General features: G+C 45.9%; 110 protein-coding genes, 1 tRNA gene and 4 pseudogenes (1 of these 115 running past the window's edge). 61 read left to right on the forward strand and 54 right to left on the reverse strand.

Annotated elements, in window-relative coordinates:
• Positions 1 to 114: 114 nt before the first annotated feature.
• Positions 115 to 537, forward strand: a pseudogene (locus H6F66_RS08980) (Uma2 family endonuclease); the annotation flags it as partial.
• Positions 538 to 642: 105 nt separating this feature from the next.
• Positions 643 to 780 (forward strand): hypothetical protein, encoded by a 138-nt coding sequence (locus H6F66_RS08985; RefSeq protein WP_190420382.1) that lies wholly within the window; start codon positions 643 to 645, stop codon positions 778 to 780.
• 86 nt (positions 781 to 866) lie between these two features.
• Here H6F66_RS08985 and H6F66_RS08990 read toward each other — a convergent pair whose 3' ends face one another.
• Positions 867 to 1,025 carry a hypothetical protein gene (locus tag H6F66_RS08990; RefSeq protein ID WP_190420666.1) on the reverse strand — a complete coding sequence of 53 codons (159 nt, stop codon included), beginning with the start codon at positions 1,023 to 1,025 and terminating at the stop codon, positions 867 to 869.
• Here H6F66_RS08990 and H6F66_RS08995 point away from each other — a divergent pair.
• The gene (locus H6F66_RS08995; RefSeq protein WP_190420384.1) at positions 964 to 2,199 is read left to right on the forward strand and encodes a family 10 glycosylhydrolase; all 1,236 of its coding nucleotides are present in this window, start codon (positions 964 to 966) and stop codon (positions 2,197 to 2,199) included. The genes H6F66_RS08990 and H6F66_RS08995 overlap by 62 nt on opposite strands.
• 320 nt (positions 2,200 to 2,519) lie before the next feature.
• Here H6F66_RS08995 and H6F66_RS27990 read toward each other — a convergent pair whose 3' ends face one another.
• Positions 2,520 to 2,726, reverse strand: coding sequence for a hypothetical protein (locus tag H6F66_RS27990; RefSeq protein ID WP_206755776.1), 207 nt, complete (start codon positions 2,724 to 2,726; stop codon positions 2,520 to 2,522).
• A gap of 213 nt (positions 2,727 to 2,939) precedes the next feature.
• Between H6F66_RS27990 and H6F66_RS09000 the strand changes: the two genes are divergently transcribed.
• The gene (locus tag H6F66_RS09000; protein WP_190420385.1) at positions 2,940 to 3,812 is read left to right on the forward strand and encodes an S-methyl-5'-thioadenosine phosphorylase; all 873 of its coding nucleotides are present in this window, start codon (positions 2,940 to 2,942) and stop codon (positions 3,810 to 3,812) included.
• A gap of 284 nt (positions 3,813 to 4,096) precedes the next feature.
• Here the strand turns inward: H6F66_RS09000 and H6F66_RS09005 are convergent, their stop codons facing one another.
• The 7 genes and pseudogenes from H6F66_RS09005 to H6F66_RS09035 all read right to left on the reverse strand — a co-directional run bounded on the left by H6F66_RS09005 (position 4,097) and on the right by H6F66_RS09035 (position 12,057).
• Positions 4,097 to 5,029, reverse strand: coding sequence for a tetratricopeptide repeat protein (locus tag H6F66_RS09005; RefSeq protein WP_190420387.1), 933 nt, complete (start codon positions 5,027 to 5,029; stop codon positions 4,097 to 4,099).
• Positions 5,030 to 5,173: 144 nt separating this feature from the next.
• Positions 5,174 to 7,507: a caspase family protein gene (locus H6F66_RS09010; protein ID WP_199294941.1), complete on the reverse strand. Its 2,334-nt coding sequence runs from the start codon at positions 7,505 to 7,507 to the stop codon at positions 5,174 to 5,176.
• A gap of 106 nt (positions 7,508 to 7,613) precedes the next feature.
• Positions 7,614 to 8,813 carry a sulfate adenylyltransferase gene (gene sat, locus H6F66_RS09015; RefSeq protein WP_190420389.1) on the reverse strand — a complete coding sequence of 400 codons (1,200 nt, stop codon included), beginning with the start codon at positions 8,811 to 8,813 and terminating at the stop codon, positions 7,614 to 7,616.
• 172 nt (positions 8,814 to 8,985) lie between these two features.
• Positions 8,986 to 10,038 (reverse strand): annotated as a pseudogene (locus tag H6F66_RS29275) (DUF6745 domain-containing protein).
• Positions 10,022 to 10,633, reverse strand: a complete 612-nt coding sequence (locus tag H6F66_RS09025; protein ID WP_190420391.1) for a hypothetical protein — start codon at positions 10,631 to 10,633, stop codon at positions 10,022 to 10,024. Before H6F66_RS09025 ends, H6F66_RS29275 begins: the two are co-directional and overlap by 17 nt.
• 60 nt (positions 10,634 to 10,693) lie before the next feature.
• Positions 10,694 to 11,749, reverse strand: coding sequence for a tRNA 2-thiouridine(34) synthase MnmA (gene mnmA, locus H6F66_RS09030; protein ID WP_190420393.1), 1,056 nt, complete (start codon positions 11,747 to 11,749; stop codon positions 10,694 to 10,696).
• Between the two features lie 110 nt (positions 11,750 to 11,859).
• Entirely contained in the window at positions 11,860 to 12,057 is a 198-nt protein-coding gene (locus H6F66_RS09035) for a hypothetical protein (protein WP_190420395.1), read from the reverse strand.
• Here H6F66_RS09035 and H6F66_RS09040 point away from each other — a divergent pair.
• Positions 12,051 to 12,743, forward strand: a complete 693-nt coding sequence (locus H6F66_RS09040) for a hypothetical protein (protein WP_190420397.1) — start codon at positions 12,051 to 12,053, stop codon at positions 12,741 to 12,743. The two genes, H6F66_RS09035 and H6F66_RS09040, sit on opposite strands and share 7 nt — an antisense overlap.
• Before the next feature lie 100 nt (positions 12,744 to 12,843).
• The gene (locus tag H6F66_RS09045; RefSeq protein WP_277873815.1) at positions 12,844 to 14,394 is read left to right on the forward strand and encodes an NAD(P)H-hydrate dehydratase; all 1,551 of its coding nucleotides are present in this window, start codon (positions 12,844 to 12,846) and stop codon (positions 14,392 to 14,394) included.
• Positions 14,395 to 14,409: 15 nt separating this feature from the next.
• Here H6F66_RS09045 and H6F66_RS09050 read toward each other — a convergent pair whose 3' ends face one another.
• Both H6F66_RS09050 and H6F66_RS09055 read right to left on the reverse strand, forming a co-directional pair.
• Positions 14,410 to 14,778 (reverse strand): aspartyl protease, encoded by a 369-nt coding sequence (locus H6F66_RS09050; RefSeq protein WP_190420642.1) that lies wholly within the window; start codon positions 14,776 to 14,778, stop codon positions 14,410 to 14,412.
• Entirely contained in the window at positions 14,775 to 15,095 is a 321-nt protein-coding gene (locus tag H6F66_RS09055) for a hypothetical protein (RefSeq protein WP_190420399.1), read from the reverse strand. Before H6F66_RS09055 ends, H6F66_RS09050 begins: the two co-directional genes overlap by 4 nt.
• A 145-nt stretch (positions 15,096 to 15,240) precedes the next feature.
• Between H6F66_RS09055 and H6F66_RS09060 the strand changes: the two genes are divergently transcribed.
• Complete coding sequence (locus H6F66_RS09060) at positions 15,241 to 15,726, forward strand: gluconokinase, GntK/IdnK-type (protein WP_190420401.1); 486 nt, start codon at positions 15,241 to 15,243, stop codon at positions 15,724 to 15,726.
• A 23-nt stretch (positions 15,727 to 15,749) separates the two neighbouring features.
• Here H6F66_RS09060 and H6F66_RS09065 read toward each other — a convergent pair whose 3' ends face one another.
• Positions 15,750 to 16,352 (reverse strand): hypothetical protein, encoded by a 603-nt coding sequence (locus H6F66_RS09065; RefSeq protein ID WP_199294949.1) that lies wholly within the window; start codon positions 16,350 to 16,352, stop codon positions 15,750 to 15,752.
• Positions 16,353 to 16,524: 172 nt separating this feature from the next.
• Positions 16,525 to 17,157 carry a fasciclin domain-containing protein gene (locus H6F66_RS09070; protein WP_190420403.1) on the reverse strand — a complete coding sequence of 211 codons (633 nt, stop codon included), beginning with the start codon at positions 17,155 to 17,157 and terminating at the stop codon, positions 16,525 to 16,527.
• 662 nt (positions 17,158 to 17,819) lie between these two features.
• Here H6F66_RS09070 and H6F66_RS09075 point away from each other — a divergent pair.
• From H6F66_RS09075 to H6F66_RS09105, 8 genes are all read left to right on the forward strand, one after another.
• On the forward strand, positions 17,820 to 18,089 hold the full coding sequence (locus tag H6F66_RS09075) for a GlsB/YeaQ/YmgE family stress response membrane protein (RefSeq protein WP_190420405.1): 270 nt from the start codon (positions 17,820 to 17,822) through the stop codon (positions 18,087 to 18,089).
• Between the two features lie 41 nt (positions 18,090 to 18,130).
• Positions 18,131 to 18,400, forward strand: a complete 270-nt coding sequence (locus H6F66_RS09080) for a GlsB/YeaQ/YmgE family stress response membrane protein (protein WP_190420405.1) — start codon at positions 18,131 to 18,133, stop codon at positions 18,398 to 18,400.
• Between the two features lie 344 nt (positions 18,401 to 18,744).
• The gene (locus H6F66_RS09085; RefSeq protein ID WP_190420407.1) at positions 18,745 to 19,545 is read left to right on the forward strand and encodes a glutathione S-transferase family protein; all 801 of its coding nucleotides are present in this window, start codon (positions 18,745 to 18,747) and stop codon (positions 19,543 to 19,545) included.
• 287 nt (positions 19,546 to 19,832) lie between these two features.
• Positions 19,833 to 21,569: an ATP-binding protein gene (locus H6F66_RS09090; RefSeq protein ID WP_347269355.1), complete on the forward strand. Its 1,737-nt coding sequence runs from the start codon at positions 19,833 to 19,835 to the stop codon at positions 21,567 to 21,569.
• A gap of 113 nt (positions 21,570 to 21,682) precedes the next feature.
• A complete protein-coding gene (locus tag H6F66_RS28850) occupies positions 21,683 to 21,811 on the forward strand; it encodes a hypothetical protein (protein WP_277873816.1) in 129 nt (42 codons plus the stop codon).
• A 289-nt stretch (positions 21,812 to 22,100) separates the two neighbouring features.
• Complete coding sequence (locus H6F66_RS09095; RefSeq protein ID WP_190420409.1) at positions 22,101 to 23,090, forward strand: RNA polymerase sigma factor, RpoD/SigA family; 990 nt, start codon at positions 22,101 to 22,103, stop codon at positions 23,088 to 23,090.
• A 503-nt stretch (positions 23,091 to 23,593) separates the two neighbouring features.
• Positions 23,594 to 24,142, forward strand: a complete 549-nt coding sequence (locus H6F66_RS09100; protein WP_190420411.1) for a hypothetical protein — start codon at positions 23,594 to 23,596, stop codon at positions 24,140 to 24,142.
• Between the two features lie 90 nt (positions 24,143 to 24,232).
• Complete coding sequence (locus tag H6F66_RS09105; protein WP_190420413.1) at positions 24,233 to 24,460, forward strand: hypothetical protein; 228 nt, start codon at positions 24,233 to 24,235, stop codon at positions 24,458 to 24,460.
• A 69-nt stretch (positions 24,461 to 24,529) separates the two neighbouring features.
• On the opposite strand, the gene H6F66_RS09110 is transcribed toward H6F66_RS09105, so the two are convergent.
• A complete protein-coding gene (locus tag H6F66_RS09110) occupies positions 24,530 to 26,035 on the reverse strand; it encodes an MFS transporter (RefSeq protein WP_190420415.1) in 1,506 nt (501 codons plus the stop codon).
• A gap of 255 nt (positions 26,036 to 26,290) precedes the next feature.
• On the opposite strand from H6F66_RS09110, the gene H6F66_RS09115 reads away from it, so the two are divergent.
• Both H6F66_RS09115 and H6F66_RS09120 read left to right on the forward strand, forming a co-directional pair.
• Entirely contained in the window at positions 26,291 to 27,601 is a 1,311-nt protein-coding gene (locus H6F66_RS09115; protein ID WP_190420417.1) for a pentapeptide repeat-containing protein, read from the forward strand.
• A gap of 366 nt (positions 27,602 to 27,967) precedes the next feature.
• Positions 27,968 to 28,714: a pentapeptide repeat-containing protein gene (locus H6F66_RS09120; protein WP_199313312.1), complete on the forward strand. Its 747-nt coding sequence runs from the start codon at positions 27,968 to 27,970 to the stop codon at positions 28,712 to 28,714.
• 138 nt (positions 28,715 to 28,852) lie between these two features.
• Here the strand turns inward: H6F66_RS09120 and H6F66_RS09125 are convergent, their stop codons facing one another.
• The gene (locus tag H6F66_RS09125; RefSeq protein ID WP_190420419.1) at positions 28,853 to 29,185 is read right to left on the reverse strand and encodes an STAS domain-containing protein; all 333 of its coding nucleotides are present in this window, start codon (positions 29,183 to 29,185) and stop codon (positions 28,853 to 28,855) included.
• A gap of 130 nt (positions 29,186 to 29,315) precedes the next feature.
• Between H6F66_RS09125 and cbiD the strand changes: the two genes are divergently transcribed.
• Both cbiD and guaA read left to right on the forward strand, forming a co-directional pair.
• Positions 29,316 to 30,506: a cobalt-precorrin-5B (C(1))-methyltransferase CbiD gene (gene cbiD, locus H6F66_RS09130; protein ID WP_190420421.1), complete on the forward strand. Its 1,191-nt coding sequence runs from the start codon at positions 29,316 to 29,318 to the stop codon at positions 30,504 to 30,506.
• Between the two features lie 131 nt (positions 30,507 to 30,637).
• On the forward strand, positions 30,638 to 32,248 hold the full coding sequence (guaA, locus tag H6F66_RS09135; RefSeq protein WP_347269357.1) for a glutamine-hydrolyzing GMP synthase: 1,611 nt from the start codon (positions 30,638 to 30,640) through the stop codon (positions 32,246 to 32,248).
• A 199-nt stretch (positions 32,249 to 32,447) separates the two neighbouring features.
• Here the strand turns inward: guaA and H6F66_RS09140 are convergent, their stop codons facing one another.
• The gene (locus tag H6F66_RS09140) at positions 32,448 to 33,353 is read right to left on the reverse strand and encodes a cation diffusion facilitator family transporter (protein ID WP_190420647.1); all 906 of its coding nucleotides are present in this window, start codon (positions 33,351 to 33,353) and stop codon (positions 32,448 to 32,450) included.
• Between the two features lie 240 nt (positions 33,354 to 33,593).
• Between H6F66_RS09140 and H6F66_RS09145 the strand changes: the two genes are divergently transcribed.
• Both H6F66_RS09145 and H6F66_RS09150 read left to right on the forward strand, forming a co-directional pair.
• Positions 33,594 to 33,935, forward strand: coding sequence for a hypothetical protein (locus H6F66_RS09145; protein WP_190420423.1), 342 nt, complete (start codon positions 33,594 to 33,596; stop codon positions 33,933 to 33,935).
• 248 nt (positions 33,936 to 34,183) lie between these two features.
• Positions 34,184 to 34,576, forward strand: a complete 393-nt coding sequence (locus H6F66_RS09150) for a hypothetical protein (protein WP_190420425.1) — start codon at positions 34,184 to 34,186, stop codon at positions 34,574 to 34,576.
• 205 nt (positions 34,577 to 34,781) lie between these two features.
• Here H6F66_RS09150 and H6F66_RS09155 read toward each other — a convergent pair whose 3' ends face one another.
• From H6F66_RS09155 to H6F66_RS09170, 4 genes are all read right to left on the reverse strand, one after another.
• Positions 34,782 to 35,021 (reverse strand): DUF4327 family protein, encoded by a 240-nt coding sequence (locus H6F66_RS09155; RefSeq protein WP_190420427.1) that lies wholly within the window; start codon positions 35,019 to 35,021, stop codon positions 34,782 to 34,784.
• A gap of 289 nt (positions 35,022 to 35,310) precedes the next feature.
• Positions 35,311 to 36,918 (reverse strand): glycoside hydrolase family 3 N-terminal domain-containing protein, encoded by a 1,608-nt coding sequence (locus H6F66_RS09160; RefSeq protein ID WP_190420429.1) that lies wholly within the window; start codon positions 36,916 to 36,918, stop codon positions 35,311 to 35,313.
• Positions 36,915 to 37,316 carry a 30S ribosome-binding factor RbfA gene (gene rbfA / locus H6F66_RS09165; protein ID WP_190420431.1) on the reverse strand — a complete coding sequence of 134 codons (402 nt, stop codon included), beginning with the start codon at positions 37,314 to 37,316 and terminating at the stop codon, positions 36,915 to 36,917. The genes H6F66_RS09160 and rbfA overlap by 4 nt, the downstream gene beginning before the upstream one ends.
• 48 nt (positions 37,317 to 37,364) lie before the next feature.
• Complete coding sequence (locus H6F66_RS09170; RefSeq protein WP_190420433.1) at positions 37,365 to 37,571, reverse strand: DUF751 family protein; 207 nt, start codon at positions 37,569 to 37,571, stop codon at positions 37,365 to 37,367.
• A gap of 331 nt (positions 37,572 to 37,902) precedes the next feature.
• Between H6F66_RS09170 and H6F66_RS09175 the strand changes: the two genes are divergently transcribed.
• A complete protein-coding gene (locus H6F66_RS09175; protein WP_190420434.1) occupies positions 37,903 to 38,769 on the forward strand; it encodes a DNA adenine methylase in 867 nt (288 codons plus the stop codon).
• Here H6F66_RS09175 and H6F66_RS09180 read toward each other — a convergent pair.
• Positions 38,766 to 39,248, reverse strand: coding sequence for a PD-(D/E)XK nuclease superfamily protein (locus H6F66_RS09180; protein ID WP_190420649.1), 483 nt, complete (start codon positions 39,246 to 39,248; stop codon positions 38,766 to 38,768). The genes H6F66_RS09175 and H6F66_RS09180 overlap by 4 nt on opposite strands.
• A gap of 183 nt (positions 39,249 to 39,431) precedes the next feature.
• Here H6F66_RS09180 and H6F66_RS09185 point away from each other — a divergent pair, with 183 nt between their 5' ends.
• The 4 genes from H6F66_RS09185 to H6F66_RS09200 all read left to right on the forward strand — a co-directional run bounded on the left by H6F66_RS09185 (position 39,432) and on the right by H6F66_RS09200 (position 42,719).
• A complete protein-coding gene (locus H6F66_RS09185) occupies positions 39,432 to 40,100 on the forward strand; it encodes an SOS response-associated peptidase (protein WP_190420436.1) in 669 nt (222 codons plus the stop codon).
• A gap of 160 nt (positions 40,101 to 40,260) precedes the next feature.
• Entirely contained in the window at positions 40,261 to 41,343 is a 1,083-nt protein-coding gene (locus H6F66_RS09190; RefSeq protein WP_190420438.1) for a DUF3616 domain-containing protein, read from the forward strand.
• A gap of 132 nt (positions 41,344 to 41,475) precedes the next feature.
• Positions 41,476 to 42,108 carry an AAA family ATPase gene (locus H6F66_RS09195; protein WP_190420440.1) on the forward strand — a complete coding sequence of 211 codons (633 nt, stop codon included), beginning with the start codon at positions 41,476 to 41,478 and terminating at the stop codon, positions 42,106 to 42,108.
• Positions 42,108 to 42,719: a hypothetical protein gene (locus tag H6F66_RS09200; protein WP_190420442.1), complete on the forward strand. Its 612-nt coding sequence runs from the start codon at positions 42,108 to 42,110 to the stop codon at positions 42,717 to 42,719. Before H6F66_RS09195 ends, H6F66_RS09200 begins: the two co-directional genes overlap by 1 nt.
• A 113-nt stretch (positions 42,720 to 42,832) precedes the next feature.
• Here H6F66_RS09200 and H6F66_RS09205 read toward each other — a convergent pair whose 3' ends face one another.
• Positions 42,833 to 43,792, reverse strand: coding sequence for an SGNH/GDSL hydrolase family protein (locus H6F66_RS09205; protein ID WP_190420444.1), 960 nt, complete (start codon positions 43,790 to 43,792; stop codon positions 42,833 to 42,835).
• A 288-nt stretch (positions 43,793 to 44,080) separates the two neighbouring features.
• On the opposite strand from H6F66_RS09205, the gene H6F66_RS09210 reads away from it, so the two are divergent.
• Positions 44,081 to 44,278, forward strand: a complete 198-nt coding sequence (locus H6F66_RS09210) for a hypothetical protein (protein ID WP_190420446.1) — start codon at positions 44,081 to 44,083, stop codon at positions 44,276 to 44,278.
• Between the two features lie 148 nt (positions 44,279 to 44,426).
• Here H6F66_RS09210 and H6F66_RS09215 read toward each other — a convergent pair whose 3' ends face one another.
• Positions 44,427 to 45,806: a cytochrome P450 gene (locus H6F66_RS09215; protein ID WP_190420448.1), complete on the reverse strand. Its 1,380-nt coding sequence runs from the start codon at positions 45,804 to 45,806 to the stop codon at positions 44,427 to 44,429.
• A gap of 182 nt (positions 45,807 to 45,988) precedes the next feature.
• Entirely contained in the window at positions 45,989 to 47,110 is a 1,122-nt protein-coding gene (locus tag H6F66_RS09220) for a site-2 protease family protein (RefSeq protein ID WP_190420450.1), read from the reverse strand.
• A gap of 262 nt (positions 47,111 to 47,372) precedes the next feature.
• Between H6F66_RS09220 and H6F66_RS09225 the strand changes: the two genes are divergently transcribed.
• Entirely contained in the window at positions 47,373 to 47,870 is a 498-nt protein-coding gene (locus H6F66_RS09225) for a 2TM domain-containing protein (protein WP_190420452.1), read from the forward strand.
• Positions 47,871 to 47,919: 49 nt separating this feature from the next.
• Here the strand turns inward: H6F66_RS09225 and H6F66_RS09230 are convergent, their stop codons facing one another.
• Positions 47,920 to 49,356 (reverse strand): hypothetical protein, encoded by a 1,437-nt coding sequence (locus H6F66_RS09230; RefSeq protein ID WP_190420454.1) that lies wholly within the window; start codon positions 49,354 to 49,356, stop codon positions 47,920 to 47,922.
• A gap of 178 nt (positions 49,357 to 49,534) precedes the next feature.
• On the opposite strand from H6F66_RS09230, the gene H6F66_RS09235 reads away from it, so the two are divergent.
• Positions 49,535 to 50,014, forward strand: coding sequence for a hypothetical protein (locus H6F66_RS09235; protein WP_190420456.1), 480 nt, complete (start codon positions 49,535 to 49,537; stop codon positions 50,012 to 50,014).
• Between the two features lie 79 nt (positions 50,015 to 50,093).
• The gene (locus H6F66_RS09240; RefSeq protein ID WP_190420651.1) at positions 50,094 to 50,519 is read left to right on the forward strand and encodes a hypothetical protein; all 426 of its coding nucleotides are present in this window, start codon (positions 50,094 to 50,096) and stop codon (positions 50,517 to 50,519) included.
• A 40-nt stretch (positions 50,520 to 50,559) separates the two neighbouring features.
• Here the strand turns inward: H6F66_RS09240 and H6F66_RS09245 are convergent, their stop codons facing one another.
• Positions 50,560 to 51,768, reverse strand: coding sequence for a NupC/NupG family nucleoside CNT transporter (locus tag H6F66_RS09245; RefSeq protein WP_190420458.1), 1,209 nt, complete (start codon positions 51,766 to 51,768; stop codon positions 50,560 to 50,562).
• 158 nt (positions 51,769 to 51,926) lie between these two features.
• Between H6F66_RS09245 and H6F66_RS09250 the strand changes: the two genes are divergently transcribed.
• Both H6F66_RS09250 and H6F66_RS09255 read left to right on the forward strand, forming a co-directional pair.
• Positions 51,927 to 52,757, forward strand: a complete 831-nt coding sequence (locus H6F66_RS09250) for an N-acetylmuramoyl-L-alanine amidase (RefSeq protein ID WP_190420460.1) — start codon at positions 51,927 to 51,929, stop codon at positions 52,755 to 52,757.
• A 265-nt stretch (positions 52,758 to 53,022) separates the two neighbouring features.
• Positions 53,023 to 53,631, forward strand: a complete 609-nt coding sequence (locus H6F66_RS09255; RefSeq protein ID WP_190420462.1) for a molybdenum cofactor guanylyltransferase — start codon at positions 53,023 to 53,025, stop codon at positions 53,629 to 53,631.
• 195 nt (positions 53,632 to 53,826) lie between these two features.
• Here H6F66_RS09255 and H6F66_RS09260 read toward each other — a convergent pair whose 3' ends face one another.
• The 3 genes from H6F66_RS09260 to H6F66_RS09270 form a co-directional block, all read right to left on the reverse strand.
• Positions 53,827 to 54,453, reverse strand: a complete 627-nt coding sequence (locus tag H6F66_RS09260) for a hypothetical protein (protein ID WP_190420464.1) — start codon at positions 54,451 to 54,453, stop codon at positions 53,827 to 53,829.
• A gap of 202 nt (positions 54,454 to 54,655) precedes the next feature.
• Positions 54,656 to 55,828, reverse strand: a complete 1,173-nt coding sequence (moeB, locus tag H6F66_RS09265; RefSeq protein WP_190420466.1) for a molybdopterin-synthase adenylyltransferase MoeB — start codon at positions 55,826 to 55,828, stop codon at positions 54,656 to 54,658.
• Positions 55,829 to 55,912: 84 nt separating this feature from the next.
• On the reverse strand, positions 55,913 to 56,392 hold the full coding sequence (locus tag H6F66_RS09270) for a M67 family metallopeptidase (protein ID WP_190420468.1): 480 nt from the start codon (positions 56,390 to 56,392) through the stop codon (positions 55,913 to 55,915).
• A gap of 459 nt (positions 56,393 to 56,851) precedes the next feature.
• Between H6F66_RS09270 and H6F66_RS09275 the strand changes: the two genes are divergently transcribed.
• Together H6F66_RS09275 and gcvT are read left to right on the forward strand one after the other, a co-directional pair.
• Entirely contained in the window at positions 56,852 to 57,829 is a 978-nt protein-coding gene (locus tag H6F66_RS09275) for a CBASS cGAMP-activated phospholipase (RefSeq protein ID WP_190420470.1), read from the forward strand.
• Positions 57,830 to 58,074: 245 nt separating this feature from the next.
• Positions 58,075 to 59,214: a glycine cleavage system aminomethyltransferase GcvT gene (gene gcvT, locus H6F66_RS09280; protein ID WP_190420472.1), complete on the forward strand. Its 1,140-nt coding sequence runs from the start codon at positions 58,075 to 58,077 to the stop codon at positions 59,212 to 59,214.
• Between the two features lie 75 nt (positions 59,215 to 59,289).
• Here the strand turns inward: gcvT and H6F66_RS09285 are convergent, their stop codons facing one another.
• Positions 59,290 to 60,120: an alpha/beta hydrolase gene (locus H6F66_RS09285; RefSeq protein ID WP_190420474.1), complete on the reverse strand. Its 831-nt coding sequence runs from the start codon at positions 60,118 to 60,120 to the stop codon at positions 59,290 to 59,292.
• Between the two features lie 81 nt (positions 60,121 to 60,201).
• Between H6F66_RS09285 and gcvH the strand changes: the two genes are divergently transcribed.
• Both gcvH and gcvP read left to right on the forward strand, forming a co-directional pair.
• Positions 60,202 to 60,591, forward strand: a complete 390-nt coding sequence (gene gcvH / locus H6F66_RS09290; RefSeq protein ID WP_190420476.1) for a glycine cleavage system protein GcvH — start codon at positions 60,202 to 60,204, stop codon at positions 60,589 to 60,591.
• Between the two features lie 143 nt (positions 60,592 to 60,734).
• Positions 60,735 to 63,638 (forward strand): aminomethyl-transferring glycine dehydrogenase, encoded by a 2,904-nt coding sequence (gene gcvP / locus H6F66_RS09295; RefSeq protein WP_190420477.1) that lies wholly within the window; start codon positions 60,735 to 60,737, stop codon positions 63,636 to 63,638.
• A gap of 110 nt (positions 63,639 to 63,748) precedes the next feature.
• On the opposite strand, the gene H6F66_RS09300 is transcribed toward gcvP, so the two are convergent.
• Both H6F66_RS09300 and H6F66_RS09305 read right to left on the reverse strand, forming a co-directional pair.
• A complete protein-coding gene (locus H6F66_RS09300) occupies positions 63,749 to 66,475 on the reverse strand; it encodes a tetratricopeptide repeat protein (protein WP_190420479.1) in 2,727 nt (908 codons plus the stop codon).
• A 75-nt stretch (positions 66,476 to 66,550) separates the two neighbouring features.
• A complete protein-coding gene (locus H6F66_RS09305) occupies positions 66,551 to 66,955 on the reverse strand; it encodes a hypothetical protein (protein WP_199294956.1) in 405 nt (134 codons plus the stop codon).
• Between the two features lie 164 nt (positions 66,956 to 67,119).
• On the opposite strand from H6F66_RS09305, the gene H6F66_RS09310 reads away from it, so the two are divergent.
• Positions 67,120 to 67,632, forward strand: a complete 513-nt coding sequence (locus H6F66_RS09310; protein WP_190420481.1) for a DUF1648 domain-containing protein — start codon at positions 67,120 to 67,122, stop codon at positions 67,630 to 67,632.
• Positions 67,633 to 67,769: 137 nt separating this feature from the next.
• Here the strand turns inward: H6F66_RS09310 and H6F66_RS09315 are convergent, their stop codons facing one another.
• Complete coding sequence (locus H6F66_RS09315) at positions 67,770 to 68,639, reverse strand: NAD(P)-dependent oxidoreductase (protein WP_190420483.1); 870 nt, start codon at positions 68,637 to 68,639, stop codon at positions 67,770 to 67,772.
• Between the two features lie 684 nt (positions 68,640 to 69,323).
• On the opposite strand from H6F66_RS09315, the gene H6F66_RS09320 reads away from it, so the two are divergent.
• Positions 69,324 to 70,727, forward strand: a complete 1,404-nt coding sequence (locus H6F66_RS09320) for a sugar porter family MFS transporter (protein WP_190420484.1) — start codon at positions 69,324 to 69,326, stop codon at positions 70,725 to 70,727.
• A gap of 209 nt (positions 70,728 to 70,936) precedes the next feature.
• Positions 70,937 to 72,526, forward strand: coding sequence for a cation:proton antiporter (locus H6F66_RS09325; RefSeq protein ID WP_199294966.1), 1,590 nt, complete (start codon positions 70,937 to 70,939; stop codon positions 72,524 to 72,526).
• On the opposite strand, the gene H6F66_RS09330 is transcribed toward H6F66_RS09325, so the two are convergent.
• The 3 genes and pseudogenes from H6F66_RS09330 to H6F66_RS28305 all read right to left on the reverse strand — a co-directional run.
• Complete coding sequence (locus H6F66_RS09330; RefSeq protein WP_190420488.1) at positions 72,492 to 73,199, reverse strand: TrkA family potassium uptake protein; 708 nt, start codon at positions 73,197 to 73,199, stop codon at positions 72,492 to 72,494. The genes H6F66_RS09325 and H6F66_RS09330 overlap by 35 nt on opposite strands.
• A 196-nt stretch (positions 73,200 to 73,395) precedes the next feature.
• Positions 73,396 to 73,683, reverse strand: a complete 288-nt coding sequence (locus tag H6F66_RS09335) for a hypothetical protein (protein WP_199294957.1) — start codon at positions 73,681 to 73,683, stop codon at positions 73,396 to 73,398.
• 16 nt (positions 73,684 to 73,699) lie between these two features.
• Positions 73,700 to 73,816, reverse strand: a pseudogene (locus tag H6F66_RS28305) (neutral zinc metallopeptidase); the annotation flags it as partial.
• A 390-nt stretch (positions 73,817 to 74,206) separates the two neighbouring features.
• Here H6F66_RS28305 and H6F66_RS09345 point away from each other — a divergent pair.
• Positions 74,207 to 75,919, forward strand: a complete 1,713-nt coding sequence (locus tag H6F66_RS09345; protein WP_190420492.1) for a bifunctional diguanylate cyclase/phosphodiesterase — start codon at positions 74,207 to 74,209, stop codon at positions 75,917 to 75,919.
• 248 nt (positions 75,920 to 76,167) lie between these two features.
• Here the strand turns inward: H6F66_RS09345 and H6F66_RS09350 are convergent, their stop codons facing one another.
• Positions 76,168 to 77,223: a WD40 repeat domain-containing protein gene (locus H6F66_RS09350; RefSeq protein WP_190420494.1), complete on the reverse strand. Its 1,056-nt coding sequence runs from the start codon at positions 77,221 to 77,223 to the stop codon at positions 76,168 to 76,170.
• A 94-nt stretch (positions 77,224 to 77,317) separates the two neighbouring features.
• On the opposite strand from H6F66_RS09350, the gene der reads away from it, so the two are divergent.
• From der to proC, 7 genes are all read left to right on the forward strand, one after another.
• Positions 77,318 to 78,679, forward strand: a complete 1,362-nt coding sequence (gene der, locus H6F66_RS09355) for a ribosome biogenesis GTPase Der (protein WP_190420496.1) — start codon at positions 77,318 to 77,320, stop codon at positions 78,677 to 78,679.
• 172 nt (positions 78,680 to 78,851) lie between these two features.
• Positions 78,852 to 79,817: a CbiQ family ECF transporter T component gene (locus H6F66_RS09360; RefSeq protein WP_190420498.1), complete on the forward strand. Its 966-nt coding sequence runs from the start codon at positions 78,852 to 78,854 to the stop codon at positions 79,815 to 79,817.
• 57 nt (positions 79,818 to 79,874) lie between these two features.
• The gene (locus H6F66_RS09365; protein ID WP_190420500.1) at positions 79,875 to 81,293 is read left to right on the forward strand and encodes an anthranilate synthase component I; all 1,419 of its coding nucleotides are present in this window, start codon (positions 79,875 to 79,877) and stop codon (positions 81,291 to 81,293) included.
• 243 nt (positions 81,294 to 81,536) lie between these two features.
• Positions 81,537 to 81,806: a transcriptional coactivator PipX gene (gene pipX / locus H6F66_RS09370; RefSeq protein ID WP_190420502.1), complete on the forward strand. Its 270-nt coding sequence runs from the start codon at positions 81,537 to 81,539 to the stop codon at positions 81,804 to 81,806.
• 210 nt (positions 81,807 to 82,016) lie between these two features.
• Positions 82,017 to 82,688: a YggS family pyridoxal phosphate-dependent enzyme gene (locus tag H6F66_RS09375; protein ID WP_190420504.1), complete on the forward strand. Its 672-nt coding sequence runs from the start codon at positions 82,017 to 82,019 to the stop codon at positions 82,686 to 82,688.
• 193 nt (positions 82,689 to 82,881) lie between these two features.
• Positions 82,882 to 83,469 carry a cell division protein SepF gene (locus tag H6F66_RS09380; protein ID WP_190420506.1) on the forward strand — a complete coding sequence of 196 codons (588 nt, stop codon included), beginning with the start codon at positions 82,882 to 82,884 and terminating at the stop codon, positions 83,467 to 83,469.
• 69 nt (positions 83,470 to 83,538) lie between these two features.
• Positions 83,539 to 84,345, forward strand: a complete 807-nt coding sequence (gene proC, locus H6F66_RS09385) for a pyrroline-5-carboxylate reductase (RefSeq protein ID WP_190420508.1) — start codon at positions 83,539 to 83,541, stop codon at positions 84,343 to 84,345.
• Positions 84,346 to 84,662: 317 nt separating this feature from the next.
• Here the strand turns inward: proC and plsY are convergent, their stop codons facing one another.
• From plsY to H6F66_RS09405, 4 genes are all read right to left on the reverse strand, one after another.
• Positions 84,663 to 85,310, reverse strand: coding sequence for a glycerol-3-phosphate 1-O-acyltransferase PlsY (gene plsY / locus H6F66_RS09390; protein WP_190420509.1), 648 nt, complete (start codon positions 85,308 to 85,310; stop codon positions 84,663 to 84,665).
• A 32-nt stretch (positions 85,311 to 85,342) separates the two neighbouring features.
• A complete protein-coding gene (locus H6F66_RS09395) occupies positions 85,343 to 86,575 on the reverse strand; it encodes a DUF3086 domain-containing protein (RefSeq protein WP_190420511.1) in 1,233 nt (410 codons plus the stop codon).
• A gap of 174 nt (positions 86,576 to 86,749) precedes the next feature.
• On the reverse strand, positions 86,750 to 87,148 hold the full coding sequence (locus H6F66_RS09400) for a DUF3119 family protein (RefSeq protein WP_190420513.1): 399 nt from the start codon (positions 87,146 to 87,148) through the stop codon (positions 86,750 to 86,752).
• Between the two features lie 56 nt (positions 87,149 to 87,204).
• Positions 87,205 to 88,002, reverse strand: a complete 798-nt coding sequence (locus H6F66_RS09405) for an MlaE family lipid ABC transporter permease subunit (protein WP_190420514.1) — start codon at positions 88,000 to 88,002, stop codon at positions 87,205 to 87,207.
• Between the two features lie 308 nt (positions 88,003 to 88,310).
• Between H6F66_RS09405 and H6F66_RS09410 the strand changes: the two genes are divergently transcribed.
• Both H6F66_RS09410 and H6F66_RS09415 read left to right on the forward strand, forming a co-directional pair.
• Complete coding sequence (locus H6F66_RS09410) at positions 88,311 to 88,604, forward strand: hypothetical protein (RefSeq protein WP_190420515.1); 294 nt, start codon at positions 88,311 to 88,313, stop codon at positions 88,602 to 88,604.
• A gap of 105 nt (positions 88,605 to 88,709) precedes the next feature.
• Positions 88,710 to 88,799 (forward strand): annotated as a pseudogene (locus tag H6F66_RS09415) (Hsp70 family protein); the annotation flags it as partial.
• A gap of 413 nt (positions 88,800 to 89,212) precedes the next feature.
• On the opposite strand, the gene H6F66_RS09425 reads toward H6F66_RS09415, so the two are convergent.
• The gene (locus tag H6F66_RS09425; protein WP_190420516.1) at positions 89,213 to 90,868 is read right to left on the reverse strand and encodes a Ppx/GppA phosphatase family protein; all 1,656 of its coding nucleotides are present in this window, start codon (positions 90,866 to 90,868) and stop codon (positions 89,213 to 89,215) included.
• Positions 90,869 to 91,073: 205 nt separating this feature from the next.
• Between H6F66_RS09425 and H6F66_RS09430 the strand changes: the two genes are divergently transcribed.
• The 8 genes from H6F66_RS09430 to H6F66_RS09465 all read left to right on the forward strand — a co-directional run bounded on the left by H6F66_RS09430 (position 91,074) and on the right by H6F66_RS09465 (position 99,542).
• Positions 91,074 to 91,958, forward strand: a complete 885-nt coding sequence (locus H6F66_RS09430) for a 4-hydroxybenzoate solanesyltransferase (protein ID WP_277873817.1) — start codon at positions 91,074 to 91,076, stop codon at positions 91,956 to 91,958.
• Positions 91,959 to 92,137: 179 nt separating this feature from the next.
• Positions 92,138 to 92,632, forward strand: a complete 495-nt coding sequence (locus H6F66_RS09435; protein ID WP_190420517.1) for a TIGR00725 family protein — start codon at positions 92,138 to 92,140, stop codon at positions 92,630 to 92,632.
• Between the two features lie 228 nt (positions 92,633 to 92,860).
• Positions 92,861 to 93,466, forward strand: coding sequence for a superoxide dismutase (locus tag H6F66_RS09440; RefSeq protein WP_190420518.1), 606 nt, complete (start codon positions 92,861 to 92,863; stop codon positions 93,464 to 93,466).
• Positions 93,467 to 93,608: 142 nt separating this feature from the next.
• Positions 93,609 to 93,818: a hypothetical protein gene (locus H6F66_RS09445; protein WP_190420520.1), complete on the forward strand. Its 210-nt coding sequence runs from the start codon at positions 93,609 to 93,611 to the stop codon at positions 93,816 to 93,818.
• Between the two features lie 205 nt (positions 93,819 to 94,023).
• Positions 94,024 to 96,171, forward strand: coding sequence for a polyphosphate kinase 1 (ppk1, locus tag H6F66_RS09450; protein ID WP_190420522.1), 2,148 nt, complete (start codon positions 94,024 to 94,026; stop codon positions 96,169 to 96,171).
• A gap of 245 nt (positions 96,172 to 96,416) precedes the next feature.
• A complete protein-coding gene (locus H6F66_RS09455) occupies positions 96,417 to 97,706 on the forward strand; it encodes a glucose-1-phosphate adenylyltransferase (protein ID WP_190420524.1) in 1,290 nt (429 codons plus the stop codon).
• Between the two features lie 179 nt (positions 97,707 to 97,885).
• Positions 97,886 to 98,446 (forward strand): AAA family ATPase, encoded by a 561-nt coding sequence (locus H6F66_RS09460; RefSeq protein ID WP_199294959.1) that lies wholly within the window; start codon positions 97,886 to 97,888, stop codon positions 98,444 to 98,446.
• 85 nt (positions 98,447 to 98,531) lie between these two features.
• A complete protein-coding gene (locus H6F66_RS09465) occupies positions 98,532 to 99,542 on the forward strand; it encodes a J domain-containing protein (protein ID WP_190420526.1) in 1,011 nt (336 codons plus the stop codon).
• A 222-nt stretch (positions 99,543 to 99,764) separates the two neighbouring features.
• Here H6F66_RS09465 and H6F66_RS09470 read toward each other — a convergent pair whose 3' ends face one another.
• The 3 genes from H6F66_RS09470 to H6F66_RS09480 form a co-directional block, all read right to left on the reverse strand.
• The gene (locus H6F66_RS09470; protein ID WP_190420528.1) at positions 99,765 to 100,304 is read right to left on the reverse strand and encodes a redoxin domain-containing protein; all 540 of its coding nucleotides are present in this window, start codon (positions 100,302 to 100,304) and stop codon (positions 99,765 to 99,767) included.
• Between the two features lie 232 nt (positions 100,305 to 100,536).
• A complete protein-coding gene (locus tag H6F66_RS09475) occupies positions 100,537 to 101,112 on the reverse strand; it encodes a hypothetical protein (RefSeq protein WP_190420530.1) in 576 nt (191 codons plus the stop codon).
• Positions 101,113 to 101,206: 94 nt separating this feature from the next.
• Complete coding sequence (locus H6F66_RS09480; RefSeq protein ID WP_190420532.1) at positions 101,207 to 101,485, reverse strand: hypothetical protein; 279 nt, start codon at positions 101,483 to 101,485, stop codon at positions 101,207 to 101,209.
• 163 nt (positions 101,486 to 101,648) lie between these two features.
• On the opposite strand from H6F66_RS09480, the gene H6F66_RS09485 reads away from it, so the two are divergent.
• The 3 genes from H6F66_RS09485 to H6F66_RS09495 are packed head-to-tail and all read left to right on the forward strand — an operon-like array spanning position 101,649 to position 104,126.
• On the forward strand, positions 101,649 to 103,082 hold the full coding sequence (locus H6F66_RS09485; RefSeq protein ID WP_190420534.1) for an ATP-binding protein: 1,434 nt from the start codon (positions 101,649 to 101,651) through the stop codon (positions 103,080 to 103,082).
• A complete protein-coding gene (locus H6F66_RS09490) occupies positions 103,072 to 103,566 on the forward strand; it encodes a hypothetical protein (protein WP_190420536.1) in 495 nt (164 codons plus the stop codon). The genes H6F66_RS09485 and H6F66_RS09490 overlap by 11 nt, the downstream gene beginning before the upstream one ends.
• Positions 103,521 to 104,126 (forward strand): tetratricopeptide repeat protein, encoded by a 606-nt coding sequence (locus H6F66_RS09495; protein ID WP_242019031.1) that lies wholly within the window; start codon positions 103,521 to 103,523, stop codon positions 104,124 to 104,126. Before H6F66_RS09490 ends, H6F66_RS09495 begins: the two co-directional genes overlap by 46 nt.
• A 121-nt stretch (positions 104,127 to 104,247) precedes the next feature.
• On the opposite strand, the gene H6F66_RS09500 is transcribed toward H6F66_RS09495, so the two are convergent.
• The 3 genes from H6F66_RS09500 to H6F66_RS09510 all read right to left on the reverse strand — a co-directional run bounded on the left by H6F66_RS09500 (position 104,248) and on the right by H6F66_RS09510 (position 105,768).
• The gene (locus H6F66_RS09500) at positions 104,248 to 104,541 is read right to left on the reverse strand and encodes a DUF3349 domain-containing protein (protein ID WP_190420539.1); all 294 of its coding nucleotides are present in this window, start codon (positions 104,539 to 104,541) and stop codon (positions 104,248 to 104,250) included.
• A 2-nt stretch (positions 104,542 to 104,543) separates the two neighbouring features.
• Positions 104,544 to 104,948: a DUF1308 domain-containing protein gene (locus H6F66_RS09505; RefSeq protein WP_190420540.1), complete on the reverse strand. Its 405-nt coding sequence runs from the start codon at positions 104,946 to 104,948 to the stop codon at positions 104,544 to 104,546.
• A gap of 214 nt (positions 104,949 to 105,162) precedes the next feature.
• Complete coding sequence (locus tag H6F66_RS09510) at positions 105,163 to 105,768, reverse strand: peroxiredoxin (protein ID WP_190420541.1); 606 nt, start codon at positions 105,766 to 105,768, stop codon at positions 105,163 to 105,165.
• A 139-nt stretch (positions 105,769 to 105,907) separates the two neighbouring features.
• Between H6F66_RS09510 and H6F66_RS09515 the strand changes: the two genes are divergently transcribed.
• Positions 105,908 to 107,962: an amylo-alpha-1,6-glucosidase gene (locus H6F66_RS09515; RefSeq protein WP_190420543.1), complete on the forward strand. Its 2,055-nt coding sequence runs from the start codon at positions 105,908 to 105,910 to the stop codon at positions 107,960 to 107,962.
• Positions 107,963 to 107,991: 29 nt separating this feature from the next.
• Here the strand turns inward: H6F66_RS09515 and H6F66_RS09520 are convergent.
• The 6 genes from H6F66_RS09520 to H6F66_RS09545 form a co-directional block, all read right to left on the reverse strand.
• A tRNA-Met gene (locus H6F66_RS09520) sits at positions 107,992 to 108,063 on the reverse strand.
• A gap of 91 nt (positions 108,064 to 108,154) precedes the next feature.
• The gene (locus tag H6F66_RS29280; RefSeq protein WP_190420545.1) at positions 108,155 to 110,647 is read right to left on the reverse strand and encodes a peptidoglycan DD-metalloendopeptidase family protein; all 2,493 of its coding nucleotides are present in this window, start codon (positions 110,645 to 110,647) and stop codon (positions 108,155 to 108,157) included.
• Between the two features lie 735 nt (positions 110,648 to 111,382).
• Positions 111,383 to 111,847 carry a tRNA (cytidine(34)-2'-O)-methyltransferase gene (locus H6F66_RS09530; RefSeq protein WP_190420547.1) on the reverse strand — a complete coding sequence of 155 codons (465 nt, stop codon included), beginning with the start codon at positions 111,845 to 111,847 and terminating at the stop codon, positions 111,383 to 111,385.
• Positions 111,848 to 112,140: 293 nt separating this feature from the next.
• A complete protein-coding gene (gene gshA / locus H6F66_RS09535; protein ID WP_190420549.1) occupies positions 112,141 to 113,280 on the reverse strand; it encodes a glutamate--cysteine ligase in 1,140 nt (379 codons plus the stop codon).
• A 108-nt stretch (positions 113,281 to 113,388) separates the two neighbouring features.
• Positions 113,389 to 114,306: a histone deacetylase gene (locus tag H6F66_RS09540; protein ID WP_190420551.1), complete on the reverse strand. Its 918-nt coding sequence runs from the start codon at positions 114,304 to 114,306 to the stop codon at positions 113,389 to 113,391.
• A 140-nt stretch (positions 114,307 to 114,446) separates the two neighbouring features.
• A protein-coding gene (locus H6F66_RS09545) for a hypothetical protein (RefSeq protein ID WP_190420553.1) crosses the window boundary here: on the reverse strand, positions 114,447 to 115,343 show its 3' portion. 372 nt of this gene lie beyond the right edge of the window; the window shows 897 of its 1,269 coding nt (coding positions 373-1,269); the start codon falls outside the window, past its right edge — the gene reads right to left on this strand; it ends in the stop codon at positions 114,447 to 114,449.

Below are 115,343 nucleotides of genomic sequence, written 5' to 3' on the forward strand. Positions count from 1 at the left end.
GAAGTATGAGCCATTGATTTGACTGATTTGTGTAGTTACTTACTAGCCTAAATCAAGCTCTGCTTCCCTCCTGATTTACGTTTCACCCCTAAGCAGTTTTGTCAGTCAACCAACCACGAAGCCTTTGCTCGCGTCATTTTTTACTTAGTGACTACCTTTCTGGTTGAACAGGGAATCTTCTTCAAGCCTACAGGAGCAATGACTCAGGAAAAAGAAGGCGTTGTCTCGGTTCAGGCGGACGAGTCATACTGCATTAGGAGTGTGAAGTCGATTCCCGATTTGTCGATTGAAGTGGTCTTTACCAGTGGAGGCATTAGCAAGTTAGAACGCTACAAAGCTTTGGGTGTATTAGAAGTTTGGTTTTGGGAAGATGGATCGCTCAAGCTGTATCACCTTCAAGACGGTAGTTATGAACCCATCGATCGCAGCCAGCTACCCGGACTCAATGACCTGGATCTTGATTTATTGAAACGCTGCATCTTGATGGCGGAAACTGACGCTGGAGAAGCGATTAGAGCGTTCCGTCGAGAGATTTAGCGCGATACAAAGTCAGGACTTTTAGCAGAGGCGCTTCCGATAACGATTCGAGAAACTACCACGACCTCCGATGAGAGGGCGACTAGGTATCAGGAAAGGAGAAGCGTGAAGCGATCGCTTTTTCACCGTCAATCCCTCCCAACTTTTCCAGTAACACTTGCCACGTCTCAATCTGCTGCTGTAACTGCTATTCGGGCGATCGCTTTTAGCTATCCTGTCGGGATGCGATTCCCGACAGGATAGTTACGCTTCATGCACCATTTTTTAAGGCTATGCGGAATTAAGCGATCGCAAAGTGAAGTAGCTTGATGTATCACTTAAGCCCTAAATTATTCCTCCTGTACTTCAAGAGTATCCGTTAATACAGGCAAGCCCCAGTCGAGTAAAGAAAGTTGCTGCATTGTTAAACAATCATGCTTTGTTGCCATGCCACCTAAAAAAGAAAACAATGGATGTGGATGTGCGAGTATTCCATTTTCATTAATCATCGTTTTGTTAGGTGTTGGTTATTGGGGCTTTAGGCATCTAGATAAACTAGATATCAGTAAATTTTTGCCTAATAATCAACAACCAACCGCTCCTATTTTGACTTCTGCGCCTAGCCAGGGCATACCTGTTGCCAATTCTCCCCTTCCGAAAGGGATTCCGACTGCGACACCAACCGCCCATCCTCCTCTTCCGAAAGCGATTCCGATTGCGACACCAACAACCAAGCCACAAGTTGCAGCATTACCCGTAACCCCCAAGAAATTACCATCACCTCAAAATTCTTGGGATAAAAAGGAAATAAGAGGAATTTATTTGAGTCGGTATCAGGCGACTAATAATGCTAGCGAAAAAATGATTCGCGAACGAGTTCGTTTTTATCGCGCTCAAGGAATAAATACCATTATTCATGGGGTGTGGGGGAATGGTTGCACGATGTACAACAGCAATGTCATGCAGCAAACATTCGGATACAAAAGCTGTCCTAACCAATTTCAAGAGCAATGGTTAGATTGGTTGATTGATGAGGCGCACAAGCAGGGAATGCAAGTTCACGCCTATTTTGAAAAGGGGATTAAAATTGATAAAAATAGCCCAATTTTTGATTTAGCAATTTCTAAACGATGGATTGTTCCTGGGGTCGATAAAACCTACGCTGGCATCGAGCATTATGTACTGGATGTGGAGATTCCAGAGGTTGCTAATTTATTCAGAACAATCTCAGTAGAGTTCGTCAAAAAGTATCCAACCATCGATGCAGTTCAGTGGGATGATTACCTAGGTTATCATGCTGAATTACCAGGCAAAGTTGATCGCACGGCGCATTTAACTAAGTTTGTGCGGCAAATGAGAGGTGACATAAAGAAAGCTAACCCAAGGGTTAGTTTCGACCTTTGCCATCATAATCCTTATTGGGGTAAACGTTATTTTGCGGCTGATTGGGAAAATTGGAATGTTGATCGAGTTTTCATTCAAATTTATAACGATGCGAATTTTACCCAAGAACTAGATTATGCCCAAAATTATGCGGGAGTAGCTATTTCAGATAAGCAGTTGTCTCGTTTAAAAGCATTGGTTGATAACCCCAAAATCAAGAGTATTTTAGTGTTTCCCTCCTCTGGAAAACCAGAAGAGACTGCTGCTCTTGTCAAGAAGTTAACTCCAACGAGTAAATAGGGTAAGAATATAATAGATTTGCTGAAATAATTAGGCAAGGGAGTCTGCGCTGGGAGAAATGCTTACAACTTTCAACAAGCTGTCGTTACACAGACAGATAGGAGCGCGATCGCTACCTGAGTTTATTCCTGCTTTGTTCATTTTTATCAAAGTGACGGCGCTGAGGTAAATTTTGCCCCATTTAGCTGACTCAATGCCATCTCTAATATTTTGTAGTTCTTTTTAACTGTATGATGCTAAAGCGTTACCATAACACCATCGCTGGTTTGGGTAAACCTAAAGCAATTTCTGTATATGGTGGATAAAGAAGGAATGGATTCTTAATCCGTAACCTTAATTAATCCTCTTTGCAGGGCATCAAACACACGCTTAATTTGCAAATGATCTGTTTCGTTGTAGCATTTTTTCGATAAAAATGCGGACATGAGTAACCTTTGGTCAGTGCGCGTAATCTGCCGAAAGGCGAAAATGCGCTCAACAATTTGTTCTACTGATACTTTAGGTAGAGAGCGTTGGGATATCATCATTCTACGGGTAGATATTTTTGTATAAATCAAAACTCAGTATAATTTAAGTATGCAATATTTCTTTACAAATGTGGGCGATCGCGATCGTAGAAAGGCTGTAATATTTTCCTGAAAAATCCGTGATTCCCATCATTGACAAATAACGCGGAGTTTAAATAAAGTCAGTAATTTCCCGGTAAAATAGCTTGGCGTTGCAGCAAGAAGGCAAAAACAATGGCTCAGGCTCGTATTGGGATTATAGGTGGCAGTGGTCTTTACAAAATGGAAGCGCTCAAAGATGTGGAAGAGGTGCAAATTTCTACACCTTTTGGCTTTCCCTCTGATGCGTTGATATTGGGAACTTTAGATGAAACGCGAGTGGCTTTCCTAGCCCGTCACGGTCGAAATCACACGCTTTTACCTTCCGAGTTGCCATTTCGAGCGAATATCCACGCCATGAAGCAGCTAGGGGTCGAATATCTGATTTCTGCTTCCGCTGTTGGTTCCTTGAAGGAAGAAGCTAAACCTTTGGACATGGTAGTACCGGATCAATTTATTGACAGGACAAAAAATCGAGTTTCCACTTTTTTCGGAGAAGGAATTGTAGCGCACATTGCTTTTGCCGATCCGGTGTGTAATAAATTGGCTCTTGTTGTGGCGGATGCGATCGCATCCTTAAATTTACCAGATGTCACCCTCCATCGCGGCGGTACGTATGTCTGCATGGAAGGGCCAGCGTTTTCTACTAAAGCTGAATCCCATCTTTACCGTAGTTGGGGCGCGACAATTATTGGGATGACAAATTTACCGGAGGCGAAGTTAGCTAGAGAAGCTGAAATTGCCTATGCAACTTTAGCCTTAGTTACAGATTACGATTGTTGGCACCCAGATCACGACAGCGTAACCGTAGAAATGGTGATTGCTAATTTGCAACGCAATGCAGCTAATGCTCAAAAAGTAATTCAAGAAACTGTCCGCCGTCTGAGTGAAAATCCTCCAGTTTCTGATGCTCATTCTGCTTTGAAGTATGCAATTTTAACTCGCCTGGATAATGTTCCGGCAGAAACCAAGGAGAAGATGGAGTTGCTGTTGAAAAAGTATTTGTAAAGATGTAAGAGGGACTAAAGACATGGCTAGAGAAAACTTAGCCCCCTGCGCGGGCTAAGAAAATAAAATAGTAAATGTAGGTTAGGTTTTGAACCCTTAAAACCTAACCTACATTTATTCTTAACTTCTATCTTCTCTTTGCGTTCTTCGTGTCTTCGTGGTTCATAAAAAAACCACAATTTCAAGAGTGAAGAGCCAAGGACAGCTAAAGTCGCGACTAGACGAAACTTAGCCCGCCTGCTTGGACTAAGAAAATAAAATAGTGACTAGCCATTTAGAAGAACTTATTCACTGAGCAACTTCTTAAATTGAGCGTCGGAGCGAATCGCATCAAAAGCAGAGTCAGCTTTTGCTATTTCTTTATAATTAGGCTCAATATCAATTGCCCATTGTAGATTACCTATTGCTAAATTTACCCGGTATTGCACCGCATAACAACGAGAGTTGTTATACCGAGCTTCAGAAAAGTTTGGTTCAATCTTAACAGCCGCGTTATAAGATTGATTCGCCTCTAGATAACGACCTTCAGAAAAATAAGCATTTCCTTGGATTAAATAATCATTGGCATTTAAAATTTGGTTAGCATTGGCATCCAATTCTTGAATTGGCACTGCTAAATCAGATTGAGCATCTAAAGTAAATTCCGAAAGGTGATTTTGATACTCAGAGTTTATGGGTTCAATTTGTGGCTCATAATAATGGTTGTACCTCAGTGTTTCAAATTCTTGAGATACAATAATTTTCTGTTCTTTAAGTTCTCCTAATACAGCTTGAGCTTCTGAAATTAGGTTGTTTAGTTGCAGAAGACTGTCAGATCCTGCTTGGGTATTGTCAGTTAGATTTTTTAAGTTAGCAGTTACTTGTTCCTCTAGTTGGGTGGCAAATTTTTCTCGAATTTGCTCTAATTGATTTTGGGTTTCAGAAACTATTTGGTTAATGACAGTGCGACGTAGCAAAAAAACGCCGGCAGATGCCACAATCGGAAACAAAGTTAATATAAATAGTAAAGTATTGAGTAAAGTTGTGGTGCGGCTAAAGGCGCGGTCAACTTCCAATTGTACGCGATCGCGTATTTCCAACTCAAGCCGCAATCGTTCCACTTCCTGCTGTTCCTGAACCGATAGGGTTGTGGCAGCAGGCTGAGGTTGGGCAACGGCAGCAGCAGCAGATAGAAAAAGGAAGGAAAGCGCCAGGGCAACTTGCTTATTGATCTTCATGAGAATACTCTTAGCTTTAATCTAAGTATTCCCAACGTGTGCCAAAACTATCAGGTACTAGGAAAATTCGTGCAATCCCCACCTATAGAGTAATTAAAGATGCCTAATTAAAATGAAAGTTGAATTAGGCATCTTTAATTTGATTCAACCTACTTGATAAACAAAGCTGAGAGTTGCCCAGGCATTGACATCTAAAGCATAGCTGTCAGAGGATATACCAATATTTTCTCCAGACACAGACGCGATCGCGTTTTGCTTAACTAACGCACTAGCTTGATGTAAATCTTGCAGCAAGGCCCGCGCCACGACTAGCGGGTTAAACAATTCGGACACTCCTTCGCGCTGGGAACGCCGCCCAGAGGACATGGCAGCAAGGGTTTGGGTAAAGGGTGCGCGACTGGCGAACAAATGAATTTCCGCAAGCCCTGCCGGGCCTGCGATCGCCCATTCCAATGATGGAGGTTGTGGCACCGTCAGAGTTGCCCCCGCCGGAATAACAACATCTTGTAGGGCAGCGGTTGCTGCCGCCGTCGGGTTGCTTTCCAGGGCATCTGGAGTGGGAAATGACGGGGGATAATAGGCGATGCCAGAGCCGCTGCTATCGATGCCGAGTAGTATGAAATAAATCGGGCGATCGCTATAGTTTTGAATTCGGTACTGGACGCGGCTACCAATTGGTAAAGTGGGGATGCCTGCAAGGGCGGAAAGTTTTGAATTTTGGGTATTGATTGAATCAAGATTAGTTTCCTGCGTCCTCCGCAAAGTTTCTCGTTGCAGCAGCACCTGTTCTGTAGGAGAAATCATTTCCAACGTCGCCGCAATTGGGAGACGAGAAGACCCTTCATTTGCCGTCAAACGCCATAACTTAGCCGCCAGCAGTGTTTTCAGTTTCGGCGTTAAACGATTAACAGCTATTTTTACCGCTTCAGTCGGTTCTCCAGCTGTGTTGAAAATCAGATCCCGACCGGGAGAAAATAGTGCATAGCTGCCCGCCGAGTCGGTAGTCTCGACTTTGCCAAACAAATAATCTGCGGGTTGTTCGCCTGCTGTGACAACCGATGAGACAGAACTAACATTGGCAAAGGCACTGGTTGCATCTACGCGCTCAATTCGTTCTAGTTTGGTATCTAGAGCCACAGTCAAGCCGATATTCCGGGGCAATACGCGGATGGATTCTTGTACCAGTTGCCCGACTTGTAAATTAGACGTTTCTGACCCAAAAACAACTCGCGCCTTGGCAGTCAAACCCTCCTTAAAACGAATTTGCACTTGTACAGGTTGTTCATTGTTCGGAGTTGATAGTTGATTGCTGTTAACCACCAACAGAGAATTTACTCCGTAATATTCCCAAATGGGTGCTGGTAATCCTGCCAGCCACAAGTGTAAGAATTTGCCGCCTTCTTCCACGGCCGTAATCACACCATCCGCACCAATACCGATTTCAGGCGTCAAATTATAGGCAAGTGCGTATTGCTCGTTACTTTTTTGACCCATTAGCTGGGGCTGTTGCTCTTTACCTACCAGTTGTTCGACAACTCCAGCAGCCCGATTGAAGCTAACCTGAACCGTCGTGGGTGAGGTTGCTTGCCAGAGATGTTGAGTTAGGGCGTAGGTGAATAATCCGGCGCTAAAACCGCCCCAACGCGCCTCAGTTGCTGGCTGATTAGGGCCAGCTGCCGCCAGAACAATTCCAGGCGTTTCGCCGGATAGCAGCTTGTTGAGTGCTTCTGGCGAAGACTTGAGGCGCGATCGCAATTCTTCCTGAAAAGCTAGTTCCTCGTCGCTGGCTTGCTGCGCTAAGACCGTTTCCGGGCAAGTGCGAATCCGCAGGTTGCCCTGGAGGACGGTATCGCCGTCACTGTAACTGGTATCAAGTACCGTTGTCACTTGGTCAGTGGCAAGCGATCGCAGCAGCAAAAACAGCGTCTCTTCCAACAAATCATTCCCTACTGTTCCTTTGGTTGACAAAACGCCATCCACTGGCACTAAGGAATTTTGGATTCTAGATTTGGGATTTTGGATTAAAGAATCATCTTCATCCTTCATCCTTCCCACGCGGCTACCGTAGCCGCTGAAGTGAAACAGCACCACATCACCTGATGAAGCTTGTGCTGTCAAATGCTCAAGGAAAGCAGTTTCAATATTTCCCCGCGTTGCCTGAGCATCCGTCAGCGTCAAAATATCGCTGGGGTGAAAGCCAAACCTGTGAATCAAAAGTTCCCGTTGCAGTTCCACATCTGTCACGCAACCGAAAAGAGACGCTACTTTCGTCTCCGTGGTATGGGGGTACTGGTTAATTCCCACCAGTAGCGCCAACTTTCGCCCATTCGGTTGTGCCAGCGCTTGATAATAGCGATCCAGCAGAGGCACCGCTAGGCTTTGATCCCCCAGTAGAAGAGATAGCGCCGTTTCACTTACGCCCAGCGCCAAAAGCGCCATTCCCGCTCGTTGCAGAAAACTCCGCCGCTTCAATCCCATATCAGCTATTAGCTATGAGCCATCAGCTATAGCCTATCAGGGTCTAGGGAATACAGATAATTGCAAATTGAAGATTTCAAATTTAAGCAGCCTCCAATCTCAAATCTCAAATCTCAAATTTTAAACTTGCAATCTCATATTTTTTTGCTTCCTCTGGAACCTGCATCGCCCTTGCCAATTCTGCTGCAACTTCTGGGCGCGAAAACTCTGGTGGTGGCAATTCACCGCGCCGCAACATTTCTCGTACCTTCGTCCCCGACAGGTGAATGCGTTCACCGGGAGCGCTGGGGCTTGTCTTCGTCGTCGCCATCGTCTGAGTGCGCGTACAGTAGAAGGCGTGTTCAAACTTCATTGGCGTGATGCCCAATTCACCCGGTTCAAACTCATCAAAAATGTGCTGAGCATCGTAAGTTCCGTAGTAATCGCCGACACCCGCATGGTCGCGTCCAACAATGAAGTGAGTACAGCCGTAATTCTTGCGAATTAGGGCATGGAAAATCGCCTCTCTAGGGCCAGCGTAGCGCATCGCAGATGGATTAATTGCCAAAATTACCCGGTCTAGAGGATAGTAGTGTTCCAGAATAATCTCGTAGCAGCGCATCCGAATCTCTGCTGAGATGTCATCGTCTTTAGTGACTCCCACCAAGGGATGCAAAAACAAGCCATCTACGGTTTCTAAAGCACACTTCTGGATATATTCGTGCGCCCTGTGGATGGGGTTGCGAGTCTGGAAGCCGACAATCGTTTTCCAGCCCTTTTCCTTGAACATGGCGCGAGACTGGACGGGATCTATTTGGTAATTTGGGAATAAAGGATGAGGATCGCGTTGCAACAGCCAAACTGATCCTGCAAGATGAATTTCTCCTTGCTTGTAAACAACCTTAACGCCTGGGTGCTTTTCATCATCGGTGCGATAAACATTCACCGCCTCGCGGGTTTTGTCGTAGCGATATTTCTGGGTTAGTTCCAGAACGCCGACAAAGCGCCCAGTCGGGTCGTCCAGACGCACCAAACCGCCTTCTTTGAGATTTGCGGCTACCGACTCGTCCACCGAAAGCGTGACGGGAATTGACCACGGGAGACCATTGGCAAGGCGCATTTCCATCACTACGCGATCGTAGTCGGCTTGTTCCATAAAGCCAGTTAGCGGACTAAATCCCCCAATCGCAATCAGTTCTAAATCCGATGTTGCCCTTTCGTCTAGTTGCACTCTGGGCAAATAGTCGGCTTTATCGAGAAATTCTTGTTTTTGTTCTGGTGTAGCGATGCGATTAATTAGCTGACCGCCGTGAGGTGCTAGGCTCATATCGAATTGTAAATTTAGCTGCCAAATTATCCTACCAAGATATAGAGCCGGGAGATAAGAAACCTAGCCCCCCGCCCCCTTCCCTGCGAGGGAAGGGGGAGTCGGAGTTTCTTCCAGCTATAAATATTTTTCTTGTTCCTCTCCTTTTAGGAGAGGGTTAGGGAGAGGTTCTTCAAGTTTGCACTGAAAATTCCTCTGGATCGATTCCCCAATTCACCCAACGAATTGCCTCACGCGCTGACTTAACATCAGGAGGTACTCGCAAAGCATGAATAAATCCAGTGCTGGGACAAGTCATTTTTAATAAATAAATTGGCTCTACATCAACATCATTATCTATTTTTAATAGAGTGTATTCCTGCCAAAAGTCTAATTCAGTCGCTTGCAACTCTTGGCAAATTCGACTGTAACCAATTCCTTGGATTAAAACTCGCCTCAATTCGGCGTTATCCTCTTCTAAAAGCCATTGTGCGTGCCAGTGGTTCGGGTGCAGTACACCGTATTTTTCAGGTAATCCCACACCGTGGTAAGCATAGACACTGAATCCATCAGCAAATTGAATTGCTGGTGTGCCTTCTGCGTGTAGGCGTTGCTCGTTGTCAAAGGAGAGGACGCGAGGGCGATCGCACACATAGCAAACTTCTTCAAATGGAAAAATCCAACCACAATTTTTGATTAGCTGCTGAAGAACTTGCCATCTGTCTTGATGACAACTACACCCTAGAACTGAAATGAAATAGTCTAGTCTACCTATATTACTATAAAAATTCTCAGAACCCTTAGGAACATAATTGTTATAAAAAATCGATTCTTTTTTTTCAAGTAAATTTATTGTTTTATGATTTACCGCTTCAATAATATGCGATTCTATTGTTATTAATGACCAAAAATTTGCGCTGGTTTCCCTTAATAAATTATGCCTTATTTCATTAGCTAAGTTTATTGATATTGGTTTTATTCATTTACCTTCTAATAAGTCTATTATTTCAATATATTCATGAAGGTATGTATTCAATAATATATGTTTCCAAGCTAGATAAGGACTATCAAAAAAAAGAATCTTAGGCTCTTCTAAATCAATTGCGTTGTAGGCGGCTTTTACTACTGCCGTAGCTTTTTGACAGTTAATTGGTTCAGTAGAGAAGATAATTCGCTTCCACTTTTCCCAATAAACCGGAATCAAAGCTTCTTGTTCAGGCGTGAGTTGTTCAATTTTCTGTGACATCATGGTAGGCAGATAATAAAACCCCTAAAATTTTATTGGCATTCCCTATGAAGTATTCAGTCAAGTCAATAGAAACTACTTGCCCTTCTAATTTCAAAAATTTCCAAATAGTTCCGGTTGTTACAGTTCCATAAAGGGTTATAATTTCATTCCCCTCTCGTTCATTAAACAACTGTGCTGCTATCATTTCAGCTACGCATTGCCCCAATCCAGCCTTAATATTTTCATTTTTCGCTTCTACAATAGTAAGGACTGGAGCGCTAATAAAAAGCTGTTCTGAGGAACGGCTAACTAGAAAATCACAGATCCCATTTAATCCTCTTGCCGTATCTACATTAAAATCCACACCTGAAAATAAACTAACTTGATAATTTAAGCGTCTCCTAACTTCAATCAGGATAGGGGCTATAATCATTTCAGAACGAGCTTTCTCAGTATTAATAGCAGTAGCTAAAGGAAGATTCTCTTTAAGTGTAAAAGCTAAATGTTCGCTACATTCTACCGAAGGAACAGCCGCAAATAAATCTACTGTTTCGTTAATCGTTAAACTAAATAGTTTTTTAAGTTCGCTTAGGGTGAAGTCACTATAAGCCATAGTTATAAAAAAAGAGGCAAAAGACTTTACTTTTGCCTCTATCTTATACCTTATTACCGTTTACTCAAACCTTTCGATAATTCCACCGCCGAGTACGATATCTCCATCGTACAAAACCGCAGCTTGTCCAGGGGTAATTCCGAACTGAGGTTCATCGAAAACAAGCTTAATGCGCGAATCTTCTAGGGGGATTACGCTGACTGGTTCAGCCTTGGAACGATACCGGACTTGCACTTCGGCACGGATTGGACTGGTGGGTTCTGGGATAGAAACCCAGTTTAACCGCGCTGCGGTGCATTCAGGCTTGTGAGTGCTAGCGCGATCGCCTACAATAACCCGGTTCCGCACCGCATCCAACGCCACCACATACAACGGTTCCGCCGCCGCAATTCCCAGGCCCTTACGCTGTCCAATCGTGTAGTGATGGATACCTGTATGCTGTCCCAACACCTTGCCCGACTGGTCAACAATATCCCCTTCTTTTTGAGGAATGAACTTATCCAGAAACGCCTGCATGGAACCGTTGGCTTCCACCAAACACAAATCCATACTTTCCGGCTTATCAGCAGTCGTCAAGTTAAATTCTGCGGCAATTCGTCGGGTTTCTGTCTTCAGCATTTCTCCGAGGGGAAACATTGTTCCAGAAAGCAAATCTTGTGTCAAATCATACAAAAAGTACGACTGATCCTTAGACGAATCTACAGCCCGACGCAGCTGGTAAAGTCCAGTTTCCGCATCATAACTGATCCGCGCATAATGACCCGTAGCAATACGGTCAATTCCCAACTCTTCACGGGCATAGCGCAGCATTGGGCCAAATTTCACCGCCTTGTTGCACTGAGAACATGGCAATGGCGTGATACCCGATTCGTATCCCGCAACTAGGTAATCGACAATATTTGTCTGGAAAACATCCCGACTATCAACAATGTGATGAGGAACGCCCAACTGTTCGCAAATTGAAGCCGCATCGACCATCCCTTCAGAGCAGCATTGACCTTTACCCTTCATTAGCCAAAGGGTAAGGCCAACAACTTCGTAGCCCTGATGGTGCAGGGTTGCGGCTGCGACGGAACTATCAACTCCTCCGGAGAGACCAACGACGACTTTATTCATGGAACGAAAATTTGAATGACTGAATTATCAGTTTTTTCTCTAGAGTAACATTTTGGTTGTTAGTCATTAGTTATTAGCAAAGGATTACTGGCAGAGGTGTCCCGCCGGTGCTACAGAACGATGACTAATTGTGGTAAATTTACTACAAATTTTGCCGCCACAATTTCTGAAAGATAATCAGGAGGGCTGATTGGAAATGAGTAGCGATCGCCAGAATTTAGAAACCAGTCGCGAGAGAAAAAGTAAAACTTCTTTCCTCCTACGCCTCCTAGCTTGCCTCTTTTGGGGCGGATGTTGGCTCGTGGCATCTACACCAGCTTCGGCAAGACCCCTCCCTAGACCACCGGATGTGATTCCTGGCTTACCTCCATCGCCAAATGTTGAGCCACCGGCTCCTCAAGATCGTTTACCAACACTGTCACCAAATCCTGCTGGTAGACGTGAATTTGACTTTCAAGCACCACCCCCAAGGACGCGCAACAGAAATAGAGATGAGAATTTCTTAAGAGAAGGTAGAACTTCTCAGCTATATGGCGTTTACATCAACGGCGATAGTCCCCTACTGTTGGCGCAAGTCCGCAGGATAGAACCAGAAGCTTTTGTGCGCCACGGCGGGGGCATGATCCAAGCGGGAGTATTTTCTGATCAATCTAATGCCCAGCAGCGTGTTCAAGCTTTGGAAGAATGGGGCATTATGGCGCAAGTTAATACTTATTCTGGTGATGATGTCGATTCTCGTCCTGTAGAAAGAGGTAGAGACGAAATTGATGGCGTAGCCTATTTCGTGGTTGTTCCGGGAAGTAAGGACTATTTACCCGATATTGCCGCCCAAATGATTCGGTTGGGCTTCCCAGAGAATGCTGTTGCTCAAAGAAACTCACCGCGAGGGCCGCACGTTGCAATTGGCCCTTTTGCAGAACAATCAGAAGCAGAGCGTTGGACTAGCTTTCTGCGTTCTAATGGTATGGATGCGCGGGTTTATTTCGGGAGATAGATGGGGATTGGAGATTGAGATATTCATAGGTTACAGGCTGGGAAAATTATCTTACCAATTACCAATTACTTCGTGACTAATAGCTGAAAGGAAACTCACCTTGGTACAGGCGAAAAAACGGCAAGAACAAATTGAGCAAATTGTGGTGACTGCCCAACAAATGCGCGAAATTGAAGGGCGTATATTTGCGGCGGGAATGCCTGTGGCGGCTTTGATGGAAAAGGTGGCAAAGTTAATTGCATCTCGAATTGAAGCGCTTTATCCTTCCACCAACACGCGGCGTGTTGGCGTGTTGGTGGGGCCAGGTCACAATGGGGGCGATGCGTTGGTGGTTGCCCGCGAGTTGCACTTTCAGGGTTATGAGGTTGTTGTTTATCGTCCGATTTCTAAGTTAAAGGAATTGACTTCGCAACACGCCCAGTATGCGGATAGTTTGGGCATTCTTTGTTATGAGCAAATTGAGCAATTGCAAGACTGCGATTTAATAATCGATGGTTTGTTTGGGTTTGGGTTGGAAAGAGCGTTAGAAGGCCCCATTGCTTCTGCTATTAATCAGTTAAATGAGTGGTCGAAACTTGTAATTAGTATTGATTTGCCTTCGGGTTTGCATACGGATACTGGCGAGGTTTTGGGTACAGCGGTTCGTCCGGCTCGCACGTTTTGCTTAGGTTTGTGGAAACTTGCTTTTTTGCAGGATCAAGCGTTGGAATATGTCGGGACTGCTGAACTGATAGATTTTGATGTTCCACTTGCTGATATCTGGGCAGTTTTAGGACCACCGAAATTGAAGCGCGTGACAAAAACTGCTGCGATCGCTTATCTTCCCATACCCCGCGCCCCAGTGACTCACAAGTATAAACAAGGACATCTGCTGCTAATTTGCGGTTCTCACAAGTATGGTGGAGGCGCAATTCTATCCGGTTTGGGAGCGAGAGCTAGTGGCGTTGGGATGCTCTCAATTGCAGTGCCGGAATACCTGAAACCGTTACTGTTGGCACAGTTGCCGGAAGCGCTGATTATTGGTTGTCCGGAGACAGAAACGGGCGCGATCGCATCCTTACCAGATATCGAACTTGCTTCATTTAGCGCGATCGCTTGCGGACCCGGTGTAACAAAAGATGCCACGTCAGTAGTTGAAAAAGTTTTAGCAAGTGATCGCCCTCTGATTCTCGATGCCGATGGTTTGAATATCTTGGCTGAATTGGGAACCATCCCGACATTATCCAAGCGTCAAGCTGCAACGGTTTTAACGCCTCATGGCGGTGAGTTTAAGCGTCTGTTCCCATTAGGCGATCCCACGAAAGACCGAGTGCAGCTGGTGCGCGAGGCATCTAAACTCAGTGGTGCCACGATCCTCTTGAAGGGGGCGAGGACTGCGATCGCTAATCCTTCTGGTTCAGTATGGATTGTGCCGGAAAGCACACCAGCATTAGCCCGTGGTGGTAGTGGGGATGTGTTAACTGGGTTAATGGGTGGACTTGTGGCAGCGGCATCCTCAAAGGCATTGCCTCTAGAAGAGGTGGTGCAAAGTGCGGCTTGGTGGCACGCTCAAGCGGGAATTTTGGCTTCCCAGGAGCGAACTGAGTTGGGAGTCGATGCGTATACTTTGACACAGTATTTGATGGCAGTAGTGCGTGAAGGAGTTGAATAAGCGATCGCTTTCTCCTCAATCTTCTCCCAACGTCAGTAAATCTGCTTTTCTATCTACTACTAACCGCCGATTTTCTAGGCACTGCAAACCTATCAAAACCTCGGTAATTTCTTCACCCCCTAAGACGGAAATAGTAACTTCTTGACCATTAAAAACAACACTACCTGCGTAGAGGTTAAACTTAATTTCTCCCCGTGCAGTCTGCATATCCTGTTCCCGGATAAATGTCCATCCCAAACTCTCTACATCTTGGATATCCATCGCCAACCACTCAGTAAATCCCGTATCTAGCAACGCATTGACCGTAACTCCTGAACCATCACCTGCTATCAAATCAATCTCAAAAAGCAGCTCACCCTTTTCACCAAAATAGCCTTGAATCATATTCTGCCAACGCACCCTGCCTCATTCAAGCGCTTTTCCAAAATTCGGGCTTTGGGGTATTTCTCACGGGCTTTTTGAAAGGCGATTTCTGGATTGGGGTCAATAAAATAATCTCCACTTTCTGGCTCAATCATAATTGACCAGTTGTAATGTTCCTTAACCAATTCCGGGTAAACTCGGTTAAAAATCTCTCGGCATCGCTGGGCAAATGCTTCATTCTCAGCCTCGCGTCTAGCTATCTCTTCTGGAGAAAGTAGTGCGCGGTCAGGGAAAATTCGGCTGCCGCGTGGCACTCGCCTATGGGTTTTCTGGCTCATTATTACAATTAGGTTAGTGGTGTAAACTTTAATATTATATTTTGAGGTAATGTGGCGCGATCGCGTAGATTAAATTATTTAAAATTGACATATTTATGAAAGCGATCGCATTTTAAAATAACTGAAAGCGAGTATTAATAAAAAAGTGATTATTATCGTAATGGGTGTTTCTGGCAGCGGCAAATCAACCGTCGCTGAATTGTTGGCAAAAGAACTGAACTGGGATTTCAGCGATGCTGACTCCTTCCACTCGCCAACTAATATTGAAAAGATGAGCCAAGGCGTTCCCCTCACCGATACCGACAGAATGCCTTGGCTGCAAACAATGCAACAAGCCATCGACCAATGGCTACAAGAAGATAAAAACGTAGTTCTAGCGTGTTCTGCCCTGAAAGAATCCTATCGTCAAGCACTGTGGCGAGACCCCGAACAAATGGAGCTAGTCTACCTCAAGGGAAGCTTTGAAGCGATCGCGCAGCGGCTAGGGTCACGCCAAAACCACTTTATGACCAAAAAGCTCTTGCAAAGCCAGTTTGACACCCTAGAGGAGCCACAAAAAGGCATCACAGTAGATGTTTCTGGGCCGCCAGAGGCGATTGTGCAGCAAATTCAGAGGCATCTTGGACTTTAGATTCCTCAGCCGAAATCCGAAATCTAAAATCTCAACCCTACACCGCCCTGCACCGAGACAGCCGTTCCGCCACCGTCGCGGTAGGCATCAAAAGCAATAATCGCGTTGCCAAAAAGCACTGTATTGCTATTAGGAATAACGTAATCAATCCCAGGCTGTAAAGCAAAACTGGTTTTATCTCCTACAGGTGAAGGTGTTCGATTTCCACTGCCAAAAGCAACACCCGCCCCCAAGTAAGCATCAGTTTGCCAATTAAGCGGGACATCATAAGAAATCGTTGACACAACCGCAGGACTAGCACCAATCAAAGCTTGCGCTCTTAGAGAAATAGGAGCTTGCAGCAGTTTATAGCGTACAGCAATCACCCCTCCCGCTTGGCGACCTTCTCCGAAATCGTTTTCATTAATCCCCACCGTAGCACCAACACCTACGTAACTTCCGTATGCTGCCTGAGCTGATACTGGCTTGCCAAAGCTAACGCCTACTCTACCAGAAGCCGAATCAGCTACGGGAACTAAAAAGTAAAAACTTAAAACTAGCAAATAAAAAAGGCTTTTTTTTACCTTCTTCCTTTTACCTTCTACAGCGGCTCCCAATTCCAAAAGCAAACCCATAAAATGCCCCATTTCCCCACTCCTCAACGCCTATGAAGCATAAAGCTCCATATTTTTGTCGATTTTATTCTAATTTATCTTGAATTTCCAAGCGTAAGCTGTTGTTGACAATAAGAAACACAAAACCCCGTTCAATTTCTCTGAACAGGGTTTTGTCTCTCGATTGGTTTCTTATGCCGAAAAGTTACTCTCCAACTGGCACAATTACCTTATCAATCACATGGATAACGCCGTTGGTGGCTTGAATGTCAGGTTGAACAACTTTGGCGTTATTCACCATCACGCCATCAGTTCCTTTCTTCACCTTCACCGAACTGCCTTCTACAGTAGCAACGGAACCAGAACTCAACTGAGTGGATGTCACTTTACCCGGAAGGACGTGGTAAGTCAATATTTTAGTTAATAAAGCTTTATTCTCTGGCTTCAGCAACTCTTCCACAGTACCGGGAGGTAAAGCAGCAAAGGCTGCATCTGTCGGCGCAAAAACTGTGAAGGGGCCAGCTTGTGATAGGGTGTCAGTCAAACCTGCGGCTTTTAAGGCAGCAGTGAGAACTTTGAATGAACCATTTTGAGCAGCTACAGAAACTACGTTGCCGTTCGGGGATGTGGTTGCTCCTTCTTTAGGAGATGGTGCCGCATTTGTATCTATCGGAGCCTTGCGATCGCTATTGTTGCTAGGCTGGCTTATATTACTTGGGGTTTGGGGTTTGGGCTTCTCCTGGGCAATGGCTGGCAAACCCATTAGCACACTAGCACTTACAACTCCTACTAGGCTAGCCAGCGGTTGAATCAAATTTTTACGATTCTGATTATTCATTGCTGAAGATTTTCCTGAAAGCTAGGAGTCTATTGACTTAAACTAACTTCACTTTTTGTTGCACTTCTTTACATCTGTCTTTAGGATGAGCTTCCCGTTGCTGTCCCTACAGTTGAAGCAACCCAAAATAGGAGAAATTTGGGGATGTGAAGTAGAAAAAAGGTGTGACTGATAAAGGTTATAAGCCTTAAAAACCTTCGGATAAACTCGCTCTTAATCTAGCTGTTGCCAAGTTGATAATAATCCTTTAGATATACTCCATAAGAAAGCCTAAAGTTAGGCTTGCGGGTAAAGTTAGCTGAAATAGGAAATATTTCATACTTGGGACTCTAGACTTTTTCTTTTCGATTTAACCTCTAGCAATCCCTAATTTGGAGCGATTAAAGAGCGATCGCTACCTCTTCCATCTGGGGAAGTAGCACGATTGTCATCTCATCAGCAACCGTCCTATAGGTTGATACCTTCCTTGTCAGCCAAAATTTCATCAACTTAAGATAGCAAGCTGTAAAAACTATTTTTTTCAGCCAAAAATATGAATTTATACTTTAAAATTCTATGCCTTTTGGTTATAACCTCTGATAGAGGGTACCAAGATACCGCAGTTGATATTCTGAGAATAAGAAAAGAAAAAAATAAAACATTATTAACGACGGAGTTGAAAAATGGGAATTATTGCTTGGATTGTTTTAGGTTTAATTGCTGGCGCTATTGCTAAAGCCATCTATCCCGGTCATCAAGGCGGCGGTATTTTCGCCACAATGGGTTTAGGTATTTTGGGAGCCTTAGTTGGTGGCTATTTAGGAAGTATGTTCTTCGGTACGTCGGGAGGGGCAGCTTATGGAGCGCTAACTATTCCTAGCATTGCCTTTGCAGTCTTGGGCGCACTGGTTCTACTATTTCTGTGGGGTCTGCTTACCCGTCAGAGTGCTTAATAATAAACTTTTTGAAACGTTAATAACCACGGAGTTGAAAAATGGGAATTATTGCTTGGATTGTTTTAGGTTTGATTGCTGGTGCTATTGCTAAGGCCATCTATCCTGGTCATCAAGGCGGTGGTATTTTTGCAACAATGGGTTTAGGTATTTTGGGCGCGTTAGTTGGTGGTTATCTAGGAAGTATGTTCTTCGGTACATCGGGAGGCGCAGCCTATGGAGCGCTAACTATTCCTAGCATTGCCTTTGCAGTCTTGGGCGCACTGGTTCTACTATTTCTGTGGGGTCTACTTACCCGTCAGAGTGCTTAATAAAAACTTTGTTTTGTTACATATAATGAAAGTCCCCTAGCTTCAAGCTAGGGGACTTTCATTATATTCGTTAAAATTGTAATATCAACCGCTATATTTACAAAAACAATAATTTAGATATAAAAATAAGGGGATAAAATAGAATCGTGGGATTTAAAATACTTTATAAAAGTATTATTTAGTAATAGCATCAGCAAGCCAAGTAAAATTAAGAATTAAAAGAATTGCGGCTTGGCGTTCTGATTTAAAGCGAAAAAATGACAACTGCGGTAGGCTAAAAGCGTTAAATTGACCAAAGACGCGATCGCGTCTCTCGGTTCTGAAAAACTTGCAGGAAAGACAAAATGCTGGAATTATACCAATTTGAACTATCCCACTACTCTGAAAAAGTAAGGCTGATATTGGATTACAAAGGGCTACCCTACCGCAAAATAGAAGTAACCCCCGGAGTGGGACAAGTGGAACTGTTCCGGATGTCTGGTCAAAGACAAGTACCAGTGCTGAAAGATGGAAATACGGTAATAGCTGATTCTACAGCGATCGCTATGTACCTCGACCGACAATATCCAGACCGACCCCTAATTCCAGTTGACCCCAAACAAAAAGGCTTATGCTTAGCTTTAGAAGATTGGGCAGATGAATCAATTGGTCTGAAAAGTCGTAAAGTATTGTTTGGAGCAATCAGCCAAAATCAGAATTTCCGCACCTCGATTTTACCCAGCAACACGCCCGATGTGGTCAAAACTCTCGTTGGTGCAGTACCGGGTGAAGTGCTGAATATTCTGGGCTTAGGTGTCGGCTACGGCCCAGATGCCGTACAATCAGCAACAACTGACCTCAGACAAAACCTGGAAGCCATCAACCTGATCCTAACGGAAAGTCCTTACCTGGTTGGCGACTACCCAACACTGGCAGATTTTGCTGTCGCGGGACTGAGTATGCTAATCAAATTCCCCGAAGGGCCTTATCTCGACCTTCCCGAAACCCTAAAAGGTAAAGGAATCCCCGGATTTGCGGAAAATGTCGCCTACGAAACATTTTTCAACTGGCGCGATCGCTTATACGCAGATTATCGCAAACCCTTGAGCGCCAACACTACCGCAGGTGGAACCGGATCGACACCGACAGCGATTGAAATTGATTAAAAGATCCTAGGATAGCGATCGCTATTATCTAAGAAACAGGGTGAGCAATGCTCACCCTACTAATTGTTTTGATGACTTTTTTCCCACCTAGTTAACGTAGGAATGAAACCCTACTACAATTATTTTTAACTAATAGCTATAGCAATCCTATTTTAGTTGTGAGGTGCTAACCCTTCAGATCCCCGACTTCTCTTACGAAGTCGGGGATCTCGCCTTCACGAATCATTTAGGACTGCTATAGTTACCTAAAAGTACGATAAACTTTGGAAGCCTAAGCAACAGCATTTATGTCAGATCGAACTATGATGGACAAGCCATTAGGATCGGTAGTTCAAGGTTCCCTCAGTCAGGGACTAGAAGTAAAACTGCATCCCGATGTTTCTGTTGAGGATATGCGGGTAGGCAAATTCTTAGTTGTCAGAGGCGTTCGTTCAGACTTCTTCTGTATGCTTACCGACGTTTCTTTGGGAACTTCTAGTCAGCGAATTGTCGCCGATCCTCCCAGTCCCGATGACACCTTTTTGCAAGCAGTCTTGGCAGGAAGTGGCACCTATGGCACCATCAATTTAACACCGATGTTGATGCTGACCAGAGATGCAAGCGAATCTGGTGGAACTTATGTGGTAGCTGATACAAATACCAAGAAAGGAAGCGCGATCGCCTCATTTCAAGCGCAAACTAGCGGCGACATGGAGTTGCTACCAGTTAAAACAGTTCCCAGCCACTTTAGTCAAGTTTATGATGCCACTGAACGCGATTTTCGCGCCGTCTTCGGTTGGGAAGACGACCCCCACCGGCGCAACTTCGCCATCGGTCAACCACTGGATATGGAAGTACCAGTTTGTATAGATTTAGACCGATTTGTAGAACGCAGCAACGGTGTTTTTGGTAAATCTGGCACAGGCAAATCTTTTCTTACCCGCCTACTATTATCTGGCATCATCCGCAGGCAAGCAGCGGTAAATTTAATTTTTGATATGCACTCGGAATATGGCTGGGAAGCAGTCCGCGAAGGCAAACAATTCAGCACTGTAAAAGGTTTGCGTCAGCTATTTCCCGGTCAGGTAGAAATGTACACCCTCGACCCCCAATCTACCAAGCGGCGAGGAGTACGCGACGCGCAGGAACTTTACCTCAGCTACGACCAAATCGAAGTTCAAGATATCTTTCTGGTGCGGAACGAGTTAGGTCTTTCCGAAGCTGCTTTAGACAACGCCAACATTCTAAACGCCGAGTTTGGCAACTCTTGGATTGTCCAACTGTTGAATATGACCAACGAGGAGATCCAGATGTTCTGCGAGGAAAGGAAGGGCCATAAAGGTTCGATTATGTCCTTGCAGCGCAAACTGATGCGCTTAGAAAATTTAAAATATCTCCGAACTGCTTGTCCTCACAACTACGTAAATCAAATTTTGCAATCTCTCGATGCTGGTAAGCACGTAGTTATTGAATTTGGTTCCCAGTCGGATATGCTTTCTTATATGTTAGTGACGAATATGATTACTCGTCGCATTCACGCAGCTTATGTCCGCAAAGCTGAAACGTTTTTGCAGACAAAAAATACAAGCGATCGCCCGCAGCAGTTAGTAATTACTATTGAAGAAGCACACCGCTTTCTTGACCCAGCGATCGTCCAAAGTACCATCTTTGGCACCATCGCCCGCGAAATGCGAAAATACTTTGTCACTCTCTTAGTGGTAGACCAGCGTCCCTCTGGGATTGATAATGAGGTGATGTCTCAGATTGGCACCCGCATCACCGCTTTGCTGAATGATGAAAAAGACATCGATGCCATTTTCACAGGTGTCTCTGGCGGTGCGAGTCTACGTTCCGTTCTCGCCAAACTGGATTCCAAGCAACAAGCTTTAATTTTAGGTCACGCTGTCCCCATGCCAGTAGTAGTGAGGACTCGTCCTTATGATGAAACCTTCTACAGAGAAATTGGCGATACTTGCTGGGAAGAAATGTCTGATGAGGAAGTGTTCGCCGCCGCCGAAGCCGCTAAAGCTGATATTGGATTTTAGTCAGTTCTCAGGGAAGATTCCTAACCTGGTGACTACGGACTTCTTCCCAAAATCAGTTCGGTTATCCCACAAGAACACCTGTATCAGTTTCAGGGTTTTCCGGTCATCATTATATGTATGAGATAGATCCTTCTAGACCCCGCCTCACTCCAGCGTCAAAAAAATTGGTGGTGGCGGCAACTTTAACCCTATCGGATGAACCTTTCACCCTCAAGCGTCGTCTAACATTAGTGATATTATAGAAATGTAAGACAAACTCATACCGACTTTGACTTTAGCCTTGATTAGATATCAGGAGTGGCTAATAAGTGGTTGATACCAGCTTGAGAGGTATCCCCAGCGGAAGTATTTGACGAATGGTTCCTTATGTGTTACGGTAGCCTATTCAAATGGGTAGGCTATCTTTACAACTTTCGCAGGATGTGTCTGGCAGATTGACCTAGCTATTCTCATCTTAACAGCTGGCAATCTCCTATTTAGTTTAACCCCTGCTACAGATTTGTTGCTTGTTTACGGAGTCACCACTCACTCATGCCAATTGCCAACACCCAAAAAAAGACGACTAAACAACCCATGTTTACAGCTGATATGGTTCGCACATATCTGCATGAGATTGGGCGCGTACCCCTGCTGACCCACGAGCAAGAAATTGTCTATGGTAAGCAGGTACAGCAAATGATGGCGTTGCTTGAAGCTAAAGACGCTTTGGCAGAAACATTGCAGCGCGAACCAACTCATCAAGAGTGGGCAGATCATGTGCAGCTGAGTGAAGCTGAATTAGATAGAGTAATAAAGCTGGGAACAAGAGCCAAGCGCAAGATGATCGAAGCCAACTTGCGTCTAGTGGTAGCGATCGCCAAGAAATACCAGAAGCGTAACATGGAATTTCTGGATTTAATTCAGGAAGGCACGTTAGGCTTAGAGCGGGGCGTAGAGAAATTTGACCCGATGCGCGGTTACAAATTCTCCACCTACGCTTACTGGTGGATTCGCCAAGCGATTACTCGCGCGATCGCTCAACAAGCCAGAGCTATTCGCTTACCCATCCATATTACCGAGAAGCTGAACAAAATTAAGCGAGTACAACGGGAACTGGCTCAAAAACTGGGTCGCAGCGCTACCCCCGGTGAAATTGCCGAAGCGTTGGAATTAGAACCCGCTTTGATCCGCGAGTACCTGAATATCGCCCGTCAACCAATTTCTCTGGATGTGCGCGTCGGTGATAACCAAGATACCGAACTGCAAGACCTTCTAGAAGATGACGGCCCCACTCCCGATCATTACATGACCCAGGAATCCCTGCGGCAAGACCTAGACTCTCTCTTAGCAGAATTGACACCGCAGCAACGAGAAGTCTTAACCCTCCGCTTTGGCTTAGACGATGGCAACGAGCTTTCTCTAGCGAAAGTAGGCGAGAGACTGAACCTCAGCCGTGAACGGGTACGCCAACTCGAACACCAAGCCCTCGCACATCTGCGCCGTCGTCAAGCTAATGTCCGAGAATACATTGCCGCTAGTTAACTGTAGGAGCGGGATTAACCAATGATTCCCGGTTCTGGCAGTTATATCCAATAAACCCGCCCCCACAGCTTAGTAGGGGCGGGTTTATTACTAATTTGGCTTTTTTGTCCATATCTGGTTAAACATTCCGTCCCCTCTGTCCTTCAGGATTCAGTCGGTGGGGATTGCCCGCGCTCCTACTTTTGTAAAGTTTCCTAAAATATTTGCGTAATTCAGGCTGGTGCCGATGAAGTCAACGATCAGTTAAGAGACAAGCCCACGCTGACGCATTTAGGAAAGCTAATGGAACGGCTGAATCCAGGGACTACAAATCAGTCTTCTAGACTTCAGGGGCAATCTCCTGTAGAAAAAATTGTCCTTAATACGTCGCTTGACTTAACAAAAACTCCTATAGGGTGAGAAGTCTTTCACCCATTTGAGTGAAGCATTCAACCTTAATTATTAGCTATTTTTTAATTGGGGTCTTGAGTGTGTCTACTCTTAATTGCTAAGGGGATACTACGGTGCTAAACAAATTCTTCGATCGATTTTTTCAACAGCGTCATTTTGAAGTGCCTGCTTTGGGATTACTTCTGACAGTAGGCATGGCAACCAGCGCCGCTGCTTTGGAGACACTAGCCCCACTTTTGCCAGCAGCCGAACTTAGTTCGCCTTCACTAATTGCACAAACAACTATTTCACCAACCAAGCGAGTTCCTGATGGAATCTACCTCTATGGTAGTTCCCAAGAGCCAGAACAAATTGGTCAAGAGTATATGGTGTTTGAAGCGCGTCAGGGAAAAGTAGTTGGTGCATTGTATATGCCCTCTTCAGAATTTAGTTGTTTTTCCGGCACGGTCGCAGCACAGAAAATGAATTTGACCGTTGTAGATCCTTACGACCAAACAACAAATCCCTACTCAATTGCCCTTCAACAACCATCTCCTGTGGCCTCAAGTAGCGGCTTGCAAACTGACGGTAGCTTACAACTCCACGGATATGAGCGAATTACCAACCTTAGCAATAACGACCAGCGGATGTTGGGCGTTTGTAAAGCCAATTTTCAACGGTAACTTTTGTGGAGTGGGCTTGTAGCACTATTTTTCAAGACGGTTGCCCCCACAAGAGTGTAAGCTTTACAGATATGGTGGAGACAAGAGGGTATGAGCGAGTATCACTTCCATGACGAATCAAGCCTTTCAGACACAGCCGAAGCGCTGGGTAAAAAGGCTATGAAGTTAGGACTTATCCCTAGTTTTGTTGTACGTTACTTTCCAGATAGCAGACAATTTTACATCCCTAACGAGATAGAATCTGAACCTCTCACACCAGAAGAGGCATATCTTCGTTTGAGAAAATTAGTTGAACAATCTGATAAATCTGATCAATAAGTATTTTCTTAACAGTAGAAAATATAAGTTTAATAGCTAATGGCTAATAGCTAATAGCTATTAGCAAATTTATTCGGGAACTTCAACTGGCTCAGGGTTTAACCGGGATTGTTCTACTCCTGGTACAACTAATGGAACTGGGAGCAGTTGAGGTTTTGAGGGAACAAGCGATCGCATCACTTGCGATAGTGGGGTAGAACGCTTTTCTTGCACAAAGACCAAAGCTAATAAAGCAATTAGCCGTAAGGCAGCTGAGAGGGCAAACACTGCTTGCAAACCCCCAAAATTGACTTGAGAAGCCAGAAAGCCGCCAGTAGTCGTTCCCAAAGCACCACAGACCCCAGCAACAGCAGCAGCGATCGCAAAGTAAGTAGACTGATTGCGCCCCGATGCCACTGACATTTGCAGATTGTTGCTGCACAAGTCAATGGCTGCCCAAGTCCCACCCATCATCAAGTGTAAAAGTGGGAACCAAATCCAAATAGAAATCGGGTCAGCCCCAAGTCCCAGCCAGAATAAAGGTGTCACCGCTACCAATATTCCCACAAATACCAGCAACGGACGATTCCCCATCCGGTCTGCCAGCTTGCCCCACACCACCATCATCACTAAGGTAGCGGCAGACGTTAAGCTGCTATAGAAAGTTACCCAGGTGACACCTATATCCAGATTGTCCAGCAGGTAGAGACCAAAGAAGGGAGTGCAGATATTGACTGCAAATGCCCAAAAGCCAAAGTACAGCAAAAACCTCAAGAAATTAGGCTCAAAGCGAGATAAAGAGAGGGGGTGCTGAGGTGATGGGGTGAGGGGGGGAACTTCTCCCACTTCCCCACTCTCCCCTGCTGCTGCGAACTGCATCCGGGGGTTCACATCCGCCATGAAAAACTGACAGCCGAGACTAATTAGCCCCATGACTACCCCCAGCACTAAGACCACAGCGTAACCCTGAATCGTCCCACTAGGCCAAGCAGACACGGCTAGACCCAGCAGGGGTATACCTAGCAGCGTAGTCAAGCTTGTGACACTATTGCGAATGCCGAAATAGCGCCCCCGCAACCTTTCGGGAACCAACACCGCCATCCAACTCATCCAGTTCGCACTTCCCAAGGCTCCAACAACATTGGTTGCCAAGACTATCCCCAATGTCAAGCCGACTAATGTGTGCAAATCGGTGTGGTGCCAGCTTATCCACCCAATCGCCAATACTAAAATCAGCCACAGCAGCCGTGATGGGCCGTAAATCCAGACGTTATACCAGTAGCGGCTGGTGGTTTGCTCTGACAGATATGCTCCCAGCGGTTGCAGCAAATTCACCAACATAGGAACTGAGGACAGCATACCAATCTCCATTGGGCCAGCACCCAGTTGGAGCAAGAAATTACTCAGTAAGACACCGCCAGTAATGTTGCCAAAGATGGCAGCAAATACGGCATCCCAGGCAGATGCCTTCAGACTAGACCGAATGGCATCTTTGGAAATTTTCGCTGGCGATTGGGGGGATACCACCACAGAACCTGGGGTGGTTTCTAGAACCTCTAAATTTGGAGGAGATACGTTTTCAATTGGGGCTTGCAAGCGATCGCTCCTATAGTGGTTTCAAACTAGCTGGTATAGGCGAACACCAAAATCCTCAGTGATAAACACAACTATTCCTAAGCTGGTTTAAAATTAAGGCTTTTGATAGACTAGAAATTCTGTGCGGGGGAATCTACTCCACAAAGAAATACTTCTCAATCTATTCAAACAAAAATAAACCTAAGAGCATACTTATTTAGAAAGTGGTAGTTTGAGTAGTCTGACTGTCTTATATAGCTTTCCCAAAAAATCACAGTGAATCTCTATGGCTTGGGTGCATCCATACCAGGAAGTAAGCGCCAAGACATCGTACCAAAGGCCAGTAATGGCATCTGCCAAAATAAAGGGGCGTGGAGCTGTATGGCAAACGAGCAACAACTGGCTCTGCTAAAGCAAGGAGTAGAAGCTTGGAATAAGTGGCGCTCTTTGAGTCCAGGAATACCGCCAGACCTCAGGGGAGCCGATCTGAGCCAGGAAGATTTGGGCGGGATAAACCTGATGAAGGCATCTCTGAGTGGCGTAGATTTGAGCGGAGTGAACCTAATGGGGGCATCTCTGTCTCAAGCCGACCTGCGGGGCGCTAACTTGAGTGGGGCATACCTGAGTAAAGCAGATTTGTCTGAGGCGGATCTGAGTGAAGTAAACCTCAGCGAGGCTTACCTGTTAGAAGCGAACCTGAGTAGGGTGAACCTGGATGGAGCCGATCTTCACTGGGTATATCTCGGCAAAGCAGATTTATCCGGGGCGATCGCAATCGGGGCAAATCTGAGTGAGGTGGATATGCGGGGAGCAAACCTGATCGGCGCGAACCTGATCGGGGCGGATTTGCGGGGCGCGATTCTCATTGGTGCGGATTTACAAGGTGCGGATCTCTCCGGAGCCGATCTGGGTGAGGCAAACTTGATGGGAGCAAGGTTGCTCAAGACTAACTTTGAGCAGGCGAATCTTGCAGGTTGTTTAATTTATGGTATTTCTTCTTGGGGGCTGAATCTGGAAGCAGCCAACCAGTTAAACCTCAGCGTAGCTCCTCCAGGGGAAGGCGCGATCGCGGTGGATAATCTGGAAGTGGCTCAGTTTATTTACTTTCTGCTAAATCACCAGAAAGTCCGCGAGGTTTTTAATTCTATTCACTCCAACATTGTGCTGATCCTGGGCTGCTTTCAAAGTAGCGATCGCCTTGTCTTACTGGAGGAAATTCGGGATGCTCTTCGTCAACATGACTATTTGCCCATGTCGGTTGAGTTAGAAAAATCAACAACGCCCGAACTCAAGGAATCAATCTCTACCGTGGCGGGAATGGTGAAGTTTATCATTGCCGATTTCACAGACGCTCCTCACATTCCCCAGGAATTACTGAAAATCCTCCAAGGTATCTCTGAAGTCCCAGTGCAACCGTTAGTGCAAGTTGATACCACCCACTTAGCTATATCGGATGATTTGCACGAATATCCTTGGATGCTCCCAACTTACCAGTATCCGAGTCTAAGCCAAGCGATCGCTGACCTGAAAGAAAAAATCATTGCCCCAGCTCAAGCTAAGGCACAGGAGTTACGGGGCGGGTATTAGGATAGCGTTTATTTAGACTTTTGTAGCTTAGAATACAGACACTTTTGGTGTTGTACATTAACGGAGACTTTGCTTGATAGCTACCCAATTGTCCAACACCGCTTTTTAATCTTTACTACTTCCTCAGATAAATGCCAGTAATTTAAAGATTAAGTGAACGTTAATCTAAATGTTTTTAAACATCAAATATATTCCTTAAGATATAGAAAGTAAGGTCTAGAAGCGAATCGCGCTTTTGGTTAAGTTAATCAATTGACTCCAAGAGTAGAAAAGCTAAATTGCTTTGAAGGGATGAAAAATTGCGATCGCCATAAGGTGAAATTATCCGGAAGCTTTGTTCAAATAATTGAGATTGGTAAGGAAAAAATGGAAAATTATATAGTGAAAAGCAAAATAGATATAAAAAATAATCCCACAATTATTGCGATCGCAACCCGGTTTAAAGGTGCAGCCAACCAGCAGTTGGATTTGCTAAATTCTGGAGTAGAAACCTGGAATCAGACAAGAAAAGAGCATCCTCAGCTCCAGCCAAACCTGAGAAATGCCAACCTCAGAGGAGCTAACCTTAGCCAAGCCAATCTCAGTGGCGTAGACCTCGCCTCGACTAATCTTAGAGGCGCAAATCTCACCTCTGCCAACTTGAGTGGCGCAGACTTGAGCGGCGCAAACCTCAGCGGCGCAGACTTGAGATGGGCAGACCTGAGTGGAGCAAACCTGAGTGGGGCAAACCTCTGTAATGCAGTTCTGTGCCAAGCAAACTTCAGCGAGGTAAAATTCACCTCTGCCAACCTGAGAAAGGCAAACCTGAGTGGAGCCAATCTCAGTGATGCACAACTTTCTGAGGTAAACCTGCGTGGGGCAGACCTGAGATGGGCAAACCTGAGACGGGCAGTTGTTAGCGTGTCAGACCTCAGCAAGGCAGACCTGAGATGGGCAAACCTGAACGAGGCTCAGATGATTCGGACAAACTTGGAGAAGGCAAACTTTGAGGGTTGTACAGTTGATCGGATTTTTACATCAGAATTGAACTTAAAGGGAGTGAAGCAGTTGAATTTGGCGATCGCTGTTCTTGATAACCCTACAGTCACAGTAGACAATCTGGAAGTTGCTTGAGTGGGAAAGATTTGAAGAAGCGATCGCTGACCTGCAAGAAAAAATAATTGTCATAGCGTAGGGCAAAGACCAGAAAATTATCACCAAAAGGCTCGACTTAGGAAACGTTTCCTAAGTCGAGCTTTTAATTTTTGCGAATTATATTTCATAGTTCCAGGCAGCTTCGAGAACTCTTTGGGTCGCTACATCCAGAAATTCAAAAGTTAGGGTTTTGCCCAGCGCCGCAGCTTTCTCCATTCCATGCAGCAGGCTTTTGACTCCCTCCCTTTTGATAGCATTTACCGCAATCATATCCACCACCACAGTATCTGTCGCCAATTCCAAGGCTTGCTCTAGAGACTTAATAAAAGCAGGACTGGTCTTGCTATCCAAGCACCCACTGGGTCTGATTACCACAGTACTTGGTCGAAATTCTGATTTGGAAATTTGAGCAGGAGCTTTGGAAAACAAGTTCGTAAAGAAAAATTTCATGAAACCTCCAGAGTGTCTCGTTGAGCAGGAAATACTTACAAAATCTTTATATTGATAGAATCCAATGAAAGACTGATGACAGAGCTGTTAAAAGTCACCCTCGCGCAGCGATCGCGATCGCACTCTCACAATGACCTCAACCCCACCCCGCTTTGGATATACCTTGCCAGTGTTTGCTTGTGCCGCTGCAATTGCCGCCCTGCGCTGGTTACGCCAAGAACAACTAGAAATAAACGCTGTGTCGGTGGATTTAATTGAACCCGCCGACACAGTGGAAATACCCATTGAGCAGGTTGCTAAAATCGGTGAGGGGATGGCGCTGGCAATTACCACCAGCGATCCCGGCGATAACCTTGACCTCACCCGCAACACACCGATCTGGGTGTTGGTGGAATGGCTTGAAGAAGACAAAAGGCAATCTCCTTTTTTAAACGGGGTAGCAAAAGGAGAACAATCAGTTCACTCCTCACTCCAAACTCCTCACTCCTCCATCCGGATCAAAGGCGGTGAAGGAATTGGGCGAATGGTGAATGCTGGTGACAAACCGGCAATTTATGCTTATGCCCAGCGGCTGTTACAAGAGAATTTGCAGCGTCTGCTGTCACCAGAGGAAAAAATTCAGGTGACGATTATTTTGCCCTTCGGGCGATCGCTTGCCCAACGCACCTCAAATGCAGCTTTTGGCGTTGTGGATGGACTCTCGCTACTGGGAACTACAGGCATTTCTCAGCCGTTGAGTGCTACTGGACAGCTAGAAGCTTTCCGCGAGGAACTGCAACACAAAGCTCACTTCGACTGTTTGGTGTTCTGCGTAGGGGAAAATGGCTTAGACTTGGCGCGACAACTGGGTATTCACCCAGACAGAATGGTAAAAACTGCTAACTGGCTTGGCCCAATGTTGGTAGAAGCTGGATTGCAGCAGGTTAAGTCAATCTTATTATTTGGCTACCACGGCAAACTTATAAAACTTGCGGGGGGAATTTTTCACACTCACCACCACCTTGCTGATGGAAGGATGGAAATTTTGACTGCTCATTGTGCAAAGCTGGGTTTACCGACTGCGGCATTGCAGGCAATTTTCCAAAGTGCTACAGCGGAAGATGCGCTCTTTTACCTGCGCCAATTGGACGATGCTAATGGAGGCGCGATCGCCGATCAAGTTTATAGCTCACTTTCCGAGGCTATTGACACGCGATCGCAAGCTTACATCCGCACGATGATCGATACTCAAGTTACCGTCGGTTCCCTGCTGTTCGATCGAGATCGCCGGATTATCGTCAAAAGCCAAAATGGTGCCGCGTTACTGTATCAAGTGTGTTAATTTTATAGGAATACCAATTAACTTAATAAATAGCAATAAAGCAGTTTTTCTAGAAAATTAGTAGTTATTAGTCATTAGTAACTAACTAAGGACTATTGAATATCCACACTATCACCATTCAGGATACTCCGGTGACTCTACAGACACAACCACTGCCTCAAATAGAAGAGAATTTGGGGCAACTGAACCGCCAAATAATTGTGATTCTTGACTTCGGCTCTCAGTATTCCGAACTGATTGCGCGTCGGATTCGGGAGACACAAGTGTACTCGGAAGTGCTGTCTTATCGAACCACAGCCGAACAGCTAAAGCAACTCAATCCCAAGGGAATAATCTTCTCCGGTGGCCCTAGTTCCGTCTATGACAAGAAAGCGCCCCATTGCGATCCCGAAATATGGAATCTGGGCGTTCCCATACTGGGAGTGTGTTATGGAATGCAGCTGATGGTGCAGCAGCTGGGTGGGGAAGTCACCAGTGCTGACCGGGGAGAGTATGGCAAGGCATCCTTATTGATTGACGATCCCACGGATCTGCTCACCAATGTGGAAGATGGCACCACCATGTGGATGAGTCATGGGGACTCTGTAACCAAGATGCCAGAGGGGTTTGAGGTGCTGGCACACACAGCAAATACTCCTTGCGCTGCGATCGCTCACCACGAGAAAAAGCTCTACGGTGTCCAGTTCCATCCAGAAGTCGTTCACTCGATTGGGGGTATTGCCTTAATCCGCAACTTTGTCTATCACATCTGCGACTGCGAACCGACTTGGACGACAGCAGCTTTTGTTGAGCAGTCAATTCGAGAAATTCGCGCCAAAGTTGGTGATAAGCGAGTGCTGTTAGCTTTAAGCGGCGGTGTCGATTCTTCCACGCTGGCCTTTTTGCTGTACAAGGCAATTGGCGATCAGTTGACTTGTATGTTTATTGACCAAGGCTTCATGCGGAAAGAGGAGCCAGAACGGTTAGTGAAGCTGTTCCAAGAGCAATTTCATATTCCTGTGGAACACGTTCAAGCAAGAGAACGTTTCCTAAATGCGATCGCTGGTGTCACAGATCCCGAAGAAAAACGCCGCCGCATCGGTCACGAATTTATCAGCGTCTTTGAAGAAGAGTCTAAACGTCTTGGCCCCTTTGATTATCTTGCCCAAGGCACTCTCTACCCAGATGTTATTGAATCAGCTGATACCAACGTCGATCCCAAATCTGGCGAACGGGTAGCAGTGAAAATTAAGAGCCATCACAACGTCGGCGGTTTGCCTAAAGACTTACGGTTTAAGTTAGTCGAACCGCTGCGAAAACTCTTCAAAGATGAAGTGAGAAAAGTCGGGCGCTCAATTGGTTTACCAGAAGAAATTGTACAGCGGCAACCCTTCCCCGGCCCTGGACTGGCAATTCGCATTTTAGGCGAAGTTACAGCAGAGCGATTGGAAATTCTACGCGATGCGGATCTAATTGTCCGTCAGGAAATTAATCGCCAGGGAATGTACAACCAGTTCTGGCAAGCTTTTGCTGTGTTGTTACCTATTCGCAGTGTAGGCGTGATGGGCGATCAGCGTACTTACGCTTATCCGATTGTCTTACGCTTCGTTTCCAGCGAAGATGGCATGACGGCGGATTGGGCAAGGGTGCCTTATGATTTCTTGGAAACCGTTTCTACTCGTATTGTGAATGAAGTTCGGGGTGTCAATCGCGTGGTTTACGATATCACTTCTAAGCCACCTGGAACTATCGAGTGGGAATGAAGAAAAGGAAGGATTTTAAACGCAAAGGTTCGCAGAGGGGATCCCAAAAATACGCAGAGTAATCTCCTTGGCGTAATTCGTCTCCCTTTGTGATCCTTTGCGTTAAAAATTTATTTTTAAGTTATTGTCTTTTCCTTAACTTTTGTGGAAAACCTGCAAAAATCTGTGGAAAAGCCCCTCTTCCTGTGGAAAACTATGCCTATTTTGATTTCGTTTTGTAGGTAATTTGGTCAGATTGGTAAGCGGGTGGTTCGACGTGAATGAGAATTCGGACGGGGTTGAATCGTTCTTGCAAGCGTTTCTCGACTTCTTCTGTGATTCGATGGGCAGTTTCGACATCAATGGCATCTACAATTAAGTGCATTTCAATAAAGGCTTGTCGCCCGACGACACCTCTGGAGGCAATTTCGTGGCAGTTAATTACTCCGGGTACTTGCATTACAATCGCATGAATTGCTTCAGGCGCAATCGCCATTTCATCCACCAGCCAAGGCAAATTATCTTTTAAAACATTCCAGCCACTCCAAAACACCAGCAAAGCAACTGGAAAAGCTAAAACTATATCTAGCCACTGAATACCTTGCCAGACACCAATCAACCCACCCAGAACGGTAATCGTCACCCAAACATCGCTCATCGTATGCTGGGCATCAGCAATCAAAATCGGGCTACCCACCCGCTGACCGACATGGCGCTCGTAGAATGTGACAAAAATATTAACTCCTAACACAATCAGCAGCAACCACAGCTCTGATGGTGATATCTTTACTGGGTCGCCGCCGCCCTTGATAATTCGTTCTATTGCCCCTCGCAAAATTTCAAAGCAAGCAATACCTAAAAAAGCAGCAATTCCCAATGCTCCCACTGCTTCAAATTTCTGGTGTCCGTAAGGATGATCCCGATCCGGTTGGGGAGAAGAAAACTGACTGGCAACTAATCCTAAAACGTTATTGGCACTATCGGTTACGCTATGTAAGGCATCAGCCAGCAGGGAGAGAGAACCTGTCCAAGTTCCCACCACAGCCTTCAATCCCATCACGAACAGGTTAAGTAGCAGGGTAATAATTAAAACTTTACGCACTGCCGAGCGGTTATCTGCAACCACAGAATTTCTTTCACTCGCCATTTGTATTTTATGGCACCCAGTCTAGAACCTATTGTTGGCTGATAGCATCTATTTCGGGTTAGAAAAAATTTTGCAGGTTGGGTTGAAGAACCTCACCCAGAAAATAAAGTTGGGTTGAGCGATCGCGAAACTCAACCTACAGATTCTATTGTGTGGTAAGAAGTTATAGTTACGAGTTAATTCAATCCTCGCTTCCTAACTTCTCACTGTTAATTACTCATGTCCGGTTCACAACTCAGGCTTAACCTGGTTGAAGGCTCTGTCACCTTCAGCTTTACGCCCCAAGCGGCGCAAGATTTACAAGGCGCGATCGCACAATTAATGCAGAGTCTTAAGTTGGTAGCTGGTGGCGGCGGTAAAACCAATCCCCAAAAACCAATGGAGTATCGCTACACCGGAGATGTCTTTCTAGAGATTTTCTGCAACCCTAATATCTGGCCCAGCCCTTTTGCAGCTAAAGTTCTGCTTACCCTGCGTGATGAACGCATCCGCTTGACTACGGAAGCTGAACTTACTCGCTTGATTGAGGATATCAATCAGTACCTAGAGCAGGTAAGCTAAACCAGGAAGCTTAAAAGCAAGCTTAAAAGCATCTTTCTTAAGAAGGATGCTTTTAAGCTTGTATCTCAGCACAATGTCCCTTTGTATGCTTAAAATGGTCGGCAAGTTTAGATGTCATTGGTGTCTTTGCTTAGCTGGCACCAATGTGAGCTTTGCCCCACAGTTCGCATTTTGGCATCCCAAAAGGAAGTCAACTATAGCGATCACTCGATTCTTATCAAATCATTCAATTTGGCTCAATTTACCTAATGAACTCTGATAATCTCTTTGACTTAGTACACAAAGGATTTCGCGTCACCTTGGGTGCGACGGCTTCCCTGGTGGAGAGCGTACAAGACCCGCAAAAGCGAGAACAAAATCTTGAACTGTTAAAAACAGACTCAAATTTGCTCTTAGAGCAGTTGGCAGTAAAAGGAGAGACAACTGAGCAGGTAGCTCGAAGTTTTGTTGACTCGCTAATAACACCAACTGATCGGACTGAGAGTACGGCTACCTATGGGACACCCAGTTCCACCGTCACAACCTCGACAACATCGGTTGCCCAACAGGATGTGCAGATAGAGCTACAGGAGTTGACTGCACAAATTGCTGCCATGCGGACTGAGTTAGAGAAGCTACGCAACCCCGACTCAGAGATTTAGATCGGCTTTAGAATTGATTTTGTCAAACCCGCATAAGAGATAAGTTCTCTAGATCGGGCATTAAAAGTAAAAATTGGTAGGTAATCCAGAGATAGCTGTCTTCCACTGTGATGTTTTAAGCGTGGAGGACGGATTGCTTTTGGTTGCACCAAGTTTCCTGGTGAACCGCTCTCCTTGTCTTAAAATTGTCTTCAATCTAGATTTATCAGTCGTTATCCCATTCTTCTTGACCCATCAGATCGCCGATGCGATCGCGGAGTAAGATATTGCACCTTTCTAGTTCACACTCAACACAAACCCACTCACGAGCGGGAATGTACTGACAAAGGACGTAGATCGGTTGCTGACGAGTCACAACTCCCTTCTCCACTAATTGACGTGCTTCATCTTGAATAACATCGATGGAATATACAGACGCACCAGTTAGCATTGTGTCAACGCTCATAAGTCCTCAACCTATAAACTAACGGATCTAAAATTAATATTAACGAATAGTTCGTAGCGCGAACATATAAAAAGTTCAGTATATTGAGTTACAAACTAAATATTCTTTTTAATAAAGATTGCAAAAGTCAGGGACTTTTGACAATCAATTCCGTCTATATAGGGATGAAATTACGCCAGGAAGGGCGTAGTAAGCCTAGCCTAGCGCTCTTGATTTATGAATAAATAAAGGTAGGACAGGCAAAACCTTAAAGAAAGTTTAAAAAACTGCCATACCTCTAACAGTCTATTTATTGGGGAGGGAACAAAACTTCAAGAGCGATCGCCTGAGCTTCTGACATTTGTCCATAAGAAAACACGCAAGGTATATCTGGCGGCAGATGCGGAAGAAACTGCTCTAAAATATATGGGCTACCGTAAATTACCAAGGCTTGTAGCTCGGCGTTTTTTAATAATCTTTTAAACAAATCTTCGGCAACGGGCGTTAAGCCAGCACTGCCTCGGAAAGGATTGCCACGGATGAAAAGTTGAAGCAATGTTTGTGTTGTCGAGATGGAAGCGATCGCTTCTGACAATGCCACAGTCGGGGTATGGTGGTCAACCAGTTGCAATTGATAGCCTAAGCTTTTTGGTAATGCCACAGCCGGGGCAAGTTTACCTAAAAACTTACAATTGAGTACGTCATCCACCACTATTAAATTGCGTAAGTTGCCTGTGCTTCTAGGCAGAGGAACCTGGCCATGAACTAGCAGGGAATCTCGCGAAATGTTTGCAGATGTGTTTAGTGCGTGAGGTGAGGCGAGTTGTAGGGGATTGGGGATTGGGGATACCAAGTCTCCCCTACTTCCCTGTACCTTGCGCTTAGCTTTCCAGATGCGTTCAACCGAGGCGCGAATTCGCGCCTCGGAAATGCGCCCCTCTGTCACAGCGTCACAAACTGCTTGGATGGCACCAGCCGGATCTACTGGCATTAGCAAAATATCCGCCCCGGCTTCTACAGCTAAGACGGGGGCTTCCGAAGCTCCATAACGGTTAGCGATCGCTCCCATTACCAAGGCATCGGTGACAATTAAACCTTCAAATCCTAGCTCTTGCCGTAGCAGAGAAGTCAAAATAGGATAAGACAAAGTGGCGGGGCGTTCGATATCCCAGGCGGGGATGAGCAGATGAGCGCTCATCACAGCGTCAACACCAGATGCGATCGCTGAGGCAAACGGTGGCAGTTCAATTTCCCCTAGTCGTGCTGGTGAGTGTGGCAAGACGGGCAAATCTAGATGAGAATCAACCGCCGTGTCGCCATGTCCGGGAAAATGCTTGGCAGTCGTCAACACCGGAAAACGTTGTGCGCCCCGAATAAAAGCAGATGCCAGCTGGCTTACTTCCTCTGGGGTTTCCCCAAAAGCCCGCACGTTAATGACTGGGTTAAGGGGATTGTTGTTGACATCTACGACGGGCGCAAGCACCCAGTTGATCCCTATAGCTAGTGCTTCCGAGGCGGTAATAGCGCCCATTTCCTGGGCGTAGTGCAAGGCTCTGGCGACATCTTTCCGGTAAATTGCTCCAATCGCCATCGGCGGGGGAAACCAAATTGCCCCAGAAAACCGCTGCCCAACGCCTTCTTCAATATCAGCGGCAATCAGCAGAGGGATTGTGGCAAAACTTTGCAGTTGTTGCGATCGCAGTGCCAATTCTCCCGCACTGCCTCCCAACAAAATTACACCGCCAACACCCAAATCCTGTATCCAGTGTTGCAGCTTTGCTCTGGGTGGTTCCCATTCTGGGTACTGAATTTGGTGATCGAACAGGTAGCCCGATGCTCTGACTACAAACATCTGCGCTACCTGTTGTGGCACAGTTAGCGATTCCCACTCAGGTAGCGACTCCGACACAGATTTCAATCTTCAGCCTCAACGATGTCTTCCATTTCCCCACTTCCTGGCTTACGCTCATTACTAAGCTGATTTATCAAACTCAGAAGGCGATCGCCCCGTTCCAAAGATTCATCTTCCAGAAACATTATTTCTGGTGTCCGACGCAGCCCCAGTCGTTGACCTAATTCCCGGCGCACAAATCCGGTTGCTGCCGTTAAACCAGCCATTGTCTCTTCTTTTGCTTCATCGGTGCCATAGATGCTGACAAAGATTTTAGCGTGTTGCAGGTCGCCGGAAACATCGACATCTGTAACGCTGACCATTCCAGCGCCTACGCGGTCATCTTTGATTTCTTGGAGCAGCAATTGGCTGATTTCGCGTTTAATTAGTGCTGAAACGCGAGAAACGCGACGACTCGTAGCCATAGTAGTCCGCTGCCTTTAAGACAGTCTGAGCAATGATTTTTTATCGTACTAAACTGGGCCCAACCCCAGCATCGCCCGTAGGGTGAGGGCAACAAAAGTTAAGCCTGCTACAAATAAGCCGATCGTGGCGATCGCGCTTATCGGGTTTTTCATCAGTGGCTGCAACCACGCAAAGGCGTAAAAGAACACCCCCAGGATGATTGTCACCAAGTAGCGAGGGTAGCGAGAGACGTTATCCCAAAAGCCATCAAACATATGTTGGAGACCGCAGCTATAAGGTACTGCATTTTAACTGTTAACATTTAAAGCGCAAGTTCGACTAGTCCGCAAGAGCGCGATCGCTTTATCCGGCTATCGTCACGGAATAAGCGCGATCTCACTTATTGGTCTTCTCGCCCAAACACTAACCAATTATACACCTATTAACTTGCTTAAAGCGCGTTAGTATGGTTAATTTTATGGCTTTTAACTGTTACAACTAAGGTTTTAATTTTCAGCAATTATTTATCTAAATCACTATTTATCTTAAGCCCTTATATTGTAAAATTGTAAAATCTTTATATAGTTGATCTAAACTTATTGCTAAATGCTAGTACAACCCAACACAAAAAATCAAAATCTTCCTAAACCTTTTTTAAAATGGGCGGGAGGAAAAAGCAAATTACTAGAACAGTACAAATATTATTTACCTAAAAATTTTAAAAGTTACTACGAGCCATTTTTAGGGGGGGGCGCTGTATTTTTTTATGTTAATCAAAATCTTCATAAAAAAGCTGTATTAACCGATATAAATAACAACTTAATTGAAACTTATCTGTGCGTCAGAGATAACGTTGAGCACTTAATTGAGTTGTTGTCAGAGCATCAAAAAAAGCATAATAAAGCCTATTATTATGAGATGCGATCGCTGTCTTATAACACAGACTTAGAAAGGGCCGCTCGTTTAATTTATTTAAACAAAACCTGCTTTAATGGACTTTATCGAGAAAACTCCAAAGGTAAATTTAATGTACCCATAGGCAGATATGTCAATCCTCCGATTTGCCAGCCAGATTTACTGCGTTCAGTATCAATTGCACTTCAGTCTGCTGTAATTGATGTTAGACCTTTTGAAGATATCCTGAAGTACGCAAATTCTGATGACTTTGTATATTTCGATCCGCCCTATCATCCTCTAAGCGATACCAGTTACTTCACAGCCTATAGTCGCTATTCCTTTAATGAAGACAATCAGATAAAACTTAGGAATATATTTGCAGAACTTGCAGCGCAGGGGGTCAAAGTTATGCTCTCTAATTCTGACTGTACCTTCATTAGAGAACTCTACAGTGACGATAAAATTTTTCAAGCAAATAATCTTCCTACTATTCACACTATATCAGCATCAAGAGCAATTAATTCCAATCCCAAAAAACGGGGTAAGATTTCCGAAATTTTAGTAACTTCATATTAAAAGTTGTTGTTAGCCCAGACCATAAAACTTACTAATGTATGCACTGCCAATAAATTTGCATTTGAGTGAACTTGTTTGTGAAACCAACTAACTGCTCCCGGCTTCATACCGCCACCGTCTATTACTACAACAGATGGGACTGGATAGCAAGTTTGAATATTTAAGTTGACATAAGGTAGTTTCTCATCAACAGAACCCCCGCTTTGTTGCCACTTGCACTCAATAATTAACCCAGAAGGAAAGGCAGCTAAACCAATAATATAAAAGTCTACATAGATGTCAGTTCCATAAATGCCGTTGCCAATATAAACCTGTCTTGCATAGCGTTTAGGTAGCAGACAACCGTTTAAGATGTAGTCGCGTCGCTGCTTATTCGGTAAATTATTAGCGACTTGGAAATATCCATGTTCTCGCAGGGTTGCTTCTACAGTTCTTTCTAAAACTTTACCAGACCGATTTGCTCTGCCACCCTGAGTCATCATCTTTCCCAACCGAGACGGTACATTCTAAAGAAATATTAACTCTACAGTAAACTTTTTTCCAGTTCTGCATATTCAAGTACAAGAAGATAAAAGTTTATAATATTGGCTTAGAATAGTACATAGATACTATTAAAGAAATGAAATTGGCTCGCCATGTAATTAGTCGTGTGGGATAAAATTATGTGTGGAAGATTCAGTCAAAGTAAATCAGCAGAAACAATTGCTCAAGTATTCCAGGTAAATAATGTTCCTCCCTTAACGCCCCGTTATAACATTGCACCTACCCAGCAAATTCAGACGATTTTACAGAATGCAGAACAGTCCCAAAGGGAGTTTCAAATCTTACATTGGGGGCTGATTCCCAGTTGGGCGAAAGATCCAAAAATGGGGGCGCGGATGATTAATGCACGGGCGGAAACAGTAGCCGAAAAGCCTTCTTTTCGGGCGGCTTTTAAACAGCGCCGTTGTCTAATTTTGGCTGATGGCTTTTATGAGTGGCAGCAGCAAGAAAAGAAAAAGCAACCTTTTTATTTTCGGATGAACGATGAGAATCCCTTTGCCTTTGCTGGGCTTTGGGAGCATTGGAAAAGTGACGATGGTGAGGTGATTAATTCTTGTACGATTTTGACAACAGAACCTAATGATTTGATGCGCCCCGTCCATAACCGGATGCCTGTAATTATTGACCCAAAAGACTACGATTTATGGCTAGATACAGAGGTAAAAACGCCAGAGCTATTGCAGCCTTTGTTGCATCCGTACTCAGCCGAAGAAATGACAGCTTATCCAGTCAGCACGAAGGTGAATAAGCCAGTGAATGACTCGGCAGAATTGATTAATAGTTTGTGAGCAACTAGCAACATAACTAAAGTAGGGCGGGGGATATTCCCCACCCTACTTTTTATTTATATAGATAATTATTTATTCCGATAGAGGGTATGAAACTTGCATTGGGATATGCTACTACAGAATTGTAACGATCCCCAACCATTTTAGGAAGTAAGCAATTATGCCAGAAAGTTTTCTACTAAGCCGCGTGCTAATTCGCTTCAATGGCAAAGCAGATGAACCTCTCGGACAAGATTTATCAGCGGCTGCTTTCACACCTGATGGTAGCTTGTGGGTAGGTTCTGATGAAACCAGAACTCTTGAGCGTTTATCACCTATTGAGCCAAATATTTTCGGCGATCATCAGCAATTTTTTGTTAAGAATTTTATTGATTTATTTAATCAAGAAGGCGAAATTGATATAGAAGGGATGGATTATGCCAACAATTATCTATGGATAATCGGTTCGCATAGTACAAAGCGGAAAAAAGTAAAGGGTAAAGATTTAGAAAAAGATTTAGATAAACTAGCCACAGTAGAAAGGGAGCTAAATCGTTATGTACTAGCTCGTATCCCTGTGGTAGGGAAGGAGTTATTTAAAGTATGCTCTCATCCAGATAATCCAGACAAAAAAATGACAGCAGGTTGTCTTCAAAAGATAAACGATAATACTAATGTGTTGATGGAAGCCCTAAAAGAAGACCGCCACATAGGGCATTTTATAAAGAGTTCTATTCCCTCTAAAGAAAATGGATTTGATATTGAAGGATTAGCTGTTCGAGGAGATAAAATTTTCATCGGCTTGCGAGGTCCTGTACTCAGAGGCTGGGCGCTGATTTTAGAGATAGAAGTTGAAGAAACAGAACCGGGGATTTTAACACTGAAAAAAATCGGTAAAAAAGGGGAGCAATACAAAAAACATTTTGTGAATCTGAATGGCTTAGGTGTACGAGAACTGTGTCTAGATGGGGAAGACTTATTAATACTCGCGGGCCCTACTATGGATCTAGAAGGTGCTTTGCGAGTTTTTCGGTTAAAAAATGGCTTAGATCATCCTGAAAACAGTATATCTGGGCAGGAAGAGGGAGACTTGGAAGTAGTTTTAGATTTGCCTTTCAGGTTTGGTTCAGATCATGCTGAGGGGTTGGCACTCTTTCCTTGTTTAGGACAGAAAAATTCTCTTATGGTGGTTTATGATTCACCTGACGAGAACAGAATACTAGAGCCGCATAGTATTTTTGCCGATGTTTTCAGACTGAAGTGATGGTGTCGATTCTTTCTGAAGATATACCTCAATGGCATGATATCTATTCGCAGCCAAAGAAATAAGAGGAAAAAAAAATTTCATAGCCGATAAAGCGGTATATTTTTCTAAGGTCAGCATCAAAGGCGAACAGTGCCAAGAATAATCGCTATTCTCAACGGGAAGGGAGGAGTAGGTAAGACCACTACAGCAGTCAATCTGGCGGCTACCTTCTCGGAAAACAAACGGGTTCTTCTGGTCGATACAGACTCTCAGGGTTCGGCGAGTTGGTGGGTTGGGCGTAGTGAGAAAGGGATGGGCTTTGACCTAGCCCAAGAGACTGACCCAAAACTTTTGAGTAATTTATGCGAGATAGAAGGCTACGATTTAGTAGTGGTGGATACGCCTCCGGCGTTGCACTCCGAAGCATTAGCGGCGGTAGTAGCGATCGCAGATTATCTGGTTTTGCCTACACCCCCAGCAGCAATGGATCTGGCTGTACTTATTGAAACAGTCCGGGAAACCGTTATGCCCGTAGGAGTCGCCCATCGGGTGCTGCTAACTAAGGTGGATGGGCGGAGTGTAGGGGAAGCACTGGAGGCTCAAAACACTCTCATGGAGCTAGGAATCCCCACCTGTAATGCGTTTATTCGCGCCTACAAAGCCCACGAACGAGCGGCGCTAGAGGGGGTGCCTATTACTAAATGGCGCGGGACGAATGGACGGGAGGCTCAGGCAGACTACCGCCGTGTGGCTAATGAATTACAACGTGATTGGAGGAAATAATGACTAAAAAACGTCTCTCAGATTTACTACGTGAAGAAGCACAAAATTTACCAGACAAAGAAGAAGGTGAAACTGTTATAGAAGTCACCGCCCATAAAGTTTCAGAATCAGAGTTGCAAGCTGAGGAGGAGGAATCGTCAACAGATACCTCTGAACAAACTACTGCTAAGCGGACAAATCCAACCAAAGCTGATTTAGAAGCAATGGTGACAGACTTGAAAGCAACTATAGAGCGATCGCGTCAAAACGAAAGCTCTCTAATGGAAAAAATGTCTAATTTGGAAGCAAATCTTGATGAGCAAAAAGAATTAGTACAAAAGCTTCAAAAAGAGCTTAAACAACTAAACAAAGTAAAGGCAGAACTTGAGCAAGCTAAAAATGCAGCTATGCAACTTGCAGAAGCTAATTCTCAACTGAGTGATGAAGTTAATGCTCTGAAAAAAGGCAAGCAAGATAAGCAAGATAAGCAAGACAAGCAAGATAAGCAAGATAAGCAAGATAAGCCACCTAGCAAAGGACAACTAACCCAATCATTCGTGCGGCAACAACGTCCAGTTTTCAAACACGCAGATGAGCCTGCGGATTTTGCTGCAAAGACTTGGTTACTATAAATAGGTGTACATTCAAAGAATAATTTTGTAGGGCGGGGATTGCCTACCATCGAAAGATTTGGTCGGTTTACCCACCCTACTATTTTTGTTAACATAGCCTACCGAACTTAAAATCAGTTTTTGACGGCTTTTTGGCGCTTGATGATAAAACCTGTACCTGCACCAAATGCGATCGCGCCCATTACAAAAGGAATAGGGGTAGAGATAGAAACAGGTTGGGGCGCGGGTTTGGACGATGCAAAAGCTAATTCTACGAGTAATTTATGCGCGGCGGTTGTCGGATGGATGTTATCCCAAAATAAATATTCGTTGGGATTATCGCATATCTTAGCTTGGCTTAGACAGGCGTTGGTTACATTCGTGAAACCAAATTTTTCTGGATTGTTGACGACTTGATTAAAGAGAGAATTCACATCAAGATAGGTGATATTAATATCACTTAGTTGCTGGCGCAAATTGTTGAGAGATGCAGCTAATGCAGAGTTATGCTTCTGAGTCAAATTGTTGAGCGAGTTGGAACGTTCGCTGATCCGCGTACCTGGAAGTTTTCCTAAATCCGGCAAGTTAACTACTACGATATTTTTAGCGCCAGCGTCAGCGAGAGATTTCACTGCTACGCTTAAATTATTAACTGGCGCGGTAGAGTCAGTAGCGCCACCCAGGTAATCATTAGCACCAGCCCATACAATATACAGAGCTTTCGGATCTGCGGAAGAATGGGTTGCTTTAAAAGTTTCGATTTGCGTCAGCAATCCTGGGGAAAATTCCCTAGAATTACCTGTTTTCGCACCGCCGAAGGCGAAGTTAGTCTCTGTACTGGATTTTAATTTCAGCTTAGCTGCGAGATAGTCCGCCCAAACTAAACCATTAGAATAGCGTCCGCGAAAGTAGGGAGGGTTTGAGGGACTTTCCCCTCTTGTAACTTTATAGGCATTGCCAACATCCGAGATGCTGTCGCCAAAGACATAAATCTCATCAAAATTCTTCGCTGAAACTTCCTTGGGAAAGCCCAAAACTGTGAAGAAAGCGATCGCTGCTCCAGCGGTAGCCACCAAAATTTTTTTTATCAACATCCCCAAAGATTCCGATTTAAGCTACAACAGTTGCTTGTTCCTTGTAGCATTTCTGGAAGATGGCTGGCTGTTCGAGAGTCATCGCTTTACCCAACCTAAGCTCAAACAAGGGGACTTGCCATCTGCAAGATGCTGGGAGCGATCGCTACAGGCTAGGTACTTCTCCCAGTTAATAACCTAAGTTATGTTTTAAAAATGTAACTTTCGCTACTTTTTCCTGAAATGTCATTAAAATATGACTTATAGGGTCTTAACCCTGATATCCGTCCTTTCAGCAGAGGTTTCCTTATGCCTGAACTTACCTGTACTGTCCCCGTTCCCAAAACCCCGCAAGAATTGGAACAGGCTGTTAAACAATACATAGTCAACGATCTAAGGGGTGATGAACTCCTTTGTCAGTGGCAAGCAATCCGTGATGCCTCCCTTAATCAAGACTTTTGCGTGCCTACTGATAGCGACCTGGTTGCAGGCGAAGACAGCTATTAAGTTAAGTTTTTTGACACTGATGGGGTGCTTAGGAGCATGGATTTATTAACCCCCAATTTTCTGCGTAGGGGCATTGCCATGCCCCTACTTACAAAAACTCCCCCAGCTAATCTGAGGGAGTTTGAGTTTAAGCCGTTATAAAACCTAATTAAACTGAGACTGGAGTATTTGCAGGCTTTTTAAGTCGAGAAGTAGCAACCATCTTCATGCCTGCTGGTGCTGCTAAAGTTAAGCCCCGACGCACCGGAATAACCGGACGCTTATCAACCAGCGACACTTGAAAACGCGACAGAATTGTTGCGAGAACCAATTTCATTTCATACATGGCAAATGCCATGCCGATACAGCGACGATTCCCGCCACCAAAGGGCAAATACTCGTAGGGAGAAAATTGCCGTTCCAAAAAGCGTTCTGGCTTGAACTGCTTCGGCTCTGGGAAAGTTTCCTCGCGATGGTGGGCTAAATAGATACTGGGGACGATTACCGTTCCTGGGGGCAATTTGTAGCCGGTTATCTCGAAGGGCGATCGCACAACGCGAATAAAGGTATTCGCAGCAATTGGGTAAATGCGAAGCGTTTCCGAGCAAACCGCAGTTAGATAGGGCAGTTTGGCAATGACACTTGGATCTGCTGTGGTATTAACATCCAACTCTTGGAGCAGTTTGTCACGCACCTGCGGTAATTGGTCAACCCAGTACAAAGCCCACGTCAGCGCCGAAGCAGTGGTTTCATGTCCAGCCACTAGCAGAGTCATTAACTCATCGCGTAACTCTACATCCGTCATCGCTTGACCCGCTTCATCACGAGCAGACATCATTAAGCTGAGGATATCTTCGCGATTCAGGTTAGATTCTGCTCGACGTTCTGCAATCTGAGCATAAATCAGTTCGTCAATTTGTTTTATTTGGCGCTGCATCCGACCCCAAGGACTCAAACCGCCTAAATCTTGTTTAAGAAACTCAAAAAAGAAGGCGCTGGAGTTGAAGGGGGAAGTCATCAACTCCAGGGTTGAACCGACTAAGCTGCGTAGTTTTTCCAGACGCGACCCCTCATCCAGTCCAAACACCACCCGTAAGATGACGCGCAGGGCGATTTCTTGCATCGACACACGGATGTTGAAGGCTTTGCCAACCGTCCATTGATTCATCACCTGCTCGGCGATTTCAGAGATAATCTGACCGTAAGCCCGCATCCGTTCCCCGTGAAAGGGAGGGGTTAACATCTGTCGTTGGCGCTGATGGCGATCGCCATCAAGCAGTAGCAGAGAATTTTCTCCCATTAAAAACTCTAACCCGCTGTTCCCCCTCCCAGCATCTAACTGGCGGTCATCAGCAGTAAAAATCGTTTGCAGTGCTTGTGGTTGGCTGAAGTAAACAATCGGAGTATCCTTGCTTCCCCTAATGGTGAAGGTGTCACCATAGGCTTTGGCATAATCATCCAGGTACTTTATGGGCTGAAAAATAAACTTTATTAACCGCAGCGATCGCGGAGTGTTTGGCCCTTTAGGCAAACTGTTAGTGAGTTCCATTGAAGCGCCTTGTGTTCAGAGCAGTTTAATTCTATTGTGCCGATAGAGGGAGAACTGTGGGAAAGAAGCAACGCATTCCTGGGACTGAAAGAGATGGCGCACAAAAAAACTCCCCCTGACAAGCATCTCATTGTCCGAGGGAGGTTTTATTTTAGATTTGATAATCCAAAATCTAAAATCGATTAAGCGGGGTTTGCTTCCGCTCTTTTTTGGAGCAACTGGAGAACTGAAGCTTTTTCCAGAAGTCCTACTAGCACGCCATTGTCACGAATGACGGGAAGTTGAGTGAGCTTTTGTTCTTCTAGCAGCGTCACCACTTCCAGCAGCGATTGATCGGGTTTGACAGTTGTGGAGAATTCGATAGGTTGCGTTAGCTGACTAACAGATATTTCCGGCCATTGAGATGTCGGGATGGTTTTGAGATCGTCAACTGCGATCGCGCCCACCAATTTTCCCTGATCGTTAGTCACTAAGAACCGTTGCGCTTGGGGTTTGCCAATAATGTAGTCGTTAACAAACTCTCTCACAGAAAGCGCCTCAGATACAATCGGGCTATCCGGCATTACTGCATCTTGGGCGGTCAAATTTGCTAATTGCTCCTGCACTCTGGCACCTTGGGTTGCACGACCAGCATTTTGCAGCAAGAACCAACCGATTAATATATTCCAGACACCGCTGAAGCTACCCATTAGTAAAGGGAATAGTCCTGATGCGATCGCAATCCATCCCAGGATTTGACCAGCGCGACCAGCAAAGACAGTACCTTTGTAAGGATTGCCAGTAATCTTCCAAACTATCGCTTTGAGAACATTACCACCATCTAGGGGTAAGCCTGGAATCAGGTTAAACAATGCCAGCGCCAAATTGACGTAACCCAGCACCCCTAAAATTGCGGCAAATGGCCCGGAAATGCCTGAGCCAAAGCTAATAACGCTAATTACACCAAAAAGCGCCAAACTAACTAGAGGCCCTGCGATCGCCAGCCAGAATGCTCCTGCTGGCGTTTTTGGCTCTTTTCCTAAACTTGCCAGACCACCAAACAGAAACAGATTGATGGATTTAACTTCAATTCCCTGCCGGATGGCGACAAAACTATGTCCTAGTTCGTGCGCCAATACCGAAGCAAACAACAGTAGCGCTGCGATCAATCCCAGTAACCAGGGTAATCCCAAGCTAAGGGAAGGAAATTGAGCCGCTAGCCCGCTACCATAACTCAAAGTCACCCAACCCAGGACAAAAAACCAGGACGGATGCACGTTGAAGGGAATTCCAAAAAGATTGCCGACGCGAATTGTGCCGTTCATTACGCCACCTCTAATTTTACAGACGCAAGCGATCGCGTCTTTTCTTTGAGAGGCTTAACTGAACCTCTCGCATATCCTTATCGTAACGGAATGTAACGAGTGCCTTAATCTTTTTGCTATCGTAGTATCCGTCCATTCAGGTTCGGTTTTGGGAATATTGTTCTGTGCCGTTCCCCAGCTTGCCTCGGCATAATAGAATCAGCACTGCTCTGGAATTTTAAGGGCAGAAAAGCTTTCCCAACATCGACCGCAGGTGCTGATTATGCCCGTCTCCCAAACCCAAATGATTCGTTCTTACAATCAAGAAGATATACAGCAGATTTTGCAGATAGCGATCGCGCGTCAAGCTGATGACACAGAATTTACTCGCGAACAGCTATTAGAAATCGCCGCTGAGTTAGAAATTTCCCCAGAATGTCTTCAAGTAGCAGAACAGCAGTGGCTACAGAAGCAAGGAGAAATCCAAAAGCGGCAAGATTTTAATATTTATCGACATGGAAGATTACAGAAACACGCTGGCAATTTTGCGATCGTAAACTCATTTTTTATGGGGCTGAATCTAGTTAATGGAGGTGAGCTTACTTGGTCTTTGTATATTTTATTATTCTGGGGACTAGGGCTAGGACTCAACGCCTGGAATACCTATCAATCTGAAGGCGAAGATTATGAAAAAGCCTTTCAAAGATGGTATCGCCAAAACCAAATTAAACAATCCATTAACACCATTTGGAATAACTTGTTTAAGACTTGGGGAACTTAATATTAAATTCTCGTTCCCAGTCCGCAGTCTAGGAACGAGAAAAAATTACTCACAACCCCCGAAATTCTTCTTGCAATGCCCGATGACGAGGATAACGCTGCCGGATATCAGTAATATAGCGTTGCCAAGCCGCTGAATCATTCAAAACAGACAAATAAATTGATTTGATTGCACTAGCATGACGAGCCGCAATGCTGTAATGTTCGCGGTTTTTATTGTCAATATGGCTCTGCACGAGTTGCTGATAAATTTGAATAGATGCTTCCGTGCGGTGTTGCTTCACGCCTTCTGCAACTAAAATTCGCAACGACTCCTCATAATAAGAATTGGCTTTTTGCTGTGCAAGTTGAACAGCCGCATCCCAATCTTGCTCGTAAAGATAAATTTCCGCCAGATTAGTGCTACTTGCTTGAGCAAATTCTATCAGCTTAAGTTTCAGTTCTTGCCAGTTACCTAACTTGACACCAAGGGTTTCAATTTGTTTATATAAATCTAACGTGGTTTTACCGAATTCAGCCAAAGTCATGAAAATGCGACAGTAGTTTGCATCATCCTGTTGCTGGCGATAATGTTCCGCTAATCTCTTTAAAATCGGGCTGTCTTCTAAAGATGAATAACGGGGAGCATAAAGATAATTCAACTGACTCTGAGGTTGAGCTTTTCTGTTAACTAAATCAGATACCCATTGCTCTAACGTCTCCAGGTGTTTTTCCCTATCTCCCTTTTGCTGCCAAAATTCGGCTAACTGTAAATAGTCTTTCTCTTTCTCCAGATTAGCTTGTCGAACTCGGAGATAGTTTTCATCATCTCCTAATTCAAGATAATATTGGGCAATCAAATCGGAGCTTCTCTCGTAATCGCTATTTTCAAACTTTTGAATAAGATAGCGAAAATCTTCTGGGACAGTACAAATTTTGTCCAGTGCCTCTTCAATCGCTTCAGTAACTTCACCGTAGCCACAAATATTCCAACTAAGAGCATCAATTAGCACGTCAAAGTAATTGTGCTTTTGCTGATGAGGTAAATCTAATCTAGTGACAGCTTCGCCGTATAAACAAATTGCTTCTTCGATTTGTGGCGTACCAATGAAAAACTCTCCTTCCTCAAAAACTTCATTGCCGCAAATTGCAATATGCCAAAAAACATCGATTTGATCGACAAGATTCAAAGTTCTGGCATTTTCCAACAAAATATCTAATTCAGAATACTCTTCACTTTCGTCATATTCATTATCGTAATAATCATCGTACCGTCCACGTTCTTCAAGTTCGTCAAAAAATTTGCTGATGTCTCGTTTAAATTGCTTGACTACTTGAGGGGATACAGGCTGTTGCTGGAGAATTTGGGGTGAAATACTGACATTTGCTAACAGAATGCGGCGAAAGTCAGCTTCAACGCTGGAAAGGTTTATAATCAAGTTCAACAGCTCTTGGTGAGACATCCCTGTTAAAGCTTGCTCAAGGGCGGTGGAAGTATTTGCATCCATAAGTTTGAGTTTCAGGCGATCGCGCAAGTGGTAGGAGTGTTATTGCTCTGTCCATAAGCTAGCGCCTTTTAGGATATATTCTGTTGGGCGATCGCTTTCTTTTACCCTAAAATAATCCTGTCGGCTTGGTTCAAATAACCAGCCCATAAGGTCTTTCGACAAGTTCTCCGGCAAAACTATGGTTCAGTACACTCTCGCACAAAGCCCAGAAGTCATCCTGACTGTTCCAGGCAAAGATTCAAAAAAAGCCCGTGAGAAAGCGATGGAGCAGCTTATGGAACTCATGGATGCAGAGGAGCTACCCACCGATCTCGAAGAGGGATTTAGTCCGCAACAGCTGATTGAAGTTAAAGAACTTCAAACAGATGAAAAGAGCGATGAGGACGCTGTAACCCAAGCTGTACAAGTTCTCAGCAACCTGGCCACTCTGAAGCTGAAGGTGCAGGAGTCACGCTCCGAAGCTCTGAAAATTCGCGCTCAGGTAGATATCCTATTTACAGAGCAGCCGGTAAGTGAGGAGGAAATCTCTAGCCTCAAGGACGGTTTTAAGGTTCTCAAAAACTTTGCCCAAGTTAATCAGCGCTACCTGGAAGCTCGATCTAAAGCAGAGGAAGCACGGGCGGTGCTAGACGAGGCTCTAAAATCTCCAGAAAAATAACTTTACTAGCGATCGCTCCATTCTTGGCAAGGGCGATCGCTATCAACACATTAAATGCACAACAACTTAACGTAAAATGATTCAATTTGGTAGTACCTCCCCTGATTCCGGGGAAAAGAACTGGCGACACCAGCTAAATCAATTTGTTAAAGCAAATCAGCAGGAATTAGCAGCACTTGCTTGGGGATTGTGGTTAGAAAATGGAGACACTAAAGGTACTTTAGGGCTGGATATCAAACCAAAACCGCATTTCGTCTATTGTCCCAAACAAGCTATAGAAGCACTAAATAACCAAGTTGAAAATAAACTTCAGGAAATATTGGGAGTTGTGGATGCTCATAAACCGGAAGTGGAAGTTCTGATTATTGGAATTGGTGAGGGACAAATAAAGATAATTCAGTTTGAACCAGATCCCCCACCACCCATTTGTTTTGAGCAAGTCGGCGCAGATGTTGATACATTGCTAGAACGCATAGAGCAAGGCATGGCGGAACAGATAGACTAACTCTTCTAACTTCTTCTGTGCAATTGGTCGCAGTTCAAATCTACAACAACATACCCGCGATCGCAGCTGTCATCAAACCCGCCAACAAACCCCCAATCATCGACCTTACACCCATTCGCGCCAAATCTTTCTGACGATTCGGTGCGATCGCGCCAATCCCGCCAATCGTAATGCCAATCGAGCCAATATTGGCAAAGTTGCACAGCGCATAGGTAGCAATAATTACTGCCCTTTGGGAAATCGCCTGAGTTTCAATCAGCGTCTTCAAATCCAGGTAAGCGATAAAATCATTCAAAATAGTCTTTTTGCCCAACAACACCCCAACTTCCCTACAATCAACCCAAGGCACCCCGATCAACCACGCCACGGGTGCCATTACATAAGATAAAATCGACTCCAGCGACAGGGTTGCCATCCCCACCAGTCCCCCTAACCATCCCAAAACGGCATTCACAAACGCCAGCAACCCCAAAAAGGCAATAATCATCGCCGCGACGTTAATTGCTATTTTCGTCCCGTCCAGCGCTCCCACAGCCGCTGCATCAATGACATTCTCATAGGTGCTTTCCACGTTTATTTGCACTTTGCCAACGGTCTTCGGTTCTTCTGTTTCCGGATAAAGCAATTTTGAGGCAACGAGTGAGGTGGGCGCAGTCATAAAAAAAGCAGCTATCAGGTGTTCGGCGGGAATTCCAAAGGACAGATATGCGCCTAATACTCCACCCGCAATTGTGGCAAAGCCCCCAGTCATCACTGCGTGCAGTTCTGATTGGGTCATTGTCGCTACATAAGGTTTAATTAGCAGGGGTGACTCAGTTGGCCCTAAAAAGATGTTGCCAGCACAAGATAAAGACTCAGCCCCCGATGTTCCCATTGTCTTCATCATCACCCACGCCAATCCATTCACCACGCGCTGCAAAATCTTGTAGTGGTAGAGTACGCTGATGAAGGCAGAGAAAAAGATAATTGTCGGCAGCACTTTGAAGGCAAAAAAGTGATCTTCGTATTTTTCCCCAAAGACAAATTTCGCACCGACATCAGAAAATGATAGAAAGCGACTCACCACATCGCCTATTGCCTTAAATATCGCTAAACCGCCTGGTGTTTTAAGAATTAGAAGCGCCACAATAAATTCTAATCCCATCCCCCACAATATCGGACGCCAGCGCACCGCACGGCGATTTATCGAGAAGGCGTAGGACAACCCCATAAAAACAGCCAACCCAACTGCTGAAATTACCCGCTCCATCGATTCTTAAAACGCTAAGTTAGAATACGGCGTATCATAGCCTGGATACGCGAACAAGAAAGTATCACTTGCTCCTCCGGATTCAAGCTTTATGGGGATGAAGCACAATGAATAACTATAACGTCCAGAAATAATAGAATTTTGGGGAGATAATTATAATGGTAAGGATTTTTCTTTCCGCTGGACATGGTGCTGGAGATCCGGGCGCGATCGCGGGAGGCACTACGGAAGACAGGGAAATGAGACTCACCCGCGATGCTGCTGTAGCCGAAATGCGATCGCGTGGTTTAGATGTCACCTCTGTTCCCGACACGCTGAGTTTAAAGGAAACTATTACCTGGATTAACGTGCGATCGCGTCGTGGCGATGTGGCGCTAGAAATTCACGCCGATGCTGTTAATAATCTTAACGTGCGGGGTGCCAGCATCTTCTACGTCGCTGGCAACGCTCAGCGGCAAGCCGATGCCCAGTTGGTACTGCAATCTTTACTCAGAGTAGTTCCGGGATTGCCTTCTCGTGGAACTAAACCAGATACTAGCACCGGAGTTGGGAGTTTGGGTTTCTGCCGTCAAGTGGATATTCCTTCAATGTTGTTGGAGTTGGGGTTTCTTACCAGTGCAGGCGATCGCGCTTTACTGCAAAGTAAACGTAAAGAGTTCGCCCGTGGACTAGCTGACGGACTGCAAGCTTGGAGTACGCGAGAAGCGCAGCGACAAGGCATGACTCCCCCGCCTCCTCGGTCATACCCAGTTATTAGCGTCAAAATCAACGACCAGCTTTATAATAATCAGGGTATTCTGGTTAACGGTAATGCCTCTATTCCCGTTGTTTTTCTGAATTCGTTGAAGATCGATCCGAGTAAAGTTGCCAATTTTCCCAAAGTTACTCACCGCAATCTTGAATATATCAAAGCGGTTGATTTACAACAGTTGGATGTGTCTATTAAATGGGATAATCCCTCTCGGACGGTTATTTTAAGCGCAAAGTAAATTCTCAATTAGCCCGATCAGCCCGGAACTTAAGTTCCAGGCTAATAGCTAAAGTCCATTAAAATGGACTGAAATCTCTGGTTTTTTCTGGATTGCTATCGTCCTATGCAAGAGTTGGGTGCGATACATATGTAGGGACATGGCAATGCCATGTCCCTAACCTTGGTGGGGAGAACGTCAGAACCGCGATATATTCCACCCAACTGAGAAACGCTATAGCGTTAGATTCAAATCCAAGGCGGGCGATCGCAATTGGTGCAAGATAATGAACATTTCCCAAGCTGAATCGGTGACAGCAATTGTGTTGGCTGGCGGACAAAGTTCGCGGATGGGAAGGGATAAAGCCTTAATTTCTGTTAATAATATGCCGTTGATTCGGCAGGTTTATGAAGTCGCCCAAGAGTGCGCTTCTGTAGTTTATGTGGTGACACCTTGGATTGAAAGATATCAAGATGTCTTGCCAAGTAACTGTCAATTAATTCGAGAAGTTTATGACTTGGAAGCAGGGAAACCTCACGGGCCTTTAATTGGTTTTAGACAAGCTTTAGAATTGGTGCAAACAGATTGGGTGCTGTTACTTGCCTGCGATTTGCCCAATTTAAAAGTGGAAGTTTTGCAGAGTTGGTTACAGCAGTTGCCAGAGGTGCCAGAAGATGCGATCGCGCTTCTTCCCCGACACCCGAAAGGCTGGGAACCCTTGTGTGGTTTTTACCGCCGTTGCTGTTTGCCGCTACTGTCTGAATATATCAATCGAGGCGGCAGATCCTTTCAGCATTGGTTGGCGGAACATTCTGTACAGAAACTACCCGTAACTCAACCAGAAGTATTGTTTAATTGCAACACTCCCGCTGATTTGGAAGCACTGGAAAATTAATTTACCCGCATTCCCTGGCTGGGCTGGGGAATGCGAAAATGACTACTGAGAGGATGTCTTAAAAGTCATAATTCACACGCTTAGATGGTGGAGATCCCCCTTGCATCCCCCTTAAAAAGCGGGACTAAGACTTGATCCCCCGTTTCAAGGGGGATCAAGCTAACTTTTGACACTTCTGGGACATCTTCTAAGTATTTAAGGATTAACTGGTCTTGGTCTAGCCGGGATAACTGGATTTGCGTCCAAATTAGGCAGAGGTGTCAACCCCGGCGGAGGTGCTACCGGAGGTGTAAACTGCGGCGTTGGATTTGGGGCAGGCGGTGGCGCAAAGGTGGGGGACAAGCTGCTAGGATAATCTTCCGCCGAAATGCAGCGATTCATTGCGGTGCTGGCGGTGATTTCCAGTTGGCGAGTCAAGCCAACGACGCATTCAGCAAAGCGGACTGGCAGCAGGCTGCGGCGACAATTATCAAGAACATCAAGCGCTGCCGCATTTCTGGTGTCGTTGTTAATATTAATTACACACCTGCCTAACTCTATCGGGCGGCGCACGCGGGTACAGGCAGGCAGAACATCTTGCGCGGCAAGCTGAGTTTCTTGGTTAATATAATACACGCAAGCGGATAATTGCTGAGGATCGAGTGCGTCTGAACAAGCTGAGGCAGCTTGTTCTACGGAAATACCAACATTCCGCAAGTCGGCGGCACAGTATTGAAATGGACTCAGATGGGTGGCGGCGGCAGGATTGCTGGGAATGATAATTGCAAAAAATCCTGCTGTTAGCGCGATCGCAGTAAACTTATCGCTACTTTTGTTTTGCATTTTGATTTCTATACAAGTCGCTCAAAAGCTATCCTACTTGTACTTTGGACACACTTTGCACTTTCCAGTCGCTTAAGACAATGCCACAAAGCAAAAAAAATACCTGTTGACAATTAAGCCAAAGTATGCCACCGAATTTAATCCAGCAATGTAGCAGCGTAGGGTACGTTACGCTGTCGCGCTTGGCACCCCACACAATTTTTTAGTATTCCGGCACTGAAGGGTCAATTTCTCGACTCCAAGCCGTAATCCCACCTTTAACGTTGGTGCCTTCAATGCCAGCTTCTTTCAGAATGCCCAACGCCTTCGCAGAACGCCCACCCATCTTGCAGTGTGCAATTAAGCGATGACCATTGAGTAATTCCTTAACTTTGGCAACACCAGCGCCGCTTTCAATATCCGGTAACGGCACTAAAACTGAACCGGGAATTTGGGCAATTTCGTATTCATTGGGGTTGCGGACATCAAGCAGCACAAAATCATCTGTACCCCTGTCTATCAATTCCTTCAACTCCTTAACCGTCATTTCTGACATTTCCATCTGCCGCTTTGCCTCCTCTGCTTTTGCTTGTGGAATCCCGCAGAAATGTTCGTAATCTATCAATTTTTCAATAACTGGTCTTTCTGGGTTCGGACGCAGTTTCAGTTCCCGAAACTTCATTTGCAGGGCATCATACAATAGCAGTCGCCCACTCAGAGTATTACCCTGACCCAAGATAATTTTAATGGCTTCAGTTGCCTGAATCGTGCCAATAACGCCACACAAAACACCCAAAACGCCGCCTTCAGCACAAGAGGGAACCAATCCGGGTGGTGGTGGTTCGGGGTAGAGGTCGCGGTAATTGGGGCCGCCTTCGTAGTTAAATACGGTAGCCTGACCTTCAAAGAAGAGGATAGAGGCGTAAACGTTGGGTTTATTTAACAGTACGCAGGCATCGTTAACTAGATAACGTGTGGGAAAGTTATCGGTGCCATCCACTACAACATCGTAGGGTTCGAGAATGTCCAGGGCGTTCTCTGAAGTCAGGCGGGTTTCGTATAAGTCAACTTGGCAATCAGGATTTATTTCTAAAATCCGGTTTCTTGCCGATTCAATTTTTGGTTTACCTACCCAAGAGGTACCGTGAATTACTTGCCGTTGTAAGTTGGAACTATCAACGACATCAAAATCGACAATGCCGATGCGTCCAATACCAGCAGCGGCAAGATACAGCAATAGTGGCGAACCCAGTCCCCCGGTGCCAACACACAGGACGCTTGCTGCTTTCAGGCGTTTTTGTCCTTCTAGTCCCACTTTGGGCAGGATGAGGTGGCGGGAATAGCGTTCGTATTCTTCTTTCGTTAACTGGATTTCATCCAGATTGGGATTAAGCATGACCTTTCAGTGAGGGCAGACAGAGTTAACAGCCTATCAAAAATACAATAGTCTTTGTATCTTTGTGTCTTAATAGTTTTTAATCTAGGTTATTTCTACCGTAATCATTTCTTCTGGTTGAAACTGGTGTGCATCGTCCAGACTCCAGTTACACAGGTCGCCAGCTTTGCCTTGTTGCACAGAGACAATAATATAAGAGTATACTGACCAGGCGCAGGCTTGATCAAATTCTGAGGGAACTGCTGGATGGTCGGGGTGGGAATGGTATATGCCGATGATATCAAAAGAGCGATCGCGTCCTTCCCTCTGAGCTTTTAGCATATCTAGTGGTGCGATCGCGTATCTATCTCTTTTGCTACTACCTAGTTTATCCGAACCCGCGATCGCCGCGAACGCTTGGGCTGCTTGTGCATCCCAACTGTTCTGGGTTGGTATCACTTCCGCCACGATTTTCTCATCCCCAGCCAATCCCAGCAACAAGCCGCAGCACTCGTTAGGATAACTGCTTTCAGCATGAGTGCGAATGGCTTGCAAATGGTGAGGGTAAATTTTTAAAACTGCCAAAACCCAATCATCCTCAATAGATAGCGACCAGCAAGGCTCAACAGGTTATATTGAAATATTTAATACTACCATGCGTAAATGAATAGGGAGCATCCCTATGAGAGCAAATATAAATCTACAGGCTAGAAGCCTTGATGGAAGAACAAAGCCTGCCAACGCAACGGCTTTATATTATTAGCCTGCGTTGGCAGGCTTTGTTTGTTCGTCCTTGGCTTTAGTCGTCGGACATTTTTACTTAATTTTATCTTTTGCCGAATAAAGTATAGCGTTCTTCTGTTGGGCGCAATAAATATATCACGGTTCTGATGTTTGGGGATATGGCAATCCCTATTCCTACAGATGTATCGCCCCCTAACTTTGAATTTATATAACAAAAATTAAATTGCGATCGCATTATCTGCAACCAATACCATTCCCTGTAAATAAATGATTTAATACTAAGAGAATTAGGAGTGCATCATGTCTAGATTAATCAAAATATTGTCAATTGATGGAGGCGGTATTCGCGGCATCATTCCGGCTATGATTTTAGCCAAGATTGAACAGATAACATCAAAGCCGATTGCAGAGCTTTTCCATCTGATTGCGGGTACTTCAACCGGAGGGATTTTGGCTTTAGGTCTTACTAAACCCAATGGGGGAGGCAAGCCTGAACATCCTGCCGCCAATTTAGTTAGACTGTACGAAAAAGAAGGAAGCCGCATTTTTCCTCAGTCTAATTTTACTAAACTCAAAAATTTACAAGACGAAAAATATCCCTCAGATGGGATAGAAAGCGTTTTACAAGAATACTTTGGGGAAACCATGATTGGCGAAGCGCTGACAGAAATATTGATTCCCAGTTATGACATTGAATTGCGCCGCCCCTACTTCTTCAAACGCACCAAAGCTATAAAAACCCCCGAATGCCACAATTTTCCCATGAAAAAAGTGGCACGGGCAACTTCCGCCGCTCCAACATATTTTGAACCCCTGAAACTGGAAATAAATGACTTAACAGATTACTATGCCTTAATTGACGGTGGCGTTTTTGCTAACAATCCCGCCATGTGTGCATATGTGCAAGCAAAAATTAACTATCCAGATGCAAATGATTTTCTAATTGTCTCAATTGGTACTGGAGAACTAACCACAATTCTGCCCTATGAGAAGGTGAAAGACTGGGGACTTCTCCAATGGGCGCAGCCGATCATTCATGTAACTTTTGATGGTGTCAGCGACACCGTACATTACCAACTCAAACAGTTACTTCCTCCCGTAAGAAATCAACGTCGTTACTATCGCTTTCAGACAAGACTGACCGAACGCGGCGATCACATGGATGATGCAAGTAAGGAAAATATTCGCGCCTTAAAACTGCAAGCTGAAAGCATCATTAATGATAATGAAGAGAATTTGCAGATGCTTAGCAATCAGTTGTTATCAGCAGCTAGTTAATAAATCAGGGCTTACGTACGTCAACACGCGGTAGGGGCATGGCATTGCCATGCCCCTACGACAGAATCAGGCATTCACTAATTAACTGCGTAAGTCCTGTAAATATCCGGCGATGTTTGTCATTGCCGGGGCTTTCATCAAGAGCAAATCTGCTGAAAGCCTTTACATTAATCCTTTTTCTACGCTGATGAAGATGCAGGCATCTCGTAGGATAAAGATAATCACCTGCGACGGAATAACCAGCTGTGGCTACCGAAGAACTGCATCCAGAGACAGCGATCGCCCGAACTCCCCTATATCAACTCGCCCTAGAACAAAAAGCCCGACTCACCGCCTTTGCCGGGTGGGAAATGGCAGTACAATACATCGGCATTGCCCAAGAACACCAGGCAGTTCGCACCTCAGCGGGGATGTTTGACATCTCCCACATGGGCAAATTTACCTTCAAAGGGAAACAGCTAATTTCCCACCTCCAGCCGCTAGTTCCCTCGGATCTTAGCCGTCTGAAACCCGGTGAATCTCAGTATAGCGTGCTGCTAAATCCTCAAGGTGGGATTTTGGACGACATAATTTTCTACTATCAAGGCGAAGACAACGGCGAACAGCGGGGAGTAATGATAGTCAACGCCGCCACCAGATCTAGAGACAAAGCTTGGATGTTTGCACAGTTGGAATCTTACCCAGTTGATTTCGAGGATTTGTCACTAGCGAAAGTTTTGATTGCTGTTCAGGGGCCGAAAGCGATCGCATTTTTACAGCAATTTGTCAAAGATGATTTGACACCGATTAAGGCATTTGGGCATCTCGATACAACCATACTCGAACAGCCAGCCTTTATTGCCCGCACTGGCTATACAGGCGAGGATGGGTTTGAAGTGATGGTAGACCCAGAAGTAGGGGTAGAATTGTGGCGAAATCTTGTAGCAGCTGGTGTGGTTCCCTGCGGACTCGGCGCTAGAGATACCCTGCGCCTAGAAGCAGCAATGGCACTTTATGGGCAAGATATTGATGAAAGCACCACGCCCTTAGAAGCTGGTTTGGGTTGGGTAGTTCACCTCGATAGCAAAGGCGACTTTATCGGGCGAGAGGCGCTGGAACAACAAAAAGCTAATGGAGTAGAACGCCGTCTGGTAGGGTTGCAAATGCAAGGGCGTTACATCGCCCGTCATGGCTACCCGGTGCTGCATAACGGTGAAGCTGTGGGTGTTATCACTAGCGGTACGCTGGCACCAACTTTAGGGCAACCAATTGCCCTGGCTTATGTTCCCACGAATTTAGCGCAGATTGGGCAGCAGCTAGAGGTGGAAGTCCGGGGTAAATCATATCCAGCGGTTGTTGTCAAGAAACCTTTTTATCGTTCCCCTACTCGTCTCTCCAGCAAGTAAAAGTGCCTCGGCTGATAATGCTGAGTCGAATAGTTACTCGTTAAGAGTCTCTAACTCTTAACGAGGCATTCCCAGTCAGAAACTCTTAACCAAAGAAATAGACTCGGTAAACTCCTGCAAAGTTTTCGCATACGACTCGCCAGCAACCCACGCTAGATCATTGTGACCTGCACTATCCACCCAAAAAGAGCGCTTGGGTTCATTTGCTGCGGCAAAAAGTTGCTCCCCGTGCCAAAACGGTACAACTTCGTCCAGCCTCCCGTGCATCACCAGCACTGGAGAAAGCACCTTTTTAATCTTGCTAATATTATTAAACTTATCAAAAGGCACAATCGGAACCCGCGTCACCACCCGAAACGCGCTAAGAAACGGAGTTTCCAAAATTAAACCAGCAACAGCCTGGCGAGAAGCCAAATCAACAGCCGGGCCACTACCCACAGAACGCCCATAGACAATAATCCGATTTGGCGGGACACCCAACTGTTGAGTTAGATAATTATAGGCGGCATCAATATCCCGATAAACATTGGCTTCAGTGGGAGTTCCCTGACTGGTGCCATAACCGCGATAATCGTAGCTAAAGACAGCAAAGCCCATATCCCGCAGTTCTCTTAAACCCGGTAGACTGTCTCCCAGGTCTTCCGCATTGCCGTGGCTGTATAGCATTGTGTAGGTAGCGCTGGGATTAGGCAGATGCACCGCTGAGATTTTCACACCATCCGCAGTCGTTAGCTTGATAATCTCCCTACTGTCCTGATAGCTAGAGGGTTGCGGCAAAAAAATCATCCTGTCTGAAAAAAAGTAGGCATAGAAGCAAAGAAAAGCATAGATAAAGATTGCCGAAAAGACCAGTCTTTTCAAGGAAAATTCGCCAAATAGTAGACGATATAGCTTTTGTTTATCCATAATTGTGCTGATTCTAAGTCTGAAAGCTGTAAACTTAATGGCTAACTTAAGCTAGTTTCAGCGTACTGATGAGGAAGTGAGATGGCTCTGGAATACCCTGATGACTTGAAGTATTTAGACTCCCACGAGTATGTGCGGCTAGAAGGCGAAATTGCCACAATTGGCATTAGTGCCTTTGCTGTCGATCAGATGGGGGATATAGTGTTTTTGGAGTTGCCAGATGTGGGCGATGCCCTACAAAAGGGAGCCAGCTTTGGCACAATTGAATCAGTGAAAGCGGTTGAAGATATGTATGCGCCAATCAGCGGTACGGTTATTGAGCGCAATGATGTCATTGTAGAAGCTCCAGAGCATCTGGGAGAAGACCCTTATGGAGAGGGTTGGTTGTTGAAAGTTCGCATCAATGACCCCGATGAACTGGATGAAGCGCTGACGGCGGATGAGTATCGAGTCCAGGTGGAAGGGGAATAAGAGTTTTACATGGAGACGCGATATATCGCGTCTCTAGTTTTGAGTTTTGAAAACATTCTCTTCATTCAAACTTCAAACTTTTCCCAACTCCTGACTCTGAAATTACTGTTACAAAGTAATAAGCAGACAATTCTGGAGAGCAAATGGCATATTATACCGCTCAAACGCAGTCTAGCCGTCAGCAAGTGATGGAAGGAATAAGGCAATCGATTTCTTTTGCAGACAGGCATATTGGCCCAAACCCCGATGAAGTGGGGCAAATGCTGGAGGTGTTGGGGTTGAAAGACCTTGATGCGCTGGTTGATAAGACGGTTCCACAGACGATTCGCCTTAAGGGAAGTCTACAGTTACCAGAACCAAAAAGCGAGTACGCAGCGATCGCGCTCCTCAAAGAAATCGCCTCGAAAAATCAGGTGTTCCGCTCATTCATCGGCATGGGGTATCACGACTGTATCACCCCACCTGTCATACAGCGCAACATCCTAGAGAATCCCGGCTGGTACACAGCATACACTCCCTATCAAGCAGAAATTGCCCAAGGTCGTCTGGAAGCACTGCTGAATTTCCAGACAATGATCATAGACCTCACAGGTTTGGAAATTGCCAATGCTTCCTTACTTGATGAAGCAACCGCCGCCGCCGAAGCGATGACGATGAGCTATGGCATCTGCAAAAATAAGGCAAATGCGTTCTTCGTCTCAAAAGACTGTCATCCCCAAACTATCGAAGTCGTGCAAACACGGGCGATACCGTTGGGTATTGATGTCATTGTCGGCGACTTTCAAACCTTTGACTTCCAGCAACCTGTTTTCGGCGTACTTTTGCAATATCCCGCCAGCGATGGCACAATTTACGACTATCGGAGTTTTGTCGAAAAAGCTCATGCAGTCGGTGCCTTAGTTACAGTCGCAGCCGACCCATTGAGTTTAACTCTGCTTACACCCCCTGGAGAATTTGGGGCTGATATCGCGGTAGGAAGCACTCAGCGCTTCGGTATTCCCCTGGGCTATGGGGGGCCTCATGCCGCTTACTTTGCCACCAAAGAAGAGTATAAGCGACAAGTTCCGGGGCGAATTGTCGGCGTTTCTAAAGATTCCCAAGGAAACCCTGCACTGCGTCTGGCCTTGCAAACCCGCGAACAGCATATCCGCCGCGATAAAGCTACGAGTAATATTTGTACCGCCCAAGTTCTACTGGCGGTGATGGCGGGTATGTATGCGGTTTATCATGGGCCAGCAGGATTGAGAAATATTGCCGAAAATATTCATAATCTGACTGTACTTCTGGCAGAAGGACTGAAGCGACTAGGTTACACCATTGGTAGTGAGAATTATTTTGATACATTGTGCGTAGAATTAGGCGATCGCAACTTAAAAGAAATTCTCCAACGTTGCCAAGCCCGTCAAATTAACCTGCGGATAGATACAACTATCGGGATTACTCTAGACGAAACAACTACACTCTCAGATGTCATCGACTTATTAGAGATTTTCGCCCTTTCCGATTCCCTACCCTTCACGGTTGAAGAGTTAGCACCAAAATCTAACTCCCCCCTCTCCCGTACCAGCAATTATCTCACTCATCCGGTCTTTAACCGCTATCACTCAGAAACGGAACTTTTGCGTTATATGCACCGTTTGCAAGCAAAGGATCTGTCTTTAACTACATCGATGATTCCCTTGGGATCATGCACGATGAAGCTGAATGCAACATCTGAGATGCTACCTGTAACTTGGTCTGAATTTGGCAAAATTCATCCTTTCGCACCCCAATCGCAAACGCGGGGTTATCAAGTTCTATTCCAGCAGCTTGAGGAATGGTTAGCCGAAATCACAGGTTTTGCGGGAATTTCTCTGCAACCTAATGCTGGTTCTCAAGGGGAATATGCAGGACTTTTAGTAATTCGTCAGTATCACCAAAGTCGCGGCGAGACACACCGCAATATCTGTCTGATTCCCCAATCAGCGCACGGAACAAATCCTGCAAGTGCGGTGATGTGTGGGATGAAGGTAGTGCCAGTTAACTGCGACACTCAAGGCAATGTTGACTTAGACGATCTTAAAGCTAAAGCGGAAAAACACAAGTCAGAACTCGCCGCCTTGATGGTGACATATCCCTCCACTCACGGCGTATTCGAGGAACCGATTCGAGAAATCTGCGATGTTATCCATGCTAACGGCGGACAAGTCTATATGGACGGGGCGAATATGAACGCTCAAGTCGGGCTGTGCCGTCCGGGAGACTTCGGGGCGGATGTTTGTCACCTGAATTTGCATAAAACTTTCTGCATCCCTCACGGCGGCGGTGGCCCTGGTATGGGGCCAATTGGTGTCGCACCGCATCTAGTACCATTCCTACCTGGACATTCTGTTGTCCAGATGGATGCGAATAATCCAAAATCGATGGGTGCTGTTTCTGCTGCGCCTTGGGGTAGCGCCAGCATCTTGACGATTTCTTGGATGTACATCGCCATGATGGGTGGCGCGGGTTTGACGGATGCAACCAAGGTGGCAATTTTGAATGCTAACTACATCGCCCGTCGTTTAGAAAGTTACTACCCAGTTTTATACAAGGGGAAAGCGGGTTTAGTGGCGCATGAGTGTATTTTAGACTTGCGATCGCTCAAAAAATCCGCCGGAATCGAAGTAGATGACATCGCTAAGCGTCTGATGGACTACGGTTTCCACGCGCCTACCGTCTCTTGGCCTGTCGCGGGTACGATGATGGTGGAACCAACGGAAAGCGAATCGAAAGAAGAGTTAGACCGTTTTTGCGATGCAATGATATCTATTCGTCAAGAGATAGAGGAAATTGAATTGGGTAAAGTAGATGCTCAAGATAATGTCTTGAAGAATGCACCCCATACCGCAGAAAGTCTGATTACTTCCGAATGGAACCATCCTTACTCTCGCGAACAAGCTGCTTACCCCGCGCCTTGGACACGCGAACACAAGTTTTGGCCTGCTGTCGGACGTATCGATAATGCTTTTGGCGATCGCAATTTAGTTTGTTCTTGTCTCCCAATGGAAGCTTATTCACAAGGCTAGTATCTTTTGAAAGAAAACGCGATCGCACTTGCTAGTTGATGGTGAATGCGATCGCATTTTTTTTGAAACCGCATAGGTACAGAGGATGCAAAAGGGATATCTTCCTTGACTCATCGCTGCCTAAAGAAGGTGTGCAGTAGTCGCCATAGGCGATTAACCCATCGCAATAAAAGGCCGACTATAGCTTTTGGCAAACTCATCCAAATGTTAGTCTTTTTGGAAAGGCGCTGAATTGCATTGTCAGCATGTTGGACATCTGCATCCAGTCCCATTGCTTGATACAGATCGCAGGCATTTTGGTAAGCAGCAACGGCTTCTAATTTTCGACCTAGCTTTGCCAAGGTAGTTCCTAAATTAGATAAAGAAATCGCTTCCCCATTGCAATTCCCAATCTCCCGGTGTATTGCCAAAGACTGCTGATGGTAATCAATTGCTAGTCGGTATTGTCCCAGAGAATCGTAAGCATTACCCAAATTACCGAGAGAATTCGCTTCCCCATTGCAATCGCCTATCTCCCGTTGTATTGCCAGAGACTGCTGATAGTAATCAATTGCTAGTCGGTATTGTCCCTGAAAACCGTAAGCATTGCCTAAATTATTGAGGGAATTCGCTTCCCCATTGCGATCGCCTATCTCCCGTTTTAGTCCCAGAGACTGCTGAGAGTAATCAATTGCTAGTCGGTATTTTCCTAGAGAATTGTAAACATTACCCAAATTATTGAGAGACTTCGCTTCCCCATTACAATGTCCAATCTCCCGGAATATTGCTAGAGACTGCTGATAGTAATCAATTGCTAGCGGGTATTGTCCTAGAGAATTGTAAGCACTGCCCAGACCTATGAGAGAAGTCGCTTCCCCATTGCGATCGCCTATCTCCCGTTGTATTGCCAGGGACTGCTGATAATATCCAATTGCTATTGGGTATTGTCCCAGAGAATTGTAAGCATTGCCCAAACCTATGAGAGAGTTCGCTTCCCCATTGCGATCGCCTATCTCCCGAAATATTGCCAGGGACTGCTGAAAGTAATCAATTGCTATTGGGTATTGTCCCAGAGAATTGTAAGCACTGCCCAAACCTATGAGAGAGTTCGCTTCCCCATTGCGATCGCCAATCTCCCGAAATATTGCCAGGGACTGCTGAAGGTAATCAATTGCTAGTCGGTATTGTCCCAGGGAATGGCAAGCATTGCCCAAACCTATGAGAGAGTAAGCTTCCTCTCTGCAATCTCCAACCTCCGGAAGTATTGCCAGAGACTGCTGATAGTAATCAATTGCTAGTGAGTATTGTCCCAGAGAACAGTAAGCACTGCCCAAATTACCGAGAGAAGCCGCTTCCCCATTGCAATCGCTAATCTCCCGAAATATTGCCAGGGACTGCTCAAGGTAATCAATTGCTAGTCGGTATTGTCCCAGGGAATTGTAAGCATTGCCCAAACCTATGAGAGACTTCGCTTCCCCATTGCGAGCGCTCATCTCCCGTGTTATTGCCAGAGACTGCTGAAGGTAATCAATTGCTGATTGGTATTGTCCCAGAGAATTGTAAGCATTACCCAAGCTATTTAGAGAAGCTGCGAATTCCCAACTTTCAGAGTTACTTTGCTGCCATGCTTCAACTAACTGCCTGTACAGTTCAACTAGGTCAATGTTGTAACCTCGTAAAGTTAGAAAATCGGCACACAGTCCAATAGCTTTGAAGGCGTCGTCATACTTTCCTAGCTCATAGCAGTGATAGAAAACTTCTAGGTATTCTGCTACATCACTTATTGTCTGCCAGGGTTCTGATTTAGCATTTTCTTTGTAGTATGCAATTGCCTTTTGGTGCGCCTCGGTTAGATTGCTGGCTTTTTGCTTGATATACGCCAAAATGAACGGGTGAAATTGAAACCATCGCCCCCTATTCTTGTCCCTTTCCTCCTGCAATAGCGAACGCCTAGCCAACTGCCTTAAATCCCGTTCCGATACCTCTTCCCCTGGTAACTGGGCATCTGCCATCGCCCCATTGAAAGCAATCCGATAAACACTCAAATTTAGTAGCAGTCTTTGCAACTTGTCACTAAGTCGGTGAAAGCTGGCATCTAACACCAGGCGCATCCAGATATCGGTTTTGCCCTCTCGGTGCGATCCTTTGAGCTTCTCGTCAGTCAATAGCTGGGATACGTTAGCCAAACCATAATTCTGTAAGTAGTTAATCTGCGGATTTGGCTGTTCCTCTTCTATCAAAAAATTTGCAACCAGCGTCAGCAGCAAGGGATGACCCTCTGCCTTTTTCGCAAAATCTTGCAATTCTGCCTCAGTTCCCAGAACCCCCGCAGCCCTCAACAAATAAGCCCCCTCTGCTGGTGACAATCCCGGCAAAGGAAGCCATTTCAACTTGATTGCTGGAAAATCCGGGCGTTCCCGCGTCGTCACCAGAATGACACTCTTACCGCCACATCCCAACCAACCATGAAAAAACTGCTCGTAGATAGCATCCAACCACTGCCCATCGGGTTGCAGCAGACTTTCCAGGTTGTCTATGACAAGTAGATACCGCCCCTCCCGCAGATGGTTCACCAACGCATCCACCAGCGACAATTCTGGAATTGCATCCACAGTGGACGCGGAAAATCCCAACCGCAGCAAGACTCGTCGCGCCAATTCGGTAAAAGTCACGCGGCGGCTGACATCTACCCAACCTATTCGGACAAACTCTGCACTATCTTCTTCGTAGATTTTGACAGCCAGAGTAGATTTGCCAAAGCCACCTAAACCCGTAATGCCAATCAGCCGGATATTTCCATCCGCCATCCATTTCCCAATTTTCTGCCGTTCCTCCGTGCGCCCTTGCCAATAATCCAAGCTAGGAGGACTTTCATCGAGGTTAGGTGAGTTTTGAACTGATTGAGGGTTTGTTCCCTGGTTGACTACCAGCAGTCAGGGGTTATTGATAACGTCACCAAACTGCACCCTTTCAGAATTAACTGTTTCTACTTGATAGCCCTTGGCATTATCCCGGTTAATCTGAGTTTTGCTATTGTCTTGAGTGCTGCTGATTTGAATTTCTTTAGCCATCATCTGAATCTCTTGGGCAAATGCTGGCTCTTTATCCATGCAAGCCTGCAAATATTCAGTAATCTCTGCTAATTCTGGCTTCGAGCCTTGCTCAACGGCTTTAATGGCTCTTTCTGCGTCTGGATTACCCCGTAATTTATTCCAAATCTTCTGGCGTAGCAGATTTAACTTTTCAATGGCGATTTCCGTCAACTTACCAGCGCCACCTTCTATCATTCCGCCAAAGGCAATTTCTGCAATCTTTGCTGCTGTAAATTCAAATATCATCTGTCACAGGTTGGCTATGCTTGCCATTTGGTTGTAGCCCATCAACTCTCTATCTGCCAATGTTAAGATTGATGACTTTACTAACTTTTCTCTAATTATGGCAATTGACTTTAGAGATAAACTGTGTCTTAAATATATGCCGTTCTCGCCTAGCAATTAACCCTATGACGAGGAATCCATCAAATCAACGACCGATTTTGACAATCGCGCGATCGCCTATTAGTTGGATGTTAGAAATAGCCGCAGTTGCAGGGATTTTCTGCATCATTGTAATCACCCTGCAATCTTGGGCAAATCTACCCAACAGTATTCCCATCCATTTTGAGATGGGAGGCAAACCAGATGCTACGGGTAGCAAAAAATTAATCTGGCTTTTCCCCAGCTTATCTATTTTAGTTTATGTAGCGTTTACAGTGCTGCGTAAGTTTCCCCATACCTTTAATTATATTTGGGGTATTACAGAGCAAAATGTCGCTAAACAATATCAGCTAGCTGTTAATTTATTAGACTGGAATAAGGCAGAATTTATGTGGATACTTGCATTTATAGAATGGCAGATTATCCAGGTAAGTTTGGGACATTCTGCTGAATTGAGCGTCGATTTTTTCTCTGTAGTAATGCCACTGTTTTTGGTCACAAATGGGCTATATTTTTGGCAAGCGTATCAGGCTCGTTAGTGAAGTATTTATAAATTACTACGCGATTATAAATCGCAGCTATACAGGCAAATTCCGCCGTCGCGGACTAATAAATTGAAACCCGCGACGGCGGGTTTTGTATGTGTAGCCGTGAATTCTATTCGCCAGGACATTTATCACTTCTCCCGTAACGCCTCTAATTCTTCCCGCACAGATAAAGGCGAATATCCTAACTCAAAAGCTTTTGAACTATCTAAAGAAACATCTGGTGGTCGTGGTGCAGCCATTTTCACATCTTTTTGCTTGCCGGATTTAAGCCCTACGTCAGGAAGCTTAAACACCTCCACTAATAACCGACCGAAATCATAACGCGATATTCGTTCTTTCCCACCTAAATGAATGATGCCACGGACTTTATCTAATGCTAATAAAAGCCCTTGAGCCGCAGTTACCCCACTAACTGGAGTGCGGAATTCATCTATAAATAAATGTAGCTCTTTTCCCTCCTTCAAAGTTTGGATAAATGGCTGAATAAAGCTGATAGCTGTGGGTGTCGCATTCCCAAACATTAAAGGCATACGGCAAACTGCGGTCATCGGATAACGTTCTAACATTCCTGACTCTGCCATGACTTTTTGTTCGCCGTATAGGTTGACAGGAGACACGGGATCTGTTTCTTTATAGGGAGGGTTTAAGCCATTGAAAACTAGGTCAGTTGAAGTAAAAACGCAAGGTATAGAATAATCCGCGCAAAGTCCGGCAATATTAGCAGATGCTGTTACGTTGATTAAGTGGGTTTCTTCAGGATTATTTTGACAATAATTTGGGCTAGATTGTGCAGCAGTATGAATAACTGCATCTGGTTTAATTTGGCTAAAAATACGCTTTATTTCCTGAAAATCTTTTAAGTCAACTTTCAACAGGTTTACGCCGGGAATGTCTATTGAATGGGAAAAATAGGTTCCATGAATTTCCCATTCTTGTTTGGCTTGGCAAAGATGCCATCCCAAAAAACCACTGGCACCTGTGACTAATAGTTTCTTCATTGCAACATGGATATATTTATAATGCCCTCATTATAAAGGTACTAACTCTTGTGATACTAATTGGTAATTGTGATGTAGCAATCATACTTAAATTGTAAAATTGCTTTCTGAAGGAGAGATTCCGGACTTCTTTAGAGAAATCCGGGATCTGAAAGGCTGGCACCTTACAACTCAAATAGGATTGCTATAGATGGCGTATTTTTGAGGGGAGGGTTTGTTTCTAGATAAACCCCTCTTCTTATCTCTAATTTAAAATATAATTTACAACCTGAAGATTCTGTATTTTCAGACATTTACTTAAATCAGGCTGTTGTGTTAAGTTTCTTCACTGAATCTTACAGTTTCTTACACGTTCGTCGCTTTAATCCTAAAGATTGATGCTAGTAACGGTATGAGGTCAAACAATGTTCTTATGGTGACGAATAAATTTACATCCTTTTCATAATCCAGTTTATATCAGTTCTCCCATTAAACACGGAAGCTGAAGTATCACACAAATCCGCTCATTGTCACCATAATTCACAAAAGTAAAAATTGCCCTCGTACATGAGAGATTGCCGGGATAGAAAGCAACCTATAAGTTGCTTTCTATCCCTTGGCAGGCTTTGCGTTTCAAAGTTCGCATGGATGAGCAAATCGAAATCAATTTAGCTTTGCATTTGCGTTTGACTTAGGAATTAACAAATGACTATTCACAACAAACCTGTTATGCCTAAAGCCAGCACATCCTATGTGCTGATGCTGGCGCTGGTAGCTGCAATTGGCGGTTTTTTGTTTGGTTTTGATACTGCCGTAATTAATGGTGCAGTAGCAGCTTTGGGAAAAGATTTTCAAGCGGGTAGTGTAGCAACGGGATTCGCAGTTTCCTCCGCACTACTGGGTTCGGCGGTGGGAGCCTTCTTTGCCGGACAGCTCGCCGATCGTTACGGGCGGGTAAAAACGATGATCGTCGCCGCTATTATGTTTTTTATCAGCGCCGTGGGTTCTGGTATTGCCTTTAATATCTGGGATTTCATGGTTTGGCGATTGGTGGGCGGGGTAGCAGTTGGTGCTGCGAGCGTTATCGCCCCCGCCTACATTGCTGAAGTCTCCCCTGCACACCTGCGCGGACGACTGGGTTCTCTCCAACAACTTGCGATCGTGACCGGGATCTTCATCGCCTTGCTGTGCGACTACTTCATCGCTGTCGCTGCTGGTTCCGCTGAAGCGCCCTTCTGGTTCGGAGTCCCGGCTTGGCGTTGGATGTTCTGGACTGAGATTCCAGCTGCCATTGCCTACGCAGTAGGCGCACTGCGGATTCCAGAGTCCCCCCGTTACTTGGTCGCTCAAGGACGGGAAGCGGAAGCGGCTTCCGTTTTGGCAAAGGTTTTGGGTGGAGATGTTCAGGCTAAAGTACAGGAGATCCGGCAGACGGTATTGCGGGAACGCAAACCTCAACTGTCCGATTTAGTAGGCAGGCATGGTTTACTATCGATTGTCTGGATTGGTATTGGGTTATCTGTACTACAACAGTTGGTGGGGATTAACGTGATTTTCTACTACAGCAGCGTGCTGTGGCAGGCGGTGGGCTTTTCCGAGAAGGATTCGTTGTGGATTACGGTGATTACCAGTGTCACCAATATTGTGACAACGCTAGTAGCGATCGCTTTCGTGGACAAGTTTGGACGCAAACCCCTACTAATCCTGGGTTCTCTGGGCATGACTCTCACGCTGGGAACCCTGGCGACAACCTTTGGCAGCGCGCCCCTAGATGCCGCCGGGAACCCCAGCTTAACCGGAAACTCTGGCATCATTGCTCTGCTAGCTGCTAACCTCTACGTCTTCTGCTTCGGCTTCTCTTGGGGGCCAGTCGTTTGGGTGATGCTAGGAGAAATGTTTAACAATCGGATTCGTGGGGCTGCCCTATCATTAGCTGCCGCTGCCCAGTGGATTGCCAACTTTGCGGTATCCACCAGCTTTCCGCCCCTCAAGGATGTGGGTTTAGGTTTTGCCTACGGTCTATATACTACAGCTGCTGCGATTTCCCTGTTCTTCGTTTTGCTGCTGATTAAAGAAACTAAGGGTAAAGAACTGGAGGAAATGGTATAGTAATCGGCTGATTAATTCTGCCCCTAACATAGCAGGCGATCGCTTTGTTCCCCTCAATTTGGCATTTAAAGCGATCGCTATAACTTAGAACAAAAGCATCGTAGCTCATCCTTTAAGATACTAAGGGCAGTTCTGTAGAACCTGACCCTAAATGTATCGTTCATCACTTGTGAGTACGTGCTATGCAGTGGCTAAGCGAGCGATCGCTCATGGCAGTCCCGACGGTGGCAGGCAGCGACAACCAGGGAACTGTTGCTGAATTAGTAATTTTTCTGATCGTCTTGTTGCTGGTTGCCACCGGGGTTGCCCTACTATCTCGACGATTACGGATTCCCTACATTACAGGGTTAGTATTGGCAGGGTTAGCGATTACAGAGCTTTTGCCGGGTCGCATCCGTCTGGATTCTTCTCTGATTTTTAATCTTTTTTTGCCGATTCTACTTTTTGAATCGGCAATTAATACTGACATCAGTCGTCTACGCAGCACGTTTAAACCCATTGCCTTGTTAGCAGGAGTGGGATTTCCCCTCTGCGCTGCCATCACCTCAGTCTTGCTGAAACTAGAACTGGGCTTAGATTGGGTACCAGCCTTGCTGGTTGGGGTCATTTTGTCAATTACAGATACCGCCTTAGTCATTGCGGTTTTCAAGGAAGTGTCTGTTCCCCACCGACTGGTCACTCTCGTAGAGGGTGAAAGCTTAGTCAACGATGATGTGGCGCTGGTTTTATTTAGCCTGATCTTGACTGCAAATTCAACCGGGTCATTAACGCCCCTCGATGTCGTACAGGAATTTTTGTTCGTAATCGTCGGCGGAGTCTTAGTCGGCTTAGCCTTGGGCTACCTGAGTATTGGTTTATTTAGCCAAGCAGACGATCCTCTCAGCGTGATTCTACTCACGATTGCCGTAGCGCTGGGAGCCTTTCAACTAGGCGAATTTTTCCACGTATCCGGTGTGGTTGCCGTTGTGGTAGCAGGACTGATTGTGGGTAACTTGGGGGTTTCTCGCAGTACCTCTGCTTCCACTCAAGTGACCTTGTTCAGTTTCTGGGAATTTGCCGGGTTTGGTGTCAATACCTTTATTTTCTTACTCATCGGCTTAGAGATTAATCTCGTCACCCTTTGGCAGACGCTTCCAGCCGTTCTCCTCGCACTGATTGCCTACCAAGTCGGGAGGGCGCTCACCGTTTATCCACTCTTGGACTTGGTGCGTTTTTTTGACAAACCCATTCCGGTGAAATGGCGGCACGTTCTCTTTTTAGGCAATATTAAAGGCTCGCTTTCAACCGCCTTGGCGTTAAGCTTACCCGCTAATTTGCCAGGGCGAGATAAGCTGGTTGTCATTGTCTTAGGGATTGTGCTGCTGTCGTTGGTGGGACAGGGAGTAAGTTTACCTGGATTTATAAGACGTTTAAAGCTCGATCGCCATTCCGAATCACGGCAGCAGATCGAAGAATTGCAAGCTCAATTGATGACTTCCAAAGCAGCGCAGGATGAGTTAGAAAGTCTCTTGAAATCGGGAGTTTTACCAAAATCAATCTACGAAGAGATGCGAGCCGCTTATCAGGTGCGAGTGGCAGCTTCTGAAAGAGCGTTGCGGGAGATATATAATCAGCGTCCCGAAGATGCTGCTGCTGAAAGTAGCGATCTTCTAAAATTAGACGCGATTCGTCGGCAATTACTATTGGCAGAAAAGCAGGTACTTAATGACGCCCTCCGCAGGCGAATTCTCTCAGAAGAAGTGGTGCAAGAACGCATCAAAACCATTAACGAGCAACTTCTAAGTTTGGAAGATGACTAGAACACAACCCTAGGAAATCAATCACCTGATGTAACTTTTCCGATTTCGTGACAACTAGCACGGTGGCTCCCGCCTCTAGCACTGTCTTGCCATTCGGAATTACGAGATCGGTTTGGGAATGGGATTGATAGCCAATAATTAAGGAACCACTGGGAAACCGGGAATCCTGAGCGACTTGTAACACGGTACGACCCGCAATGTCAGACTCCGGTGGCACTTTGAGTTTGAAGACTTCTACCTGACCCTGCTCAAAGTGCATCATCGATTCTACTTGGGGATATTCGATAGCATTTACCATCGTGGTCACGGCTAGGTCAACCGTACTGATGACATGATGCGCTCCCGCAATCCGATAAGGTTCGGCAAAATCACTTTGGCGCATCCGAGTCACGATATGGGAGACGCCATAGTGCTTGGCAAGTGTCACCATTGCCAGATTTAAAGCATCATTGCGGAGGGCGGCAACAAGCGCATTTGCCTTGCGAATTCCTGCTTCTATTAGCACTTGCGTACTGACGGCACTGCCTTCAAAAGCCATCGCTCCTACTTGTTCGCGAGCATACCGGCAGGCGGTGGGATCGGGATCGATGACGGCAACCGTGTGTCCCAATTCTACTAATTGTTGGGCTAAGTTCAGCCCGACCAGCCCTGCTCCACCAATCAACACGTACATAGCTCACTCACCTCTGTTGCAGGTATTTACGTCTGACCCTCAAAATCTACAGTGTAGTTGCTGGCGGCGAGAGTAGTAAATTATTCAAATGGGCGATCGCGTTTTTGAATTTGAACTGCAAAGGACAAGGCAGCAAGCGTGTCAAAAGTTAGCACGTTAGGCAGTTGAAATTTTTAATCTCGAAAAACCTTCCTTCTCATTCTTGAGCAGGCACTTGCCAAATCTTAATGCTGCCGTCATTACTGCCACTCGCTATTTGCCCATCGGGACTGAAGGCAAAGGAATTTACTTGACTGTCATCTCCTGCCAGAGTGCTTTTGAGTTCGCCAGTGCGAGGATTCCACAGCTTGATAGTATTATCTAAACTGCCACTGGCTAACGTTTGCCCCTTGGGACTGAAAGCAACAGAATTAATTAAGGTGGCATTTCCCTTCAGGGTGGCGATCGCTCGGCACTTGTTCTTGTCCTTGCTGCAACACCGCACCGGGATCGCCCCCCTACAGGGCAACAATCACCGCCAGAACGATTGTCCCGCCACCCCCAACTAGAGGCCCAGAAACCCCACCCTCGCGCCTGTCTTCAACGTTGCTGCTTTTACGACCGAATTCCCAGCGCATAGCTTCAAGTCTCCAAACTACTCAACCGGACAGATGTTACCAAGGTGCTATTTCACCTAACCCAGACTTTCCACAACCTATGAAAAATATTAGCGATCGCCTTCACTTTCCCCAATTTGTCGGAAATGAAAATTTTATTTATTCTTAATATATTCATAAATCAGTGATTATACGGTAAAGACTTATGATCCAAAATTGTATTGTGGAGGTAGATGTATCAAACATTTTAAAATCTAGTTTACTTAATTAGCTATATTTAAGGTCATAATTATAACCTTATATCGGTTGATTCAAAGGAAAAATACTTTCTTTATCTCCCCAATTTCAGATATTCTTTTGCCATAATACTTAATAAGTAATTTACCCCCTTTCAACCCTTGTTCCGCATCTATGAAACTCAATTGCCAGCTTGCCCTGTACTCCTTCCTAGCTCGGTTCGGATTGCTTAAGAAAAGTTATACCGCCAAAATTATGTTGGTGGCATTTTTAGGCACTCACGTACCACTTTTAACCTTACTGACTACTTTCATTATTTCAAACTCTTATTCTTGGGAAATGACAGTGCGAGTTCTAGTTATTGCTCTGTTGGCTACCTTAGCAGGTACAGCAGCCACTCTGTATGCACTACGCCACCTCCTCGCCCCAGTCATTTTGACATCTGCTGCATTGCAAGACTATTTAAATACCAAAAAATTACCCGAACTGCCCACAGAATTTGCCGATGAAGCAGGCACATTGATGGCAGATACCTCGCAAACGATTCATAAATTAGATGAATTAATTCACTACATCAGTAACTACGATGCACTGACTGGATTACCCAATCGAGATTTATTCCGCAATCGCCTGCATCAGACAGTATCCCAATCTGAAAACAATCAGCGGCTGCTTGCAGTGCTTTTGCTGGGTATCGACGATTTCACTGACATGAGTCATACCTTGGAGCAGGAAACATTAAATTTGCTGTTAAGAGCAATTGCCCAGCGTTTGACAACCTGTACGAGTCAAACAGATATCTTGGCTCATATAAGTGAAGATGAATTTGCGATCACTCTGACGGAAATTTCCTCCTTTGAGAGCGCGATCAAGCTATCCCAGTTGGTAGTCAGTACGCTAGCAAAACCCTTCTTTTTAGAGGGTACCTCGATTCGGATTACAGCCAGTATTGGTATCGCAATTAATGACCTAGAAGATCGCAATGGTGTGGATAAACTGTTGCAACAGGCTCGTCTGGGGCTATATCAGGCGAAACAACAAGGACGTAGCCAATATCAGTTCTATTCACCAGAAGTAAATGCTCAGTTGCAGGAACGACTAGCGTTAGAAAATGAATTACATGGGGCGGTTGAGCGCAACGAAATGGTGGTTTATTACCAACCATTGATTGATTTGCACAGCAGACAAATCACGGCAATGGAAGCGCTAGTTCGTTGGCAGCACCCGACGCGGGGTTTGGTTTCTCCCGCCAAGTTTATTCCGATTGCAGAAGCCAATGGTTCGATTGTGCCAATTGGGGAATGGGTTTTGCGAACTGCCTGCGCCCAAACTCGTGCTTGGCAGCTTGCCGGACTCCCTCCGATTCGGATATCGGTGAATCTGTCAGCTCGACAGTTTGAACAACCGAATCTAGTCGAAGTCGTCAGCCAAATCCTTGAGGAAACCGGACTAACAGCATCTTACCTGGAACTCGAAGTCACTGAAAGCTTCCTGATGGGGGACGTTCAGCGATCTGTTAATACCTTAGAGCAATTACGAGAACTAGGTATATTGCTGGCTTTAGATGACTTCGGCACCGGCTATTCCTCCTTGAACTACTTGAAGCGCTTTCCCGTTACGATGCTCAAGATCGATCGGTCATTTGTGCAGGATGTGACATCCAATCCTGATAGCGCCGCTGTGACCGATGCCATTATTGCCCTGTCAAAGAGCCTGCGGTTGAACATTACGGCAGAGGGCATAGAAACCCAAGAACAGCTTGACTACCTGCAAAAACGGGGATGTGAAGAAGGTCAGGGGTTCTACTTTAGTCGTCCTGTCCCCGCTGATGCGATCGCCCAAATGCTCAAAGAAAGTTCTCAGCAGATGGAAGCGATCGCTATCTAGGGAAATCTGACCTGGTGTTAGACTGCCTCACTGCACCTGTGGCGATCGCGTTTGTATGTGATATTGCGCGATCGCTATCCTCAAAAAGGTGTCTTTGCTTCTAGATGAAGGGTATCGTCATACAAAATATTAGTGCTAGTTGAGAATAATTGTAGGTTGAATTGAGCGATTCAGCGAAGCCCAACCAAGGCTTTTTAATGTTGGATTTTTGGACTCAAATCTCAAACTAAACTCATTTTTTTGCTTTTTCATTTTGGCACTTGCAAAATATTAATAATGCCGTCATTAGTGCCACTGACTATCGTCTGCCCATCAGGATTAAAGGCAAAAGAATTAACTTGGCTGTCATCTCCTGCCAGAGTGCTTTTGAGTTCGCCACTGCGAGGATTCCACAGCTTGATAGTATTATCTAAACTGCCACTGGCTAACGTCTGCCCCTTGGGGCTGAAGGCGACGGAATTAACCATAACTGCCTTTCCTTTGAGAGTGCTTTGCAGTTCTCCGGTGGCAAGATTCCAAATCTTGATTGTGCCGTCATTGCTGCCACTAGCTAATGTTTGCCCATCCGGACTGAAGGTGACAGAATTAACCCAGTCGGAATGCCCGGTGAGGGTGCGAATCCGGATGCCGTTGTTGGGATTCCAAAGCTTAATAGTTTGATCGGCACTCCCACTGGCTAATGTTTGCCCATCTGGGCTGAAGCTGACAGCATTAACTGCATCTAAATCCCCAGTCAGGGTGCGAATAAGTGTCCCAGTGCGGAGGTTCCAAAGCTTGATAGTTTTGTCTAAACCACCACTAGCTAATGTTTGCCCATCTGGACTGATGGCGAGACAGAGAACTGAATCGGAATCGCCAGTCAGGGTACGGATGAGTTCTCCGGTGGCCAGATTCCAAATTTTGATGCTGCCATCATAACTGCCAGAGGCTAGTAACGCAGGCATCTTGCTGACATCAGATGGGCTAATGGCGATCGCATGAACTGGTTTAGAATGCCCGGTGAGGGTGCGGATGCGTATCCCCTGTGCCAAATTCCAAATTTTGATGCTGTTGTCATCGCCGCTACTGGCAAGAATCTGCCCATCGGAGGTGATAGCGATCGCCTGAACATAGCTAGGATGTCCGGTAAGGATAGCAACAGGCTTGGCGGTTGGTTCAGACTCCGCGATCGCACTAAGATTTAAGGTGGAGTTTTCCAAGCTGACGAGTTTTGCAGAAGATTGGGGTATGCACCCAGTAACAGCTACTACTGCTGCGTATGCGATCGCCCTTACCACTTTCCCAGACTTAGGCTTTGAATTCATTGCAAGGTACCCAAGAATAACAGCAGGTTTATTCAGGATTGTTACAATAGAAATTTGGAACTTTCATCATCCCGTTGGATGACTATACCCCGTTATGTCCCTGCCAATTGTCGCTATTATCGGTCGCCCAAACGTGGGCAAATCTACTATTGTCAATCGTTTGGCAGGTGTACAAGATGCCATTGTGCATGACGAGCCTGGTGTGACACGCGATCGCACTTATCGCCGCGCCTTCTGGCAAGATCGGGAGTATGTAGTCGTGGACACGGGCGGATTAGTGTTTGATGATGACACCGAATTTCTCCCGATGATTCGGGAACAGGCAATGCTGGCGCTTGCAGAGGCAAAAGCGGCGATATTGGTGGTTGACGGTCAAGCCGGATTAACAACCTCAGATGAAGCGATCGCCCGATGGTTGCGTCAACAAACCGTACCTGTAGTGTTAGCCGTCAATAAATGCGAGTCACCAGAACAAGGTTTAACCCAAGCCTCGGAATTTTGGCAACTAGGATTAGGTGAACCTTTCCCCGTCTCTGGCATTCATGGCAACGGTACAGGCGAGTTACTTGACGAACTAATCAAATACTTGCCGAGTGCAGAAGAAATCGAAGAAACCGACGAAATTAAAGTTGCCATTGTCGGACGACCAAATGTCGGTAAATCGAGCTTGTTGAACGCCTTTGTCGGCGAAAATCGCTCCATCGTTAGCCCAATTTCAGGCACCACCCGCGATGCTATCGATACCGTTGTGGAACGGGACGAGAAAACCTACCGCTTGATCGATACAGCAGGGATTCGCAGAAAGAAAAACGTTGAGTACGGCGCAGAATTTTTTGGAATTAATCGCGCCTTCAAAGCTATCCGCCGTGCAGACGTGGTTCTGTTAGTCATTGACGCAGTTGATGGTGTCACCGAACAAGACCAAAAACTAGCAGGACGCATTGACGAAGAAGGGCGAGCTTGTGTAATTGTTGTTAACAAGTGGGACGCTATTGAAAAAGACTCTCACACGATCTACGAGTTTGAAGAAATCTTCAAACAACGACTGAGTTTTATCGAGTGGGCAGAAACAATCTTTGTCAGCGCTCAAACTGGACAACGAGTAGAGAAAATTCTAGAGTTGGTGAACGTAGCCGCCGAAGAACACAAGCGACGAGTAACCACCGCCGTGATTAACGAAGTGCTACAAGAAGCGATTTCCTGGCACTCGCCCCCAACCACCAGACAAGGGAAACAAGGTAAAATCTACTACGGCACTCAGGTAAGCAGTCAACCGCCGGCGATCGCGCTATTTGTTAACGAACCCAAGCGCTTTAACGACAACTACCGTCGCTACATCGAACGTCAATTCCGACAACAGCTAGGCTTTAAGGGAACACCCTTGCGCTTGATGTGGCGAGGCAAAAAAGTCCGCGAAGTCGAAGCAGGGAACCGAAACCGAGCCACTCGTGTATAAATTTTAAAGCGATTTTTGGGGACGATCGGGGAGTTGAACCATTACTGGTTCTTCCTCCAACCTCCCGTTCTTCCCAAAATAGCGCCTGATTTTGGATGCAAAGATTTTGGACAGGGAAGAGAATCTAAAATCTAAAAGCTAAAATCTAAAATCTAAAATCTAAAATCGGAATATGGATTTACTGCGAAGTCTGCCACTGGGACTGTACCTCGAACAACCGATTACCTGGCTGCATAACCTTGACCCACGGGTGAAAATAGCTTGGTTGATGAGCTTTCTCATAGCGCCAGTCCTAGCAAATCCCTACTGGCGCATAGGTCTAGCACTAATACTAATTATTATTACTTTCAGTGCCGCTATCCCCTTGCGCGTTTGGCGACAGCAAATGGGTTGGCTATTAATGGTAAGTTTTTTTGTGTTCATCCTGAGCGCGATCGCCCCCGACGCATTAGCATCTGACTATCAGCGTCGTCTTCCATCAGATGAAATAGCCTTTACAGTAAAGGCGAAGCCTTCAGCAGAGCAATCCAGACAACAGCCGACAAAGAATAACCAGAATGCTTCGCCCGTAAAGTCGCAAGCAACAAACTCCACAAACTACCGCTATGTCCTGTTTCACCAAGGGCCGATTAAAATTACTCGCAAGTCCCTGGATCTAGCAATAAGCGTCAGTACCTTACTGTTTATCCTGATTTACAGCACTAACCTCTTTTTGCTCACAACCGCACCAGAAGAAATTACTGCTGGTATGGAAAGCTTAATGCGACCCTTGCGCCGCTTCAAATTGCCCGTAACAGAAATTGCCCTCACCTTGACCCTTTCCCTACGCTTCATTCCCTTAGTTCTAGAAGAAATACAGAATTTAATTCGTTCCGTGCGAACGCGGGCGATAAACTGGAAAAAGTTAGGTCTCCGTAAAAGTCTGCAAGTCTGGTTGCTGGTAGCCGAACGACTACTGGAAAATCTCCTCCTACGAGCCGATCAAATCGCCAGTGCCATGAACGTACGCGGCTTCACCAGTCCTGATCGGCATCGCGTTCAGTGGCACCAGCTGCGCCTTAAGAGGGGCGATCTGGTAGCGCTGGTGAGTTTGGTTGTACTATGGGGAGCGCGGCTGATTTGGGGATGGGAAACATAAGTTATGAGTTTTGAATTAATAACTCCTCGCCTCCTAGATAATGACTAATGACTAAAGATGCAACCTTGGTACTGGCGATCGCTTCCTCTACAATATCGAACTGGATCAATAGTATTCGCTGCATTATTTCTGGATTCTCAAATTGCTACCCTTCTAGAAAGTCCCTATACTGAAAGCTCTAATCAAACTAAAAACTCCCTAACTCGATACTCCATCTGTGCTGGTGTCCCCCGAATTGTGGATGGACAGCCTCAGATGTGGACACCACCTATAGGCGAGATTCTCCCCTTCCTACGCCGAAAGCTGCAACAATCAGGGAAAACAGACAACCCCACCTCAGCCGAAGCCCTTCCTTTTACTGGTGGCTGGCTGGGGTGGTTAGGTTATGACCTTGCTTGGGAGATTGAGCAATTACCCAATCTCAAAACCGACCCGTTGCCGTTCCCAGTCGCTTATTGGTATGAACCAGCGTCTTTCGCCGTTCTCGACCACTGGGAACAAACCCTTTGGTTAGCAGCTAGCGACCCCTCTGAACTCGACTTGTTGCAAAGCCAACTAGAACAGAAAAGCTGGGAAGACAGGGAAGGAAAATTCCCCAATCCCCAATCACCAATCACCAATCCCCAACCTCCTCACGTCCATCTCTTTTCATCCCAAACTGATTACGAAGACGCTGTGCGCCAAGCCAAAAAGTATATCCAGGCTGGAGATATCTTTCAGGCAAATCTTTCCCTGCGATTTGAGCAGCCCACCAATGCCCGCCCGTGGGATATTTATCAGGCGTTGCAGCACATTAATCCTTCCCCCTTCGCTAGCTATTGGCAGACACCTTGGGGAGCGGTAATTAGCTGTTCTCCAGAACGATTGGTACAACTCTGGGAGGGAGAAGCGCAGACGCGACCAATTGCCGGGACGCGATCGCGCGGCACTACCCCAACCCTCGACGAACAACTAGCTCGTGACTTGATCGCCAACGTCAAAGAAAGAGCCGAACACATCATGTTGGTGGATCTAGAGCGTAACGACCTGGGGCGCGTTTGTCAGTGGGGTTCTGTAAAAGTCAATGAACTTTTCACTATAGAGCGGTACAGCCATGTTATGCACCTCGTCAGCAACGTTATCGGCACGATTAGCCCAAACTACGATACCGTTGACTTAATTCGCGCCCTCTTCCCCGGAGGTACCATCACAGGTTGCCCTAAAGTCCGGTGTATGGAAATCATTGAAGAACTTGAACCCGTGCGTCGCAGCTTGTTCTACGGTTCCTGTGGTTATCTTGATTGGCGGGGACACCTGGACTTAAATATTTTGATCCGCACCCTCCTTTATACCCAGGGGGACAATAAAGCTGTTGTTTACGGGCAAGTTGGCGCAGGGATCGTTGCGGATAGCGATCCTGAGCGAGAATGGCATGAATCTTTATACAAAGCTCAAGCTCTGCTGGCAGCACTGAACAGTTTTAATATCAGTGGGTAGGAAAAGACGGAGATCCTGTCTGTCAGCGATCGCTGGAAAAACAACTACCGGCAGATAACACAAATATGACAACTACCACTTCATCCCAGTGGCTCCAAATCAAGCTATCATCTGCATAGTTTTAAACGGAGTCAACTCCCTGAGTATAAAAAGAGGGGGCTAGCGCGAGTCAAACTGCCATCTCCACTCTTTGACTCTTCCCAATCCCCAAGCTAGGGATGGGTATTCCTTATGTGAATGTTAATGAGTACCGAAACCTATCTGAATCACCCAACATTTGGTCTACTTTACAGAGTCTGTTTACTGGAAGACAACCAGGAACTATTCACCACCCTGTATGCACAGCGTCTATTTTTTTTGGTCAACACCACACCCACGGGAATTAAATTTGAACCAATTGGTCGCAACGATGCTCGTCTTATGGTAGAAAACCGTATGCGGATGCTCCGTCGCAGCAGCCAATTACAGGAGTACGATAAGCTTCAGGTTATTCACAAGCAAACATTTTGCTAAGAGATAAAATTAAAAATTAACAATTAAAATTAAAAATAAACTTTTTTGATTTATAATTATACATTTTTAATTTTATCTCCTAAAGCTGCCCTGCCGATGTTTAAGTACGATCCCCATGCACTTTAAAAAGGCTTTCATGCAAAAAGTGAAAAATTCATTTTGAACATGAAAGCGTTTTTTAACCCCTAGTCCCTTTTGAAGATAGGTCTAATGACCGGAGACTTAGCGCAACGAATTGTCAAGATTCGTCAACAATTACCAGAATCTGTTCGCCTGATCGCAGTCACTAAACAAGTGTCGGTAGATGCCATGCGGGAAGCTTATGCTGCTGGAGTAAGAGATTTTGGCGAAAGTCGCACACCAGAAGCCGAACTCAAACAAGCCGAACTCCAAGACTTACCAGACATCACCTGGCATCTAATAGGACATCTCCAGAGCAATAAAGCCCGAAAAGCCCTAGAGTTATTTCAGTGGATTCACTCCGTGGATAGCTTAAAATTAGCCCAGCGACTCAATCAACTGGCTAACGAGCTGTCCTTGTCGCCACAAGTCTGCCTGCAAGTCAAAATTCTGCCTGATCCCAACAAGTATGGCTGGAGTGTTCCGGAACTGCTTGCCGATTTACCAGCCCTAAATCAGTGCTACAATCTGCAAATTCAAGGTTTGATGACAATTCCGCCTTTCGCACTAAAGCCGCCAGAAATTCGCTCAGTATTTGAGAGTACCAGCGAATTAGCTGATAAAATCGGGCAACAAAACTGGTTAAATATTCAAATGCAGCAGCTATCGATGGGGATGTCAGATGATTACCCTCTAGCTGTGGAAGCTGGAGCGACGATGGTGCGTTTGGGGAGAATTATTTTTGGCCAACGGAATCCTTGAGAAGCCTTTCCACGCCTGAAGAAGACAAGAATTCTGAAGATAAGGGTAGGGTAAGGGATAAGACATCAGCTATTATATTGCCAACACGACTATATGATTGTTATTGTCGTTTCTTTAACCAAGACTTCTGTCTCAAGGGTGCTATGTAAAATAATCCCCAGAGTAAACCTGAAGTTGTGATGGAGCGTGAACTGTGAATAATATTTTTTCCAAACTGCGAGATTTCGTGGGACTCAACGAGCCTGCCAGTTATGAGTACGATGAGTACGAAGAACCAGACGGCGAAGAGTACCAAAACATCTATCAGGAACAGCATCCTCAGCAAACACCAGAGGAAGAACGCCGCCAGAGTCGTCGGACACGGGATACAAGAGCTGTTGTACGAGAAGTAGAAATGGGGTCAACAATGAATAATGTGATTGGGATGCCCGGAGCCGTAAATGGCATTTCTGAAGTGGTAGTGATGGAACCGCGTTCTTTTGAAGAAATGCCCCAGGCGATACAAGCTTTGCGGGAGCGGAAGTCAGTTGTGTTAAACCTGACGATTATGGACCCAGATCAGGCGCAACGAGCTGTGGATTTTGTTGCTGGAGGCACCTACGCCATTGATGGACATCAAGAGCGAATTGGGGAAAGTATTTTTCTGTTTACACCAAGCTGTGTTCAGGTAAGTACCCAGACGGGCGTAGTTCACGAAGCTCCCCAACCGCAAGTCCGCATTTCTCGTCCCGCAGCTCCCGCTCCAGCTTGGTCAGCAGAACAGACGCGGATGGCGCAGTAAATGTTATGAGTTTTGAGTTATGAATTCAAAATTCAAAATTCAAAATTAATTTAAGTGATGGGGGCAAGGTTGTCCATCAAGTTTGGCATGATTGGCGGCGGGGTAATGGGAGAAGCTCTGTTATCTCGCCTGATAGCTCAGCAGATTTATCCGGCTGAGGAGATTTTGGTGAGTGACCCGCAACTACATCGGCGCGATTTTTTGGCGCAGCAGTACGGCGTACAGGTGACGGCAGACAATCGGGCGGTAGCAGCAAGTAATGTGCTGTTGTTGGCGGTTAAACCGCAGGTGTTTGAGGCGGTGGTGGCAGACTTGGCGGATGACGAGCGTGCCGAATCACCGCCGTTGGTGATTTCGATTATGGCGGGTGTTTCTTTGAGCCAGTTAGAAGCGGCTTTCTCGCTTTCAGGGGCGATCCGCGCCATGCCGAATACTCCGGCGACGGTGGGGGCGGGAATGACTGCTTTAGCACGCGGCAAACACGCCACTAATCACCACCTGGAAGAGGCAAAAGCTATCTTCCAGGCGGTAGGGGAAGTGGTGGAGGTGCCAGAATCCTTAATGGATGCGGTGACTGGGCTTTCGGGTTCAGGCCCCGGCTATGTGGCAATTATGGTGGAAGCTCTTACGGATGGGGGTGTCGCTGCTGGGTTGCCAAGAGCGATCGCGTCTTCGTTAGCTCTCCAAACTGTACTGGGTACAGCCCAACTTTTGCACGAATCCGGGCTACATCCCGCCGAGTTGAAAGACCGCGTTACCAGTCCCGGTGGTACTACTATTGCTGGGATCGCACAGTTAGAGCGTTCGGGTTTCCGTTCAGCTTTGATTGAAGCAGTTGTGGCAGCTTCCCGGCGATCGCAGGAGTTGGGAAAATAGTCGCAATAACTAATGGCTAATAGTAAAAGAGGAGTATGGCAATACGTCAAGCGATAAGGCTTGATACCCTCAACTCTCCTTTTTTAGCAGGGTGGTTTCATTTATTAAAAGAAAATTTTGTAACGTTGATTTTTGTTGGTGGTAGGGGCATGGCAATGCCATGCCCCTACAAAATGTTGCAATTTTCGATATTTTCTAAGGGTTGTATGAAACCACCCTGCTCAACTCTCTTTTTTAAGGGGTTGGAGGGATTAAATTTGCATCACAACATTAACCGAGATGTATTGATGGCTGTGGCTTCCTCAAATTAGCAATTCCTACTCTTGCTGTAACTTTTGCCCTAATTGAGGTTCGGTTCCGGCAAGTAGGCGTTCAATGTTGCCCCTGTGTAGCCAGATAACGTAGATCCCACCAGCGATCGCAAATAGCAGGTAGGGTAAGGGCTGTTTCAGGAGAATCATCAGCAGAGTAACTGCGATCGCTCCGGCAATGGAACTGAGGGAAACTATTCGGGAGAAGGCGAGAAATACGCCAAATACTGCCACAGTGCCTAATGCTACTGGCACCGACATGGCTAATAAAACGCCAATGCTAGTGGCAACTGATTTTCCACCCCTGAAGGAAAGCCAGATAGATTTGCTGTGACCCAAGAGTGCGCCTAAGGCGGTACCAGCGACTAGCCAAGGTTGCCAGGTGGCAGGTAAAAGAGGCGTGGGAGCAAAGGTATACAAAGCGTAAACCAGAGCGATCGCGCCTATCCCCTTCAACATATCAATCAGTAACACCATCGCTGCTGGGCCTTTCCCCAAAGTCCTCAGCACATTGGTAGCACCAGTCGAACCTGATCCCTGTTCTCGAATATCAATCCCTTTAAGCCAGCGTCCCGCCAAATAACCCGTAGGAAGCGAGCCTAGTAGATAGGCTGCTATTAACAATCCTCCACTGACAGCGTACTGTAGCATCATCGCAAGCGTGCCTCTTACCTGTAGCTCGATTGTTAATATCTCATATCAGGGGACATCTGTTGAGGATCGGGCGCAAAAGCTAACCACAGAGGAAATTGCAGCAGCGACAGATTGATCAAGTCTTCTGTCTCATCAATGATAATCAAAGGCATCTGCCGTTCCTTAACCAGTCGATCTGCCTTTTGTACTAGGGCTTCTGCCGCCTCAAATAGAACAATCCCTCGCTCTGGGCCAAAATCAGCGCGGGAAATGCCCAGACAGTCCTGCAAACCCCGCCGCCATTCTCCCAGGCGTTCGGGAGAGTTAGCAAGAATTAAAGCGCGGACGCGATCGCCATACAGCGTATTTAGCACAGAAGTCACCGCCGAGGCGACCAGAATATTTTGCAAGCGGCTTCCCATCGTCCGCAGCGCGCCTCGTCCCCCCTGAGTGAAAAACCAGTTAGCAACTCGTTCCGCATGAACTGGTTCAAAAGTCCGGCGCAATTGCCACGGAGGGCCATAATAGTCTGGTCGCGTCCGATACTGGTCTAAAATACTGCGAATTTGTTTCGATGTCGATTGAAAACCCTGTTCCGTAAATTTAGGATTTGTCGGCGGTGCAGCGGCCGCTTTTGACTCTTCAACAACTGGCTTTGGCGTTTCCGATTCTTTCTGTAATTGCAATTCTTCAGCCGCCAGCACTAAATCCTGTAAGCTACCGACGAGATAATCTTTAAAGCCTTGCACTCTAATCGCTAGTTCTTGAGAAGTGCCAGCAAAAGTTCTTCGCATTTCCTCGCGGATGCGATCGCGCCGTCGTTCCAGTTGTTCCACGGCAATTTGTAGGGTTTGTTTGCGTTGCTCCAGTTCGCCTAAAGACTCTTGCATTAAGCGATTCATTACCGTTTGAGTTTGTACCACCTGCTCTTGCAGCATTTTATTGTGAGCAGCTTTTTGAGCGGCAATTTCCTGTATCAAAAACTGTTCTTGGCGTTGTAGATCAGCTACTCGTTGCTCTAACTCTGCTATAGAGTTCTCGACATCGGAGGTTGTGGGCGCAACGGTTGCCATTTCCGGCTCTAAATTCTCGCCGGATACTTCAACAACAATTACCGTTTGTTCCTCTAAATTGTCATCGGATGCTTCAACAATAGTTGCCGTTTGTAATTCTATATTGTCCTCTTCGGGTACTTCAACAACCGTTTCTGTTTCCGAGTCTAAATTATCCAATGTCTTAACAGTTGGCTCTTGATCTTCTTGGGTATGGATTTCGTCTGAATTCATTAGTCCGTAGTCCGTAGTCGGTAATCCTTAGTTTTTAGCTTCTACTGGTTAGTTTTTAGTCATTAGTCCCTAATTGGCAGCGCCAAAGACTAATGACTAAATTCATTAGCCTTTAGTAAATAGTCATTAGTTTCTAGTTACCAGCACCAATAACTAATAACTAATTTCTAATAACTAATTCCTAATGGGACAGCGTTCTTCCAGGCAAGTCCTTAGCATCTTGGGATCAAACAACATCGGCAAAAAGTGGATGCTGTTAACTTCTTTGAAGTAAAACAGAATTGGCACTGGTGTCCAAAAAATCTTCCAATTTTGCCATTCCTGGTAAGGAAAGCGCCGAATCATTTTATCAGAGCGATAAACATCTAATGCTGTTGGGGTGAATTGCAAGCGGATTGTTACCGCCTGAAACAGCAGGAACAACCCGAAAATAGCGATCGCGCTTGCCAGCCAAGGTGAAAAGAGCAATAATGGAACCGCAACTACTAACAATCCCAAAGGTAGTGTGTAACTAGGTGACAGTTCAATAGTTTGTGACGGTAAAGAAGAAGACGCAGCAGTAGTCACAGGCATAAACCCCGTTTTGTAAAAAATCGTCACTCTATTTTTTATTTTAAAGGTTCTTAACCTCAGGCCCCCCGCAGTACGGCACTGCCAGTTCCCTGAAACATCACCCAAGTCAAGAAAAAGTTAGAAATAAAGATGGCAAGTAAAGCTGTGACAACAGCTGTTGTGGTAGATTGACCAACGCCTTTTGCTCCTCCGGTGGTGGTTAAGCCCCAACTGCAACCGATTGTGGCAATTAGTCCCCCAAAACAAAATGCTTTAATCGCCGCACTACACAAATCCCAGACTTGAAGGAAATTCCGGGCAGAATCTAGAAATACGGTTTCGGAAAGATGGTATAAATTTGTGGCAACCAGCATTCCCCCAGCCATCCCGGTGATGATAGAAAGAACTGTCAAAACTGGCAGCATCAAGCAGCATGCGATCGCGCGGGGAATCACCAGGTAATCTATCGGGTCGGTTTTTAGCATATATAGCGCGTCGATTTGTTCGGTGACGCGCATAGTGCCAATTTCCGCAGCGAAGGCTGATCCAACTCGCCCAGCCAAAACCACCGCAGTCAGTACGGGTGCAAGTTCGCGGGTCAAAGAAAGCGCCAATACGCCTCCCACAGCCCTTCCAGCACCCAGATTAATAAACTCTCTTGCCACCTGAATTGTAAACACCATGCCGACAAAAGCGGCAGTTATCAGCGCAATTAGCAAAGATTCAGGGCCAACTGCTGCCATTTGGTCGAGGGTGTTGCGCCGATGGATTTTCCGAGTCAGTAGGTGAACTATCACCTGTCCCCCCAGGAAAATCGCCGCCAGCAACCGCTGACCCCACACCCCTAAGCTGTTCGTTTGCGTAGTCTCGCTCAATGATGCTAATGCTCGCTTCAACCACTGCGTAAAGCATAACTGATGCACCACCTAAAAAAGCACTTATGCAAAAGTAAAAAGGCAAAAAGCCCTAATCCCCCAATCCCTAATCCCCAGCCGCCAGTCCCCAGCCCCCAATCCCCAGAAATTATGAGATACATTTACGGACTTTAACCAATATTTTTAAGGTTTATTTAAGATTTCTGACATATCGGTGCAGATTGAGCGATCGCACCTATTGTATATAGAGATAAACAAGCACTGTCCCCTTAAGCCTTCTCGGTCAGTTCCTTCGCAGTAACGTCCTTATGAGCATTTTGCCTAACTTCTTCCGTTCCCTGATTCTGGCGAGTCTTCTTAGCTTTGCCGCCCCTATAGTCCTTTTTGGCGGGGTGTTGGCAAGTTTGTCTCTGCTAAGTTACATTCCTTTAGTCGAAGCGATCGCCCAGTTCACCCAGGCGCAGATTTTACAATTTCTCGCTGTCTTCGGCAATGGCTGTCCTCTAGAGGGCATTTTAACCATCGGCTTCACCTTCAGCATTGTTGGTGCCATGTTCGACACCTACGCCTTCTATCGTTACCAAAATTTACGCGGAAATTAATAATTTAAGAGTACAGGAATCAAAACTGACTCTAGCGCATAACGGAAGCCACTATCTTTTTAACTACTGATAAGCTCCTCCCACCCTTAGACGGAGTTGAGCATTATGGCAAAATTAGTTGAGATTAGTTTAGGTACGACAAATTCTTATATTGCCGTGGTAGAGGGCAAGCAACCCGTCATTATTGCTAACCCATAAGGACTTCGCCTCACTCCTTGTGCTGTAGCTTATGGGGTCAAAAAATTTAAAGTGAAGAAACCTTTTTAAGAAAAGTTGCTGAAGCGATGAAATTTCTCATCTACTTTGGGGCTAATTGGCATGCCTTAGACGAAGAGATATCTCTGATTTTATGACAGACCGGATATATTCAGCCAAGCTGGCTGTTGCTAGCAGCAAATAGCACAGGAAATTTTACGTTCTGCGGAAGAATACTGGCAGAATAAAAAACCACTGTGGATGTTAAGAAGTTCATAATTTGGAGGATGTAACTTTACTTGACATTATTAATGAGAAATTTACCTCTTTTTTATTATCGTAACAACTCAAAAACCAGTTTTATAAAATAAAACTGGTTTTTGAAAAATGCTTACATTAAATTCGCAACAAGCCTAGACCGCCACAACAGCAGCAGGCTCTAAAGTAGCTACTAATTTAACATTAAACTCCCCTTCAAACACGTCTTTTTTGTAATCTAAACTCCAGAGTTCCAAAGCACAGTCATCCTCTAAATGAGTTGGAAAAAGCTGCAAGTGTAGTTCTCGTTCCGGGCGATATTCACACTGCAACCGCTCAATAGCACCAATTTGTCTGCGGTCAAGAGCAACTGCTAGTCTCAGCAATGCGCTGAGCTGAGTCACTATCTGGCGATGCTTTTTGCTGGGGAGATTTTGATAGTTTTCGTGCTTTTTCTTGGGAGGATTTTTGCGGTGATAGCGGGCGATGTTGGCGATGACTTCAATTTCAGCTTCTGTATAGCCTAAAAGGTCGCCGTTGCGAATTAAGTAATAAGAGTGTTTGTGGTGAGAAGAATGACTCACATGGTGTCCGCAGTTGTGTAAAATTGCGGCAGACCAAAGCAGTTCCCTTTCTTCTAGACCCCAGTTGTGGAGATGTTCCTTGGTTTGGTCAAATAAACTGAGGGCAAATTCTGCTACTCGCTGAGAGTATTCTAAATTGACTTGATATTTTTGGGCAATTTTGATGACGCTGCGTTGACGCACTGAACTTTGGTAGCGCAGTTTGTCTTCAATTAAACCGTGGGTAAGCATCCAGTCTACGATGACACCTTCCCGAAGACTCCGTTCGCAAACCGTAAGCGTTTCTTGGCGCAGCAGCGTCATCGCTTCTTGTAAAATTATTGCACCTGCAACAATGATTTCTGAGCGGCGATCGCTCATTCCGGGAACTGCGGCGCGTTCGGCGTTGTTCATCTTTCGCAGACGATTAACTAAATCCCGCAGGTATTTGAGACTCAACTGGTAGCCAGTTAGGGGCGTTGGCACCATTCCCATCTGTTCTCGCGCCTGCATTGTTGCTAAAGTCTCTATAGTGCCAGCTGTTCCCACTAAACGCAGTAATTCCCCCGGCTGCAAGTAAGCCTGCAACTCTTCCACGGGTCGTTCTAGCTGTCCCCGCACGTAGGCTTGCAGGTAATAAAATTCGGCATTGCTGATCGGGTCGGTGCTGACAAGTTCTCTTGTAAGGCGCACCGCACCGACTTTGGTGCTGCTGAGACTTCGCGCGTCGTGACTATCCCCTAAAATTAATTCAGTGGAACCGCCGCCAATGTCAATAATAATGTGGGGCTGGTTGTTGAATTCCATCCCCGAAAGTACGCCCAAGTAAATTCGTCGGGCTTCCTCTTGACCAGAGATTAGGTTTACAAATAAGCCTAACTCTGATTCTACGTGTTTGAGAAAGTCTCGACCGTTGGGGGCTTCGCGCACTGCGCTAGTTGCAACAGCGATAATATGTTCGGCGTTCAAACTTTTAGCAACTCCCTGGAAGCGGCGTAAAGCAGCGATCGCGCGATCCATAGCTTCCGGTGTCAGATCGCCCGTCTTTTGATCGCGATCGCCCAGTCGCACCGTATCTTTTTCTCTGGCAATAATACTAAAAGCAGGCAAACTAGGTTGAATTCGCACTACCACCATGTGTAGGGAATTTGTACCCAAGTCAATAGCAGCAAGAATCCGATCTTGATTCATCTTAGGAAAGGGAATATTCACAGAATTATCTTTGGTGGCGATAAATGAATTAACCATCGCAACGTATCTAGGGTTCTAAACCCAGCCGAGACTTGATGAATAAGGATATTCTATAGGGGATAAAGACACGATTAATCGCATATATCTATAGGAATTATTAGCAAATTGATGATTCTTTGTAGAATTTATCCGGGGTTTGGCAAAGTCAGCTTTAAAATCCCTATTAGGGATTGAAACTTAAGGATTAAAAATTTCATAGATCATGCTGACTCAACAAGAACCCCAATCTGAACCAATATGGCTGACTATCATCCGGCTTTTGAGGTGGGATAAGCCGGAAGGACGATTAATTTTGATGATTCCCGCCCTTTGGGCTGTATTTTTGGCAGCAGGGGGAACACCACCGCTACCGTTGGTTGGCGTGGTGGTGTTGGGTACTCTTGCTACAAGTGCTGCTGGATGCGTTATTAACGATTTGTGGGATCGGGATATCGATCCACAAGTGGAAAGAACGCGATCGCGTCCCCTCGCTTCTCGTGCCTTGTCAGTAACAACTGGTATCGTCGTCGCCTTGATAGCGATGAGTTGCGCTGCTGTTCTCGCCTTTTACCTCAACCCGCTAACTTTCTGGCTGTGCGTCGCCGCAGTTCCGGTTATCGTATGCTACCCCCTCGCCAAGCGCGTCTTCCCGGTGCCACAGCTGGTACTTTCTATCGCCTGGGGTTTTGGCGTTCTGATCAGTTGGACTGCTGTAACTGCCAAGCTAGAAGAACCCACCTGGATTTTATGGGGGGCGACGGTACTTTGGACACTAGGATTTGACACAGTTTACGCCATGAGCGACAAGGAAGACGATCGCAGAATTGGCATTAACTCCAGTGCTTTGTTCTTTGGTAAATACGCCGCCGAAGCTGTGGGCGTTTTCTTTGTTGGCACCGCAATCTTACTAGAATGGCTAGGAATCGAGATGCAATTACATCTGAGTTTTTGGTTAGCCTTGGCTGTTGCTACTTTAGCCTGGATTTGGCAATATGCCCGAATTAGCCAAAAAGATGTCCCCACACCTGTTTACGGGGAAACTTTCCGCCAAAATGTTTGGATTGGCTTTATTGTACTCGCCGGGATGATTGCCGGATCTCTTAGCTGATAGCTTATGAGTGTTTTTTAAATCCCATTGCGATCGCAATGGGGATTATAACTTTGCCTATAGCAGTCCTAAATGATTCGGGAAGGCGAGATCCCCGACTTCTCTAAGAAGTCGGGGATCTGAAGGACGGGCAGATTTCCTCTGCTAACTAAAGTGTGAAAAATTTCAATAATTTTCTTATGAGAAAAATCATCATTGGCGTTATGGGGCCAGGTGCCAACGCCACCGAAACCGACTTACAAAATGCCTACAAACTAGGCAACCTCATCGCCCAATCGGGATGGGTGCTGCTGACTGGCGGTAGAAATGCGGGTGTGATGGATGCAGCAAGTAAGGGCGCAAAAGCTGCCAATGGTCTAACGATTGGCATTCTTCCTACTAACGATACCAGCGCTGTTTCTAATGCCGTAGATATTGCGATTGTTACCGATATGGGAAATGGGAGAAATAATATTAATGTCCTCTCCTCTAATGTTGTGATTGCCTGTGGCATGGGTGCGGGAACGGCTTCGGAAATTGCCCTGGCTTTGAAAAACCATAAAAAAGTGATTTTGTTAACGAATCATCCAGAAAGTAAAGTTTTTTTCCAAAGCTTGTCTGAAGACTCTATTTTGATTGCCAATACTCCAGCAGCGGCAATCGAAATCGTTAAAGAAGTTTTGAGCCATTATTAATTATCCCTTTGGATAGATGCAAGCGGCAGAAATTAGTGGAAAGCGGCATCTAAACTGGCATAAACCGTTGATTTTGGCTGTCTCTCGACTTTTAAGGTACAATCCAGTGGTTAAGTTTTATATCGTCAGCGATCGCGACCTCGGTCTGGCGAGACTTATATGCTTAAGAAGAAAAAAACTTCTTCATTAGTTTTAAGCTAGAAAGCAGTTAGCAGAGGATTGAACACAATGGCATTTGAATTACCCCCTTTACCTTACGATCAAGACGCTTTAGAGTCGTCTGGTATGTCGGCGCGGACACTTGAGTTCCATTACGGCAAGCATCATGCTGCTTACGTGAACACTCTCAACAACCTGGTTAAGGACACGGAACTAGCCGACAAGTCGCTTGAAGAAATCATTAAGGCAACCTACAAAGCTTCAGACAAAGCTGCTGTATTCAACAACGCTGCTCAGGTGTGGAATCATACCTTCTATTGGAATGGCATCAAGCCAAACGGAGGCGGCAATCCTAGTGGCGAACTAGCGGAAAAGATTAACGCCAGCTTCGGTAGTCTCGACAAATTCAAAGACGAGTTCAAAAATGCTGGAGGCACCCAATTCGGTAGCGGCTGGGCTTGGCTGATCAAGGATGGCGACACCCTGAAAGTAGCCAAGTCTCCGAACGCGGAAAACCCAATTGCCTACGGACAAACTCCCTTACTGACGATGGATGTTTGGGAACACGCCTACTATCTGGATTACCAGAATAGCCGTCCAAACTTCATGCAGAACTTTGTTGACCACTTGATCAACTGGGACTTTGTTGCCCAAAATTTATCGGCTGCTGCTTAAATAACTGCTGATGTTTAAGCTAGGTCAAATTTAATCGTCTTGAAAACAGTCACACTTTTAGTAGTGGCTGTTTTTTTATAATTATCTGTAAACTTTGGTTGTCTCTATCTTTAAAGAAGATAAAACTCCCACCAGCTAAATCATGAATAGTAAAGAGCTAGCGCAATACCTCGAAGCAACAGATAGCATCTCCAAGCCTTGGCTATTAGTGCAATTGCGGCTAAAGAAACTCCAAGAACGTCGCCCGACGATTTCTCCAGAGGAATATGCCGAAGAATTAGCAGATATTTATCAGGATTTAATGAATCTAGGTGAGTGGTGGCGGGGAAGGGAAGATGAAGTATTTGGTTGAAAAAAGCTGATCAAATGGCTATCGTCCGACGGGAATAGGCTTGGCGACCAGCGCTGGTGAAGTCTAAGGCGAAACAAAGGCGTAGCGGCTCCTTTTATCTCCACACGGCTTTCACCTACCGTCAGATAGTTTCTGGCTCTTATATCTCAAGATAGTATAAATCCATCATTGATGGAATAGTCATCCCTTTGTGTCCCTTAAGATTATGCCGAAATCAAAAAAAACTACACAAGAAATTAATCTCAACGATCCACAATATTATTTCAGCCGGGAACTCAGCTGGTTAGAGTTTAACAACCGGGTGTTGAATGAAGCCATCGACCCTCGAACACCCCTATTAGAACGCCTAAAATTTATAGCCATCTTCTGTTCTAACCTGGATGAATACTTCATGGTGCGCGTCGCGGCGCTGAAGCAACAGGAAGAAGCTAAAGTAAGCAAACTGCCCCCCGATGGTCGGACACCTACTGAACAGTTAGAACTGATTAGCATTAAGACCCGCCCCCCAGTAGCACTACAGCATCAACACTTTGAACAAGTATTGCGGCCCCTGATGGCGGCAGAGGGCATTCATCTTTTAGACTACGTGGATTTGAACCAGGAACAGCGAATTTACCTGCAAAAGTATTTTGAGGAGCAAATCTTCCCAGTTCTGACTCCGCTAGCTGTTGATCCCAGCCATCCCTTCCCCTATATTTCCAACCTTAGCCTCAATCTCGCCGTAGTGGTCAAAGACCCAGACACTGGCGAAGAATTGTTTGCCAGAGTCAAAGTCCCGAACACCTTACCCAGGTTTGTACCCTTGCCAAAAGAAGCTGGAGTTGGCAGTCGGTCATCTATAATCGAAAATCAGCGACACATTTGGACTGGCGTACCCTTAGAACAGGTAATCGCCCATAATTTAGAATCTTTGTTTCCGGGGATGAATATTCAGGAATATCACCCATTCCGCATCACCCGCAATGCAGATATCGACGTGGAAGAAGACGAAGCCGATGACCTGCTGCTGGCGATTGAACAGGAACTGCGGAAACGCCGCGTTGGGGGTGAAGTGGTGCGGATGGAAATGTTAGCTTCCATGCCTGAAGCGGTGCGAGGGATGCTGATTCGGGAACTGGGACTTTCGGAAAAAGATGTCTACGAGGTGGAAGGAGTACTGGGACAGGCAGATTTGATGTCGTTTATGGCATTGCCAATCCCAGAACTCAAAGATCCTGCGTGGACTCCAGTTGTACCGCCACGCCTGCGACGAATCAACGAAGACGGTTCGGATGAGAAAGAAGATTTTTTTTCTGTAATTCGTAATGCAGATTTGATGGTTCACCATCCTTATTACTCGTTTGGAGGGACGGTGCAGCGATTCATTACCCAGGCGGCACACGATCCGAATGTGCTGGCGATTAAAATGACGCTGTATCGCACTACTGGCGACTCGCCGATTCTTCAGGCGCTGATTATAGCAGCGGAAAAGGGAAAACAAGTATCGGTGTTGGTGGAACTGAAAGCCCGTTTTGATGAAGAGAATAATATCAATTGGGCGCGGAAGTTAGAACAAGCTGGAGTCCATGTAGTCTATGGTTTAGTCGGTTTGAAGACTCACACGAAAGTAGTTCTAGTAGTGCGTCGAGAGGAAGACCGGATTCACCGCTACGTCCATATTGGTACGGGGAATTATAACGCTAAAACGGCGCGAATCTACACAGATTTGGGGCTGTTAAGCTGCCGCGAAGACTTGGGGGCGGATTTGACAGATTTGTTTAATTACTTGACTGGTTACTCGCGACAGCGTTCTTATCGGAAGCTGTTGGTGTCGCCAGTGAACTGTCGCGATCGCTTTGTCGCCTTGATCCGCCGCGAGATGGAACACTGTAGGGATGGGAAAAGCGGTCGTATTGTCGCCAAAATGAACTCTCTCACAGACCCCCAAATTATTGCCACCCTGTATCAAGCAAGCATCGCTGGAGTGCAAATCGATCTGATTGTGCGGGGAATTTGTTGTCTGCGTCCCGGACTGGAAGGGGTGAGTGAAAACATCCGGGTGGTTAGCGTTGTTGGGCGCTTTTTAGAACATTCCCGGATTTATTACTTTCACAATCACGGTAAACCAGAAGTGTATATTGGCAGCGCTGACTGGATGTCCCGCAACCTAGATCGACGAGTGGAAGCGATCGCTCCCATAGAAGATCCCGACATCTCCAACGACCTGCAAGAAATACTCGGCATCATGCTGGCAGACAACCGTCAAGCCTGGGATTTACAACCTGATGGCAAATACGTCCAACGCCACCCCGACGGCAAGGAAAAAGAGCAAAGCGCCCAGAAAATTTTAATGGACATGGCACTGCAAATTTAGATTGGGGAATGGGGACTGGGGGCTAGGGAATGGCTATAGGGAAAAGTTAAGTGATTGGGGACTAGGGCTAGGTATTGGGTATAGGAAAAAGTTATCAGACCAAGAGTAACTAATTCATAACTCATAACTCTCCTAGTCCCCAATCCCCAATCCCCTTTCCCCATTCCCCAGTCCCCCCTTGCAAACTTCCCCACACAGTCCGACACTGGTCTTGGAAGTTCATTGGCAGTCGGGAGGCTTAAAGCGTGAAAAAAGTATTAGCTATTATTCTCGGTGGCGGCGCAGGCACCCGTCTTTACCCGTTAACTAAGATGCGGGCTAAACCAGCTGTACCGCTGGCAGGAAAATATCGCTTGATCGATATCCCGGTCAGTAATTGCATAAATTCAGAAATTTTCAAAATTTACGTCCTAACTCAATTCAACTCAGCTTCACTCAATCGACATATCGCCCGCGCCTACAGCTTTTCTGGGTTCACAGAGGGATTTGTTGAGGTGCTAGCCGCCCAGCAAACTCCGGAAAACCCCAACTGGTTCCAAGGCACCGCCGATGCTGTCCGCCAATATCTCTGGCTGTTGGACGAGTGGGACGTTGATGAATACCTGATTTTGTCGGGAGATCATCTCTACCGGATGGACTATCGCCAGTTCGTGCAACGCCACCGCGATACCAATGCCGATATTACCCTCTCCGTTGTGCCGATGGATGAGCGTCGGGCATCGGATTTTGGCTTGATGAAAATTGATGACACCGGGCGGGTGATTGACTTCAGCGAAAAGCCCAAAGGCGATGCGTTGCACAGTATGGAAGTCGATACGACTACCCTGGGTTTGAATCCAGAACAAGCAAAGAAAAATCCCTTTATTGCCTCAATGGGGATTTATGTCTTTAAAAAAGAGGTGCTGATGCAGCTACTGCAAACTAACCTCGATAGAACCGACTTTGGTAAGGAAATCATCCCAGCGTCGGCGAAGGATTTCAACGTTCAAGCTTACTTGTTTGATGATTACTGGGAAGATATTGGAACCATAGAGGCGTTTTACGATGCTAATTTGGCTCTGACGCGGCAACCGGAGCCTCCTTTCAGCTTTTATGATGAAAACGCCCCAATTTATACTCGCGCTCGTTATTTGCCCCCCAGTAAGCTGCTAGATTGCCAGGTAACAGAATCTATTATTGGGGAAGGCTGCATCCTGAAAGAATGCCGAATCGAGCATTCGGTATTGGGAGTGCGATCGCGTATAGAATCCGGTTGTCTGATCGAAGACACTCTGGTAATGGGTGCAGACTACTATCAACCCTTCGCTGAACGACACTCTAACTGTCAAGACGGCAAGGTTCCCCTGGGTATCGGTGCAGGAACAACAATTCGCCGCGCGATTATTGACAAAAACGCTCACATTGGTTGCAATGTCCAAATTATCAATAAAGACCGCGTGGAAGAATCTAACCGCGAAGACGAAGGTTTCTACATCCGCAGCGGTATTGTGGTAGTGCTGAAAAATGCCGTGATTGCCGATGGAACGGTGATTTAGGGATTAGGAGTTATGAGTTTTGAATTAATAACTCCGGGTGCATCTCAATGAGAGCAAAAATACCAGGCGATGTTCCTAATCGCGGCTAGACAAACAAAGTCCACCTTCGCAGATATATATACCCTGCTCCCGGCAGGCTTTGTTTGTGGAGCATCGATTCTAGTCTGAGGGCAATTAATTTGTCAGATTCTGATGCTCCCATAACTCCTCATTCTTCACTCTTAACTCCTAAATATTCAGCACTTTTTTTACTTATTGGACTTCCCGGTAGTGGCAAATCGTCTTTAGCAAAACAACTGCTTGCAGAATGTGAACAGCGGCGACTGATTTCCACAGATGGGATTCGAGAGCAACTCTTTGGAGATGAAGCCGTGCAGGGAGAGTGGCTGTTAATATGGCATGAGCTACAGCGGCAATTAACTCAAACACTTCGCCAGAGACATCAGGCGATTTACGATGCTACAAATGCGGCTAGGAAACATCGTCGGGAAGCGATCGCTATTTCCCGTAACATTGGTTTTACCCACATCACAGGGATATGGTTAGATACGCCACTAGAGGAGTGTCTAGAGAGGAATAGAACGCGCGAGCGTCAAGTTCCAGAAGAAGTCATACTGAGTATGCACCAACAACTAAAAGACGCACCGCCAGCCCTAAATGATGGACTGGATCGTCTGCTCCGGTACTCTGTGACAAGTACGGAAATTGCGATCGCATCCATGAGAAAGAACCGAACTTAAACCCATTGACTCCTTTGATAGCCTAGCTCTGAGGGATCTAAATAAAAAAACTTAAACTAAATATTAAAGCAGAGGAGATAGGCTGATGGCTGCAACCGACTTCAAAGACTATTACGCCATCCTGGGAGTAAACAAAACCGCCAGTTCAGACGAAATTAAAAAAGCCTACCGCCGACTGGCACGAAAATACCACCCCGACATGAACCCAGGTAACAAAGAGGCTGAAGCACGCTTCAAAGAAGTCAGCGAAGCCTACGAAGTGTTATCTGACCCCGAAAAACGCCAAAAATACGACCAATTTGGGCAATACTGGAGACAAGTCGGAGAAGGATCGCCATTCAGCGGCGGCGGCGGCGCTGGAACTAACGTTGACTTTGAAGGCTTTGACTTTAGCCAGTACGCGAATTTTGATGAATTCGTCAACGATCTTCTCGGCGGTTTAGGCGGTGCTAGTGCGAGAACTGGTGGACGCAGCACCGGACGGCGGACAACCTATCGCCCATCCACTGGTACTGGATATACAGACTTTGGCAGTTATGCCGAACAGCCTTCTGGAGTAAGCGCCGATAGAGAAGCCAGCATCAAACTGGGTTTATCCGAAGCATTTCACGGCGTTCAGAAGCGTCTGTCTTTAGGAAATGAAACTATTGAAGTGCGAATTCCTCCCGGCGCTAAAAACGGCAGCCGCATTCGCGTCAAAGGCAAAGGCTCTGTTAGTTCCTACACCCAACAGCGCGGCGACTTGTATTTGATAGTAGAACTTCTGCCGCACTCTTTCTTCCAATTTGAGGGCGATAATCTAGTCTGCGAAGTGCCTGTAACGCCAGATGAAGCCGTCTTGGGGGCGCAGATAGAGGTTCCGACACCAGATGGCACCGTCAACGTCAACGTTCCCCCTGGAGTCCGTTCGGGTCAATCTCTGCGACTGCGTGGCAAAGGTTGGCGCAACCCTAAAGGCGATCGCGGCGACCAGTTAGTGAAAATTCAGCTGGTAACGCCGAAAGACATTACCCCAACTGAACGCGAATATTATGAAAAAATCCGCGCCAGTCGCACCTTCAACCCTCGCAGTAACTTAGCTCAGGTGAAACTGTAGGCTTAGACCTAACAAGAACAGCCCCTTCCTTTGAAGGGAAGGCAGGGTGGTTTCATGCAACCCTTAGAAAATATCGAGGCATTGCGACATTTTGTAGTAGGGGCATGGCAATGCCATGCCCCTACCGCAAACCCAAATCAACGTTACAGAATTTTCTTTTAATAAATGAAACTACCCTGCCGCTCCTTTTAAAAGAGGGGTTGGGGAGAGGTTTACCTGAATCTACAATCGGCTGACTGCATCTAACAGCGTCTCCACAGAGGCATTATGGTCGAGGAAGGAGAACAAATGCCTATAGCGCAAAATCCCATTTTTGTCAACAACGAACTGTCCAGGCAAAGGCGCACCCAAAGCTTGACCCGTGCAGTAAGCCCGAAATGTCCGACAACTGGGGTCACTCAGCAACGGCATCTTTAAACCCAAGTCTTTAACAACAATTTTGCTCTGTTGCTCATCGGTACTGGTAATCATCAACACTGCTACCCCCCGACTGGTGAACTGCTCGTAGTTTTCATTCAGCGCTTTGATATGCGGAAAGCAAAAAGGGCAATATTGCTTTTCGGTGAAGATGCGGGTAAGTGCCACGATAACAGGTTGTCCCCTGTAATCTGATAACTTGACTTTCCCGCCATTAGTGATGTCCGGTAATTCAAAGTTTGGCGTAGTTTCTCCCAGATTCAGACTATTTGTTGCTGGAATCGGAAAGAAATTCTGGAAAAAGCGTTGATTCAGCAGTCCGCTAAAGTCGGTAGAAGTCAGCATTTTAATACCATTTTGCTCTTATTGTTGTAATTTTAATATTGCTTTACTTATTTGTGAGCGGGTTTGAGGAAGATGCGATCGAGCTTTCATCCCCAACAAAAATCGCATCCCTGAATTGAAGATGCGACTGACTTTATAAACTGACAAGCATTACTTCTTCTTAGAAAACCCTGACTTTTGTGGTACTGGGGGTAAGACCCATAGCAAAATTGTGATCGCGCAGGTACGCCATTTACGGAGTTTGTAGACTCTCTATGTATTTTTTAATTTCTTGATTAGGCTGTACAAGTGGACTATCAAAATTAACTACCATTCTATGATTTTCATTGTAAGGCTTTGGAGCAAATAGCACTCGATAATCCTCCGCTATAATTTCTTTGTCACAACAGTGCCAACCTTTAGAGTAGTCGTGAGCATGAGCTTGATTGTTTAAGCCTCGAAGCTGATAGTATTCTATCGGGATTCGTTCTTTCCATACATCGATAATTCGTTGATTCACTAGAAGGTGCGATAGAGTCCAATGATGTCCGTATTCATGGGCTAATACCTCCTTGAGGGCATCAAGCGTCCTCACATAGTAATAGTTCAGGACAACTACAGCTACAATCCCGTCAATCTGATTTTGCGTATCAAAACGTAGTTTAAATTTCCAATACCCTCGGTAGCCACTTCGATCATCTTTACGAATCCTGATGACATCAAGCCACTCTGTATCTATTTCAGTAGAAAGTAAATCATTGCAAATAAAATTTACTAACTCCTGTAGCTCCGCCTCACTAAACTTGCCTGTATGATCTTCTAGACGCAATGCAAATTCTCCTCTAACCACCTATAAAACAGCCTAGCAAGCGCATGGTGCATTTGCTAGGCTCGTTACATTATTTACTGTTGTTCTAATTCCGTTATGGCTTGGGAGGCAAACTATGTTTTACAGGCTTGAAGGTTACTCCCTCGAAATCATCGTCATCTTCTGGCGAAACTGGAGCAGTTGACACACAAACAACCCTTCCACCGTCACTTTGAATTTCTTCATACATGAAAGAGGTGTCTGCGTTACTCATCAACTTGCCAGACTTTATCTCTGATAGGTGTTCTTGAAGCTCTTGTATTTCGCCAGGAGCAGCACCAGCTTGCTTAGCTTGTTGAATCAATTTTTCGATGTCCGTAATCGTGACAAGCATTATAGTGACCAATTATACTAAGCAGTCTTTAAAGAATTTAGGCTCTACACTGTAATCTTGTTTTATGTATCTTCTCTGGTAAGCCCCATTTTTGGCTCCCTTTTGGGATCAGTGGCAAAGGTGAGCCGAAACTGAACCTTTGAAATTTTTGTTATAGTGTAAAATGGCAATTTCTTTCAAAGCATCTAAAAAAGGGCTAGAAATCGTTGATCGGGCAAGAAGAAAGAAAGGCTGGGCAGCAACCGCTCTTGCTTGGTGTGCCGCTGCCAATACTTCAGGAGCAACTTTGAAGCGGTTTAGGACGGGACGACCGATCCAGCAAGATGTCTTTATCGCGATTTGTAAGGCTGTAGGGATAGAGAACTGGGAAGCAATTGTTGATAACAGTCCATCGCCACAAACAGATTCTAGACCAGAGTTTTTTGCCTATGATTATGCTTGGGTAGGTCGAGAGCAGCTAGTTGCCGAACTGAGTCAGAAAGTTCGAGGATCATGTCGGCTATTAATCCTAGTTGGCATCACGGGAATTGGGAAAACCGCATTGGCTGAAAAATTAGCAGTCGATTTGCAAGACTGGTTCCAGGGAGACTGGAAGCAAAAGTTTTGGAGAGCAAACTTTGACTACGAGGACAAAGCCACAGACTTTGCCAGCGTCGCAGTTAAATGGCTGGAGGAGTGGGGTGAGAGTGTCCTACCAGAGGATAAAGAGCCAGAACGATTGTTGCACAGGTCAGTAAAATACCTGCGCGAGAATCAGGTGTTACTGCTGATTGATTCTTTAGAAGGACTACTGAAGGGAAATGAAGAATATGGCTGGGGTAATTTTGCCGATAAGTGGTGGGTAAGATTTTTTCAAAATTTACTAGCAGCAGAATCTTGCCAAAGTCGGCTCATCCTAACGTCAGAAGATTTGCCAGCACAGGTATTAGCAATAGGCACACGTTATCCAAATTTCTGGTACTGCCAACCTCTGAGTGGACTCGCAGAACTGGAGAGCTTGGATTTATTCGAGAAAACAGGGATAGAGGTTGGCAAAGAGTCACCAAACAGACCCTATCTAGATCGGATCAGGGCTGTATATGAAGGGCATCCCTTAGCTTTGCGGGCGATTGCTGGGGAAATTGGGAATAAGCCTTTTAATGGCAATGTCGTGGCTTACTGGAACAAGCACAGTCACGAAATAGAAGAGGTCGAGAAAGCGATTGAGGAAGCCAAAACTAAAGGATTAATGGCATCAGCAGATGACAGATGGCAGCTGGATCGATACACTCGCGGCTTGCGGCGACAAGTTCGAGTCCGGCTGGAAAAGACATTTAATCGGTTAAACAAGGATGTTCATTATGCTTATGTGTTGCTTTGTGAAGCTTCAGTGTATCGCTGTCCAGTACCAGAGGAGTTTTGGCTGAGTCATTTAGAAGATTGGGATTTACCAGAAGATTGGAATGACCAGAAGAGCCAGCAAATGCTAGATGCGTTGCGTGAGCGATATTTGGTGGAGGAAGTCATTGACAACAATCAATGCCTCTTGAGGCAGCACAATTTAATCCGCAGTGTAGCGATTGAACACTTGAAACAGCTTGGTGAGGATGATGAGTAACTTTGATGAGTTAGAAGTTAAAGACGAAGAAGTTCGTGAGAATATTGATATTACAGCATCCGGTGAGTCGATCTTGACTAAGGTTGGTATCGCTCCAGCAGAAGTGAAATTTATCAAGCCGAGTTGGAAACGCACCCAATACAGGGCAGTAATCAACTGGCTCACAAAATACAAACCGCTACCAGATGCGCCCAATTTAGAGAAAGTTCGCGGCTACATGGAAGCCTTTCACCATCTCTGCGAAGTTGAAGATTGGGAAAGAGCAAGCATTCTCCTATCGATTCGCCTCAATACACCAAGCAATGAAGAATTACATACCCAACTGGGAACTTGGGGCTTTTATCATGAACAAGTTAACTTGTACAGCAGAATATTGGGCAAACTAAGTCCAAGTCGAGATGCTATTTTTTTTATGAGCTGGGCAAGGTTTACTATGTTCTGGGAGACTATGCCAAAGCGATTGAGTATTCTCAGCAAAGTTTGACAATTGCACGGGAAATTGGAAACCGCAGAGATGAGGGGATTACTCTGATCAATCTAGGAATTGCTTACTATTCTTTAGGAGAATATGCCAAAGCAATCAAGTATCATCACCAGAGTTTAGCGATCGCGCAGGAAATTAGAAACCGCCAAGGAGAAGCATATGCTCTAGGAAATTTAGGCAATGCTTACCATGTTTTGGGAGACTATGCCAAAGCTATTGAGTATCATCAGCAGAGTTTGATGATCGCACAGGAAATAAACGATCGCTTCGGAGAAGGGACGGCGATGGTTAATTTGGGAGAGACTCTAATAACACTTAAACACTATTCAGAAGCTATGGCAAACTTGCAGGCTTCGCTAGATATTTATAGAACAATTGGCGCTCGCTTAGGTGAAGCTATAGTTCTCAAAAACTTGGCAAAAGTGTATGAAAAATTAAGTAATCGCGCTTTGGCTGTTGCGTATTGCGATCACGCCTTATCGATTGCCACAGAGTTAGGCATTCCGTTAGCAAAAGAGTGTCAGGAACTCAAGGAAAAATTGCTGAGTCAGGAAGCATAGGGCGTGAGGTGCTATGACTACATGAGATGAGCGATGATAGGAAGGGTTAGCAAGGCGCGATCGCATACAATCACCAGCATCTAGATATTGTGCAAGCAGCGTTACAGGAGTTAACGCGATCTTACTCCTCTTTCAGCCACTCTTCATAACCGCAAGAAAGTAAACGCTGTTTTACTTTGTCAATAGCATTAGACGGAGGCACATCTGTTGACCTCATCCCATAGACATCATTTAGAACAAGATAATAATCTTTTCCAGTGTAGTGAGCGATAACCTGTGCAAGACTGCGATGGCTCATTTCATCAGAAAGCATTGCCAAAAGCGGCAAGTAAGATTCCGAGTCTATTCCATCAGGAAAAGCACACTGAATTAACTTATAGGTATTTAATAAATAAGGCGCAATAGTAACTTGCATAATTAATTCCCTGTTAAAGAAAAAGGGGGATGGATATATACATTGAAATCTACACCTTGAGCTAGAGCCGACCTAACAGCGTTAACATCCGCCGTCATGGTTACAATGCCCAACTGGTCGCCAGTTCCTAAAATAATGATATCGTTTTCTTCCAACCTTCTTGTAGGTCGGAGGCTTAATGCTCTAGCCGAGGGATTGTCGGGAGTAATGGTCAGTATTTGTAGAAATCGGCTAGTTCTTGACTGTTCTAAGACACCACCACTACGCTGCACAATTCGAGTGAACTCATCAAATGCTGTCTGAGTTATCACCATTTGTTTTCCTTGTACATATTCTCGCAACTGATAACGGACAGGTGAACCTTCAGCAATGAACGCTAAGGCTGTGTTGGTGTCCAAGTTAACCATTTCAATCCCACACCCAAAACCATTTTGACTTTATACACTAAATTGATGAAGGCAAGGGGCATCGCATACAATCAACAACATCTAGCTATCGTGAAAGCAACGTTACAGCAGTTAGAGTAATTAAAAACCCCAACACAGCTTAGATAAAGCGTGTTGGGGTTTTTTAATTAATTCAAAACTCAATTAGTCTTGAAACTGACTCGCTATCTGGAAATTAAACAGCGGCAAAGTAAGTCTTGGACTTAACGGGGTCGGGAACCATCGTCTTGTCGCCTTCTTGCCAACCAGCGGGACACACTTCATCAGGGTGTGACTGCACGTACTGGAACGCCTTGAGGGTACGGAGGGTTTCATCGACGTTGCGACCAACTGCGAGGTTATTGATAGTCGCGTGTTGGATAATTCCTTCTTTGTCAATGATGAATAAGCCGCGCAGTGCTACTCCAGCTTCAGGATCGAGGACGTTGTAAGCAGCGCTGATGGTTTTCTTGATGTCAGAAACCAGAGGATAGTTCAGGTCGCCCACACCGCCTTGTTTGCGATCGCTTTGTATCCAGGCTAGGTGGGAGAATTCACTGTCAACGGATACGCCGAGGACTTCAGTGTTGAGGTTTTTGAATTCTTCATAGCGATCGCTAAAAGCGATGATCTCCGTGGGGCAAACAAATGTAAAGTCTAAGGGATAGAAGAATAAGACTACATATTTGCCACGATAGTCAGACAGTTTAATCGTCTTAAATTCCTGATCTGCCACAGCGGTTGCAGTAAAGTCAGGGGCAGCTTGTCCAACCCGAAGGCACCCTTCTGCGTGGTGAGTCATGAATCGATTCTCCTTGAATTATTTTGCTACTAAATGAGCTGGTTCAGGGGTAATCTAGTTTGGGTCTACCCTGGACGCAACGATTGTTTATTTACGATCTGTTACGAATATATCATACTCATAACGAGTTTGAGTAGGAATGGATAATTTGGATACGCGAGAGTGGCTGCTTTCCAACGGGTTAGGGAGTTTTGCCAGCAGTACGGTCTGTGATGCCCGGACTCGAACTTATCACGGTTGGTTGATTGCTGCCCTCGATCCGCCGAGTCAGAGGACTTTATTACTATCTCACCTGGATGCCAGTTTGGAAGTAGCAGGGCAGATTTTTGCACTTTCAACAAATTTCTGGACGGGTGGCAAAGTTGACCCTTTGGGGTATCAGTTGCTGCGTTCTTTTGAGATTGAGCCAATTCCCACCTGGGTTTGGAGTGAAAGCAACTGGCAGCTAGTCAGGCAGCTGGTGATGCCCTATGGAAGGATAAAGGAGGAAGAATCTGGCAACCGGATTTTGATTCAGTATCGCTATGAAGGCGACACTGCGGCGACGCTGAGGCTGCGACCCGTCATAGGCGATCGCAACTTTCACCACCAGCAATCAGCCGCATCCGAATTACACTTTTCCCAATTGGTGGGGCAACAGCAAATCTGCTTGCAAGCAATGCGTCCAGATTGGACTGGCACACCCTGGCATCTGCGCTGGAGTGCGGGAGACTATAAACAGGAAGGGGTTTGGTACTGGCATTATTACTATCCAGAGGAGAAGCAGCGCGGTTTAGCCGACACGGAAGACCTCTATAGCCCCGGATACTTGACGGTGCGGCTGCAACCGGGAGACGCGATCGCCCTAGAAGCAAAAGTCGGATTGCCCCACCCCGACCAACCAGACCTCAGTCCGCTAGACTTTCAGCAGGCGGTGCAGACACAGGAACAACGATTGTATCAGTGGCCAAGTTGTCAAGTTGAAACGTTGTTAGAATCTTCCAACCTGCCAACCCCAACCGACAAAGGACAATCTCCAATTTTTCAGCAACTGTTACGAGCAGGCGACCAGTTTATCGTTTACCGTGCATCTATTGCTGGCCCTACAGTGATTGCTGGCTACCACTGGTTTAATGACTGGGGACGCGATACGCTGATTGCTCTACCCGGATTGGCTTTAGCAACTGGGCGCTACGCTGTGGCGAAGGGACTGCTGGAAACTTTTGGGCGCTCTTGTCGCAATGGTTTGATTCCGAATGCGTTTCCGGATGCTGGGGCGCAGCCATTTTACAACAGCATTGATGCTGCGCTTTGGTGGATTGAAACGCTAGGACTTTACCTGGAAGCAACGCAGGATTGGGAATTCTTAGCGCAACAGTATCCCGTGGTGCGGCAGATTTACAAAGGTTTTATGGCTGGCACCGATTACAATATCCGCATTGATGCGGCGGATGGGCTAGTGACTTGGGATTTTCCAGGCGTGGCGCTTACGTGGATGGATGCGGTGATTGATGGTCAGCCGGTAACGCCTCGTTGTGGCAAACCTGTAGAAATAAATGCTCTGTGGTACTCTGCTTTGTGTTGGGCTAGCCGTTGGGCGCAACAGCTCTTAAGCGAACCGGGTGCTAATAGCAGGTGGCTGAGTAATCAGCGCGATCGCTATACCCGACAGGCGCAACAGGTGAAAGCATCGCTGCAAAAGTTCTGGAATCCAGGGCGGGGATACTTCTACGATAGGATTGCGCCGGATGATGTGCCTGACCCCAAGATTCGCCCAAATGCGGTTTTAGCTCTCTCCCTTTATCATTGCGGGTTTCCTGCCGCTCAAGGACGTTCGGTGTTAAAAGTAGCCTCGCGTAGGCTTTTAACACCCTATGGTCTTCGCAGCCTCGAAAGGGACGATCCGGAATATGTGGGTACTTATGCTGGCAATTCCCACTATCGCGATCGCGCTTATCATCAAGGCACAGTTTGGAGTTGGCTGATTGGCCCCTTTATCCGAGCTTGGAGCCGTTTCTACGATTCCGAACCCGTTCCCTTTGATTGCCAACCCATGCTGGAACACTTTCAGCAACAAGCTTGTTTGGGTTCTATTTCCGAAATTTTTGATGGCGATCCGCCTTATGCCGCTCAGGGTGCGATCGCCCAAGCTTGGTCAGTTGCCGAACTCATCCGCCACTATCAAGACTTAGGCAGACAAGGGAAAGGAGAATAATTCAGCTTTTATCCTTCCGTCTTTAGTAATGGCTCAGGTTGGATTTGAACCAACGACCGAGGGCTTATGAGTCCCTAGCTCTGCCACTGAGCTACTGAGCCGTGCTTTTCTACACCTTTGCAAGTATAGCATAAAAAAAAAGGCAAAAGATTTTTTCTTTTGCCTTTTTCCTTGAAAAGTAAAAAGTAATTTTTACTTTTTAGGTAGAAATGCCATCGGGTTGACAGCTCCCCGTCCAGAGGAATGCACCTCAAAGTGGAGGTGAGGGCCTGTACTGTGTCCGGTGCTGCCCATTTCCGAAATTTGCTGACCTTGATCAACCTGTTGCCCTTCTCGCACCAGAAGGCGGTTGTTGTGGGCATAGCGAGTCAGGCTGCCATCAGGGTGCTGAATGTCAACCAAGTTTCCGTAGCCACCAGAGTTCCAGCGTGCATAAACCACGACCCCAGGAGCAGCAGCAAAAATAGGTGTGCCAACCGGAGCAGCGATGTCAATCCCCTTGTGCATCCGTCCCCAGCGGCGACCATAGCCGGAGGTCAAGACACCCTTTGAAGGCCAGATGTATCCAGTGAATTGTGGGTTTTCTGGCAGGTAGGGATTTGGCCCTGGTAGAGGCGGTAATTCGGGAGAAACCTGCTGACCGAAGGGGGTTTGAAGTGTCGGATTATAGGTGTCTGCTCCTGATGGTGCCGCTGCTACCACTGGCTGCTGTCTTCTAGTAGTCCGTGGATTGGCGGGTGCAGGCACCTTGATTTGGATTGGAGCCTGCGATCGCTGCTGTTGCCGTCTTTGCATTTCTGCTTGTACGGCTTCGTTGTACCGATTGGGACTATACTCCGGATTGATTGGAGCGTTGTATTGAGAAGGCTTCACCGGATTAGCGGCTGGAGGAGCAACCTTTACGGTGACAGGAGCAGTCGGCACAGCGATGTTAGCTACGGGAGCGTTTGAGTTGCCCGCGCCACCGTTCTGCTGAGCGCGATACTGTTGACGTAGCTTGACAATTTCCCCCCGGAGTTTTTCAATCTGCGGGCTGTAGTCGGAGTCCTCTTGTTCGATTTGTTCGCTAGAAGACTGACTCACATCGTTGTCAGCAATCAGTGTGGTGCTGGGTAAGGGATTACTAGCAACTAGCACTGGTTTAACGACGGGTTGGTAAGCCTCACCTTGCGCTCGTATCTGTGTTGGTACGACTGGCACCGAGGTAGGCAAAGTGGGAACAGAAAGACTGGCTGTAGCAGACTCAGAGGCGAAGTCTTTTGTCTCTACAGATTGTCCAGGTACTGGTGTAAGACCTGGAATCACTGTCACACTCTGGGCTTGCGGGATTTTCAGCGGTTGATTGACCCGAATCACGTTCGGGTTGTCTAACTGATTTGCCCGGATCAGTTCTGATCTAGAAATGCCGTGAGTGCGAGCGATCGCATCAAGCGTATCTCCTGGTCTTACCTGGTAAAGCTTTGCTGGGGTTCCATCTGCCTCAACAACAGCTATCGGTGTTGGTGCTGCTATTGCAGTCTGAACTGGCAGGGGTTGGACTGCCAGGGGTTGGTTAATTGCTAAATTCGGTACTGGGTCACGCTGGGTTTCATTTACCCCAGGCAGTGGTAACGTTGGTGTTTCTATCGCCTCTTGTGTTTGGCTCGCGGGGATGTGGTTAATCACCCGATTCGGGACACTCAAAGAAGGTAGCGGCGCTACCACCGAATTTGGCACCTGGGTATCCGCTACTTCTACTTCAGCGGATTGAAGATTAATTGTTTGAGCTTGTTCAGTGACTTCTGGCTGCCCAGCAGATTCACTATTTAACTCCTGAGACTTCCACTCGGACAGACTGCTCTTTAAGCGGCTTTGCTGCTCTTTCAAGCGGTTCATTGCCGCGTCTTGTCTTGCTTTAAGTAGCTCATTTACATTGCCGGGAATCGTAACTGATTCACCGACCCGAAGCGTTCCCGCGTTGACTACCCCAGCTGATTGCTGCACCTGGGAAGAAGGAACCCCATAAGACTCAGATAGCTTTTCTACAGTATCGCCTGGCTTTATTTCGTGAACGATGCCGTTCACTGACGGAATTTTTACCACTTCTCCAGCTGGGAGGACAGAGCTGGATTTTATCTCGTTGGAAGTGGCGATCGCAGCAGGTTCTACCTGGTAGTTTTTTGACAACTGCCAAATCGTCTGCCCCTGCTGCACTTTGTGTTCAATCACGCGCGGGGCATTTTTCGATTCTGCTTGAGCTTCCGGCTCTACCTTTGGTGCTGGCGCAACTGCTTGAGCTTCCGGTTCTACCTTTGGTGCTGGCGCAACTGCTTGAGCTTCCCGCTCTACTGAAGAAGGCTCTGGTGCGACTGAGGAAGTTTCTGCTTCTCCAAAGGTGGAAACAGCAGCACTTTCCGCGGCTACGGTAGCATTTGTCGAACTTGGCTCTACGGCAACCGGGTCTGCTGCCATTGCTTCGTCGCCTTTTTGCGGCAACAAGAGGCTGGAGGCTCCCATCGAGATTGCCAATCCAATCATGGCGGCAGATGTGCGAGCGCGGCGGTTGACCTCTTGAGAAGTTGGCTTCAAAGAACCTGCATCTGAGTCCGGTTGCGTTCCTGCGGACAGCAATGCGTTCGCATCCTTGTCAGATGCACAGGAAGAGGAAGGAATCGATTTAATCTTGTGCGTGAATGGGCGTTTCAAACACGACCTCCTAACTTATGACGAGCGCTTAACTGTCCCTGAATGATTTTTTACCAGTCAATAGGACAAATCACATCGAAAAGTGATCTAAATCACTGCCAGTAATGATACTTAGGCAAGATTACCCTGATTTTTTGATTTAGACAAGTTTACACGACTGGGAACATAATTCAGTCATGAACAGCTCAGGCTTGACCTCTTCGGCTGAAGATTTAATCATTGCGTCAACCATGAGCCTTTTGTCAAGAGCTGGCAAGCTATAGGTCTGTTCATTACTCTGGCGTCGATGATATTGGAACATACTTGCTAGACTTGCTTTGCTCCGGAATACTTGCAGAACACTTTAGTTCTTGGCATCCTGCTGTTGGTTTATTACCAGATGAAACTTTAAGCTTATTTTGCCCAATACAACAACCGTGAAATTATGTAGATCGCTCAAACTAATGGCGTAGATTGCACTGACCCGGCAGCCCCAAAAATCTTTCTATAGGTTGAGGCACGGGGTTTTGGGCAACTGTACACTCCCAGCTATTGCATGAATAAAAGCTATCATCATCTGTCCTTCGTAGCTCCTATTACTAATAGAAATTTCTTATCAAAGCCATACCCATTTTGTAGCCTGCATAACTGAAGAATTGTAAATAAAATCTGCGTGAAAGAAAAGAGTCGTTGGTGATTAGTGATTAGTCGCTGGTCATCAGCTAATGACCAGTGACTAAAGATTACAGACATTTTTCATCCTTCTAGAATCCCTAGTTGGCGACGGGCTTCAAATAGACCAACTGCCGCACTTACAGACAGATTTAAGCTGCGAACGTGGGGCTGTGCCATAGGAATATAGACGGTGGCACTACAAAGGGCAAGAACTTCTGGGGGCAGCCCAGTAGTTTCACTGCCAAATAATAACCAGTCATCAGTCTGAAACTGGAACTTAATATAACTACAACTTCCAGAAACGCTAAAGCCAATCAAGCGCCCACCGTGGTTCTCTTGGAAAGCACGAAAGTCTTCTAAATGCTGGTGGTAGTGCAGATTTACATAAGGCCAGTAATCTAATCCGGCACGTTTTAGGTAGCGATCGCTGATTTCAAAACCCAGCGGCCCTACTAAATGCAATTCGGTTCCTGTGGCGGCGCAGGTACGGGCTATATTGCCAGTATTGGGCGGAATTTGCGGATGAACGAGGACAACAAAGGGCATGAGATGAAAGAACTCTCTGACTCAAACACCAACTGTATGCTGGCAATTCAAAATGTGCTTAATGACAAAGTGATATATACATATTTTTTATATGACCTCCGAATTTCAAATAGATTAAATATTCTGATCTCAACAAAAATCTCCGCCGCCGAAAAATTATCCAGCAAAAAGCCAAGAAAAAGCAAGGAAGGGTAGCTCAGGATCAAGGGATTAGGGATTGAGAATTGGGAATTGGATAAAAATCTTGCCCAACCCCCAGTCACCAGCCCCCAGTCCCCAATCCCTCAAATACTTCAGACGACTAAACCCTGGCACAATTTATCTTCTAGTTCTTGTTCTTGGTCAGCCAAACCTTGAATGGCGGCGACCATCACGCTGTGAGTATCTAGACCTTGCTCTTGTAAATTTAACCACTGCTCAGCAGCATTTCCTTCACGAAGAATTTTTTGTAGGGGTGAGAGGAAGCAACTAAAGCCCATTTGTTTAGCCATGTACCAAACTTCTTGATAAATTTCTTTAATCCAATCTCGTGCCAAAATCGGTCTACCGTCTTGCCAATGCCGCAGTTCGGCATCTAAACTGTGACGGGCAGCAGCATCTTCGTTGGCATCCGTGAGGGCAATCAAGTCTTCTGAGGACAATTGGCTCATTTGCAACGGGTCAAGGCTGGGATTATCAATCATCTGCAAAAGTCGAGCTTCTAACAAGGCTGTGACAGCCAGCAACGCAATCGGATCGGCAATTAAGTCACAGATCCTCAATTCGAGCCTGTTGAGGTCGTGGGGGCGCTCGTTACCATTTGGTCGCACAGATGACCAGAGGTGGCGGACATTTTGCATCGTCCCAGCTTTTAGCTGATCTTCTGTCCACTGGATAAAGTGGGCGTGGCTTTCAAATAAGGGGACGTGGGCGGGAGTTTTTGGGAAGAGTCCCCAGCGAGTCGAGTGATAACCAGTGGCTAACCCATCGAGAAACGGGGAGGAGGCGCTGAGAGCAAGGTACAGGGGTGCTTCTGTGCGGATGAGGCGAATTGCCCGCATCAGTAATTCTGGATCGCTGATGCCGATGTTGATATGAACGCTGGCTGTAACTACCTTGGTGCCGTAGGTGTTTTCAATATAGTCGTGGTAAGGGTTGTCGGGGTCAGAACGCCGGAAAACTTCGCTTCCTCCCAATGACAGCGTACTCCCCGGAATCAGTGTGTAATCTCCCTGGCGTTTTAAATAATCTCGTAGTTGCCGCCGAGGCCGCACCAAGGCACATAATAATTCGTCGTAACAATAAAGCGGTTCTGTGGTATATTCCACGTTGCGGCTATCTGGCTCCCGCACGAATCCATCTAGGTCTGCCACAATCCGGTCGGATAAACCCACAATGTCACCATTGGGGGTGCCAGTATACATTTCAATCTCGAAGCCTTTTGATAGAACCACGATTTTTCCTCAGCGATAGTTTGAGTAATTAGTTAGGGATACGGTTGCACTCACCGTTCAAAAGTGTATCGAAGAAGACGAAACAAATCCTCTGCTTCTAGTTTGGCATCACAGCCTATACTGGCGATAGACATTGCTGGCGGCTCGGTGTAGCAGGGAGTGGCGGTAAACTAGGGAATCAAGATCGTCGGCATAACCGCCGCCAATTACGCAAGCGACTGGAAAACCAGCAGCAACACAGGTACTCAAAACTTGCATCTCGCGGCGGAAAATCCCTGTATCGGTGAGGGCAAGTTTGCCTAAGCGATCGCCTGCATGAGGGTCAACACCTGCATCATACAATACTAAATTTGGCTTGACATCTGATAGCAAATCTGGTATATATTTTGCCAAAGTTTGCAGGTAAGCGTCGTCTTCCATCCCGACTGGCAGGGGAACGTCAAGATCGCTTTGTTGTTTGGTGCCGGGAAAGTTGACTTCGCAGTGCATTGAGAAGGTGAAAACACTGTTGTCATTTTGGAAGATATATGCTGTACCATCGCCTTGATGCACGTCTAAATCTAGGATGAGGATTTTACGGATAAGTCCCAGCTGTTGTAAGACGCGGGCGGATATGGCTAAATCGTTAAAAATACAGAAACCCGATCCGTAACTGGGAAAGGCGTGATGAGTTCCACCAGCAGTGTTGCAAGCTAAACCGTGAGTTAGTGCTAGTTTGGCTGTGAGAATTGTGCCGCCTACGGCAATGCAGGTACGATTTGCGAGTGCAGGACTCCACGGCAAGCCAATTCGCCTTTGTGCTTTGGCATCTAAGGTGCCTTGGCAGTATGCTTGGACATATTCCGGGGTGTGGACTAATTCTATCCACTCTTGGGGTGGGTGTTCGGGTATGTATATTTGCTCTTGTATGGCTACGCCATCAGCTAAAAGCATTTGGTAGAGTTTGCTGAATTTGGGCATGGGGAAGCGATGCCCTTCTGGGAGTGGTGCGACGTAATCGGGGTGGTAGACTATCGGCAAGTCCATTGAGTTTAAGAGTTTGAACCGCGAAGAAAGATGGGGACTAGGGACTGGGGACTGGGGACTGGGGACTGGGGACTGGGGACTGGGGACTGGGGACTAGGCAAGATTCTTATCCAATTCCCAATTCCCAATCCAAAATCGGATCAGCGGCGATAACGCAAGAGTTTCCACGTATAACCGCTAATTAGGCAGCCTAATCCAATGCTGAACAACATAACAATTATTAGATTAGCTAAGGGTAAAGCTATGTTTTGTTGGTTGTTTATTTGGTTGGGGTAAGGTTGAGTTATATCTTTGATTAGGGCTGAGGCAGCTGAGGCGGCGACTGAGGCTACTCCTACGCCGACACCAGTAGCGGCGACGATATTTTCTAGGTTGCGATCGCGTTTTGCCTGTTCTATCTCTACTATGCCTCTAATTGTGTTAATTACGTCTTCTAACACTCTCAATGCTGGGCTGAAGCTGTCAATATCTTGTTGGATTTGAAGTTGGTATTTTTGCTTTACTGTTTTGTTAAAATTTTCTAGAAAAAGCAAATCTGTTTCACCATATTTACTGGCTTTCTGAATTATATGGTCTAAATGCTCTTGGTAGTTCTTCTGGTTTGTCTCAATTGTATGCAACTGAATTTCTAGATGGTTTAAGTCTGAAGCATACTGAGACAAAATTTTTATATTTTCTCCTAAAATAACTTGCAATTTTTTCAAGGGTATCTGTTTGAGTATTTCTCCAGCTTGAAAAATATGGACAAAGCTATTTTGCAGCCCCTGTCTTAGTTTTTGCGACTCACAATAAGCCCAAATTATTTTATTACGATAGGAGAATAGCTTCATCCAGTCTTCGTAATATTTAGCCGCTTCACTTTCAGCCGCTACATCTGGATAGAATATAATAATAGCGTGGTGATTTTCTTCTATGTCCCAACTATGGGGAGGTTGCCAGATTTCAAAAACTGTTGCACCTAGAAAATTTCCCTTTTTTACTTTTTGCCATTTCCCAAACATCGCTGCTTGGTAAGCTTCCTGGGCAAGGATTTCTAG

It is taken from the genome of Trichocoleus sp. FACHB-6 (assembly GCF_014695815.1).
GTDB lineage: Bacteria > Cyanobacteriota > Cyanobacteriia > Cyanobacteriales > FACHB-T130 > Funiculus > Funiculus sociatus.

Coding starts and splice junctions, on each gene's coding strand:
- H6F66_RS08995 (WP_190420384.1), top strand. CDS start 964: ATGCCACCTAAAAAAGAAAACAATGGATGTGGATGTGCGAGTATTCCA.
- H6F66_RS08990 (WP_190420666.1), bottom strand. CDS start 1,025: ATGATTAATGAAAATGGAATACTCGCACATCCACATCCATTGTTTTCT.
- H6F66_RS27990 (WP_206755776.1), bottom strand. CDS start 2,726: ATGATGATATCCCAACGCTCTCTACCTAAAGTATCAGTAGAACAAATT.
- H6F66_RS09000 (WP_190420385.1), top strand. CDS start 2,940: ATGGCTCAGGCTCGTATTGGGATTATAGGTGGCAGTGGTCTTTACAAA.
- H6F66_RS09005 (WP_190420387.1), bottom strand. CDS start 5,029: ATGAAGATCAATAAGCAAGTTGCCCTGGCGCTTTCCTTCCTTTTTCTA.
- H6F66_RS09010 (WP_199294941.1), bottom strand. CDS start 7,507: ATGGGATTGAAGCGGCGGAGTTTTCTGCAACGAGCGGGAATGGCGCTT.
- sat (WP_190420389.1), bottom strand. CDS start 8,813: ATGAGCCTAGCACCTCACGGCGGTCAGCTAATTAATCGCATCGCTACA.
- H6F66_RS09025 (WP_190420391.1), bottom strand. CDS start 10,633: ATGGCTTATAGTGACTTCACCCTAAGCGAACTTAAAAAACTATTTAGT.
- mnmA (WP_190420393.1), bottom strand. CDS start 11,749: ATGAATAAAGTCGTCGTTGGTCTCTCCGGAGGAGTTGATAGTTCCGTC.
- H6F66_RS09035 (WP_190420395.1), bottom strand. CDS start 12,057: ATGCCACGAGCCAACATCCGCCCCAAAAGAGGCAAGCTAGGAGGCGTA.
- H6F66_RS09050 (WP_190420642.1), bottom strand. CDS start 14,778: ATGATTCAAGGCTATTTTGGTGAAAAGGGTGAGCTGCTTTTTGAGATT.
- H6F66_RS09055 (WP_190420399.1), bottom strand. CDS start 15,095: ATGAGCCAGAAAACCCATAGGCGAGTGCCACGCGGCAGCCGAATTTTC.
- H6F66_RS09065 (WP_199294949.1), bottom strand. CDS start 16,352: ATGGGGCATTTTATGGGTTTGCTTTTGGAATTGGGAGCCGCTGTAGAA.
- H6F66_RS09070 (WP_190420403.1), bottom strand. CDS start 17,157: ATGAATAATCAGAATCGTAAAAATTTGATTCAACCGCTGGCTAGCCTA.
- H6F66_RS09075 (WP_190420405.1), top strand. CDS start 17,820: ATGGGAATTATTGCTTGGATTGTTTTAGGTTTAATTGCTGGCGCTATT.
- H6F66_RS09080 (WP_190420405.1), top strand. CDS start 18,131: ATGGGAATTATTGCTTGGATTGTTTTAGGTTTGATTGCTGGTGCTATT.
- H6F66_RS09085 (WP_190420407.1), top strand. CDS start 18,745: ATGCTGGAATTATACCAATTTGAACTATCCCACTACTCTGAAAAAGTA.
- H6F66_RS09090 (WP_347269355.1), top strand. CDS start 19,833: ATGTCAGATCGAACTATGATGGACAAGCCATTAGGATCGGTAGTTCAA.
- H6F66_RS28850 (WP_277873816.1), top strand. CDS start 21,683: ATGTATGAGATAGATCCTTCTAGACCCCGCCTCACTCCAGCGTCAAAA.
- H6F66_RS09095 (WP_190420409.1), top strand. CDS start 22,101: ATGCCAATTGCCAACACCCAAAAAAAGACGACTAAACAACCCATGTTT.
- H6F66_RS09105 (WP_190420413.1), top strand. CDS start 24,233: ATGAGCGAGTATCACTTCCATGACGAATCAAGCCTTTCAGACACAGCC.
- H6F66_RS09120 (WP_199313312.1), top strand. CDS start 27,968: ATGGAAAATTATATAGTGAAAAGCAAAATAGATATAAAAAATAATCCC.
- H6F66_RS09125 (WP_190420419.1), bottom strand. CDS start 29,185: ATGAAATTTTTCTTTACGAACTTGTTTTCCAAAGCTCCTGCTCAAATT.
- cbiD (WP_190420421.1), top strand. CDS start 29,316: ATGACCTCAACCCCACCCCGCTTTGGATATACCTTGCCAGTGTTTGCT.
- H6F66_RS09145 (WP_190420423.1), top strand. CDS start 33,594: ATGTCCGGTTCACAACTCAGGCTTAACCTGGTTGAAGGCTCTGTCACC.
- H6F66_RS09150 (WP_190420425.1), top strand. CDS start 34,184: ATGAACTCTGATAATCTCTTTGACTTAGTACACAAAGGATTTCGCGTC.
- H6F66_RS09155 (WP_190420427.1), bottom strand. CDS start 35,021: ATGAGCGTTGACACAATGCTAACTGGTGCGTCTGTATATTCCATCGAT.
- rbfA (WP_190420431.1), bottom strand. CDS start 37,316: ATGGCTACGAGTCGTCGCGTTTCTCGCGTTTCAGCACTAATTAAACGC.
- H6F66_RS09170 (WP_190420433.1), bottom strand. CDS start 37,571: ATGTTTGATGGCTTTTGGGATAACGTCTCTCGCTACCCTCGCTACTTG.
- H6F66_RS09175 (WP_190420434.1), top strand. CDS start 37,903: ATGCTAGTACAACCCAACACAAAAAATCAAAATCTTCCTAAACCTTTT.
- H6F66_RS09180 (WP_190420649.1), bottom strand. CDS start 39,248: ATGACTCAGGGTGGCAGAGCAAATCGGTCTGGTAAAGTTTTAGAAAGA.
- H6F66_RS09185 (WP_190420436.1), top strand. CDS start 39,432: ATGTGTGGAAGATTCAGTCAAAGTAAATCAGCAGAAACAATTGCTCAA.
- H6F66_RS09190 (WP_190420438.1), top strand. CDS start 40,261: ATGCCAGAAAGTTTTCTACTAAGCCGCGTGCTAATTCGCTTCAATGGC.
- H6F66_RS09200 (WP_190420442.1), top strand. CDS start 42,108: ATGACTAAAAAACGTCTCTCAGATTTACTACGTGAAGAAGCACAAAAT.
- H6F66_RS09205 (WP_190420444.1), bottom strand. CDS start 43,792: ATGTTGATAAAAAAAATTTTGGTGGCTACCGCTGGAGCAGCGATCGCT.
- H6F66_RS09210 (WP_190420446.1), top strand. CDS start 44,081: ATGCCTGAACTTACCTGTACTGTCCCCGTTCCCAAAACCCCGCAAGAA.
- H6F66_RS09215 (WP_190420448.1), bottom strand. CDS start 45,806: ATGGAACTCACTAACAGTTTGCCTAAAGGGCCAAACACTCCGCGATCG.
- H6F66_RS09220 (WP_190420450.1), bottom strand. CDS start 47,110: ATGAACGGCACAATTCGCGTCGGCAATCTTTTTGGAATTCCCTTCAAC.
- H6F66_RS09225 (WP_190420452.1), top strand. CDS start 47,373: ATGCCCGTCTCCCAAACCCAAATGATTCGTTCTTACAATCAAGAAGAT.
- H6F66_RS09230 (WP_190420454.1), bottom strand. CDS start 49,356: ATGGATGCAAATACTTCCACCGCCCTTGAGCAAGCTTTAACAGGGATG.
- H6F66_RS09235 (WP_190420456.1), top strand. CDS start 49,535: ATGGTTCAGTACACTCTCGCACAAAGCCCAGAAGTCATCCTGACTGTT.
- H6F66_RS09245 (WP_190420458.1), bottom strand. CDS start 51,768: ATGGAGCGGGTAATTTCAGCAGTTGGGTTGGCTGTTTTTATGGGGTTG.
- H6F66_RS09250 (WP_190420460.1), top strand. CDS start 51,927: ATGGTAAGGATTTTTCTTTCCGCTGGACATGGTGCTGGAGATCCGGGC.
- H6F66_RS09255 (WP_190420462.1), top strand. CDS start 53,023: ATGAACATTTCCCAAGCTGAATCGGTGACAGCAATTGTGTTGGCTGGC.
- H6F66_RS09260 (WP_190420464.1), bottom strand. CDS start 54,453: ATGCAAAACAAAAGTAGCGATAAGTTTACTGCGATCGCGCTAACAGCA.
- moeB (WP_190420466.1), bottom strand. CDS start 55,828: ATGCTTAATCCCAATCTGGATGAAATCCAGTTAACGAAAGAAGAATAC.
- H6F66_RS09275 (WP_190420470.1), top strand. CDS start 56,852: ATGTCTAGATTAATCAAAATATTGTCAATTGATGGAGGCGGTATTCGC.
- H6F66_RS09285 (WP_190420474.1), bottom strand. CDS start 60,120: ATGGATAAACAAAAGCTATATCGTCTACTATTTGGCGAATTTTCCTTG.
- gcvH (WP_190420476.1), top strand. CDS start 60,202: ATGGCTCTGGAATACCCTGATGACTTGAAGTATTTAGACTCCCACGAG.
- gcvP (WP_190420477.1), top strand. CDS start 60,735: ATGGCATATTATACCGCTCAAACGCAGTCTAGCCGTCAGCAAGTGATG.
- H6F66_RS09305 (WP_199294956.1), bottom strand. CDS start 66,955: ATGATATTTGAATTTACAGCAGCAAAGATTGCAGAAATTGCCTTTGGC.
- H6F66_RS09310 (WP_190420481.1), top strand. CDS start 67,120: ATGACGAGGAATCCATCAAATCAACGACCGATTTTGACAATCGCGCGA.
- H6F66_RS09315 (WP_190420483.1), bottom strand. CDS start 68,639: ATGAAGAAACTATTAGTCACAGGTGCCAGTGGTTTTTTGGGATGGCAT.
- H6F66_RS09320 (WP_190420484.1), top strand. CDS start 69,324: ATGACTATTCACAACAAACCTGTTATGCCTAAAGCCAGCACATCCTAT.
- H6F66_RS09325 (WP_199294966.1), top strand. CDS start 70,937: ATGGCAGTCCCGACGGTGGCAGGCAGCGACAACCAGGGAACTGTTGCT.
- H6F66_RS09330 (WP_190420488.1), bottom strand. CDS start 73,199: ATGTACGTGTTGATTGGTGGAGCAGGGCTGGTCGGGCTGAACTTAGCC.
- H6F66_RS09345 (WP_190420492.1), top strand. CDS start 74,207: ATGAAACTCAATTGCCAGCTTGCCCTGTACTCCTTCCTAGCTCGGTTC.
- H6F66_RS09350 (WP_190420494.1), bottom strand. CDS start 77,223: ATGAATTCAAAGCCTAAGTCTGGGAAAGTGGTAAGGGCGATCGCATAC.
- der (WP_190420496.1), top strand. CDS start 77,318: ATGTCCCTGCCAATTGTCGCTATTATCGGTCGCCCAAACGTGGGCAAA.
- H6F66_RS09360 (WP_190420498.1), top strand. CDS start 78,852: ATGGATTTACTGCGAAGTCTGCCACTGGGACTGTACCTCGAACAACCG.
- H6F66_RS09365 (WP_190420500.1), top strand. CDS start 79,875: ATGCAACCTTGGTACTGGCGATCGCTTCCTCTACAATATCGAACTGGA.
- pipX (WP_190420502.1), top strand. CDS start 81,537: ATGAGTACCGAAACCTATCTGAATCACCCAACATTTGGTCTACTTTAC.
- H6F66_RS09375 (WP_190420504.1), top strand. CDS start 82,017: ATGACCGGAGACTTAGCGCAACGAATTGTCAAGATTCGTCAACAATTA.
- plsY (WP_190420509.1), bottom strand. CDS start 85,310: ATGATGCTACAGTACGCTGTCAGTGGAGGATTGTTAATAGCAGCCTAT.
- H6F66_RS09395 (WP_190420511.1), bottom strand. CDS start 86,575: ATGAATTCAGACGAAATCCATACCCAAGAAGATCAAGAGCCAACTGTT.
- H6F66_RS09400 (WP_190420513.1), bottom strand. CDS start 87,148: ATGCCTGTGACTACTGCTGCGTCTTCTTCTTTACCGTCACAAACTATT.
- H6F66_RS09410 (WP_190420515.1), top strand. CDS start 88,311: ATGAGCATTTTGCCTAACTTCTTCCGTTCCCTGATTCTGGCGAGTCTT.
- H6F66_RS09425 (WP_190420516.1), bottom strand. CDS start 90,868: ATGGTTAATTCATTTATCGCCACCAAAGATAATTCTGTGAATATTCCC.
- H6F66_RS09430 (WP_277873817.1), top strand. CDS start 91,074: ATGCTGACTCAACAAGAACCCCAATCTGAACCAATATGGCTGACTATC.
- H6F66_RS09435 (WP_190420517.1), top strand. CDS start 92,138: ATGAGAAAAATCATCATTGGCGTTATGGGGCCAGGTGCCAACGCCACC.
- H6F66_RS09440 (WP_190420518.1), top strand. CDS start 92,861: ATGGCATTTGAATTACCCCCTTTACCTTACGATCAAGACGCTTTAGAG.
- H6F66_RS09445 (WP_190420520.1), top strand. CDS start 93,609: ATGAATAGTAAAGAGCTAGCGCAATACCTCGAAGCAACAGATAGCATC.
- ppk1 (WP_190420522.1), top strand. CDS start 94,024: ATGCCGAAATCAAAAAAAACTACACAAGAAATTAATCTCAACGATCCA.
- H6F66_RS09465 (WP_190420526.1), top strand. CDS start 98,532: ATGGCTGCAACCGACTTCAAAGACTATTACGCCATCCTGGGAGTAAAC.
- H6F66_RS09470 (WP_190420528.1), bottom strand. CDS start 100,304: ATGCTGACTTCTACCGACTTTAGCGGACTGCTGAATCAACGCTTTTTC.
- H6F66_RS09480 (WP_190420532.1), bottom strand. CDS start 101,485: ATGCTTGTCACGATTACGGACATCGAAAAATTGATTCAACAAGCTAAG.
- H6F66_RS09485 (WP_190420534.1), top strand. CDS start 101,649: ATGGCAATTTCTTTCAAAGCATCTAAAAAAGGGCTAGAAATCGTTGAT.
- H6F66_RS09490 (WP_190420536.1), top strand. CDS start 103,072: ATGATGAGTAACTTTGATGAGTTAGAAGTTAAAGACGAAGAAGTTCGT.
- H6F66_RS09500 (WP_190420539.1), bottom strand. CDS start 104,541: ATGCAAGTTACTATTGCGCCTTATTTATTAAATACCTATAAGTTAATT.
- H6F66_RS09505 (WP_190420540.1), bottom strand. CDS start 104,948: ATGGTTAACTTGGACACCAACACAGCCTTAGCGTTCATTGCTGAAGGT.
- H6F66_RS09510 (WP_190420541.1), bottom strand. CDS start 105,768: ATGACTCACCACGCAGAAGGGTGCCTTCGGGTTGGACAAGCTGCCCCT.
- H6F66_RS09515 (WP_190420543.1), top strand. CDS start 105,908: ATGGATAATTTGGATACGCGAGAGTGGCTGCTTTCCAACGGGTTAGGG.
- H6F66_RS09530 (WP_190420547.1), bottom strand. CDS start 111,847: ATGCCCTTTGTTGTCCTCGTTCATCCGCAAATTCCGCCCAATACTGGC.
- H6F66_RS09540 (WP_190420551.1), bottom strand. CDS start 114,306: ATGGACTTGCCGATAGTCTACCACCCCGATTACGTCGCACCACTCCCA.